Origin of the sequence: Novosphingopyxis sp. YJ-S2-01 (assembly GCF_016093175.1) — a bacterium.
GTDB classification, from domain to species: domain Bacteria; phylum Pseudomonadota; class Alphaproteobacteria; order Sphingomonadales; family Sphingomonadaceae; genus Novosphingopyxis; species Novosphingopyxis iocasae.
The window spans coordinates 338,906-449,422 of sequence record NZ_JAEDAI010000001.1; the positions used below are offsets into that span (position 1 = coordinate 338,906).

The 110,517-nt window shown below is 64.3% G+C and carries 114 protein-coding genes, 1 tRNA gene and 1 riboswitch (2 of these 116 only partly in view); of the genes, 55 read left to right on the forward strand and 60 right to left on the reverse strand.

The annotated features are described in order from the left end of the window. From I6A82_RS01575 to pepN, 3 genes are all read right to left on the reverse strand, one after another. On the reverse strand, positions 1 to 844 hold the 5' portion of the coding sequence (locus tag I6A82_RS01575) for a cystathionine gamma-synthase family protein (protein ID WP_198093450.1). 488 nt of this gene lie to the left of the window's left edge; only the first 844 of its 1,332 coding nucleotides appear in the window; the start codon lies at positions 842 to 844; the stop codon falls past the left edge of the window. 595 nt (positions 845 to 1,439) lie between these two features. Then, positions 1,440 to 2,213 (reverse strand): peptidoglycan editing factor PgeF, encoded by a 774-nt coding sequence (gene pgeF, locus I6A82_RS01580; protein ID WP_232343209.1) that lies wholly within the window; start codon positions 2,211 to 2,213, stop codon positions 1,440 to 1,442. Between the two features lie 125 nt (positions 2,214 to 2,338). Then, a complete protein-coding gene (gene pepN / locus I6A82_RS01585; protein WP_198093451.1) occupies positions 2,339 to 4,936 on the reverse strand; it encodes an aminopeptidase N in 2,598 nt (865 codons plus the stop codon). A gap of 93 nt (positions 4,937 to 5,029) precedes the next feature. Here pepN and I6A82_RS01590 point away from each other — a divergent pair, with 93 nt between their 5' ends. After that, complete coding sequence (locus I6A82_RS01590) at positions 5,030 to 5,812, forward strand: SDR family NAD(P)-dependent oxidoreductase (RefSeq protein WP_198095441.1); 783 nt, start codon at positions 5,030 to 5,032, stop codon at positions 5,810 to 5,812. Here I6A82_RS01590 and I6A82_RS01595 read toward each other — a convergent pair. The 4 genes from I6A82_RS01595 to I6A82_RS01610 all read right to left on the reverse strand — a co-directional run bounded on the left by I6A82_RS01595 (position 5,809) and on the right by I6A82_RS01610 (position 8,324). Further along, positions 5,809 to 6,831 carry a DMT family transporter gene (locus tag I6A82_RS01595; protein WP_198093452.1) on the reverse strand — a complete coding sequence of 341 codons (1,023 nt, stop codon included), beginning with the start codon at positions 6,829 to 6,831 and terminating at the stop codon, positions 5,809 to 5,811. The genes I6A82_RS01590 and I6A82_RS01595 overlap by 4 nt on opposite strands. A gap of 26 nt (positions 6,832 to 6,857) precedes the next feature. Further along, positions 6,858 to 7,853, reverse strand: coding sequence for a threonine aldolase family protein (locus tag I6A82_RS01600; RefSeq protein ID WP_198093453.1), 996 nt, complete (start codon positions 7,851 to 7,853; stop codon positions 6,858 to 6,860). A 48-nt stretch (positions 7,854 to 7,901) separates the two neighbouring features. Further along, entirely contained in the window at positions 7,902 to 8,144 is a 243-nt protein-coding gene (locus I6A82_RS14710; protein WP_198093454.1) for a GIY-YIG nuclease family protein, read from the reverse strand. 105 nt (positions 8,145 to 8,249) lie between these two features. Beyond that, a tRNA-Thr gene (locus tag I6A82_RS01610) sits at positions 8,250 to 8,324 on the reverse strand. Between the two features lie 118 nt (positions 8,325 to 8,442). Between I6A82_RS01610 and I6A82_RS01615 the strand changes: the two genes are divergently transcribed. Beyond that, on the forward strand, positions 8,443 to 8,604 hold the full coding sequence (locus tag I6A82_RS01615) for a hypothetical protein (RefSeq protein WP_198093455.1): 162 nt from the start codon (positions 8,443 to 8,445) through the stop codon (positions 8,602 to 8,604). 165 nt (positions 8,605 to 8,769) lie between these two features. Here I6A82_RS01615 and I6A82_RS01620 read toward each other — a convergent pair whose 3' ends face one another. Then, positions 8,770 to 10,554, reverse strand: coding sequence for an aminopeptidase P family protein (locus tag I6A82_RS01620; RefSeq protein WP_198095442.1), 1,785 nt, complete (start codon positions 10,552 to 10,554; stop codon positions 8,770 to 8,772). A gap of 122 nt (positions 10,555 to 10,676) precedes the next feature. Here I6A82_RS01620 and I6A82_RS01625 point away from each other — a divergent pair, with 122 nt between their 5' ends. Further along, entirely contained in the window at positions 10,677 to 12,743 is a 2,067-nt protein-coding gene (locus I6A82_RS01625; protein WP_198093456.1) for a S9 family peptidase, read from the forward strand. Then, positions 12,740 to 13,132, forward strand: a complete 393-nt coding sequence (locus I6A82_RS01630; protein ID WP_187334731.1) for an acyl-CoA thioesterase — start codon at positions 12,740 to 12,742, stop codon at positions 13,130 to 13,132. Before I6A82_RS01625 ends, I6A82_RS01630 begins: the two co-directional genes overlap by 4 nt. 132 nt (positions 13,133 to 13,264) lie before the next feature. Here I6A82_RS01630 and I6A82_RS01635 read toward each other — a convergent pair whose 3' ends face one another. Then, complete coding sequence (locus I6A82_RS01635; protein ID WP_198093457.1) at positions 13,265 to 13,555, reverse strand: GIY-YIG nuclease family protein; 291 nt, start codon at positions 13,553 to 13,555, stop codon at positions 13,265 to 13,267. Positions 13,556 to 13,829: 274 nt separating this feature from the next. On the opposite strand from I6A82_RS01635, the gene I6A82_RS01640 reads away from it, so the two are divergent. The 3 genes from I6A82_RS01640 to I6A82_RS01650 are packed head-to-tail and all read left to right on the forward strand — an operon-like array spanning position 13,830 to position 19,482. Next, complete coding sequence (locus I6A82_RS01640; RefSeq protein ID WP_198093458.1) at positions 13,830 to 14,492, forward strand: ImuA family protein; 663 nt, start codon at positions 13,830 to 13,832, stop codon at positions 14,490 to 14,492. Continuing rightward, complete coding sequence (locus tag I6A82_RS01645) at positions 14,416 to 15,978, forward strand: DUF6504 family protein (RefSeq protein ID WP_198093459.1); 1,563 nt, start codon at positions 14,416 to 14,418, stop codon at positions 15,976 to 15,978. The genes I6A82_RS01640 and I6A82_RS01645 overlap by 77 nt, the downstream gene beginning before the upstream one ends. Before the next feature lie 18 nt (positions 15,979 to 15,996). Beyond that, the gene (locus I6A82_RS01650; RefSeq protein ID WP_198093460.1) at positions 15,997 to 19,482 is read left to right on the forward strand and encodes an error-prone DNA polymerase; all 3,486 of its coding nucleotides are present in this window, start codon (positions 15,997 to 15,999) and stop codon (positions 19,480 to 19,482) included. 27 nt (positions 19,483 to 19,509) lie between these two features. Here the strand turns inward: I6A82_RS01650 and I6A82_RS01655 are convergent, their stop codons facing one another. From I6A82_RS01655 to I6A82_RS01665, 3 genes are all read right to left on the reverse strand, one after another. Continuing rightward, entirely contained in the window at positions 19,510 to 20,118 is a 609-nt protein-coding gene (locus I6A82_RS01655) for a sigma-70 family RNA polymerase sigma factor (protein WP_198093461.1), read from the reverse strand. 48 nt (positions 20,119 to 20,166) lie between these two features. After that, entirely contained in the window at positions 20,167 to 20,319 is a 153-nt protein-coding gene (locus tag I6A82_RS01660; protein WP_187334736.1) for a hypothetical protein, read from the reverse strand. A 74-nt stretch (positions 20,320 to 20,393) separates the two neighbouring features. After that, positions 20,394 to 21,197, reverse strand: coding sequence for a response regulator (locus I6A82_RS01665; RefSeq protein WP_198093462.1), 804 nt, complete (start codon positions 21,195 to 21,197; stop codon positions 20,394 to 20,396). Between I6A82_RS01665 and I6A82_RS01670 the strand changes: the two genes are divergently transcribed. Together I6A82_RS01670 and I6A82_RS01675 are read left to right on the forward strand one after the other, a co-directional pair. Continuing rightward, positions 21,196 to 21,375 (forward strand): hypothetical protein, encoded by a 180-nt coding sequence (locus I6A82_RS01670; RefSeq protein WP_187334738.1) that lies wholly within the window; start codon positions 21,196 to 21,198, stop codon positions 21,373 to 21,375. The genes I6A82_RS01665 and I6A82_RS01670 overlap by 2 nt on opposite strands. A 35-nt stretch (positions 21,376 to 21,410) precedes the next feature. Next, positions 21,411 to 21,617: a NepR family anti-sigma factor gene (locus I6A82_RS01675; protein WP_198093463.1), complete on the forward strand. Its 207-nt coding sequence runs from the start codon at positions 21,411 to 21,413 to the stop codon at positions 21,615 to 21,617. Here I6A82_RS01675 and I6A82_RS01680 read toward each other — a convergent pair. Further along, a complete protein-coding gene (locus I6A82_RS01680) occupies positions 21,601 to 22,731 on the reverse strand; it encodes an HWE histidine kinase domain-containing protein (RefSeq protein ID WP_198093464.1) in 1,131 nt (376 codons plus the stop codon). The genes I6A82_RS01675 and I6A82_RS01680 overlap by 17 nt on opposite strands. Positions 22,732 to 22,959: 228 nt before the next feature. On the opposite strand from I6A82_RS01680, the gene I6A82_RS01685 reads away from it, so the two are divergent. Next, positions 22,960 to 23,967, forward strand: a complete 1,008-nt coding sequence (locus I6A82_RS01685; RefSeq protein ID WP_198093465.1) for a DNA topoisomerase IB — start codon at positions 22,960 to 22,962, stop codon at positions 23,965 to 23,967. Between the two features lie 33 nt (positions 23,968 to 24,000). Here I6A82_RS01685 and I6A82_RS01690 read toward each other — a convergent pair whose 3' ends face one another. Continuing rightward, positions 24,001 to 24,177 carry a DUF1674 domain-containing protein gene (locus I6A82_RS01690; protein WP_187334742.1) on the reverse strand — a complete coding sequence of 59 codons (177 nt, stop codon included), beginning with the start codon at positions 24,175 to 24,177 and terminating at the stop codon, positions 24,001 to 24,003. Positions 24,178 to 24,282: 105 nt separating this feature from the next. On the opposite strand from I6A82_RS01690, the gene htpX reads away from it, so the two are divergent. The 8 genes from htpX (at position 24,283) to I6A82_RS01730 (ending at position 34,563) form a co-directional block, all read left to right on the forward strand. Beyond that, positions 24,283 to 25,224 carry a zinc metalloprotease HtpX gene (gene htpX / locus I6A82_RS01695; RefSeq protein WP_198093466.1) on the forward strand — a complete coding sequence of 314 codons (942 nt, stop codon included), beginning with the start codon at positions 24,283 to 24,285 and terminating at the stop codon, positions 25,222 to 25,224. Next, positions 25,221 to 26,498, forward strand: a complete 1,278-nt coding sequence (locus I6A82_RS01700) for an RsmB/NOP family class I SAM-dependent RNA methyltransferase (protein WP_198095443.1) — start codon at positions 25,221 to 25,223, stop codon at positions 26,496 to 26,498. Before htpX ends, I6A82_RS01700 begins: the two co-directional genes overlap by 4 nt. 82 nt (positions 26,499 to 26,580) lie before the next feature. Beyond that, on the forward strand, positions 26,581 to 27,246 hold the full coding sequence (rpe, locus tag I6A82_RS01705) for a ribulose-phosphate 3-epimerase (protein ID WP_187334744.1): 666 nt from the start codon (positions 26,581 to 26,583) through the stop codon (positions 27,244 to 27,246). After that, positions 27,243 to 28,964, forward strand: a complete 1,722-nt coding sequence (locus I6A82_RS01710) for a heparinase II/III family protein (RefSeq protein ID WP_198093467.1) — start codon at positions 27,243 to 27,245, stop codon at positions 28,962 to 28,964. Before rpe ends, I6A82_RS01710 begins: the two co-directional genes overlap by 4 nt. Before the next feature lie 4 nt (positions 28,965 to 28,968). Beyond that, positions 28,969 to 30,558, forward strand: a complete 1,590-nt coding sequence (purH, locus tag I6A82_RS01715; protein ID WP_198093468.1) for a bifunctional phosphoribosylaminoimidazolecarboxamide formyltransferase/IMP cyclohydrolase — start codon at positions 28,969 to 28,971, stop codon at positions 30,556 to 30,558. Positions 30,559 to 30,762: 204 nt separating this feature from the next. Then, the gene (locus I6A82_RS01720; RefSeq protein ID WP_198093469.1) at positions 30,763 to 32,343 is read left to right on the forward strand and encodes an NAD(P)/FAD-dependent oxidoreductase; all 1,581 of its coding nucleotides are present in this window, start codon (positions 30,763 to 30,765) and stop codon (positions 32,341 to 32,343) included. Between the two features lie 25 nt (positions 32,344 to 32,368). Beyond that, a complete protein-coding gene (locus tag I6A82_RS01725; protein ID WP_198093470.1) occupies positions 32,369 to 32,791 on the forward strand; it encodes a GtrA family protein in 423 nt (140 codons plus the stop codon). A gap of 29 nt (positions 32,792 to 32,820) precedes the next feature. Continuing rightward, entirely contained in the window at positions 32,821 to 34,563 is a 1,743-nt protein-coding gene (locus I6A82_RS01730; RefSeq protein WP_198093471.1) for a hypothetical protein, read from the forward strand. 7 nt (positions 34,564 to 34,570) lie between these two features. Here the strand turns inward: I6A82_RS01730 and msrB are convergent, their stop codons facing one another. The 4 genes from msrB to I6A82_RS01750 form a co-directional block, all read right to left on the reverse strand. Then, a complete protein-coding gene (gene msrB, locus I6A82_RS01735; protein WP_198093472.1) occupies positions 34,571 to 35,074 on the reverse strand; it encodes a peptide-methionine (R)-S-oxide reductase MsrB in 504 nt (167 codons plus the stop codon). A 102-nt stretch (positions 35,075 to 35,176) separates the two neighbouring features. Continuing rightward, positions 35,177 to 36,454: a cytochrome P450 gene (locus tag I6A82_RS01740; RefSeq protein ID WP_198093473.1), complete on the reverse strand. Its 1,278-nt coding sequence runs from the start codon at positions 36,452 to 36,454 to the stop codon at positions 35,177 to 35,179. 135 nt (positions 36,455 to 36,589) lie between these two features. Beyond that, a complete protein-coding gene (locus I6A82_RS01745; RefSeq protein WP_198093474.1) occupies positions 36,590 to 37,822 on the reverse strand; it encodes an ABC transporter permease in 1,233 nt (410 codons plus the stop codon). After that, a complete protein-coding gene (locus tag I6A82_RS01750; protein ID WP_198093475.1) occupies positions 37,819 to 38,760 on the reverse strand; it encodes an ABC transporter ATP-binding protein in 942 nt (313 codons plus the stop codon). The genes I6A82_RS01745 and I6A82_RS01750 overlap by 4 nt, the downstream gene beginning before the upstream one ends. A gap of 45 nt (positions 38,761 to 38,805) precedes the next feature. On the opposite strand from I6A82_RS01750, the gene queG reads away from it, so the two are divergent. Further along, positions 38,806 to 39,984 (forward strand): tRNA epoxyqueuosine(34) reductase QueG, encoded by a 1,179-nt coding sequence (gene queG, locus I6A82_RS01755; protein WP_198093476.1) that lies wholly within the window; start codon positions 38,806 to 38,808, stop codon positions 39,982 to 39,984. A 104-nt stretch (positions 39,985 to 40,088) separates the two neighbouring features. On the opposite strand, the gene I6A82_RS01760 is transcribed toward queG, so the two are convergent. Together I6A82_RS01760 and I6A82_RS01765 are read right to left on the reverse strand one after the other, a co-directional pair. After that, a complete protein-coding gene (locus tag I6A82_RS01760) occupies positions 40,089 to 40,457 on the reverse strand; it encodes a hypothetical protein (RefSeq protein WP_232343211.1) in 369 nt (122 codons plus the stop codon). Continuing rightward, complete coding sequence (locus I6A82_RS01765; protein ID WP_198093477.1) at positions 40,454 to 41,149, reverse strand: EI24 domain-containing protein; 696 nt, start codon at positions 41,147 to 41,149, stop codon at positions 40,454 to 40,456. Before I6A82_RS01765 ends, I6A82_RS01760 begins: the two co-directional genes overlap by 4 nt. Positions 41,150 to 41,268: 119 nt before the next feature. On the opposite strand from I6A82_RS01765, the gene I6A82_RS01770 reads away from it, so the two are divergent. Then, positions 41,269 to 42,258: an adenosine kinase gene (locus I6A82_RS01770; protein WP_198093478.1), complete on the forward strand. Its 990-nt coding sequence runs from the start codon at positions 41,269 to 41,271 to the stop codon at positions 42,256 to 42,258. 59 nt (positions 42,259 to 42,317) lie between these two features. On the opposite strand, the gene I6A82_RS01775 is transcribed toward I6A82_RS01770, so the two are convergent. From I6A82_RS01775 to tsaD, 3 genes are read right to left on the reverse strand one after another with little or no spacing between them, the layout of a single operon-like run. Beyond that, entirely contained in the window at positions 42,318 to 43,847 is a 1,530-nt protein-coding gene (locus I6A82_RS01775; RefSeq protein ID WP_198093479.1) for an oligosaccharide flippase family protein, read from the reverse strand. A 46-nt stretch (positions 43,848 to 43,893) separates the two neighbouring features. Continuing rightward, a complete protein-coding gene (locus I6A82_RS01780) occupies positions 43,894 to 44,922 on the reverse strand; it encodes an NAD(P)H-dependent glycerol-3-phosphate dehydrogenase (protein WP_198093480.1) in 1,029 nt (342 codons plus the stop codon). Then, positions 44,919 to 45,953, reverse strand: coding sequence for a tRNA (adenosine(37)-N6)-threonylcarbamoyltransferase complex transferase subunit TsaD (tsaD, locus tag I6A82_RS01785; RefSeq protein WP_198093481.1), 1,035 nt, complete (start codon positions 45,951 to 45,953; stop codon positions 44,919 to 44,921). Before tsaD ends, I6A82_RS01780 begins: the two co-directional genes overlap by 4 nt. Before the next feature lie 44 nt (positions 45,954 to 45,997). Between tsaD and hemC the strand changes: the two genes are divergently transcribed. Genes hemC through I6A82_RS01815 form a run of 6 tightly spaced genes read left to right on the forward strand, consistent with a single transcriptional unit; the run spans position 45,998 to position 51,369 of the window. Then, positions 45,998 to 46,954 (forward strand): hydroxymethylbilane synthase, encoded by a 957-nt coding sequence (gene hemC / locus I6A82_RS01790; protein WP_232343212.1) that lies wholly within the window; start codon positions 45,998 to 46,000, stop codon positions 46,952 to 46,954. After that, positions 46,951 to 47,637, forward strand: a complete 687-nt coding sequence (locus I6A82_RS01795) for a uroporphyrinogen-III synthase (RefSeq protein ID WP_198093482.1) — start codon at positions 46,951 to 46,953, stop codon at positions 47,635 to 47,637. Before hemC ends, I6A82_RS01795 begins: the two co-directional genes overlap by 4 nt. A 49-nt stretch (positions 47,638 to 47,686) precedes the next feature. Beyond that, the gene (locus I6A82_RS01800) at positions 47,687 to 48,676 is read left to right on the forward strand and encodes a hypothetical protein (RefSeq protein ID WP_198093483.1); all 990 of its coding nucleotides are present in this window, start codon (positions 47,687 to 47,689) and stop codon (positions 48,674 to 48,676) included. Positions 48,677 to 48,724: 48 nt separating this feature from the next. Then, on the forward strand, positions 48,725 to 49,687 hold the full coding sequence (gene trhO, locus I6A82_RS01805) for an oxygen-dependent tRNA uridine(34) hydroxylase TrhO (protein WP_198093484.1): 963 nt from the start codon (positions 48,725 to 48,727) through the stop codon (positions 49,685 to 49,687). Further along, complete coding sequence (locus I6A82_RS01810; protein ID WP_332310922.1) at positions 49,680 to 50,285, forward strand: glutathione S-transferase; 606 nt, start codon at positions 49,680 to 49,682, stop codon at positions 50,283 to 50,285. Before trhO ends, I6A82_RS01810 begins: the two co-directional genes overlap by 8 nt. Continuing rightward, complete coding sequence (locus I6A82_RS01815; protein WP_198093486.1) at positions 50,278 to 51,369, forward strand: threonine aldolase family protein; 1,092 nt, start codon at positions 50,278 to 50,280, stop codon at positions 51,367 to 51,369. The genes I6A82_RS01810 and I6A82_RS01815 overlap by 8 nt, the downstream gene beginning before the upstream one ends. Here I6A82_RS01815 and I6A82_RS01820 read toward each other — a convergent pair. The 4 genes from I6A82_RS01820 to I6A82_RS01835 are packed head-to-tail and all read right to left on the reverse strand — an operon-like array spanning position 51,362 to position 56,298. Beyond that, positions 51,362 to 52,888 (reverse strand): efflux transporter outer membrane subunit, encoded by a 1,527-nt coding sequence (locus tag I6A82_RS01820; RefSeq protein ID WP_232343213.1) that lies wholly within the window; start codon positions 52,886 to 52,888, stop codon positions 51,362 to 51,364. The genes I6A82_RS01815 and I6A82_RS01820 overlap by 8 nt on opposite strands. Continuing rightward, the gene (locus I6A82_RS01825) at positions 52,885 to 54,480 is read right to left on the reverse strand and encodes a DHA2 family efflux MFS transporter permease subunit (protein WP_198093487.1); all 1,596 of its coding nucleotides are present in this window, start codon (positions 54,478 to 54,480) and stop codon (positions 52,885 to 52,887) included. The genes I6A82_RS01820 and I6A82_RS01825 overlap by 4 nt, the downstream gene beginning before the upstream one ends. Positions 54,481 to 54,484: 4 nt before the next feature. Further along, positions 54,485 to 55,654: an HlyD family secretion protein gene (locus I6A82_RS01830; RefSeq protein WP_198093488.1), complete on the reverse strand. Its 1,170-nt coding sequence runs from the start codon at positions 55,652 to 55,654 to the stop codon at positions 54,485 to 54,487. Further along, complete coding sequence (locus I6A82_RS01835) at positions 55,651 to 56,298, reverse strand: CerR family C-terminal domain-containing protein (RefSeq protein ID WP_198093489.1); 648 nt, start codon at positions 56,296 to 56,298, stop codon at positions 55,651 to 55,653. Before I6A82_RS01835 ends, I6A82_RS01830 begins: the two co-directional genes overlap by 4 nt. Before the next feature lie 197 nt (positions 56,299 to 56,495). On the opposite strand from I6A82_RS01835, the gene I6A82_RS01840 reads away from it, so the two are divergent. Then, positions 56,496 to 58,166, forward strand: coding sequence for a dipeptidyl-peptidase 3 family protein (locus tag I6A82_RS01840; RefSeq protein WP_198093490.1), 1,671 nt, complete (start codon positions 56,496 to 56,498; stop codon positions 58,164 to 58,166). 50 nt (positions 58,167 to 58,216) lie between these two features. Here I6A82_RS01840 and I6A82_RS01845 read toward each other — a convergent pair whose 3' ends face one another. From I6A82_RS01845 to I6A82_RS01855, 3 genes are all read right to left on the reverse strand, one after another. Continuing rightward, positions 58,217 to 58,600, reverse strand: coding sequence for a tetratricopeptide repeat protein (locus I6A82_RS01845; protein WP_198093491.1), 384 nt, complete (start codon positions 58,598 to 58,600; stop codon positions 58,217 to 58,219). A 159-nt stretch (positions 58,601 to 58,759) separates the two neighbouring features. Further along, on the reverse strand, positions 58,760 to 58,966 hold the full coding sequence (locus I6A82_RS01850) for a hypothetical protein (protein WP_187334769.1): 207 nt from the start codon (positions 58,964 to 58,966) through the stop codon (positions 58,760 to 58,762). A gap of 52 nt (positions 58,967 to 59,018) precedes the next feature. Continuing rightward, positions 59,019 to 59,225 carry a cold-shock protein gene (locus tag I6A82_RS01855; RefSeq protein WP_187334770.1) on the reverse strand — a complete coding sequence of 69 codons (207 nt, stop codon included), beginning with the start codon at positions 59,223 to 59,225 and terminating at the stop codon, positions 59,019 to 59,021. A 243-nt stretch (positions 59,226 to 59,468) separates the two neighbouring features. Here I6A82_RS01855 and I6A82_RS01860 point away from each other — a divergent pair, with 243 nt between their 5' ends. Continuing rightward, complete coding sequence (locus I6A82_RS01860) at positions 59,469 to 60,074, forward strand: hypothetical protein (protein WP_198093492.1); 606 nt, start codon at positions 59,469 to 59,471, stop codon at positions 60,072 to 60,074. Between the two features lie 14 nt (positions 60,075 to 60,088). On the opposite strand, the gene I6A82_RS01865 is transcribed toward I6A82_RS01860, so the two are convergent. Further along, positions 60,089 to 60,517, reverse strand: coding sequence for a GFA family protein (locus I6A82_RS01865; RefSeq protein WP_198093493.1), 429 nt, complete (start codon positions 60,515 to 60,517; stop codon positions 60,089 to 60,091). Between the two features lie 41 nt (positions 60,518 to 60,558). On the opposite strand from I6A82_RS01865, the gene I6A82_RS01870 reads away from it, so the two are divergent. Further along, on the forward strand, positions 60,559 to 60,993 hold the full coding sequence (locus I6A82_RS01870) for a DUF1810 domain-containing protein (protein WP_198093494.1): 435 nt from the start codon (positions 60,559 to 60,561) through the stop codon (positions 60,991 to 60,993). A gap of 36 nt (positions 60,994 to 61,029) precedes the next feature. On the opposite strand, the gene I6A82_RS01875 is transcribed toward I6A82_RS01870, so the two are convergent. Both I6A82_RS01875 and I6A82_RS01880 read right to left on the reverse strand, forming a co-directional pair. After that, entirely contained in the window at positions 61,030 to 61,293 is a 264-nt protein-coding gene (locus I6A82_RS01875) for an SWIB/MDM2 domain-containing protein (RefSeq protein ID WP_187334774.1), read from the reverse strand. A gap of 137 nt (positions 61,294 to 61,430) precedes the next feature. After that, on the reverse strand, positions 61,431 to 62,153 hold the full coding sequence (locus tag I6A82_RS01880) for a phosphatase PAP2 family protein (protein WP_198093495.1): 723 nt from the start codon (positions 62,151 to 62,153) through the stop codon (positions 61,431 to 61,433). Between the two features lie 91 nt (positions 62,154 to 62,244). On the opposite strand from I6A82_RS01880, the gene I6A82_RS01885 reads away from it, so the two are divergent. The 3 genes from I6A82_RS01885 (at position 62,245) to I6A82_RS01895 (ending at position 63,669) form a co-directional block, all read left to right on the forward strand. Then, entirely contained in the window at positions 62,245 to 62,685 is a 441-nt protein-coding gene (locus tag I6A82_RS01885) for a DoxX family protein (RefSeq protein WP_198093496.1), read from the forward strand. Further along, positions 62,682 to 63,137, forward strand: coding sequence for a YaiI/YqxD family protein (locus I6A82_RS01890; protein ID WP_198093497.1), 456 nt, complete (start codon positions 62,682 to 62,684; stop codon positions 63,135 to 63,137). The genes I6A82_RS01885 and I6A82_RS01890 overlap by 4 nt, the downstream gene beginning before the upstream one ends. Positions 63,138 to 63,213: 76 nt before the next feature. Next, positions 63,214 to 63,669, forward strand: a complete 456-nt coding sequence (locus I6A82_RS01895; RefSeq protein WP_198093498.1) for a hemerythrin domain-containing protein — start codon at positions 63,214 to 63,216, stop codon at positions 63,667 to 63,669. Between the two features lie 126 nt (positions 63,670 to 63,795). Here the strand turns inward: I6A82_RS01895 and I6A82_RS01900 are convergent, their stop codons facing one another. Further along, positions 63,796 to 64,647, reverse strand: coding sequence for a hypothetical protein (locus I6A82_RS01900; RefSeq protein WP_198093499.1), 852 nt, complete (start codon positions 64,645 to 64,647; stop codon positions 63,796 to 63,798). A gap of 842 nt (positions 64,648 to 65,489) precedes the next feature. Here I6A82_RS01900 and I6A82_RS01905 point away from each other — a divergent pair. From I6A82_RS01905 to I6A82_RS01920, 4 genes are all read left to right on the forward strand, one after another. Beyond that, positions 65,490 to 66,440: a helix-turn-helix transcriptional regulator gene (locus I6A82_RS01905; RefSeq protein ID WP_198093500.1), complete on the forward strand. Its 951-nt coding sequence runs from the start codon at positions 65,490 to 65,492 to the stop codon at positions 66,438 to 66,440. Between the two features lie 9 nt (positions 66,441 to 66,449). Then, positions 66,450 to 67,385, forward strand: a complete 936-nt coding sequence (locus tag I6A82_RS01910; protein WP_198093501.1) for a hypothetical protein — start codon at positions 66,450 to 66,452, stop codon at positions 67,383 to 67,385. Positions 67,386 to 67,500: 115 nt separating this feature from the next. After that, entirely contained in the window at positions 67,501 to 67,845 is a 345-nt protein-coding gene (locus I6A82_RS01915; RefSeq protein ID WP_198093502.1) for a DUF3140 domain-containing protein, read from the forward strand. 99 nt (positions 67,846 to 67,944) lie between these two features. Then, the gene (locus tag I6A82_RS01920) at positions 67,945 to 68,190 is read left to right on the forward strand and encodes a DUF2061 domain-containing protein (protein ID WP_187337103.1); all 246 of its coding nucleotides are present in this window, start codon (positions 67,945 to 67,947) and stop codon (positions 68,188 to 68,190) included. A 237-nt stretch (positions 68,191 to 68,427) separates the two neighbouring features. Here I6A82_RS01920 and thiC read toward each other — a convergent pair whose 3' ends face one another. The 5 genes from thiC to I6A82_RS01945 all read right to left on the reverse strand — a co-directional run bounded on the left by thiC (position 68,428) and on the right by I6A82_RS01945 (position 73,195). Then, entirely contained in the window at positions 68,428 to 70,335 is a 1,908-nt protein-coding gene (gene thiC, locus I6A82_RS01925) for a phosphomethylpyrimidine synthase ThiC (RefSeq protein WP_198093503.1), read from the reverse strand. 25 nt (positions 70,336 to 70,360) lie between these two features. After that, the gene (locus I6A82_RS01930; protein ID WP_198093504.1) at positions 70,361 to 70,756 is read right to left on the reverse strand and encodes a hypothetical protein; all 396 of its coding nucleotides are present in this window, start codon (positions 70,754 to 70,756) and stop codon (positions 70,361 to 70,363) included. A 46-nt stretch (positions 70,757 to 70,802) separates the two neighbouring features. Continuing rightward, a riboswitch (TPP riboswitch) is annotated at positions 70,803 to 70,914 on the reverse strand. An 83-nt stretch (positions 70,915 to 70,997) separates the two neighbouring features. Next, on the reverse strand, positions 70,998 to 71,855 hold the full coding sequence (locus tag I6A82_RS01935; RefSeq protein ID WP_198093505.1) for a MipA/OmpV family protein: 858 nt from the start codon (positions 71,853 to 71,855) through the stop codon (positions 70,998 to 71,000). A 171-nt stretch (positions 71,856 to 72,026) separates the two neighbouring features. Further along, positions 72,027 to 72,461, reverse strand: a complete 435-nt coding sequence (locus tag I6A82_RS01940) for a DUF2141 domain-containing protein (protein ID WP_232343215.1) — start codon at positions 72,459 to 72,461, stop codon at positions 72,027 to 72,029. After that, entirely contained in the window at positions 72,458 to 73,195 is a 738-nt protein-coding gene (locus I6A82_RS01945; RefSeq protein ID WP_198093506.1) for a sterol desaturase family protein, read from the reverse strand. The genes I6A82_RS01940 and I6A82_RS01945 overlap by 4 nt, the downstream gene beginning before the upstream one ends. 138 nt (positions 73,196 to 73,333) lie before the next feature. Between I6A82_RS01945 and crtY the strand changes: the two genes are divergently transcribed. The 4 genes from crtY (at position 73,334) to I6A82_RS01965 (ending at position 77,955) form a co-directional block, all read left to right on the forward strand. Further along, a complete protein-coding gene (crtY, locus tag I6A82_RS01950; protein WP_198093507.1) occupies positions 73,334 to 74,491 on the forward strand; it encodes a lycopene beta-cyclase CrtY in 1,158 nt (385 codons plus the stop codon). Then, positions 74,491 to 76,071, forward strand: a complete 1,581-nt coding sequence (locus tag I6A82_RS01955) for a phytoene desaturase (protein ID WP_198093508.1) — start codon at positions 74,491 to 74,493, stop codon at positions 76,069 to 76,071. Before crtY ends, I6A82_RS01955 begins: the two co-directional genes overlap by 1 nt. A gap of 342 nt (positions 76,072 to 76,413) precedes the next feature. Beyond that, positions 76,414 to 77,007, forward strand: a complete 594-nt coding sequence (locus tag I6A82_RS01960) for a TIGR00730 family Rossman fold protein (protein WP_187334792.1) — start codon at positions 76,414 to 76,416, stop codon at positions 77,005 to 77,007. 9 nt (positions 77,008 to 77,016) lie between these two features. Continuing rightward, positions 77,017 to 77,955: a phytoene/squalene synthase family protein gene (locus I6A82_RS01965; protein ID WP_198093509.1), complete on the forward strand. Its 939-nt coding sequence runs from the start codon at positions 77,017 to 77,019 to the stop codon at positions 77,953 to 77,955. 207 nt (positions 77,956 to 78,162) lie between these two features. Here I6A82_RS01965 and I6A82_RS01970 read toward each other — a convergent pair whose 3' ends face one another. Both I6A82_RS01970 and I6A82_RS01975 read right to left on the reverse strand, forming a co-directional pair. Next, a complete protein-coding gene (locus tag I6A82_RS01970) occupies positions 78,163 to 78,957 on the reverse strand; it encodes a 3'(2'),5'-bisphosphate nucleotidase CysQ (protein WP_332310923.1) in 795 nt (264 codons plus the stop codon). Beyond that, positions 78,954 to 80,297: a TldD/PmbA family protein gene (locus tag I6A82_RS01975; RefSeq protein WP_198093510.1), complete on the reverse strand. Its 1,344-nt coding sequence runs from the start codon at positions 80,295 to 80,297 to the stop codon at positions 78,954 to 78,956. Before I6A82_RS01975 ends, I6A82_RS01970 begins: the two co-directional genes overlap by 4 nt. Positions 80,298 to 80,417: 120 nt before the next feature. Here I6A82_RS01975 and I6A82_RS01980 point away from each other — a divergent pair, with 120 nt between their 5' ends. Both I6A82_RS01980 and I6A82_RS01985 read left to right on the forward strand, forming a co-directional pair. Next, complete coding sequence (locus I6A82_RS01980) at positions 80,418 to 81,761, forward strand: sensor histidine kinase (protein ID WP_198093511.1); 1,344 nt, start codon at positions 80,418 to 80,420, stop codon at positions 81,759 to 81,761. Positions 81,762 to 81,775: 14 nt separating this feature from the next. Beyond that, entirely contained in the window at positions 81,776 to 82,132 is a 357-nt protein-coding gene (locus tag I6A82_RS01985; protein ID WP_187334796.1) for a response regulator, read from the forward strand. A 169-nt stretch (positions 82,133 to 82,301) separates the two neighbouring features. Here I6A82_RS01985 and queE read toward each other — a convergent pair whose 3' ends face one another. The 6 genes from queE to I6A82_RS02015 all read right to left on the reverse strand — a co-directional run bounded on the left by queE (position 82,302) and on the right by I6A82_RS02015 (position 87,616). After that, a complete protein-coding gene (gene queE, locus I6A82_RS01990; RefSeq protein ID WP_198093512.1) occupies positions 82,302 to 82,934 on the reverse strand; it encodes a 7-carboxy-7-deazaguanine synthase in 633 nt (210 codons plus the stop codon). Next, positions 82,931 to 83,641 carry a 7-cyano-7-deazaguanine synthase QueC gene (gene queC / locus I6A82_RS01995; RefSeq protein ID WP_198093513.1) on the reverse strand — a complete coding sequence of 237 codons (711 nt, stop codon included), beginning with the start codon at positions 83,639 to 83,641 and terminating at the stop codon, positions 82,931 to 82,933. Before queC ends, queE begins: the two co-directional genes overlap by 4 nt. A 247-nt stretch (positions 83,642 to 83,888) precedes the next feature. After that, positions 83,889 to 84,284, reverse strand: coding sequence for a hypothetical protein (locus I6A82_RS02000; protein ID WP_198093514.1), 396 nt, complete (start codon positions 84,282 to 84,284; stop codon positions 83,889 to 83,891). 110 nt (positions 84,285 to 84,394) lie between these two features. Further along, positions 84,395 to 85,330: an Hsp33 family molecular chaperone HslO gene (gene hslO, locus I6A82_RS02005; RefSeq protein ID WP_198093515.1), complete on the reverse strand. Its 936-nt coding sequence runs from the start codon at positions 85,328 to 85,330 to the stop codon at positions 84,395 to 84,397. Between the two features lie 13 nt (positions 85,331 to 85,343). After that, the gene (gene argF / locus I6A82_RS02010) at positions 85,344 to 86,270 is read right to left on the reverse strand and encodes an ornithine carbamoyltransferase (RefSeq protein WP_198093516.1); all 927 of its coding nucleotides are present in this window, start codon (positions 86,268 to 86,270) and stop codon (positions 85,344 to 85,346) included. 146 nt (positions 86,271 to 86,416) lie between these two features. Next, on the reverse strand, positions 86,417 to 87,616 hold the full coding sequence (locus I6A82_RS02015; RefSeq protein WP_198093517.1) for an aspartate aminotransferase family protein: 1,200 nt from the start codon (positions 87,614 to 87,616) through the stop codon (positions 86,417 to 86,419). Between the two features lie 232 nt (positions 87,617 to 87,848). Here I6A82_RS02015 and I6A82_RS02020 point away from each other — a divergent pair, with 232 nt between their 5' ends. After that, entirely contained in the window at positions 87,849 to 88,343 is a 495-nt protein-coding gene (locus tag I6A82_RS02020; protein WP_232343217.1) for a hypothetical protein, read from the forward strand. Here the strand turns inward: I6A82_RS02020 and I6A82_RS02025 are convergent. From I6A82_RS02025 to I6A82_RS02035, 3 genes are read right to left on the reverse strand one after another with little or no spacing between them, the layout of a single operon-like run. Further along, on the reverse strand, positions 88,340 to 88,711 hold the full coding sequence (locus I6A82_RS02025; RefSeq protein ID WP_198093518.1) for a tRNA-binding protein: 372 nt from the start codon (positions 88,709 to 88,711) through the stop codon (positions 88,340 to 88,342). The genes I6A82_RS02020 and I6A82_RS02025 overlap by 4 nt on opposite strands. 12 nt (positions 88,712 to 88,723) lie before the next feature. Further along, a complete protein-coding gene (locus I6A82_RS02030) occupies positions 88,724 to 89,614 on the reverse strand; it encodes an HpcH/HpaI aldolase/citrate lyase family protein (protein ID WP_198093519.1) in 891 nt (296 codons plus the stop codon). Beyond that, positions 89,611 to 90,066 (reverse strand): MaoC family dehydratase, encoded by a 456-nt coding sequence (locus I6A82_RS02035; protein ID WP_198093520.1) that lies wholly within the window; start codon positions 90,064 to 90,066, stop codon positions 89,611 to 89,613. The genes I6A82_RS02030 and I6A82_RS02035 overlap by 4 nt, the downstream gene beginning before the upstream one ends. Positions 90,067 to 90,354: 288 nt before the next feature. Here I6A82_RS02035 and I6A82_RS02040 point away from each other — a divergent pair, with 288 nt between their 5' ends. After that, complete coding sequence (locus tag I6A82_RS02040; RefSeq protein ID WP_198093521.1) at positions 90,355 to 91,200, forward strand: TorF family putative porin; 846 nt, start codon at positions 90,355 to 90,357, stop codon at positions 91,198 to 91,200. 57 nt (positions 91,201 to 91,257) lie between these two features. Here the strand turns inward: I6A82_RS02040 and glmS are convergent, their stop codons facing one another. Genes glmS through glmU form a run of 5 tightly spaced genes read right to left on the reverse strand, consistent with a single transcriptional unit; the run spans position 91,258 to position 95,908 of the window. Next, complete coding sequence (gene glmS, locus I6A82_RS02045; RefSeq protein WP_198093522.1) at positions 91,258 to 93,093, reverse strand: glutamine--fructose-6-phosphate transaminase (isomerizing); 1,836 nt, start codon at positions 93,091 to 93,093, stop codon at positions 91,258 to 91,260. Positions 93,094 to 93,108: 15 nt separating this feature from the next. Further along, a complete protein-coding gene (locus I6A82_RS02050; RefSeq protein WP_198093523.1) occupies positions 93,109 to 93,489 on the reverse strand; it encodes a PIN domain-containing protein in 381 nt (126 codons plus the stop codon). Then, positions 93,486 to 93,848 (reverse strand): ribbon-helix-helix domain-containing protein, encoded by a 363-nt coding sequence (locus I6A82_RS02055; RefSeq protein ID WP_198093524.1) that lies wholly within the window; start codon positions 93,846 to 93,848, stop codon positions 93,486 to 93,488. The genes I6A82_RS02050 and I6A82_RS02055 overlap by 4 nt, the downstream gene beginning before the upstream one ends. A gap of 30 nt (positions 93,849 to 93,878) precedes the next feature. Continuing rightward, the gene (locus I6A82_RS02060; RefSeq protein WP_198093525.1) at positions 93,879 to 94,550 is read right to left on the reverse strand and encodes a hypothetical protein; all 672 of its coding nucleotides are present in this window, start codon (positions 94,548 to 94,550) and stop codon (positions 93,879 to 93,881) included. Next, entirely contained in the window at positions 94,550 to 95,908 is a 1,359-nt protein-coding gene (gene glmU / locus I6A82_RS02065) for a bifunctional UDP-N-acetylglucosamine diphosphorylase/glucosamine-1-phosphate N-acetyltransferase GlmU (protein ID WP_198093526.1), read from the reverse strand. Before glmU ends, I6A82_RS02060 begins: the two co-directional genes overlap by 1 nt. An 81-nt stretch (positions 95,909 to 95,989) precedes the next feature. Between glmU and I6A82_RS02070 the strand changes: the two genes are divergently transcribed. The 3 genes from I6A82_RS02070 to I6A82_RS02080 all read left to right on the forward strand — a co-directional run bounded on the left by I6A82_RS02070 (position 95,990) and on the right by I6A82_RS02080 (position 99,113). Next, complete coding sequence (locus tag I6A82_RS02070) at positions 95,990 to 96,688, forward strand: HAD hydrolase-like protein (RefSeq protein WP_198093527.1); 699 nt, start codon at positions 95,990 to 95,992, stop codon at positions 96,686 to 96,688. Then, positions 96,685 to 97,437, forward strand: a complete 753-nt coding sequence (locus tag I6A82_RS02075) for an enoyl-CoA hydratase/isomerase family protein (RefSeq protein WP_198093528.1) — start codon at positions 96,685 to 96,687, stop codon at positions 97,435 to 97,437. The genes I6A82_RS02070 and I6A82_RS02075 overlap by 4 nt, the downstream gene beginning before the upstream one ends. A 74-nt stretch (positions 97,438 to 97,511) precedes the next feature. Beyond that, positions 97,512 to 99,113, forward strand: a complete 1,602-nt coding sequence (locus I6A82_RS02080) for a hypothetical protein (protein ID WP_198093529.1) — start codon at positions 97,512 to 97,514, stop codon at positions 99,111 to 99,113. A gap of 15 nt (positions 99,114 to 99,128) precedes the next feature. On the opposite strand, the gene I6A82_RS02085 is transcribed toward I6A82_RS02080, so the two are convergent. The 5 genes from I6A82_RS02085 to I6A82_RS02105 all read right to left on the reverse strand — a co-directional run bounded on the left by I6A82_RS02085 (position 99,129) and on the right by I6A82_RS02105 (position 102,241). Continuing rightward, entirely contained in the window at positions 99,129 to 99,545 is a 417-nt protein-coding gene (locus I6A82_RS02085) for a DUF4019 domain-containing protein (RefSeq protein WP_198093530.1), read from the reverse strand. A gap of 56 nt (positions 99,546 to 99,601) precedes the next feature. Continuing rightward, on the reverse strand, positions 99,602 to 100,675 hold the full coding sequence (locus I6A82_RS02090; protein ID WP_198093531.1) for a nucleotidyltransferase domain-containing protein: 1,074 nt from the start codon (positions 100,673 to 100,675) through the stop codon (positions 99,602 to 99,604). After that, on the reverse strand, positions 100,672 to 101,526 hold the full coding sequence (locus I6A82_RS02095; RefSeq protein ID WP_198093532.1) for an HprK-related kinase A: 855 nt from the start codon (positions 101,524 to 101,526) through the stop codon (positions 100,672 to 100,674). The genes I6A82_RS02090 and I6A82_RS02095 overlap by 4 nt, the downstream gene beginning before the upstream one ends. Further along, the gene (locus I6A82_RS02100) at positions 101,519 to 101,809 is read right to left on the reverse strand and encodes an HPr-rel-A system PqqD family peptide chaperone (RefSeq protein ID WP_198093533.1); all 291 of its coding nucleotides are present in this window, start codon (positions 101,807 to 101,809) and stop codon (positions 101,519 to 101,521) included. Before I6A82_RS02100 ends, I6A82_RS02095 begins: the two co-directional genes overlap by 8 nt. Before the next feature lie 69 nt (positions 101,810 to 101,878). Further along, positions 101,879 to 102,241 (reverse strand): hypothetical protein, encoded by a 363-nt coding sequence (locus I6A82_RS02105; RefSeq protein WP_198095449.1) that lies wholly within the window; start codon positions 102,239 to 102,241, stop codon positions 101,879 to 101,881. A 211-nt stretch (positions 102,242 to 102,452) separates the two neighbouring features. Between I6A82_RS02105 and I6A82_RS02110 the strand changes: the two genes are divergently transcribed. The 8 genes from I6A82_RS02110 to I6A82_RS02145 form a co-directional block, all read left to right on the forward strand. Further along, positions 102,453 to 103,739 (forward strand): ATP-binding protein, encoded by a 1,287-nt coding sequence (locus I6A82_RS02110; protein WP_198093534.1) that lies wholly within the window; start codon positions 102,453 to 102,455, stop codon positions 103,737 to 103,739. A gap of 152 nt (positions 103,740 to 103,891) precedes the next feature. Further along, on the forward strand, positions 103,892 to 104,941 hold the full coding sequence (locus tag I6A82_RS02115) for a substrate-binding domain-containing protein (protein WP_198093535.1): 1,050 nt from the start codon (positions 103,892 to 103,894) through the stop codon (positions 104,939 to 104,941). Positions 104,942 to 105,038: 97 nt separating this feature from the next. Continuing rightward, the gene (pstC, locus tag I6A82_RS02120; RefSeq protein ID WP_198095450.1) at positions 105,039 to 106,415 is read left to right on the forward strand and encodes a phosphate ABC transporter permease subunit PstC; all 1,377 of its coding nucleotides are present in this window, start codon (positions 105,039 to 105,041) and stop codon (positions 106,413 to 106,415) included. After that, on the forward strand, positions 106,412 to 107,686 hold the full coding sequence (pstA, locus tag I6A82_RS02125; RefSeq protein ID WP_198093536.1) for a phosphate ABC transporter permease PstA: 1,275 nt from the start codon (positions 106,412 to 106,414) through the stop codon (positions 107,684 to 107,686). Before pstC ends, pstA begins: the two co-directional genes overlap by 4 nt. A 7-nt stretch (positions 107,687 to 107,693) precedes the next feature. Beyond that, positions 107,694 to 108,551, forward strand: a complete 858-nt coding sequence (gene pstB, locus I6A82_RS02130; protein ID WP_198093537.1) for a phosphate ABC transporter ATP-binding protein PstB — start codon at positions 107,694 to 107,696, stop codon at positions 108,549 to 108,551. 24 nt (positions 108,552 to 108,575) lie between these two features. Beyond that, on the forward strand, positions 108,576 to 109,256 hold the full coding sequence (phoU, locus tag I6A82_RS02135; RefSeq protein ID WP_187334823.1) for a phosphate signaling complex protein PhoU: 681 nt from the start codon (positions 108,576 to 108,578) through the stop codon (positions 109,254 to 109,256). Positions 109,257 to 109,268: 12 nt separating this feature from the next. Next, positions 109,269 to 109,964, forward strand: a complete 696-nt coding sequence (gene phoB / locus I6A82_RS02140; protein ID WP_187334824.1) for a phosphate regulon transcriptional regulator PhoB — start codon at positions 109,269 to 109,271, stop codon at positions 109,962 to 109,964. A gap of 326 nt (positions 109,965 to 110,290) precedes the next feature. Then, a protein-coding gene (locus I6A82_RS02145) for a response regulator (protein WP_198093538.1) crosses the window boundary here: on the forward strand, positions 110,291 to 110,517 show its 5' portion. It continues 190 nt past the right edge of the window; only the first 227 of its 417 coding nucleotides appear in the window; its start codon is at positions 110,291 to 110,293; its stop codon lies off the right edge, out of view.

Sequence of the window (110,517 nt, forward strand, 5' to 3'; positions counted from 1 at the left end):
GGATCGGGTCGAGCCAGCGCTTTTCGCCAAGCGCCGCACCTGCCACCAGATCGCTGTGCCCACCGACATATTTGGTCAGCGAGTAGATCACGATGTCCGCACCATGATTGAGCGGACGCTGCCAGAGGGGGCCAAGGAAGGTGTTGTCGATCGCCACCGGCGGCATATCATCACCCGTGCCGAACACCTCGTCGCGTGCCTTGGACACGCCTTCGATGTCGACCAGCGCGTTGGTCGGGTTGGCCGGGCTTTCGAGGTAGACCACGGCCACCTTCGATCCCTTGTCGTCGGCGATTTTCTTCGCGCGGCCCAGCAGTTCCTTGACCTCCTCGTTCGATGCGGTGGCCGGGAAATCGAGGAAGGTTATGCCGAACTTCGCCAGAATCTTGGCCACCATCGTCTCGGTCGCCGCGTAGAGCGGGCCGGAATGGACGATCACGTCGTTCTGGCTGGCGAGCGCCAGCATGGTGGTGGCGATCGCGCTCATCCCGCTGGAGAAGACCAGCGCATCCTCCGACTCTTCCCACACGCTGAGGCGATCCTCGACGATCTCCTGATTGGGGTTGTTGAAGCGCGAGTAGACGAGCCCCTCGGCGCCGCCGGGGCGCTTGCCGGTGATGCCCTCGAAATGGCGCTTGCCCGCCGCCGCGCTTTCGAACGCGAAGGTGGAGGTGAGGAAGATCGGTGCCTTCAGCGAGCCTTCGGACAGCTTGGGATCGAAGCCGTGGCCCATCATCAGCGTGGAGGGCTTCAGCTTGCGACCGCCAATCTCCTTCACATCGGGCTTGGGGCGGCGGCGCGGCGTCATGGTGCCGAGGGGCGGGTTCTCGTTGGAATCGCTCATGGAATGTCCTTCCTGTCGTCACGCTCCCAGGAAGGCGGGAGCTGTTCTGCTGCCGGGCGGGGCACGGCGCCTTCTAACCTCCGCAGAAGGGCATCTCCGCCGCCGACGTCGTCTCGGTCCGGCCGCAGGGCCGGTGATAGGCCCCATCTAGGCACTGCGAACGCCAGGGGCAACGGCACGGATGCTTCACACTGCTTCACACTGTCCAGAGCGGGAAAATTGCGGGTGTTGCCGAGATGGCGCAATGCGAGGTTCGGATGGGGCGGAAGCGGGAGCATGAGGCGATCAGATCAGACGAAAACCTACATTTCCAGCGGCATGATACAGAACGCCGTCATTGCGAGGAGCCGAAGGCGACGCGGCAATCCAGGGCGGATGCAGTGCTGCGAGGGCTTTGCTAGTCCGCGAGCGGTCCGGATACCAACCAACCTTCCCCACATTCCGTAGCCCTGAGCCTGTCGAAGGGCGCCTATCGTCCGTGGCGCGTAGTCGAGAGACGTCCTTCGACAGGCTCAGGACTTACGGATTGGGATAGGGCCAATTGTCATTGCGAGTAGCCGAAACCACACGGCAATGAAGGGAAGCTGGCGCAGCCTCAGCGCGCCGCCAAGCCGATCAGCGATATCTGCCGCCCGTAGTCCGGCTCTTCCCGGTGGGTTGCGCGGCGGTAACTGAAATAGCGATCCTCCAGCCGATAGGTATCGAGGCCGAGGCAGGCGACCCGCGTCACACCCGCCGCCGCCAGCCGCGCGGCGACATAGCCTTCCAGATCGAACTGATGGTGCCCATCGGCCCCGTCCGCGAAAAAGCGTTCGTTCTCGGGCGCGTCCTCGCAAAAGCGCTGCAGGAAGCCCGCATCCACCTCGTAGCTCGCCTGCGCGATGCAGGGGCCGATGGCCGCGGCGATCCGGCTCCGGTCTGCACCGAGCGCTTCCATCGCCTCGATCGTGGCATCGGTGACCCCGGCCAGCGCGCCCTTCCAACCGGCATGCGCCGCGCCGACCACGCCCGCTTCCTCATCCGCCAGCAGCACCGGCGCACAGTCCGCGGTCAGGATGCCGAGCAGCAGGCCGGGCGTCGCCGTCACCATCGCATCGGCTTTCGGGCGTTCGTCCGCGGGCAGCGGCCCGGTGAGCGTCATGACATCGCGTCCGTGCACCTGATACACCGTCTGCAGCGGCGCATCGGCCATCACCGCGCGGCCCGCGAGCCGCCGGTTCTCGGCAACGGCCAGCGCATCGTCCTGCGAACCGATGCCGACATTGAGATCGCCATAGAGGCCGTTCGATACCCCGCCCTTACGACCAAGGAAGCCGTGCGGAACGGTGAGCGTGGGGGCGGTTTGTACGTCGATCATGAGCGGAACCATATCATAGAATCCGTTCGTGCTGAGCCTGTCGAAGCACCGCCCTTTTTTGATCCGTTGTTGCGGAAGAAGAACGGCCCTTCGACAAGCTCAGGGCGAACGGAATTTTTCATAGCAGTGCGCTGGGATTACCGACCCAGGCTCTTCAGCACCTGTTCGCTCGTGTCCTTGCTCAGGCCCTGCTTGTCCGCGATCCGCTCCAGTTCGGCGCGCATCAGGACCGACCGTTTCTCCTCGAACCGGCGCCAGCGGCCGAGCGTCGGCACGAAGCGTGCGGCGAGCTGGGCGTTCTTGTCGTCCAGCGTCATGATGAGATCGGCCAGCATGCGATAGCCCTCCCCGCTTTCATCGTGGAAGCGCGCCTGATTGGCGGTGAAGCTGCCATAAAGCGCGCGCACGCGGTTGGGGTTCTTCAGGGTGAAATCGGCATGGTTCGCCAGCGCCTTCACCGCCTCCAGCGTGTCGTCGCGCAGAGACAGTGCCTGCAGCCCGAACCATTTGTCGAGCACCAGCGCATCGTCGCGGTAGCGGTTGTAGAAGATATCGAACGCCGCTTCGCGCTTGTCCGAAGCCCCGTGCGACAGGCTGGCGAGCGCGGACAGGCGCTGCGTCATATTGTCGGCGCGTTCGAACTGGGCAAAGGCCAGATCCGCCGCCGCATCCTCGTCCGCAGCGGCCAGATAGGACAGCGCCACGCCCTGCAGCTTGCGCGCCGCCTTGGCGTCCGCATCCAGCGAGAAAGGCACCGATGAGCAGGCGTCATAATGCGCCTGCCAGCGGTCCTTCAGCCGCGTGGCGATGGTTTTGCGCAGCCCGGCGCGCGCTTCGTGAATCGCCGCCGGGTCAATCACCAGCATCTGTTCGCCCAGGAAACTCTCGGCGGGCGGCTGCACCATTTCGGCCAGGAAGGCGCGGTCGATGCCGTCTTCGTCCAGCGCGGCGGCGATCGAATCGACGATCAGCTTCTCGTCACCCGCCTCGCCGCCAATCACGCCGACCAGATGGTCGATCATCAGCTGCTGCATCGCCTCGAACCGCGCGAACGGATCATCCTCATGCGCGGACAGGAAGGCGAGATCGGCGGGATCGCGCCGGTTGTCGAGAATGATCGGCGCGGAAAAACCGCGGTTGATCGAGAGGACGGGCGCCGCCTCGAGCCCCTCGAACCGCACCGTCTTTTCCGGCGCATCGAGAACAACGAGCTCCTCGCGCAGATTGCGGCCGGTCTCCCGGTCGAACAGCGCGATGCGCAGCGGGATCACCATTTCGCTGGGGGCGGGCTCTTCTGTCCCTGCGCCCTTGGTCTGCTTCAGCTCCAGCACCGCGCTATCGCCTTCGTGGCGCAGCGTGGCGGCCACGTGCGGCGTGCCCGCCTCGCTGTACCAGCGGCGGAACTGTTTCAGGTCCACATCGCCGCCATCCTCGATCGCGCGGACGAAATCCTCGCAGGTCGCGGCTTCGCCGTCATGGCGATCGAAATAGAGATCGGTGCCCTTCCGGAAGCGATCCTTGCCGATCATGGTCAGCATCATGCGGATCACCTCGGCGCCCTTGTTATAGACGGTCGCGGTGTAAAAGTTCGAGATTTCCATGTAGGAATCCGGGCGGATCGGATGGGCCAGCGGCCCGCCGTCTTCCGGGAACTGCGCGGCGCGCAGGATGCGCACATCCTCGATCCGCTTGACCGGTTCGGAGCCCATATGGGCGCTGAACTGCTGATCGCGCAGAACGGTGAAGCCTTCCTTCAGCGAAAGCTGGAACCAGTCCCGGCAGGTGACGCGGTTTCCCGACCAGTTGTGGAAATATTCATGGGCGACGACGCCTTCGATCCCGTCATAATCATTGTCCGTCGCGGTATCCGGATCGGCCAGGATGTACCGGGTGTTGAAGATGTTGAGGCCCTTGTTCTCCATCGCGCCCATGTTGAAATCGCTGACGGCGACGATGTTGAAGATATCGAGATCATATTCGCGCCCGTAGGTCTCCTCGTCCCACTTCATCGAATTTTTGAGCGCGGTCATGGCGTGGCCGGTGCGATCGAGATCGCCCTCGCGCACGAAAATACCGAGATCCACCTTGCGCCCGCTCATGGTGGTGAACGTATCGCGGTTGACCACCAGATCGCCCGCCACCAGCGCGAACAGATAGCTGGGCTTCAGATGCGGATCGTTCCAGACGGCGTAATGGCGCCCGTTTTCGGCCTCGCCTTCCTCCACCAGATCGCCATTGGACAGCAGAACGGGGAAGGTCTTGGCATCGCCCTCCATCCGCACGGTGTAGCGCGACAGCACGTCGGGCCGGTCCGGGTGGAAGGTGATGCGACGGAAGCCCTCCGCCTCGCACTGGGTGCACAGCATGCCGTTCGAGGCGTAGAGGCCCATCAGTTGCGTATTGTCCGAAGGCTTCAGCGCGGTGGTGATGCCGATATGGTGCGCGTCCGCGGGCAGCGGCAGGACGAGATCGCCCTCCTCCATCCGCCAGTCGTTGATCCGCTCGCCATCGACGGTGACTTCTTCGGGCTCGATCCCGTCGCCCTTCAAGCGCAGCGGCTCGCGCGTCGCAGCGTCGGGATTGCGCGCGACCTTCAGCGTGGAATAAACCCGCGTTTCTTCCAGGCCGAGATCGAAATCGAGCGCCACTTCGGGCACCAGCCACGCGGGCGGCGTGTAATCCTCCCGCCGGATGATGGTGGGCGCGTCGGCGAAAGTTTTCTGTACGTCTGCCATAGAGGCAAGATGTAGGAGCAGGCGCTTCGGTTCCCAAGCGATATAAATCGGATGCGCCGCACGGCCCCGTGGGTTAGGCAGAAGCCCATGCATATGCTCATCTTCGGCCTCGGCTATACGGCATCGCGCCTTGCGGAGCGTCTTCGCGAACAAGGCTGGCGGATCGACGCGACCGGCAGCGCGGGCAATCTCGATTTCACCGACGTGCAGAGCGTGCGCGCCGCCATTGGCCATGCGAGCCACATCCTGTCCTCCGTACCGCCGAGCCGGGAGACGGGGGAGGACGATGTGCTCACCCGCTACGGCGCCGCGGTGGCCGCCGCCCCGGCGCGCTGGATCGGCTATCTCAGCTCCACCGGCGTGTACGGCGATGCGGGCGGCGCCTGGGTGGACGAAAGCGCCCCCATCGGCGGCGGGCGGCGCAGCGCGCGGGCGGAGGCGGACGCGGGGTGGCAAAAGCTGGACGAGCGGGTGCGCATCTTCCGCCTGCCCGGCATTTACGGCCCCGGCCGCAGCGCGCTAGACAAGGTGCGGGACGGCAGCGCACACCGCATCGATCTGCCCGGCCAGGTGTTCAGCCGCATCCATGTCACCGATATCTGCCGCGCGGTGGAGGCGAGCTTCGATGCGCCGCCGGGCCTCTACAATATCGGCGACGATCGGCCCGCCAGCCACAATGTAGTGACCGAACATGCGTGTCGCCTGCTCGGCATCGAACCGCCGCCGCTGCAGACGATGGACGAGGCGGGCCTCAGTCCGATGGCGCGCGGCTTCTACGCCGAAAACCGCCGCGTCGCGAACGGCAAGGCCAAGCGCGTGCTGGGGTGGAAGCCGCTCTATCCGGACTATAAGGCGGGGCTGAAAAGCCTGCTTTAGCGCCGCGCGCGCATCGCCACCAGCAGGCCCAGCATCGCGATCCCGCCGCCCGCCGCGGCCAGCGGAGACCAGCGATAGCCCTCGAACAGCGTCGACAGCGCCATCGCCACGACAGGCACGAGCACGCTGTTATACGCCGCTTTCCCCGGGCCGATGGCGCGCACGATCCCGAAATAGAGCGGGAAGGTGACGACCGAACCCAGCAGCCCGAGATACAGGATGCCGAAGAGATAGGCCGGACGCGGATCGATCACCGGCGGGCCGAAGCTGGCAAAGGCGATGACGGCGTTGAACAGCACGCCATAGCTCATCGCCCAGGCAAGCAACGTCAGCAGCGGCAGGGCCTGCACGCGCCGCGCCGCCTGCAGCACATTGGCGAAGGAGGCGGAAAGAATGCCACCGATGGTGAGCAGAATGCCGAAAGCCACGTCTCGCCCGCTCGCCGGCATCGCGCGATATTCCTGCACGAACAACAGCGCCACGCCCAGGATGGCGATCCCCGTGCCGACGAAGAAGCTCGGCTCCAGCCGCCGCCCCAGAAATATCCGCCCGAACAGCGCGTTGGGCAGCATCAAGAGCGCAAAAGTGCTCGCGACCAGGCCCGAAGTCACGAACCGCTCGGCATTGTAGACGAAGTTGAAATTGAGGACGAACTGGCTCGCGCCCAGCATCAGCGCGATGGCATGGGCGCGGGCGGGCAGCCGCAGCGGCTGACCGCGCACCCGCGCCAGCACCGCCATGCCGATCGCGGCGACGATGAAGCGATAGCAAACCGACCAGGTCGGCGGCACGGAGCTTAGCTGATCGCGGATCACGATCCACGTCCCGCCCCAGATCAGAGCCACCAGAATGAACGGAAACAGGATGCGCGGGGTAAGGAGGGAGAGGTCTGGTTCTCCCCCCGAAACCGAAACTCGCCCCTCATCCGTAAGTGCTGAGCTTGTCGAAGCACGGTTCTCGTTCGAGAAACGCCGTTGGTCCGGTGGACCGTCTGCGACTCCGACAGGCTCAGGGCTCATGGTATTTTTCCCGCTGTCAGGCGCCCTCACAAAGCCCCGATCGCGTCCGCCAGCGGGCGCACATCGGCCTCTTCATGCTGCCAGCTCGTAACCAGCCGGGCCGCACCCGTTCCCCAATCGTAGAAATCGAAGCCCTTGTCTCGCAGACCCGCCGCCTCGTCCGCAGTGAGACGCAGGAACACCTCGTTCGCCTCTACCGGATAGAGCAGCCGCTCACCCGCAGCCTCGGCGATCAGCGCGGCGGCGGCATTGGCGGTGCGTGCATTCTCCAGCCAGAGATCGCCGTCCAGCATCGCCAGCAGCTGCGCGGCGAGATAGCGGCCCTTGGAAAGCAGATGGCCTGCGCGCTTGCGGCGATATTCGGAGGCGGCGTAGAGATCGGTATCGAAGAAGACGAGCGCCTCCGCGCTCATCCCGCCATTCTTGACGCAGCCGAAGCTCAGCAGATCGACGCCCTCGGTGATCGTGCGCCCGTTCCCGTCCAGCCGCGCCACCGCATTGGCGAAGCGCGCGCCGTCCATATGCAGCTTCAGCCCGCGCGCCTTGGCGAGCTGCGCAATCGCGGCCACTTCCTCGGGCGAATAGACCAGCCCATATTCCGTGGCCTGCGTGATCGAGATACCCGCCGCCTGCACCTGATGCACGTCGGGCCGAATCGCATCGAGCCGCGTTTCGAGCGCCTGAGCGGTGATCTTCGCGCCCTTTCCGGGCAGCAGCATCAGCTTGGCACCCGCGGTGTAGAAGCCCGGCGCACCGGCCTCATCCACCTCGATATGCGCCTCCTCATGGCACAATATGCCCTGATGCGGCGCGGCCATGGCGGCGCATGCGAGCGCGTTGGCCGCGGTGCCGGTTGTCACCGCCATCGCCCGGCATTCGCGCCCGAATAGCTCGCTGAACGCCTCGTCCAGCCGCGCGGACCAGCGGTCCCCGTCATAAGCGGTATCGAGGCTGTCCGCATCACGCAGCGCCTCCCAAATCTTGGGATGCACAGGGGCGGCATTGTCGGAAAAGAAGCGCATGGGCGGCGCTGTAGGATGTTGGTGAAACGGGGGGAAGGATAGAATGGTTCAGCGCAAGCGTTTGGCGGCGAACGCACGACCGGAACCGCTCTTCAGATAGCTTTCGAAGCGTACAGCCCGTTCGCGAGTCGTGAAACCGTGACAGGAACACAACGTCCACGGCGCAAATTTGGCGGTATGCTGCGAATGCCCCCGATTATGCTCGGCCAGTCGGCGATCGAGATCGTTTGTCAGTCCCGTATAGAATTGATCGGGATGCTCAGCGCTCTGCAGGATATATACATAGTGCATAAGCGGCCTACCAATCGTCCACCTACGCCAAGGCTTCGGCGGACAGCCTTCACCCTACATCGCGCTTCAGGCTGGCTCGCCAGCCGAAGCCCGAAGGGCGAAGGCTGGTGCTGCTGGAGAGGATTGAACTCTCGGCCTCACCCTTACCAAGGGTGTGCTCTACCACTGAGCTACAGCAGCGTACCAGATCCATGCCGGCCAAGGGGCCGCGCTAGAAGGCGGCCCTATGGGAGCGGAGGGGCGGGAAAGTCAAGGGGCAGCTTGGCGGGGGCAGGCGATATTGCTAATCCCGCCCGCGATGACCGACCGAAACGACGCGAATGACCGGGCCAAGGACGAGAAGGCCGCCCGCCTGGCCGAACAGCTTCGCGCGAATCTAAGACGCCGCAAGACGCAAAGCCGCGAGATGAAGGCAGGGGACGCGGACGGAAACTCCGCACAGTCCGCGCCTGAGGACTAGCCCCGCCCAATTCCGTAAGTGCTGAGCCGGTGGCGCCATGCGCCGTCTTCGACTCCGAAGCAGGTTTATCGGTGGCAGCATCACGGCGAGAAACGCAGACGGCCCCGCGGGGCCGTCTGCAACTCCGACAAGCTCAGTGCTGCGGTCTCTTAGAGTGTCATGTGCTCACCCCAGCGGCGCGCAGCGGGTTTCCAGCCATTTGCGATCATCGCCGTCCAGTTGCGGGCCGACCACTTCCAGCGTGCGGGCGTGATAATCGTCCACCCAGCGGCGCTCTTCGTCGGTCAGCAGCGACGGATCGATCAACTCGCGCTCCAGCGGCGCGAAGGTGAGCGTTTCGAAGCCGAGCATATCCTTTTCCGCGCCGTCGATCGCGCGTTCCTCGACCAGCACCAGATTCTCGATGCGGATGCCGAAATCGCCTTCCTTGTAATAACCCGGCTCGTTCGAACAGATCATCCCGGCCTTCAGCGGCTCGGCGAACCCGCCGAATGCGGCGATTCGTTGCGGCCCTTCGTGGACGGCCAGATAGGCACCCACGCCGTGGCCGGTGCCGTGGCCGTAATCGACGCCGTCCTTCCACAGGAACTGACGCGCCAGCGTATCGAGCGCGCCGCCCGTGGTGCCCTTCGGGAAAACGGCGATGTCCAGCGCGATATGCCCTTTAAGAACCTGCGTGTAGCGCTTGACCATCTCGGCCGTCGGCTCGCCGATCGCGGCGACGCGGGTGACGTCGGTGGTACCGTCGCGATACTGTCCGCCCGAATCGACCAGATAGAGCTCGCCCACCTGCATTTCGCGGTTGGTTTCTTCGTTCACGCTATAATGCGGCAGCGCGCCGTGCGGACCGCTGGCGGAGATGGTGCGGAAGCTGATGTCGCGCAGTTCGCCGCCCTCGGCGCGGAGTTCGCGCAGCTTCGCGGCGGCGGTCAGCTCGTCGAGACCGCCCTTCGGCGCGGTCTGGCCAATCCATTTGAGGAAGCGCGCCAGCGCCGCCCCGTCGCGCGCCTGCGCGGCGCGGTGCCCCTCGATTTCCGCCTCGTTCTTGATCGCCTTCATCAACACCGAAGGATCGCGCTTTTCGGCGATCTTCGCGCCCGCGCTGTCCAGCGCCTCGAAGATCGCAGCCGGCGCGCGCTCAGGATCGACCGCCACCGCCTTGCCGGCCAGATTGGCGAGCGAGGCGGCATAATCGTCATAGCCGCGCACCGACACTTCATTGCCCAGATGCGTGCGGACCTCATCCGTCAGCTTCGTCTCGTCCACGAACAAGGTCGCGGTGCCGTCCGCCTGCACCAGCGCATGCGCGATGGCGACCGGCGTGTTGGAGATATCGCCGCCGCGGATGTTGAACGTCCAGGCGATGGAATCGAGCGCAGTAAGGACGGTGGCGTCATAGCCTTCCTCCTCCAGCCATGCGGCGATCTCGGCGCGCTTTTCGCCATGCGACTTGCCGGCATATTCGAGCGGCTGGACGTCCAGCTTCGCGCCGGGTTTTTCGGGCTGATCGGACCAGACCGAATCGATGGGGTTGCCGTCCACGGCCACCATCTTCGCGCCGCGGCGCGCGGCGGCCTGCCCGGCCTCCTTCGCCCAGCTGCGGGTGTGGAGCCATGCGTCATAGCCGATGACATCCTCTTCGCTCGCATTGGCGCGGATCCAGTCGGTCATGCTCATGTCGGCCAGCGGGACGTAGGAGAAGAGCTTTTCGTCCACCTGATCGCGCACCTGCACGGTGTAGCGCCCGTCCACGAAGATTGCGGCCTTGTTCTTCAGGACGATGGCGCTGCCGGCCGAGCCTGCAAAGCCGGTGAGCCACTGCAGGCGCTGCGCATATTCGCCGACATATTCGGACAGATGCTCATCGGCGATCGGCACCACGAACCCGGTCAGCCCGCGTCGTCCGAGTTCTTCGCGAAGGGCGGCGAGGCGGTTTTCGTGGGTCTGCATCAGCATAGCGGCGGGCCTTTGTTCCGTGATCATCTTGGTTGCGCGCGAATATAGGGCCTCCCGGCGGTTTTCGAAAGGGCGCGCCCTTGCATCCGCCCCCGCGCCCGCGCACATCGGCGCTCATGAAAACGCACAACATTCCGCCGCGCGCCGAGCCCCGCCCCGCCTCCAGCGAACATCACGGCATCGTCAACGAAGACGAATATGCCTGGCTGCGCGACAAGGGCTATCCCACGGTCGATGACCCCGAAATTCTGGACTACCTCAACCAGGAAAATGCCTGGTTCGAAGCGCATATGGAGCCGCAGCAGCCGCTGATCGACACGCTGTTCCAGGAGATGCGCGGACGCATCAAGGAAGCCGACGAGAGCGTGCCGCAAAAGGATGGCGACTGGCTCTATTGGGTCAGCTTCGAAGAGGGCGCGGAGTATCGCAAGCACTGGCGCAAGGCCGCCGACGGTTCGGGCGAGGCGGCGCTGATCTTCGACGAGCCGGCGATGGCCGAGGGCAAGGAGTATTTCAGCCTGGGCGCGATGTCGGTGAGCCCCGACGGGCGGCTGCTGGCCTATGCCGTCGATGACAACGGGTCCGAACGCTACACCGCGCGCGTGCGCGATCTGGAAACGGGCGCGGACCTGCCCGACGCCATCCCCGGCACATTGTCCGATCTCGTCTGGACCGCCGACGGTTCGGGCTTCCTCTATTGCCTCGCCAACGAACAGTGGCGCACCGACAATGCGCGCCTCCACCGCCTCGGCGATGATCCGAAGGAGGATATTGAGCTCTTCCACGAATCGGACGAAGGCTTTCGCGTGTCGGTGGGCGAAACCAGCTCGCGGCGCTTCCTCGTCATTGCCAGCGGCGACCATGAGACGAGCGAAGTCCGGCTGATCCCGGCGGACGATGTGACGGCAGAGCCGATCCTGGTGCGTCCGCGCGAAACCGGCGTTGAATATGATGTCGAGGAGCGCGAAGGGCTGCTCTACATCCTCACCAACGACGCGCATGTGAACTTCCGCCTCGTCACCGCGCCGCTGGACGATCCGTCCCGCTGGACCGAGCTGATTGCCGGATCGGACGAGTTCTACCTTACCGGGATCGAAGCGTTTCGCGATTTCTACGTGGTCGAGGGCCGCCGCGCCGGGCTCGATCAGATCGATATCCGCTATTATGACGATCCCGCGCGGATCGAGCCGGTGGCGTTTCCCGAGGAAGCTTATGTCGCCGGGCTCGGCAACAATCCCGAGTTCGACCAGACGGTGCTGCGCATCGGCTATAACTCGATGGTCACGCCGAGCACCGTCTTTGACTACGACACCGCCGAGCGCCGCCTCGAGACGCTGAAGGTGCAGGAAATTCCGAGCGGGTACGACGCCTCGCTCTACACCACCGAGCGGCTGTCGATCACGGCGCGCGATGGCACGGAAGTCCCCGTCTCGATCCTCTACCGCAAGGACAGGCCGCAAGGTGGCCCGCTGCATCTCTACGGCTACGGCGCCTATGGCATCGCCATTCCGCCGGGCTTTTCGACCACACGGCTCAGCCTGGTCGATCGCGGCTTCGCCTTCGCCATCGCGCATATCCGCGGAGGCGACGATCTGGGCCGCAACTGGTACCTCACCGGAAAGCGCGAGCACCGGATGAACGCCTTCACCGACTTCATCGACTGCGCCAAAGGGCTGATCGATCAGGGCTATACGCAGAAGGGCCGCATCTCGATCAGCGGCGGCTCAGCGGGCGGCAAGCTGATGGGCGCGGTGATCAATATGGAGCCCGATCTGTTCGGCGCGGTGGTGGCGCATGTGCCCTTCGTGGATGTGCTCGCCACCATGCTCGACGCCTCGCTGCCGCTGACGCCGGGCGAATGGCCCGAATGGGGCAATCCGCTGACCGACAAGGCCGCGTTCGAGCTGATCCGCAGCTACAGCCCGTACGATAATGTCCGCGCGCAGGAATATCCACCGATGCTGGTGACCGCCGGTCTCAACGATCCGCGCGTGACCTATTGGGAGCCCGCCAAATGGGTCGCGCGCCTGCGGGCCCGCAAGACGGATGACAATGTCCTGCTGCTCAAGACCAATATGGGCGCAGGCCATGGCGGCAAGTCCGGCCGGTGGGAAAGCCTGAAGGAAACGGCGGAAGAATATGCCTTCATCCTGTGGCAGATGGGCATGGTGGAGGCGGCGTGAGCGAACCGTTCGAACGCCGCTGGACCGCCGCGCCGGAGGACATCGACGAACTCGGCCATGTCAACAACGCGGTCTGGGTCACCTGGATTCAGGACATGGCGACCAGCCACTGGCAGGCGGTGGCCGATCCGGCGCATGTCGCGGCCTATGTCTGGGTCGTGACCCGGCACGAGATCGACTATCGCGGCAATGTGAAAGCGGGCGAGCCGGTAACGGGCCGCACCTGGGTCGACGGCACGCCGAGGGGCGCGCGCTTCGACCGGCGCGTGGATTTCCTGGACGGCGCGGGAAAGGTCGTCGTCTCGGCCAAGACCACCTGGGCCATCCTGGACCGCGCCAGCGGCCGCCTGATCCGCGTGCCGAAAGAGGTGGCGGCAAACTTCGTTTGAGGGCGGATGGTCGGCGCGCGACGGATAAACGTCCTTCGACAAGCTCAGGACTTGCGGTTTTTGTAACGGTTGCCTGTTCTCCGTAGCCCTGAGCCTGTCGAAGGGCGCTTCTCGGTCCAGCGCGACAACGTGTCAGGAACGCCCCGACCCGGATTTTGCCAGAAGCGAAATCGCCTCCCAATCGCCTCTTATCAGCGCTTCTTTCTTCGGCCTGCCCCAACCTTTGATCTGCTTCTCGGCGACCTTAGCTTCGTACCGCTCCGTAAAATCCTGTGACCAGACAAGCGTGACGGGGCGGCGCTTGTACGTATAGCCGGTATAAAAGCCGGATCGATGCTCGGCGATGCGGCGTTCGAGATCATCGGTATGGCCTACATAGAAACTGTCGTCCGAGCAGCGCAGCATATAGGTCCAGAAAGCCATCGGTCGAGCTTAGCCGGGAAACGTCCTTCGACAAGCTCAGGACTTACGGTTTTTGTAACGGTTGCCTGTTCTCCGTAGCCCTGAGCTTGTCGAGGGGCGCTTCTCGGATGAGAGCTGCCGGTAGTTGGCGCGTTCCTGATAGGCGTCCTTCGAAAGGCTCAGGACTACGGTTCTTGAGGGCGGTTTACAGGGTGACGTTGAACCAAAGCCCACCCCGATTGACTCCGCTTGTGACCGGAACATAATGCGAACAAATCCATTCCCGATTCGCCTTATGTTCCATGTGTCACGCCTCGATCCCCGCGCCGAAACGGCCCCGGACCCCTCGCTCGACGGGGCTTTCGCGCCGTGTTTGCAGGAAATCTTCCCCGGTCCCCATCCGGCGAGCGGCACCGGCTTCGCGCTCGCACAACTGGGCGCGTGCGATCGGCCGCTGCTCTGGGTGCAGGAGCGCACGGCGATTCGCGAGGGCGGACGGCCTTTTCCGCATGGCAGCCCGTTCGGCTGCGACATCATCCATGTCGCCGCGTCCAACGCGAAAAACGCGCTCTGGGCGATGGAGGAGGGCCTGCGATGCAAGGCCTTGAGCGCGGTGATCGGCGAATTATGGGGCGAGCCCGCGGCGCTGGATTTCACGGCCACGCGGCGGCTGGCGGTGGCGAGCGAAAAGCATGGGGTGCCGGCCTTTCTGCTGCGCATCGGCGGCGCGCCGAACCTTTCGGGCGCGCGGCAGCGCTGGCGGATCGGCCCCGCGCCCTCCCCGCCGCATCGCTGGAACCCCGCTGCGCCGGGCACCGCCGCCTTTTCCGCAGAGCTGTTCCGATCGCGCACCCGCGCGCCCGCCACCTGGACGCTGCATCATGACGGCGCGGCAAATCGTCTCGATCTGGCTCCCGAAGCTGGCGATCGAGCGCTGGGAGAAAGCCAGGCCGGATAGCGCCGCTGCGCCCACCTCCCTGGTGAGCGAAGGCACGCACGGGCTCGTCATCGAAGCGGTAAACGCCGCCGCGCAAGATGCCGGGGTGAAGGCGGGGGGCCGCTTTGCCGATGCCCGCGCGATCTGCCCGGAACTCGCTGCGCAGCCGCATGATGCAGAGGGCGACGCCGCGCTGCTCGAACGACTGACCCTGTGGTGCCGCCGCTGGGGGCCGTGGAGCGCGCTCGACGGCGCGGACGGCCTGTTGATCGACACCAGCGGCGCGGCGCATCTGTTCGGCGGCGAAGCGGCGGCGCTGGCCGATATGACCGCGCGGATCGGGGCGGCGGGCTACAGCGCGCGCGCCGCCATGGCCCCCACCGCCGCCGCTGCCTGGGCTCTGGCGAGATATGCCGATAATCCCGGCGTCCATCTGGAGGATGTAGCCGCCACTTTGGCTCCCCTGCCGGTCGCCGCGCTCCGGCTCGACGGTGCCACGGTGCTGCTGTTGAAACGGCTCGGCCTGAAGACGATCGGCGATCTCGCCGCCGTGCCGCGCGAAGGGCTGGTGCGGCGCTTCCGCAACCGGCGCGATCCGGCGGCCAACCCGCTGATCCGGATCGATCAGGCGCTGGGCCGCGCGCAAGAGGCGATCCCCGCGCTGGAGACCGAGCCGCCGCAGCGCGCCTTCGCCCGCGTGGCCGAACCGATCCTGCATGTTTCCATCCTGCTGCCGGTGCTGGAGGGGCTGAGCGAGCGCTTATCGGTCTCGTTGCGCAAACGCCATCGCGGCGCGCGGCGGCTGGGGTTCGAGGCGTTTCGCGTGGACGGCCATGTCGCGCGGCTGGAGGCGGAGCTGGCCCGCCCCACGCGCGATCCGGCGCATATGACGAAGCTGTTCACCGAACGGCTGGAAGGGCTGGAGGCGGGCTTCGGCTTCGATGCCTTTGCGCTGACCGCCTTATGGCACGAGGCGCTGGACGCCGCGCAGCCCGATCTGTCGGGCGAGGTGGCGGATGACGCGCTGCTCGCCGGCATGATCGACCGGCTGGTGGTGCGCCTCGGCCGCCGCAATGTGCGCGTGCCCGAGCCGCGCGAGAGCCATATGCCCGAACGCTCGGTGCGCTGGCGGAGCGCGGTGGATGCCGATCTAGCATCTCCGCCGCGGGCCGGGCCGAACCGCACGCCCCGCCAGCTTCCCTTGCCCTTCCACCAGCGCCCCTTGCGGCTGCTCGACAGTCCGGAGCCGATTTCGGTGCTCTACATCACGCCCGAAGGCGTGCCGCGCCGCTTCACCTGGCGGCGCGCGCAGCATGAGGTGGTGCGCGTGGAGGGGCCCGAACGGATCGCGCCCGAATGGTGGCGTGAGAAATCGACCGCACGGCTGCGCGATTATTACCGCGTGGAGGACGAGGCGGGCGGGCGCTACTGGATCTATCGCAACGGCCTGGTCGGCGATGGGCGGGGCGGCGCGCCCGACTGGTATCTGCACGGGCTTTTTGCCTGAGCCATGGCTGTCTGAACCATGCCGGATCGTGAAGGCCCCGAAAAACGCACGCTGAAGGCGATCGGCGATGAATTTCAGCCCAATCCCCGCGCGCCCTTCGTGGAGCTGGGGCTGATGAGCCCGTTCAGCTTTCTGCGCGGCGCATCCGATGCGGTGGACATGGCGGTGCGCGCGCTGGAGCTGGGTTACGATGCGCTGGGCATTGCCGATATCAACACGATGGCCGGGGTGGTGCGCCATCATGTCGAGCTGTCGACCGCGAAAGTGCGCCCCGTGATCGGTTGCCGGATCGAGACGACAGAGGGCCTTGCCTTTTTTGCCTACCCCGAAACCCGCGCCGCTTATGGCCGCCTGTGCGCGCTGATCTCGGCGGGCCGCATGGCCACGCCGGAGGGAGACTGGCAGGACAAGGATGTGTGCCAGATCAGCCTCGCCATGCTGGAGCGCCATGCCGAGGGGGTGCATCTCGTCCTGCTTCCGCCTGCGGATTGGGAGGAGAGGTTCGCCATCGAAACGCTACCCCAGCCGGACGACGGAGAGGAGGGATCGACGCTTCGCCTCGTCCACTCCGCCCCGCTCACCGGTACCATCGAGACGCTGCTGCCGCATCTGGCCGCGCGCCTGCCGAGCATGCGCCACATCGCCGCGGCCTGGCTCTATCGCGGCGACGATATTGCGCGGATCAACCGGCTCGACGCGCTGGCCAGAGCGAATGGGCTGGCCATCCTCGCCACCAACGACGTGCACTATTCCGCGCCGGACCGCCGCCCGCTGCAGGACGTGATGACCTGCATCCGCGAGAAGGTGCTGCTGAAGGATGCGGGCTATCTGCTCCACGCCAATGCCGAGCGGCACTTGAAATCCCCGCAGGAGATGGTGCGCCTGTTCGCGCTGTGGCCGCACGCCATCACCGCCGCACGCGATCTGGCCGATGCCTGCACCTTCGCGCTCACCGAACTGCACTATGAATATCCCGAAGACCCGGTGCCGCACGGGCGCGACGCGGACGAGCATCTGGCCGATCTGGCCTGGGCGGGGGCGCAGGCACACTATCCCGGCGGCGTACCGGCAAAGGTCGCCGCGCTGATCGACAAGGAACTGGTGCTGATCGGCAAGATGAAGATCGCGCGCTATTTCCTCACCATCAAAGACATCGTCGATTTCGCGCGCAGCCGGGAGCCGCCGATCCTGTGCCAGGGCCGCGGGTCGGCCGCCAACAGCGCGGTCTGCTTTTGCCTCGGCATTACCGGGGTGAACCCGGCCGAGCATGAGCTGCTGATCGAGCGGTTCATTTCCGAAGAACGCAGCGAACCACCTGATATCGATGTCGATTTCGAGCATGAACGGCGCGAGGAGGTGATCCAGTATCTTTATCGCCGCTACGGCCGCCACCGCGCGGGGCTATGCGCCACCGTGATCCACTACCGCCCGCGCTCGGCGATCCGCGAGGTGGGCAAGGTGATGGGCCTGTCCGAAGACGTTACCGCCGCACTGGCCGGAACGATCTGGGGCAGCTGGGGCAGCGAAGTGGAAGAAAAGCGCGTGGGCGAGGCCGGGCTGGACCTCGGCGATCCGCAGCTGCGGCGCGTGCTGAAACTGGCCGACCAGCTGATCGGCATGCCGCGCCACCTCTCCCAGCATGTCGGCGGCTTCATTTTGACCGAAGGCCCGCTGAGCGAGACCGTGCCGATCGGCAATGGCGCGATGCCCGAGCGCAGTTTCATCGAGTGGGACAAGGACGATATCGACGCGCTCGGCATCCTGAAGGTCGATGTGCTGGCGCTCGGCATGCTCAGCTGCATCCGCAAGGCGTTCGATCTGATCGATGCGCATCATGAGCACCGCTTCACGCTGGCCGACGTGCCGCGCGAGGACGATGCGGTGTACGACATGCTGTGCCGCGCCGATTCCATCGGCGTGTTCCAGGTGGAAAGCCGCGCGCAGATGAACATGCTGCCGCGCCTGCGCCCGCGCCAATTCTACGATCTGGTGATCGAGGTGGCGATCGTGCGGCCGGGCCCCATCCAGGGCGACATGGTGCACCCTTATCTGAAGCGCCGATCGGGCAAGGAAGTGGTCGAATTCCCCTCGCCTTCGCCCGAGCATGGCGAGCCGGACGAGCTGGAGAATATCCTGAAGCGCACGCTGGGCGTGCCGATCTTTCAGGAACAGGCGATGAAGATCGCGCTCGACGCCGCACGCTTCACGCCGGAGGAGGCGAACCAGCTCAGGAAGGCGATGGCCACCTTTCGCTCGCGCGGCATGGTCGATGCGCATCAGGACAAGATGGTCGGCCGCATGATCGCGCGCGGCTACGATCCCGAATTCGCCCATCGCTGCTTCGATCAGATCAAGGGCTTCGGTGAGTATGGCTTTCCGGAAAGCCACGCGGCCAGTTTCGCGCACCTCGTCTACATCTCCAGCTGGATCAAATGCCACTATCCCGACGTGTTCTGCGCGGCCTTGCTGAACGCGCAGCCCATGGGCTTCTATGCGCCCGCGCAGATCGTGCGCGATGCGCGCGAACATGGCGTGGAGGTGCGCGCCGCGGACGTGAACGAAAGCGGCTGGGACAACGCGTTGGAAGCGGAGCCAAAGTCTCCTGCACGCGAGAAGAGAGACACGACCTGGTCCCCCCCTACCCATCTCCACCCGATGCGCCTCGGCTTCCGTCAGATCGACGGGCTGAAGCAGCCGGATATGGAGCGCCTCGTCGAGGAGCGGCAGCGCGCGCCTTTTGCTTCGGTGGCGGACCTGCGTGAGCGCACCGGGCTTGGGGTGCCGGTGTTGCAGCGCCTAGCCGAAGCGGACGCCTTCCGCTCAATCGGACTCGATCGACGCCAGGCCTTGTGGGAAGTGCGCGCGCTCAAAAATGTGCCCGATCTGCCGCTGTTCGCCGCTGCCGCCGCGCGCGACGAGGGGCAGGAACGAAGCGCCGCCGCGCTGCCCGCCATGCCGCTGCCCGAACATGTTGTGGCCGATTATCAAACCACGCGGTTGTCGCTGAAGGCGCATCCCCTCAGCTTCCTTCGGGCCGATTATGCCCGGCGCGGGTTCACCCGGAACGATGCGCTGAAGACCGTGCGCAGCGGCCGCCGGGTGAAGGTGGCGGGCGTGGTGCTGATCCGCCAGCGCCCCGGCAGCGCCAAGGGTGTGTGCTTCATCACACTGGAGGACGAGACCGGCGTGTCCAACCTCGTCATCTGGCCCAGCGTGATGGAAGAGTATCGCAGGATCATCATGGGCGCGCGGCTGATGGAGGTGGAAGGGCGCATCCAGCGCGACGAAAAGCAGGACAAGCGCAATGATGCTCCCGATGTGCTGCACGTCGTGGTCGACAAGCTGACCGACGGCACCGACCGGCTACTGTCGCTATCCGAAGACCTCCTCAGCCCCCGCGTCGCGCGCGCCGATCATGTGAAGGCGCCGCTGCCCGCAAGCGTCGGCATACGCCGCCATCCGCGCAACGTCAGCGTGTTGCCGAAGTCGCGCGATTTTCACTGATTTCGGTGGAAAAACCCGAAGCCCGGATCAGGCGTCGCCGCGGCCTTCGGCAATGGTATCGAGGCGGTCCATCAGCTCCTCGAAAGGCTGGCTCTCGCCGGCCTTGGCATCGGGCAGCGGATCGTCACCGGCCATGATCTCTTCCAACGCCGTGCGGGCGCGCGCCACGCGGCTCTTCACGGTGCCGACGGCAACGCCGGTAATCTCGGCCGCGTCCTTGTAAGAGAAGCCGCCCGCGCCGACGAGGATCAGCGATTCGCGCTGCCCCACCGGCAGCTTCGCCAGCGCACGCTGCATGTCGGCCAGTTCGATATGGCGTTCCTGATGGACGGGGCTGACGAGCAGCTTTTCCGCCGCGATCTCGTTCCATTCGCCCTTGAATTTGGAGCGGCGCATTTCCGAAAGGAACAGGTTGCGCAGGATCACGAAAATCCAGGCGCGGAAATTGGTGCCGGCTTTGAAGCTGGCCCGCGCGCTCCAGGCGCGCAGGAGGGCATCCTGCACCAGATCGTCGGCGAACTCCGGCTGGCTGCCGGTAAGCGAGCGCGAGAAGGCGCGCAGCTGCGGCAGCACCTCGGTAAGATGCTGACGGAACTGCTCGTCTGTCAGAACTTCGTGCGGCTCTTTTTCAGCCATTAACTCGCTTTCAACCCAAAAACCGGCCCTGTCGGACCGGTCCAACCATTATTTCGAACCCGAGATCCAGATGATGCTGAGAGCAACGATCGCGATCAGCGTACCGATCGCCAGGACATAGCGGCCGATATGCGGCGTGGAGCCGGCGCGGGCGCGATCCTTGTCGAGATCGATATCTTCGTTTCGGTTCTCATCATTCATGGCAAACCCCTCTTCTCCGCCCCGCCTAGATAAGCGGGACGGTCCTGTCCACAAGATGTGATACGCGCGCGGCCTCAGGCCGCGACGTTCATGCCGTCGAAGAACAGCGCCTGAGCGATGGCGGTTTTCACCGTATCACGCTGGAACGGCTTGGTGATGAGGAAGGCGGGTTCCGGCTTTTCGCCCGTCAGCAGCCGCTCCGGGAAGGCCGTGATGAAGATCACCGGCACCTTGTGATCGGACAAAATGTCCTTCACCGCATCGATCCCTGAGCTGTTGTCGGCCAGCTGAATATCGGCCAGAACCAGCGTCGGGTTATGCTCCTTGGCCGCAGCCACCGCCTCGTCGCGGGTGACCGCGATGGCAGCCACGTCATGGCCCGATTCGGTCACGATCGTCTCGATATCCATCGCGATGATCGGCTCGTCCTCGATGATCAGTACGCGGGCATGCGTCTGGCGATCGATCTCGTCGGTGGCTTCGCGCACGAGCGCGCGGACCGTATCGACATCCTCACCCAGAAGCGTGGCGGCTTCGCTCTCGCTGAAGCCTTCCATGGTGGTCAGCAGCAGCGCGCGGCGCGACTTGGGCGTGAGATCGGCCAGGCGCTTCTGCACAATGAAGTCGTTGCCGGCATCCGGATCGGACCCTTGAGGGCCGGCCTCTTCGCTCGCCCGCCAGAAGGCTTCGAACGTCTTGTACAGTGCAATGCGCGGCTCAAGATCGCGGGGGAATTCCTCCGGAGCTTCCACAATCGACTGCAAGGTAGCGCGAACGATTGCGTCGCCCGACTGCTGGCTGCCGGTCAAGGCACGCGCATAGCGGCGCACATAGGGGAGATGGGGCGCCAGTTTTTCGCCCAAGGTTTTTTCGCTCATGAGTTCCCTGAAATCCGTGTTGATCGTTTCCGCCGGCAAGGCCAACAAGCCGATATCGGCCGCCCTGCCCCGCGATGAAACCTTTTTGAAGCCAATTGGTTTCGGCACGCAGCAACAATCTAGCGATGATGCCGGTAATTGGCAAACGCATGAAAATTCCGCGGAGGGAAAGATTTGACTGGCCACCACCCCATGCTAGACGCGACCGCCTGAATGACGGACAATGTGAAAAAGGATCGGTCGGTGGGCAAAGCGGAGAACAACCGGAAGGGCGATGACTCCGCGTCCAAGCCAAAAAATGTTGATCCGATCCAAAAGGATTCTGACCCGATCGCGCAGGCGCTTCGAAACGCCTATCAGTCCACTGTGGACGAGGGCGTCCCGGATGATTTTCTCGATCTGATCAAGAAGCTCGACTGACCGACGATACGCCGGCGGCGGGAAATTCCCGCTTCGGCGGTCCGATGAAGGACACGGGCAGCTGCATTTCCACGCAAAGGCCATCGTCGAGCCAATGTTCGGTAAGTTCGCCGCGCAAGGCGTTACGCACGCTGGTCGCGATCAGGCGTGAGCCGAAGCCGGGCGATCCCCGATCTTCCAGCACGCTACATCCCGTCTCCCGCCAACGCAGGAAAAGATAAGCATCATCGCCCGTGCCGCTGATATTCCAGTGGATCGAGAGGCGACCAGCGGGGCAGGAAAGCGCACCAAAACGCCGCGCATTGGCGGCAAGCTCATGCAGCGCCATCGACATGGCGAGCGAGGATTGCGGGCCGAACTCCAGTGAAGGCCCTTCAATATCGAGCTGTCCCTGCCGATCTTTGTGACCAAATTCCTGGTTGACCAGCACCGTCAGATCGATCGATTCCCAATTGCGCTCCGACAGCTTGCCATGAATTTTCGCAAGCGCGGTAATCCGCTCCCGCAGCACATGCAGCACATCTTCCTTGGAACGGTTGGAGCGCAGGGCCTGTTCGACGAGAGCCATCACGTTCGCCAGCGAGTTCTTTACGCGGTGCTGAAGTTCCCGGATCATGTGCTTGGCAAAAAGCTCATGCCGCTCGGCCTCGGTCGCATCCGAGACCAAGACCGTGATGGTCTCCACCTCGTCGTCCTGGAACGTCGGATACCATTCGACTTCCAGCACGCGCGACCGTTCGCTCCGCTCGTTGACAAAGCCCATCACGCGCTCGCCCCGGATCGGCTCGCCTGTCGCAATCACCTGCCTGATGGAGGATTTGGCCACCTGGCTCATTTTGGGCACGATTTCGGCAACGCTGCGACCGAGATGTTCCTCGGCAGGAAGGCCATTCAAGTCCGCCAGCCACTTATTGACGCGGACATAATTTCCTTCGCGATCGAACGTAGCGATTCCGATGGGTGCGTGTTCGCGGAGCGCGCTGAATTCGGCGCGGCACTGCTTAAGCTCCTGGCGAAGCGCATCGCGCTCGGCGCGCAGTGCCGCCAGATCGTCCTGCACATCCTCCGACGTGGCCGAAGATTGGGCATTTCTGTCTGGATCGCTTTGGCTCATGAGCCTCGCCTGCTCCGATATGACATCAACAAAATCAAGTTCCGATTGGCACAAACCAGTTTCGGTTACAAAGTTTCCGGACCTGGCAGCTATCCGTCTGACAGAGTTTCATTTTAAAACAGGATAACCGTCCGGCGAACTTGCGGGTCCAAAGGTGGAACGCATCATCATGGCGGCGGTTTCCATGCTCGCACCGCAGGCTGGCGGCGCGCGTGTGAGGAACGGACCTTGGGTGAAGCGCTGATTTATGTCGATGACGACCTACCTGGCATCACCCGGCAGAAAAAAGGCAAGGGCTGGTGCTATTTCGACCCCGATGGGAAGCGGATCACCGACAAGGATCAGATCGAACGGCTGAACGCCATCGCCTTCCCCCCGGCTTATGAAGACGCCTGGTTCAGCCCCGCCTCCAACGGCCATATTCTAGCGACCGGCTATGACGAAAAGGGCCGCAAGCAATATCGCTATCACCCCGATTTCCGCGCGCAGCGGGAGGGGGAGAAGTTCGAAGCGTGTCGAACCTTCGGCCACAAGCTGCCGCTGCTTCGCGCGCGGCTGGACGAAGACCTTTCGGGCCGGAAGCTGGACAAGGACCGCGTGGTCGCCGCGATGGTGCGCCTGCTCGACCTCACTTCGATCCGCGTTGGCAATGAGCAATATGCCGAACGCAACAAGAGCTATGGTGCCACAACGCTGCGCCGCCGTCACGCCAAGCGCACGGGCCGCAAGCTGACGCTGAGTTTCAAAGCGAAATCGAACAAGCATCGCGAAGTGGCGATCACCGATCGCAAGCTGCTGGCAATCGTAAAGAAGATGGAGGACCTGCCCGGCCAGCATCTGTTCCAATATATCGACGATGACGGGGAACCGCATGCGGTACAGAGTTGCCATGTGAATGACTATATCCGCGACAGCATGGGCGAAAGTTTTTCGGCCAAGCATTTCCGCACCTGGTCCGCCTCGGCCCACGCTTTCGAATTGCTGGCCGACGGCGAGGGCGACATGACGTTGAAATCGGTGATGGACGAAGTCGCGGCCGATCTGGGCAACACACCCACCATCGCGCGCAACAGCTATGTCCACCCCGCAGTGGTCGCGCTGATTAAGGACGGGCAGGAGGAATGGCGCGAGAAGCTGGAGCTGCCGCGCAAGACCAAATATCTGACGCGGCACGAACGCGGGCTGATCGATTTCCTCGACGGCTGGACCGCCGCGGATATGGTGCCCGAGGACTGAGCGGCATGTCCGCGCCGCCCGGCCGAGGACGCGTTAGAAATCCCAGCAGATACCTTCGCGTTCCCAGTCGCCATAGCGTACCGGGCTTTTCTCCAGCTCTTCTTTGCGCTCCTCGCTGATCGGCTCCGGCTCCGGCACCGGCGGGCTCGGCGGCAACGGCTCGACCGGATCGAGATGAGGCGGGCGTTTCTTCGCGACGGGACGATCCATCCTGCTTACCTTTCGCTCTGCGCGGCGCCGATTGAAGGGGCGACCATTGCTTCCCATATCGTTCGCAGGGGCTCCCATCGCAAGCGGGGGACGACGAGAGGACTTATGAACCAGTTTAAAACCATGATGCTGCTGGCGGCGCTGACCGCACTGTTCATGGCGCTCGGCTTTGCCATTGGCGGGCCGAAGGGTGCGATCTTCGCGCTGCTGCTCGCGGCGGGCATGAACCTGTTCACCTACTGGAATGCCGACAAGATGGTCCTGAAGATGCACCATGCGCAGGAGGTCGACCGGCAGAGCCATCCCGAATATTACGGCCTGGTCGCAGGGCTGGCGCAGCGCGCCGGTCTGCCGATGCCCAAGGTCTATATCGTCGACGATCCGCACCCCAATGCCTTCGCCACGGGCCGCGATCCCGAACATGCCGCCGTCGCCGCCACCAGCGGCCTGTTGAACATGCTGAGCCGCGAGGAAGTGGCCGGCGTGATGGCGCATGAGCTGGGCCATGTGAAGAACCGCGACACGCTGATCATGACGATGGTCGCCACCATCGCGGGTGCGGTCTCGATGGTCGCCAATTTCGGCCTGTTCTTTCGCGATCGCAGCGCGGGCATGGCCGGTCTTGCCGCCGTCATCATGGCCCCCTTCGCCGCGATGATCGTGCAGATGGCGATCAGCCGCACGCGCGAATATGGTGCGGACAAGGCGGGCGCGGAGATCAGCGGCGATCCTAACGCCCTCGCCAGCGCGCTTGAAAAAATCTCTCGCGGCGCGCAGGCGATCCCGAACCATGCTGCCGAGCGCAATCCTGCCGCGGCGCAGCTCTACATCGTTCCTGTGGGTATCAAGCAGATGTTCTCCACCCATCCTGCCACCGAAGACCGGATCGCGAAGCTGCGTGCCATGGCGGGATCGCCGCGCACGCCCGCCGTCGATCGGCTCCGCAGCGACATGTATGGCAAGCGTGTGCCCGAACCCACCGTACCCAGCAGCGGAGCGGGCAAACGCGCCCGCAGCGCGCTCGATCCGCTGGGCCGCGGCCGCTGACCTCCTCCGCACCGGTCGAGGGCCTTGGCGCCCGCCGCGCAGCCTTGCGCCTGCTCGACGCCGTGCTGCGCCGGGGCGAATCGCTCGACCAGGCGATGGGCGGCGCGACGCAGGGGCTGAAGCGGCCCGACGACCGCGCGCTGGCGCTCGCCATTGCATCGGAAGCACTGCGCCGCCTGCCCGATCTTGATGCACTGATCGACAGCGCCACCAAGCGCGCGTTGCCGGACGATGCCAAGGCGCGCAGCGTTCTGCGCATCGCGCTGGTGCAGGCGCTGGTCCTTGGCACGCCGCAACATGCGGCGATCGCCACCGCACTGCCGCTGGTCGACGGCGGACCGCGGCGGCTGGTCCACGGCGTGTTCGGCACGCTAATGCGCAAGGGCGCAAAACTGCCCGAAACCCCGCGTCTGCCGGGCGATGTGCAAGAGCGCTGGACCGGCCATTGGGGCGCGGACATGGTCGAAGCGGCAGCGCAGGCCATCGCCGCCCCGCCCCCGCTCGATCTTACCTTGCAATCGCGCGAAGACGCCGCCGTCTGGGCGGAAAAGCTCGGCGGCGTATCGCTCGCCGATCATCATGTTCGCCTGCCCCGCGGCACCGATCTCACCGCCCTGCCCGGCTTCGACGACGGCGCCTGGTGGGTGCAGGACATTGCCGCGTCGCTTCCGGTCCGCCTGCTGGGCGAGGGCAATGGTCGCACAGCGCTCGATTTGTGCGCTGCGCCGGGCGGCAAGACCATGCAATTGGCGAGCGGCGGCTGGACCGTCTCGGCGCTCGACCAGTCCAAGCGGCGACTTGAGCGGCTGCGCGACAATCTGAAGCGCACGCAGCTCACGGCCGAAACCATCGCTGCCGACGCCACCGACTGGCAGCCGCCGCAGCTTTACGATGCAGTTCTGCTCGATGCGCCCTGTTCGGCGACCGGCATCTTCCGCCGGCATCCCGACGTGATCCACCGCATCGGTCCGCGCGACATTGCGGAGCGCGCCGAGCTGCAATCCAGCTTGCTGGACCGCGCCGCCGCTGCCGTCGCGCCGGGAGGCCGCCTGGTCTATGCGGTCTGTTCGCTGGAACCCGAGGAAGGCGAAGCGCAGGCTGCGGCATTCCTCGATCGCCATAGCGATTTCGCCGCCGCGCCCGTCGGATCGGACGAGCTGCCCGGCTTCATCGCGCCGAGCGAAGACGGATATGTCCGGACGCTGCCCACGATGCTGCCCGAGGCTGGCCGGCTCGACGGATTTTTCATCGCGCGGTTCGAAAAAGCGGCCTGATCCACAGAGTTTGCACGATTTATCCACAAAGGCGGTGCCCGTGGCCGTTGCGATGACGGCCCCGCATCGCTAGTTCGCCCCGATGGCCCATCCCGCCGTTCGTATCGCCCCATCGATCCTCTCTGCCGATTTTGCGAAACTCGGCGAGGAAGTGCGCGCCATCGATCAGGCCGGGGCCGACTGGATCCATGTCGATGTGATGGACGGCCATTTTGTGCCCAATATCACGATCGGCCCCGCCGTTGTGAAGGCGCTGAGGCCGCACAGCGACAAGCCGTTCGACGTGCATCTGATGATCTCTCCGGTCGACCAGTATCTGGAAGCCTTTGCCGAGGCCGGCGCGGACATCATCTCCTTCCACCCGGAAGCGGGTGCCCATCCGCATCGCACCGTGCAGTCGATCAAGGCGCTCGGCAAGAAAGCGGGCATCGTGCTCAATCCGGCAACGCCGCTATCGTCGCTCGATTATCTGTTGAACGATATCGATCTGGTGCTGGTGATGAGCGTCAATCCCGGCTTCGGCGGGCAGAGCTTCATCGAAAGCCAGTTGGACAAGATCGCGGAGATCCGCCGCCGCATCAATGAAAGCGGCCGCGACATTCGCCTGGAAGTCGACGGCGGTATCGATGCCGGTACCGCCCCGCGCGCCATTGCGGCGGGCGCAGACGTGCTGGTGGCCGGCACCGCCACCTTCCGCGGCGGCCCCGACAAATATGCCGAGAATATCGCAGGCCTGAGGGGCGAATGACCGGCCAGCGCCGCGAGTCTCCTGCAGAGGAAGGCCGCGCGCTCATGGTGCGGGAGTCCGGCCCTGCGGCGTCCCTTTCCGAACAGCTTGCGGGCCTTTTCTACAAGCTCACCTGGCGTACGCCGCTGCACAATATGCGGCTTACCGGCAAGCTGCCGCCGCGCCTCTACGCCGTTCCGGACGATCCGCTGCCCGGCGATCCGGTGCGCGGCGATGCGCTGCGTGCAGGCCGCTTCCTTTTCCGCGGCATCAAGCTTCCCTTCGATAAGGTGGAGGATCGGCTCGAGAAACTGCCGTCTGATTTCCAGAACTACATCCACCGTTTCGCCTGGCTTCGCGATCTTGCCGCGGTGGCCAGCCGCGCGCAGGGCACCGAAACCGCCGAGCGGTTGATGGACGCGTGGCTCGATCATCATGGCATGAAGGTGGCCGAACCCGCCTGGCGCGCGGACAATTGCGCCTGGCGCTTCGTCAACTGGGCCGCGCACGCGCCCTATATCCTGTCGAGCAGCGATCTGATCTACCGCAGCCGCGTGCTGAATGCGATCGCCCGCAATGCCCGCCATCTGGACCGCGCCGCCCAGCGCGCGCCGGAGGGCCGCCATCGCCTCGTCGCCTGGGCCGGGCTCGTCGCCGCGGCGCTGCTGATCCCGGACGGCAAGGCGCGCAAGATCGTGGGCGAAGCGGGCTTGGAAAAGGCGATCGCGAGCGCGATCTTTCCGGACGGCGGCATCGTCTCCCGCTCGCCGCTTGCCCTGGTGGAGGCGATCCACATGCTCGCGCTGCTGCGCGATGCTTATGGCAAGCGCAAGGAAATGGTCCCTGCCTTCATCGATCAGGCGCTGGAACGCGCGGTACCCGCGCTCACCGGCCTGACCCATGCCGATGGCGGCCTGGGGGCTTGGCAAGGCTCGGGCGTGTTCCCCCCGGACGAACTGAACGCGCTGATCGGAGCCAGTGGCGTGCGTGCCCGCCCTGCCCGGCAGGCGCGCGACTGGGGCTATCAGCGCGTTACCGCCGGTCGCTCCGTCCTGCAACTGGACGCCGCGCCCCCGCCGCTGGCGCGCGAGAGCGCGGTCGGCTGCGCCTCTACATTGGCGTTGGAATTCAGCCATGGGCCGGATCGCATCATCGTGAATTGCGGCGGCGCGGCGCTGGTCGGCAAGCATGTATCGCAAGGCCTTGCCACCGGCCTGCGCTCCACTGCGGCGCATTCCACGCTCTGCCTTGCCGATTCGAACAGCACGTCGATCCTGCCGGGCGGCAAGCTGGGCCGCGGCGTCGAGGAAGTGGAACTGGACCGACGCGAGGGCGAGAACGCCACGCGCATCGAGGCGAGCCATGACGGCTACAGCCGCACCTTCGGCTTCGTCCACCGCCGCCTCCTGATGCTGCGCGACGACGGCATGGAGCTTCGCGGTGAGGATATGCTGCTGCCCGCCGGATCGAAGCGCAAGAAAACCGAGGCGACGCCCTTCGTGCTGCGCTTTCATCTGGGCGACGGGATCGAGGCGCAGGCGACCGAAAACGGCGCAGTGCTGCGTCTTCCGAGCGGCGGCCTGTGGCAATTCCGGCTGACCGGCGGCACGCTGGCCATCGAAGACAGTCTCTGGGTGGATGCCGACGGGCGTCCCCACCCCACCACACAATTGGCGATCAGCGGAGCGGCGGAGGCGGGCGGCAGTTCGCTCGGCTGGCTCCTTAAACATATGGGATGAGACGATGAAGAACGTCACGATCAAGCGGGCCCTCCTCTCGGTGTCCGACAAGAACGGGCTTGCCGAACTTGGCCGCGCGCTCAGTCAGCGCGGTGTGGAGCTGGTGTCGACCGGCGGCACGGCGAAGGCGCTCCGCGAACAGGGGCTCGAGGTCCGCGACATCTCCGATCTCACCGATTTTCCGGAGATGATGGACGGGCGCGTGAAAACGCTGCACCCCAAGGTCCACGGCGCGCTGCTGGCCGTGCGCGACGATCCCCAGCATCAGGCCGCGCTGAAGGCACACGACATCGGGCCGATCGACCTTGTCGTCGTCAATCTCTACCCCTTTGCCGAAACGCTGGCCAAGGGCGCGGACCGGGACGAGATCATCGAGAATATCGACATCGGCGGGCCCAGCATGCTGCGCAGCTCAGCCAAGAATCATGCCTATGTCACGGTGGTCACCGATCCGGCCGATTACGACGCGCTGCTCGCCGAACTGGAACAGCATGACGGCGCGGTAACTCCGGACTTCCGCAAGGCCCAGGCGGCAAAGACCTTCGCCGCCACCGCCGCTTATGATGCGACCATCGCCGGATGGTTCGCCTTTTCCGATCAGGGCGAGAAGCTGCCCGCGAACCTGCTAACCGGCGGGCGCAAGGCGCATGAGCTACGCTATGGCGAAAACCCGCATCAGCACGCCGCGCTCTACATTCCGTCCGCGCCATCCGCCCGCGGCGTGGCGCAAGCCGAGCAATTGCAGGGCAAGGCGCTGAGCTACAACAATCTGAACGACGCCGATGCCGCGCTGGAGCTGGTGAGCGAGTTTCGCGACGGTCCGCCGACGGTGGTTATCGTGAAGCACGCCAACCCCTGCGGCGTCGCCAGCGCGGACAGCCTGATCGAAGCCTATCGCGCCGCGCTGGAATGCGACAGCGTGTCGGCCTTCGGCGGCATCGTCGCGGTCAATCGGCCGCTGGACGGCCCGACCGCCGAAGCGATCACCGAGATCTTCACCGAAGTGGTTGCCGCACCCGATGCCGATGATGCAGCAAAGGCGGTGTTCGCCAAGAAGAAGAACCTGCGCCTGCTGCTCACCGGCGATCTGCCCGATCCCGCGCGCGCCGGCCTCATGATGAAGAGCATTACCGGCGGCATCCTCGTCCAGTCGCGCGACAATGGCCGGATCGCCGAGGCGGACCTGAAGACGGTGACCAAGCGCGAACCCAGCGAGCAGGAGCTGAAGGACTGCCTGTTCGCCTGGACGGTGGCCAAGCATGTGAAATCCAACGCCATCGTCTATGCCAAGGACGGCGCGACGGCGGGGATCGGCGCGGGCCAGATGAACCGCCGCGACAGCGCGCGCATCGCCGCCGTGAAGGCGCGCGAGGCGGCGGAAACCTATGGTTGGTCGGCCCCGCGTACCGAGGGCTCCGCCGTGGCATCGGACGCGTTCTTCCCCTTCGCCGACGGCCTCCTCGCCGCGGTGGAGGCAGGGGCCACCGCCGTGATCCAGCCGGGCGGCTCGATCCGCGACGACGAGGTCATCGCCGCCGCCGACGAGGCGGGCCTGGCAATGGTCTTCACCGGCATGCGCCACTTCCGGCACTAAGGGCTCCACCCCCAAAAACGTAAGTTCTGAGCCTGTCGAAGCACGGTTCTCGTTCGAGAAACGCCTTTCGACAAGCTCAAGGCTACGGTTCTGACGGCAAGGTTCGCTTACGCCGTAACCCGGAATTAACCATCCGTTAGAAGATTTCCTTCACTGCCTTCGCCAGCCGCCAATTGCTTTGGCCAAAGGCAGGGGAAGGGAATTATGTCGCTCCACAACGAGCCCAGTGGCGAAGGACCGGTCGATGTCGCCATCATCGGCGCTGGCCCGGCTGGGCTGACCGCCGCCTATCTCCTGTCCAAAAAGGGCTACCGCGTCTCGGTTATCGAAAAGGACGAGACCTATGTCGGCGGCATCAGCCGGACGGTGGAGGTCGACGGCTATCGTTTCGATATCGGCGGGCACCGCTTTTTCTCCAAATCGCAGGAGGTGGTCGATCTCTGGAACGAGATTCTGCCCGACGATTTCATCCAGCGCCCGCGCATGAGCCGCATTTATTATGAGGGCAAATTCTACAGCTATCCGCTGCGCGCCTTCGAAGCGCTGTGGAATCTCGGCATCTGGCGCTCCACTCTGTGCATGGCTAGCTATGCGCGCTGGAAGCTGCTGCCCAACAAGCGCGTGCGCAGTTTCGAGGACTGGGTGGTCAACCAGTTCGGCCACAAGCTCTATTCGATCTTCTTCAAGACCTATACCGAGAAGGTGTGGGGCATGCCGTGCGACGAAATGTCGGCGGACTGGGCGGCGCAGCGCATCAAAGGCCTTAGCCTGGGCGCCGCGGTGCTCGATGGCCTCAAGCGGTCGCTCGGCCTCAACAAGCTGAACGACGGCAGCGGGGCGCAGGCCAAGACGCTGCTGGAAACCTTCCGCTATCCGCGCCTCGGCCCGGGCATGATGTGGGATGCTGCGCGCGATTTCGTGCAGTCCAAGGGCAATGAGGTCCGCATGGGCCATGCGTTGAAACAGCTCGCGCAGGATGCGAACGGCCATTGGCGCGTTACCGCGACGAAGGCGGATGGCGGCGAAGCGGTGATCGAGGCACGCCATGTCATAAGCTCCGCGCCGATGCGCGAACTGGCTGCGCGGCTCCACCCGCTGCCCGCCACCAGCCTCAATGCGGCGGAGCTGAAATATCGCGACTTCCTGACCGTCGCGCTGATGATCAAGTCGGAGGACCTGTTTCCGGACAACTGGATCTACATCCACGACAGCAAGGTGCAGGTGGGCCGCGTGCAGAATTTCCGCAGCTGGTCGCCTGAAATGGTGCCGGATGAGAATATCGCCTGCGTCGGCCTGGAATATTTCTGCTTCGAAAATGATGGTCTGTGGTCGTCCAGCGACGCCGATCTGATCGAGCTCGCCAAGAAGGAGATGGCGATCCTTGGTCTCTGCAAACCGGAAGACGTGGTCGGCGGCGCGGTGGTGCGCCAGGAAAAGGCCTATCCGGTCTATGACGACAGCTATGCCGAGAATGTCGCCGCGATGCGGGAGGAGCTGGAAGAGCGCTTCCCCACGCTGCATATGGTCGGCCGCAACGGCATGCACCGCTACAACAATCAGGACCATGCGATGATGACCGCCATGCTAACGGTCGAGAATATCGAGGCCGGTGAACGCATCTACGACATCTGGCAGGTCAACGAAGACGCGGAATATCACGAAGCCGGCAATGAAGGGCAACAGGCCCGCATCGCCGAGGACCGCAAGGCCGCGCTGGCATCCGAACGCGATGTGCCACGCCGCATTGCGGACGATGAGGAAGAGCGGATCGACCGGGCCGCCTGACGCCCGATCCGAAGGAAGCCCGCTTATGGCCCTTCTGCGCCTTGCCCATGCCGGCATTCGCCTCGGCACCCGCGTGGTCTATCTGCGTTATTTAGCCGCGAGCGTGATTGCATTAGCCACGGACGTGGCGCTGTTTCTGCTACTGATCGGCGCGAACGCTCCGCCGACCGCGGCTTCGGTAATCGGCTACAGCGCGGGCATTCTGGTCCACTGGCTCCTCTCCAGCCGCGCCGTCTTTACTGAAGCGCGGGCGAACACCCAAGGCGGCCAGCACCGTCAGCGTATGCTGTTCCTACTCTCTGCCCTGCTCGGCCTGGCTTTGACGGCGCTGATCGTCGCGGCGGGGGGCTGGCTCGGCCTGGATCCACGCCTCGCCAAGCTGCTGGCCATCGTCGTCAGCTTCCAGGCGGTCTGGCTGCTGCGGCGGCACATCGTTTTCGCCCGGTGAGCGAGCCATTTCCAACCCGTCGGCGGTGGGTGGTCGCGGCGATCCTGCTGTCCATGCTGGCGCTGACCGGCTTCTTCGCGCTGTTCCAGAACGGCGGCTTCCGCGCGCTCGACTTCATCGATCCGGATGATGCGCTGCGTCTAGTGGAAGTGCGCGACTGGATGGCGGGACAGAGCTGGTTCGACGTCAGCCAGCACCGCATCAATCCCCCCTTCGGGGGGGAGATGCACTGGTGGCGGTTGCTCGATGTGCCCATCGCTACATCGATTGCCTTCTTCCGCCTGTTCCTCGGCCCGGCGCGGGCGGAACATGTGGCGCTGATCGTCTGGCCGCTGCTGCTCTACGGCCTCTTTCTGCTGATGCTTCGGAGCGCCCTGAAGCACCTGGGCGATCAGGCGTTTGTCTTGACCGGGCTTTTTCTGCCGCTCTCGATGGTGTTCTTGGCGCGCCAATTCTCGCCGCTGCGGATCGACCATCATGGCTGGCAGGTGGTCGCCGCCACGGCCTTGCTCGGCCTGTCGCTCGGCAAGCGCACCGGCCTTCGCGGTCTCCTCGCCGGCCTCGCCATGGCGTTCTACCTGTCGATCTCGCTCGAGGCGCTTCCCTATTTCCTGCTGTTCGGCGGCCTTTACGCCTTTGCCTATTGGCGAAACGCCGAAGGCTGGCCGATGCTGGCCGCGTTCCTGCTCGGCTGCACCGCAGGCGTCATGGTGTCGCTGCCGGCCTCGCGCGGATGGGGCGCGCTGACGGCCGTTCATTGCGACGGGCTGTCCGCACCCTATTGGAGCGCGCTTGCAGGCGGCTCCGTCGCACTTATCCTGGGTGCCGGCGTGCTCGGGCACGCGGGCGCGGCCCGCCGGTTTGGAGTACTCGCACTGGCGGGCGTCGCCGCACTTGCACTGTTCTTCCTGGTCGCACCCGAATGCCGCACCGGCCCGTTCGGCGCGCTCGATCCGCTGGTGCGGCAATATTGGTATCTGAATGTCTTGGAGGGCCTTCCGCTGTGGAAGCAGGAGCCGCTGACGGCGCTTTATAGCGTCCTCCCCTCGCTGATGGGGCTGGCGGGCGCGCTGCTGGCCCTGCGACGGGTGGAGCCGCGGATGCGGGACCGTTGGCGCACCATGCTGATTCTGATGGTGGGCGCCTTCGCCGTCTCGATCGGGGTGTTGCGCGCCATGTATGTTGCGCACGCCTTCGCCATTCCGGGCTGCGCCGTCCTGATCCTTGCCGTCTGGCGATGGGCACGGGGAATCGACAACACGGCGCTGCGCATCCTGGCCTCCGCTGCATCGGTGGCGGTGGTGCCGCTCGTGCCGCTGGCAGTGGTTTCCTATGTCGATGAACTCGTGACGAACGACAGCGAGCAGGAAAGTTCGCTGAAGGTCGCATCCTGTTTCCAGCAGGAGAATATTGCCAAGCTGAACCGGCTGGCGCCCGCGACATTCCTGGCGCCGATCGATATCGGCCCCTCGATCCTCACCGATACACCCCACAGCGTGATCGCTACCGGGCACCACCGCAATCAGGCGGCGATGGCCGAAGTGATTGGCGCCTATTTGGCCAAGGGAAACAAAGCACGGGAGCTAGTTACCGGCAGTCACGCCGATTTCCTGATGATCTGTCAGGGCACGCAGGAGATGGACATTTATATCGAAGCGGCCCCCAATGGCCTCGCCGCGCAGCTTGCGCGCGGGCAAACGCCCGCGTGGCTGGTGCCGGTGCAGCCGGACGGGCTGAAACCCTATCAGGTCTATCGCATCGTCCGGCGCTGAGACCGGATCAGGCGGGGACGAAATCCATCGCCACACCGTTCATGCAATAGCGCTTGCCGGTGGGCGGAGGGCCGTCGTTGAAGACATGGCCCAAATGGCCGCCGCAGCGCGCGCAGCTGACTTCGGTACGCGCCATGCCCAGACTGCGGTCTGTAGAGGTCACCACCGCACCCTTCAGGGGCGCGTAGAAGCTCGGCCAGCCGGTGCCGCTTTCGAACTTGGTCTTGCTGCTGAAAAGCTTGTTGTCGCAGCCGGCGCAGATGAACGTGCCCGCGCGCTTTTCCTTGTTCAGCGGGCTGGAATAAGGCCGCTCGGTGCCGTCCTTGCGCAGGACATTATATTCGGCCGGAGTGAGCTGCTTCTTCCATTGAGCATCGGTCTTGGTGACCGGGAAGCTGCGTGCTTCGGCGGGCGCGGTGCCGCATCCGGCAAAGCCGATCAGAGCGGTTCCGGCAAAGGCAAGGCCTCCCTTGGTGAGGAGATCGCGGCGGGTAGGAATAAAGTGGGTCATGGAAACAATACGCTTCGGGCAAGGAAAATTCCTCAAATCCCGTCCTTTTGTGTTTCCTGCACCCTACCGCACCTTGTTTGACGCCAGCCTGAACATGGCGTCTCAGTAGCGGCTAAGCTCCACATCCATCGCGCGGTAGCCGTGAACGAAGCAAGCCGGCACCCGGTCCGGCTCACCGATCACATTGGCGCGCAGGCGGCGCTTGGCCATTTCCTCCAGGAGAATGCGTACCTGCAATTCAGCGAGCCGCGCGCCGACGCAGCGGTGGATGCCGTACCCGAAGGCAAGGTGGCGGCGTGCATTCTCCCGGTCGACGATAAGCCGGTCCGGATCTTCGAAGACGCTCTCGTCGCGATTGGCGGAGATGTACCAGAGCGCGAGCCGATCCCCTTCCTTGATTTGATGGCCGAACAATTCAGTATCCTGCGTGGCGGTGCGCTTCATATGCGCCAGCGGCGTCTGCCAGCGGATGAGCTCCTGCACTGTATTGGGGATCAGGTCCGGGTTCTGCTCCAGCTTCGCGCGCTCGTCCGGAAACTGGTCGAGCCCGTAAGCATAGGCCGACATGGTGTTGCGCGTGGTGTCGTTGCCGCCCACAATCAGCAGGATCAGATTGCCCATGAAGGTCATCGGATCCATGTCGCGCATCTCCGAATGGATCATGCGGGAAAGCAGATCGGGCGCCTCTCCCGCCTCGAGCCGCTCGTTCCAAAGCTTCTGGAAATAGGCCCCCATCTCGTACATGTGGCCGAGCCGTTCCTGGCGCAGTTCCTCGGTGCGCATTGCCTCGACATTGCCCGCCCAGTCGGACCAGAAGGTGAGCTTGCGCCGGTCCTCCCACGGAAAGTCGAACAGTAGGGCGAGCATCTGCGTGGTCAGCTCGATCGAGACCTGATCGACCCAGTCGAAACTTTGGCCGAGCGGCAGATTGTCGAGGATTTCCGCGGTCCGTCCACGCACATCATCGGTCAGCCGGGTCATCTCGCTCGGCGTAAAGGCAGGCGCGACGACGCGGCGCTGTTCGGTATGTTTGGGCCGGTCCATCGCGATGAACATCGGCATTTCGACCACCTGGTCCTCCGGCAGGTCCTGCGCTTCCTTACCGACCAGCGTGATGCCGGTTGCCTCGGACGAGAACAGGTCTGGCAGCGCCTCGATATGCTGGATCGGCTTGGCCGTGGTTATATTCCAGTAATCGCCATAGCCCGAATCGACGATCTTGTTGATCGGGGCTTCCCGTCGCATCTCTGCAAAAATCGGCTGCCAGCGGTCCTCGGCGTAGATTTCCGGTCGGCTGACGTCCCAGTCATGCGGGGCGGTGTTCACCACCGTATCCTTGGGCGCTTCTTCGGCGGCGGTGGTCTTGAAAGCGGTGGCCATGGCCTCTCTCCTGATCCGGCAGGCGATCGATCGCGCCCGCTCTGATAAGACACCATAGCCTCACTTTACTGACCAAAATGTCAATAGAGTTGCGATCGGCAACTTAATCAGCACGGTAGACAGGTGCTTCCGGGATCAGGCGGCTTTGCGCTTGCCAAACAGAGCGGCCCAAGCACCGCCGCTTGCACCCGACTTCATCACATTGCGCCGGAACAGCATTGCGCTCATCCGCACCACGAGCAGCGCGAACGCTGCCTGTCCGATCAGCGCCACGAGATGCGGCCACAGCTCCGGCACCTGCGCGGCCCGCGCGATCATCGCGAAAGGAGAGGTAAACGGCACGACGCAGGCGATAATTTCGACCGGCTGGCCGATCTTGCTGACGGTGTAGAAGGCGAAACCGAAGACGAACATCTGCAGCATCGTCACCGGCATCGAAAGCGTTTGCACCTCGCGCACCGTGCTGGCCATCGCGCCGATCCCTAAGAACAGCGAGCCCAGGATGAGGTAGGCCATCGCAAAATAGACAATGCCTAAGACAATGAACGCCGGCCAGCCCACTGCAGGGACCGGCAGATTGGGCAAGCCCGGCCCCCAGATCTGCAGCGCCGCGATACCCGCCGCGCCCCATACCGCGATGCCCACCAACGCCATCGCCAGCATGGCGAACAGCTTGCCGATGAACACCGCGTCGATCGGCACGGCGGCTGCCAAGATTTCGATGATCTTGTTCGACTTTTCCTCGACCAGGTTGGAAAGCACCATGCCCGCCAGCAGCATCACCAGAAGGAACAGCAGGAATTGTCCGGCCTGTCCGGTCAGCAGCTGCGCGCGCTGCATGCCGCCCGCGCTCGACTGCACGGTGTCCACCCGCAGCGACTTCAATTGCCCGCCGCCATTCTGGGTCTGGCTGATAAGAAGCGCCAGTTCCGGGCCCAGATTTTGCGCCTGATCCGCTGTCGCGGTGAGTATGGGGGCCGCGAAGCTGCCGCTCAGCACTGCGGCGAGCTTACCCTTGTCCTCGCCTTCTCCGCCGGCCTCCGCCTGATCGGATTCCCGCAGCCAGTCGGCAGCAGGGCGGCCATCGTCCGGCAGGATACGAAGTTCCGGATAGCGTCTTTCGCCCATCGCTTCGGAAAGGCTGGCGCGCGTGGCCGCAAGGGCCTGCGCCTCGCTGGCGGGCATGCTTATGCCGACCACGTCTGCGCCGATATCCTCAGCCACCGAACTGCCGAGCGAGCCGAACAGTACCCCCGCAGCCACCGGAAACAGCGGCCCCAACAGGAACATGAGGAACGCCTTGGATAGGACGACCGCGGTGAAATCCCGCCGGCCGATCACCCAGGCTGCACGCAGTGTCTCGTTCATCGGGCGGCTCCCTCGGCCTGGCTCTGTTGCAGTTCGGCAGCCGCCGCTTCCCCGGCGATGGCAACAAAAGCGTCGTGAAGTCCCGGCCGCTCGATCGACAGTGATCGGATGCCGGCATTGCCTTCGATCAGCGCGCCGAGCAGCGGTTCCGGTCCGCCATCAGGCAAGGTGAAGTGCCACCAATGGCCCTCGCGCTCGGTCCCGGCAGGCAGCGCGCTGCGCCACGGGCCGTCGGTCTCGCGTGTTTCCAGATGCACTTGCGGGCGCAGGCGATCGCGCGCCGCCTCCACGCTGCCGTCGAAGCGCACCTTGCCGCCCGCGACGATCGCGACATTCTCGCAAAGCCGTTCGGCATGGGCGATGACATGGGTGGAGAAAATGACGGTGACACCCGCTTCCGCCTGTTCGCGGATCAGCCGCTCAAGCTTACCCTGATTGATGGCATCGAGCCCGGAAAAGGGCTCGTCCAGCACGATCAGCCGGGGCCGGTGGACGATGGTGCCGAGCAGCTGCACCGTCTGCGCCATGCCCTTCGACAATTCCTTGATCTTCTTTTCGGCGGCATGGCCGAGACCCGCTTCCTCCAGCAACACACGGCCGCGCTTGCGCCCTTCTTCCAGCGGCAGATGGCGCAGCGCGCCCATGAACGCGATGGTATCGACCGCCTTCATCGACTGATAAAGCCCGCGCTCCTCGGGCAGATAGCCGACTTCATGGGCGCGCTTCAGCGGCTTGTTGCTGCCGAGCAGCGTGCGCGTGCCTTCATCGGGATCGATAATGCCGAGCAGCATCCGCAGCAGCGTCGTCTTGCCCGCGCCATTGGGGCCCAGCATGCCGGTGATGCTGCCCTCCGGCACGTTCAGGTCCACCCCGCCCACCGCCGTGGTATTGCCGAACCGTTTGACCAGCCCGCGGGCTTCGATTGCATTGTTCCCCATGCACCCACCCCTAGCCATTCCGCGCAATGCTGGTAGCTGGGTCCGATGAACGAGCGCAAGGCTTCGATGGAGGACAGGCTGAAAGCGCGGGCCGCGCAGGAAGGCTTTGCCGCCTGCGGCATCGCGCCCGCCCGGCTTGCCCCCGAAACCGGCGAGCGGCTGAAGGCCTGGCTCGCCGCGGGCGCGCATGGCGATATGATCTGGATGGAAGGCCGCGCGGATCAGCGCGCGCAGCCGCAGGCGCTTTGGCCCGAGGTGCGATCGGTGATTATGCTGGCGATGAGCTATGCGCCCGGCGACGATCTGACCACCTATGATCCCGCCGCCAATCGGCAAGCCGCTAGCCATGGCCGCATCTCGGTCTATGCGCGCGGGAAGGATTATCACGACATCGTCAAGAAGGCGCTGAAGCGCCTCGCACGCTGGTTTGTCGAGGAAACGGGCGAGCAGGTGAAGGTGTTCGTCGATACCGCGCCGGTGATGGAAAAGCCGCTGGCGGAGGCCGCAGGCATCGGCTGGCAGGGCAAGCACACAAATCTTCTCAGCCGCGATCTGGGCAACTGGTTCTTCCTCGGCGCGATCTATACCACCGCCGATCTGGCCGCCAACGAGGCGGGGCGCGAGCGCTGCGGCAGCTGCGATGCCTGCCAGCGCGCGTGCCCCACCGATGCCTTCCCCGCGCCCTTCCGCCTCGATGCGCGGCGCTGCATCTCCTTTCTCACCATCGAGAACAAGGGGCCGATCCCACGCGCGCTGCGCCCCGGCATCGGCAACCATATCTATGGCTGCGACGATTGCCTGGCCGCCTGCCCATGGAACAAATTCGCGAAGGCCGGGGCGGCCAACAAGGCCTTCCTGCCACGCGCCGAACTGGTCGCCCCGCCGCTCGCCGATCTGCTGGCGTTGGATGACGACGCGTTCCGCGCGGTGTTCTCCGGATCGCCGATCAAGCGCTCGGGCCGCGACCGGATGGTGCGCAACGCCGCGGTGGCGGCGGGCAATAGCGGCGATCCCGAGCTGTTGACGCCGCTGCTGCCGTTGCTGGACGACGAAGCGCCCACGGTGCGCGGGGCGGCGATCTGGGCGCTGGAACAGCTCGATCCGCAGCGATTCGCGGAGGAACGCGTTGCGCGGCTGCCCGGAGAGCGAGACGCAAGCGTCCGCTGCGAATGGAACGGGCGCTGTCCCATTGAGGCCGAGCCGTTGCGCGATCAGAAGATGTAATCTCTCAGGCCGTTCGGGCTGAGCTTATCGAAACCTCGTACTTTATCGCATTCCAGTGCGGCCCTTCGACAGGCTCAGGGTGAACGGAAGAGGTTACGGCCGCCTTATTTCGCCTGCAGCGCCGCCACGCAGGCCGCGCGGTCCACCGCGGCACCATCGCGCCGACGCGCATCGACATGGGTCACGACCTCCCGGCCCTGTCGGTCAGGATAAAGATAAGCATCCAGGATGCAGGGTGCGCCAATGAATTGCAGCTTGCGGCCGACCGGCTCCACTACATCCAGCCGCGGTTTGCCGAACAGCCGGATCAGTGTCGCCTCATTCGAACCCAGAACGCCCTCCAGCCCGCGCGTGTCCGTCATGTCACTGGCAGTGCCCGGCACGCCGACACCGGCAGAGGGCTGCCCGGAGGGCACGGCGGCACACCCCGCGCAAATCAGCGTAAGCGCCGTCAGAGCTGCGAAATTTCTCATGCCGTCACCGTCCTGCCCGAGCGCGGGCCATGGATCATGTGCGCCGCCATCGCCGCCGCAATAACCGGGACGACCAGATTGAGGAAGGGGATGCCGAGGCCGACGGCCGCGATCAATCCCAGAACGAAGCGCGGCACCGGTGCAATCCGCTCCGGCGTGCTGTCCGGGGAGGCGTCATGCCGCGCGATCACCATCTCCTGAAGATCCTTGCCGATCAGGAAGGCGTTCATGATTAGGAACACCATCGGCGCGCCAACCGCAGTGATCAGCAGCGCGAAATAAAGCGGCAGCGCGATGAGGTTCCAGAGGATCGCGCGAAGCGCCGACCGGAGGCCGATCTTGAGGCCGCGCCAGGCCGATGGCGGTACCGCACTCGCCGCACGCGCAGGGTAATATCGGCACTCGACCACCTCCACCACATCTTCGGCGAAGAAACCGATCACCGCGAGGGCGACCGCGCGGAACAGGACGAGCCCGCCGAACACGACCAGCAACAAGGCGCCGAAGGCGGCGACCAATCCGGTGGATGCCTCGTTCCATCCGATCCGCTCCAGCAATGCCGAAAACCCGAAATACACCGCCGTGCCCAGCGCGGCGAAGATCAGCAGCGTCAGCGCCACGCTTTTGACAAGCACCGCCAAGATGGCGCGGTCGCCAAGCTGGCGAATGGCGAGGGCAAGGGCGCGGAGCATCACACCGGTCCATGACGCAATGCCCTGCCCCCGGTCAATCGCATACGCCAATCGCCCTTGCAGGCCGCGCCTGTGCGCCTTACGCCGCCCGGCAACATTCCTTCTCCTCCGGAGCTTTCATGACCGACACCACTTACGACGTGCTCGCGATCGGCAATGCCATCGTTGATGTACTCGCCCAGACTGACGACCAGCTCATCGCCGATGAGGGCCTTACTAAAGGCGGCATGTCCCTGATCGACGCGGACCGCGCCGTCAGCCTCTACGAGAAAATGGGGCAGGGACAGGAAATCAGCGGCGGAGCGGCAGCGAACACGTTGGCGGGTCTGGCCATGCTGGGCGCAAAGTGCCGGTTCATCGGCCAGGTCGCCAAGGATCAGCTGGGCGAGGTTTATGCGCATGATCTGGGCGCAGTGGGCGTCGATTTCACCCATCCGCCGCGCGATGGCGACGTGCCCACCGGACGCTGCCTGATTCTGGTTTCGCCCGACGGCGAGCGCACGATGAACACCTTCCTCGGCGCCTCCCACTATCTGCCGGGCAGCGCGATCGACGAGAAAGCGATCGCCGGCGCGAAGATCGTGTTTCTGGAAGGCTATATGTGGGATCCGCCGGAGCCGCGCGCCGCGATGCGCCGGGCGTTGGAGATCGCGCGCGAATCGGACACGCAGATCGCCTTCAGCACCTGCGCCGATTTCTGCGTCCACACGCACCGCAAGGATTTCCGCAAACTGATCGATGACGGGCTGATCGACATCCTGTTCGCCAATGAAGAGGAAGCCGGCATCCTGGAGGACAGCGATCCCGAGGCAGCGATCGAAAGCCTGGGCAAGGACGTACCGCTGCTCGTGGTGACGCGCGGACCGAACGGCGCGATCGCGGTGAAGGACGGCGAACGGTTCGAAACCAAGGCGCTGCCGACCACCGTGGTCGACACCACCGGCGCGGGCGATCTGTTTGCCGCCGGCTTTCTGTCCGGGCACCTGAAGGGCGAAAGCGTGACCCGCTGCCTGGAGATGGGCGCGGTCGCGGCGGCCGAAGTGGTTTCGCATTTCGGCGCGCGTCCGGAGCAGGACCTTACCAAGCTGATGGCTGAAAAACTGGGCTGAACTGCCCGCCGCGCCGATGAAGAAACGTCGCTCCGGCGGAAGCTGGAGCGACGAAGCGCTTAATTCTGGCTCTTGCGGAGCGCCTTTTCCTCTTCGCTCTCACGCGCATCCCGCCCGCCCGCCTTGCGGAACAGCGCGCGGTCGTCATCGCCGAAGCCGAGCTTCCAGATGATTACGCCATAAACCGCCATGGTAGCTGGAATGCCCAGCACCAGCTCTGTCCATTCGGGCAATAGCGAAAAGACATAGAAGGTCGGCACGGTGGCCGCCGCCGCCCATACCAGCGCCCAGCGCCACACGCCAATCGGCGCGGCCAGCAGACGTGCAAGCAAGCGCGACTTCAGCGCCGACATCAGGCCGAGCGATATCATCAGCGCAAGAGCCGGCATCGCGCCGACATAGAGCGGCGGAAATTCCAGATGCCGTGCAAGCAGCAAAAGCCCCACACTGAGTGCCGCCTGAAACGCCAGGACGCTCAAGGAAATCACAAGATTGCGGTGGCGCGCGATGTAGACGAGCGTCGCCTCGCTCACCACGGCGGGCGCGGCGGCAACCTCTGCCATCAGAAGAAACGCAAGCGCGCCCGTGCCGCCTACGAATTCCGGGCCGATCACCCCCATCACCGCTTCGCCCGGAAGCCCCAGCGCCAGGCTGACAGCCATCTGCGCGGCGATGATCCAGAACCCCACCTGGCTTACCTGCGCGGCGATCGCCCCCTTGCGATCGTCCTTCAGATTGCGCGTGATGACGGGCCCCAGGATCGGGTCGAAACTGGTCTTCAGCTTCTGCGGCAGGCTGGCGACCTGCTGCGCCACGTAATAGATGCCGACCACGGCAGGCGACGCAAACAGGCCGAGGATTGCCAGATCGAGCCGCCGGCTTCCCCATTCCACCCCGTCCGCCGCGGCCAGCGGGAAGTTGCGGCGGCTCATCTCCAGAAGACCGGCAAATCGCGGCGTCCAGTTCTTCGGCACGCCGTAGCTGCGAAAGAATGGGATCAGCGCGGTGATCAGCGCCGCGACCATCGAGATGACGTAGGAAATGACAAGCCCGTCACGCGGGAAGATGTAGTAAAGTGGGAAAGCCGCGATCGAGACCGTCCACGGCTCCACGATCGCGCGCGCCCGGACGGTCGCCTTGATATCATAGCGATAAGCGAGCGCCGCCAGCGTGATCTCCGTCACCGCAATCGCCGGGATGACGAGCGGCAGCATCCGGTCCAGCCCGCGAATCTCGCTATTGGGATACATGATCTGCGGCACGGCGATGAGGGCCGCGCCGGCCACCAGCGACACGAGCACCGCAAGCAGAATACCGTCATAGACTAGCGCACTGTGCCCATCCTCGATTTCCGACAATTGTTCGGCCAGCCCGCGCCGCAGCCCCATGGTGGCGAGCTGCGCGGCAAATTCGACGATCAGGATGGCATAGGCAAAACGCCCGAGCAGCTCCGGCCCGTACATGCGCCCGGCGATGAACAGGAATGGCAGACGCGCGGCAAGGCGCAGCACGAAACCCGTGATATTGGTCCGCCCGCCCTTGGCAAGCGCTGCGATGTCACGCTCGTCGCGCGCGCTATGGCCGTCCACCGATGCCCTCCTGACCTGCCCGTCTAGCCGTCCACAGGGGGACGCGCTAGCTTTGCCTTTCAGATGGGCTGGCCGGCGCCTCCTGCGGACGCTCCGCACGAAGGGGGCGGGCCAGAAGACCGGCGATCACTTCGTCCACCCCGAAACTGCCGTCGAGAAGATGCCCCACCGCCTCGACGATCGGCATGTCGATGCCATGCTTGGCAGCCTCCCGCGCAAGCACCGGCGCGGTCGCAGCCCCCTCGGCCACCGTGCGCCGGTTGGACAGCAACTCGCTGGCCGGAATGCCTTCGCCGAGACCCTTGCCGAGCGAGAAGTTGCGCGAATTTTCGGAACTGCAGGTCAGCACCAGATCGCCAAGGCCCGAAAGACCCGAGAGCGTATCGGCACGTGCACCGCGGGCAAGGCCGAAGCGCGTCATCTCCGCAAAACCGCGCCCGATCAGCGCGGCGCGCGCATTGAGGCCGAGCCCGGCTCCCGCCACGACACCGCAGCCGATGGCGAGCACATTCTTCACCGCGCCGCCGATCTCCGCCCCTACCAGATCGTCCGAATAATAAGGCCGGAAGGCCGGCCGCGCGATGCGCGGAGCCAGATCGTCCCACAGAGCCTCGCTCTCGCAGGCGAGCGTCACCGCTGCAGGTAGCCCGCGGGCGACTTCATGCGCAAAGGTGGGGCCGGAAAGGATCGCGATGGCACGGCCGGGGGCTGCTTCACGCGCAACCTCGCACATCAGCTGGCCCGTTTCCGCCTCGATCCCCTTCGCGCACAGAACGAGCGGCGCGTTTCCGTCCGGCAGCGCACCGAGCACGCCGCGCAGGTGCTGCGCGGGCGCAACCACCAGAAGCGCGGGGCAATCGGCCAGATCGGCAAGATCGTTCGTCGGCAACAGGGTATCGGCGAGCGGAATGTCCGGAAGGAAAGCCGTATTGACGCGGGTGTCGCGGATCGATCGGACCACCTCTTCCTCGCGCGCCCACAGGCGGACGGGCGCATGGTTGCTCGCCAGCACCTGCGCCAGCGCAGTGCCCCAAGCGCCTGCGCCAATCACACCGGCGATGGGCCGGGCGCTCATGCCTTTACCCCAGCGCCGCGTGCGGGTGCGGCGGTCTCATCCAGCGGCCAGCGCGGGCGGGCGGCGATATCGAGCGGGTCGGTCATGCCGAGCGCGAACCGCTCCGCCCCGGCCCAGCCGATCATCGCGGCATTGTCCGTGCACAGCCAGAGCGGCGGCGCGACGAAGCGCATTTCGCGCGCTGCCGCCACCTGCTCCAGCATCGCGCGGACCGCGCCATTGGCGGCCACTCCACCCGCGACGACCAAGGCAGGCAGCCGCTCGGTGTTTTTCAAAGCAAACTCGAGCCGATCGCGCAGGCAGTCGACCACCGCCTGCTGGAAGGAGGCAGCGATATCCTGCGCGCTAAAATTCCCCCCGTCCGAGGCGCGCAGCACCGCGCTCTTGAGGCCTGCGAAGCTGAAATGCGGCTCCTTCGATCCTGCCAGTGGCCGGGGCAGCGGAACGGCCGCCGGATCGCCTTCGCGAGCCGCCTTCTCGACCGCCGGGCCGCCGGGAAAGCCGAGACCAAGCAGTTTCGCCGTCTTGTCGAACGCTTCGCCCGCTGCATCGTCGATCGTGGTCGCCAGCCGTTCATAGCGGCCCACGCCGTTGACGCGCAGAATCTGGCAATGCCCGCCGGAAACGAGCAGCAGCAGATAGGGAAAGTCGAGATTTTCATCGACCAGCCGCGGGGAAAGCGCGTGCCCTTCCAGATGGTTGACCGCGATCAGCGGCTTGCCGCTGGCAAGGGATAGCGCCTTCCCCGTCACCAGCCCGACCATCACGCCGCCGATCAAGCCCGGCCCCGCGGTTGCCGCGATGGCATCGACATCGCTCAGCGAGCAGCCCGCTTCCGCAAAAACGGCTTCCACCAGCGGCGTCATCTTCTCCGCATGGGCGCGCGCGGCGATTTCCGGCACAACCCCGCCATAGGGCCGGTGCCGCTCCTCCTGCCCAGCCAATTTGTGCGCCAGAATGCGGCGGTCGCCCGTCACCAGCGCCGCGGCGGTCTCGTCGCAGCTCGACTCCAGGCCCAAAATCACTGCCATCGCCCTTTTCCTTAACCGGAGAGGAGGCTAGCACAAGCCGCAACATGGCACAGACATTTTCCCCCGATCGACCGATGCGGCTCGGCACACGACGTTCGCCGCTGGCGCTGGCCCAGGCAGAAATGGTGAAGGCAGCGCTTATCGCCGCGCATGGTTGGCAGGCCGACGCGGTCGAGCTCGTCAAATTGCAGGCGAGCGGCGACAAGGTGCAGGATCGCGCGCTCGCCGAAATCGGCGGCAAGGCGCTATGGACCAAGGAGCTCGACAGCTGCCTCAAAGACGGCAAGATCGACGCCGCGGTCCATTCCATGAAGGATGTGGAGACGATCCGCCCGGCAAACCTGGTGATCGCGGCCATTCTGCCGCGCGCCGACGCGCGAGACCGCCTGATCGGCGCGCCCTCGATCGAGGCCCTGCCCGGTCAGGCGCGAGTGGGCACGGCAAGTCCGCGCCGTGCAGCGCAGCTCCTCAGCCTCAGGCCGGATCTCAACATACAGCTCATTCGCGGCAATGTCGGCACGCGGCTCGCCAAGATCGAGGCGGGCGATGCGGACGCCACCATGCTCGCCGCCGCCGGGCTGGACAGGTTGGGCATGGCCAACATCGGTACGCCGATACCGGAAAGCGTGATGCTGCCCGCCCCCGCACAGGGCGCCATCGGCGTGGAGACGCTTGCCGAAAACGAGGCGGTGCGCGCGGCGCTGTCCGCCATCGACGACCAGTCCTGCCACGCCTGTGTCCGCGCCGAACGCGCATTTCTTTATGCACTGGGTGCTGACTGCCATTCGCCCGTCGCGGCGCATGCGGTGATGAAGGACGAGCGGATCCACATGCGTGCGCAAATCCTCACCACCGACGGCAGCGAGCAGGCCCATGCCGACGCGCTGTTCGCCGATGCCGACGGCCCGGCACCCGCCAGCCTAGCGCGCGATCTGCTGGGCGAAGCGAGCGAGAAGCTGGCCGCATTGTTCAGCGGCCCCGATGCTAGCGCCGCGTCATGAGCACCGATCTCGTCATCATCCGCCCCGCACCCGGCGCCGGAAAGTCCGCGCGCGCTGCGAAGCGTGAGGGCTTCACGCCCATCGTCCATTCCATGTTCGAGGCCAAACCGCTGCGCTGGGAGCCGCCCGCTCCATCGCTTTATGATGCCATCATCGCATCTAGCGCCAATGCGCTGCGCCTTGGCGGGCCGGCGCTCGCGGCGCTGCAGGACCTGCCCGTCCATGCCGTGGGCGAAGCAACCGCGTCCGCCGCCCGCGCGCTGGGTTTCACCGTGGGCGTGGTCGGCGAGAACGGCATAGAGGCACTGGCCCGCGCTATCTCCACCGATTATCCGCAGCGCTTCCTGCGCCTGGCGGGCCGCAATCATATCGAGCTTGTCGAGCCGGGCATGCTGATCGATACCATGCTGGTCTATGCCGTGGACCCCGTTCCGATGCCCGCGCCGTTGAAACAGCGACTGGCCAAGGGCGACGTCACCGTCGCTCTACATTCGCCCCGGGCGGCACGCCACTTCGCCAATGAATGCGAGCGGCTGGAACTCGATCGTGGCGCCATCGCGCTCGCGGCGCTATCTGGCAATGTCGCAGAGGCGGCGGGCCAGGGGTGGCAAGCGGTGCATATTGCCGAAGCGCCGGACGATGCGCATTTGTTGTCGGCAGCGGCAGCCTTGGCTAAACCATGAGGCGAACCGTTTCTTTTTATCGGCAGATGGCCGTTTTTCGGGAATTACCATGAGCGATTACGAGCCGATCAAGCCAAATTCCAATGGCAATTCGGGCCTTCGGAACGTGCTGATTGCGGTACTGATCGCCTTTGTGGGCGGCGCCATTGCGGCCGGCTGGCTGCTTACGCGGTCGGGGTTCGATTTTACGGGTGAAGAGCCCAAGCAAGCTGAAGCAGCGCCCGCTGTCAGCACCGGAGCAGACCGGCTGGCGCAGCGTATCGATGCCCAAGGCAGGGTTGCCGCGCCGAGCGAGGCGATCGCGAGCGGTGAAATGGCGGTGCCCGCCGGCGGCACCAGTCTGGACGCCGCGCTGTCCCGCCGCGTCGGCGATCTTGAGGACCGGCTTTCGCGCATCAATGTGCAGGCGCAGGCCGCATCCGGCAATGCCACCCGCGCGGAGGGGCTGCTGATTGCCTTTGCAGCGCGGCGCGCGCTCGATACCGGATCGCCGCTCGGTTACATCCGTGACCAGTTGCGCATGCGTTTCGGCGATTCGCTGCCCAATGCCGTCAAGACCGTGATCGCTGCCGGGGAAGACCCCGTCACCCTTGAACAGTTGCAGAGCGAACTGGATGATATCGGCGAACGCTTGACCGTGGGCGGCAGGGATCAGGCGTTCTGGCCATCGCTGAAGCGGGAAATCAGCGAATTGTTCGTGCTGCGCCGGGAAGGCACGCCCTCGCCCGCCCCATCGCAAAGGCTGCGGCGTGCGCGGCGCTTCACCGAAGCGGGCAACATCGCGGCAGCCATTGCCGAGGTGGAAAAGCTTCCCAATCAGGAAGAGGCCGCAAACTGGCTTGACCAGGCCCGCCGCTATGCGCGGGCACGCGATGCTCTGGACCGGATCGAGAACGCAGCCATCCTGCAGCCGCGCGCGAACATCGTGATGGGCACCAGCGGTCCGGCGGGCGATATGCAGGCCATGCCCCAGCCTGGCGCGGAGCCGCAGACCGATCCGGCTCCCGCCCCCGCTCCTGTGGGCGAACCGCAATATTGAACCTGTGCGCCAGCCGATCTTTCGCCGGCGCAATGCTATCCGAGATTCATGCCTGATTCCTCCCCACCGCAACCGCCGATCCTGATCGCCGCGCTTTACCGCTTCGCAGCGATCGACCCGCGAAAGGCACGCGACCCGCTTCACGCGCTGTGCGAACGGGAGGGCGTGAAGGGCACGCTTCTTCTCGCGAACGAGGGCATCAACGGCACCATCGCCGGAAGCGACACCGGCATTGCTGCGGTGCTGAAGGCGATCCGCGCGCTGCCCGACTGCGAAACGCTTTCGGTGAAGTTCTCACGCGCCGAAGAAATGCCCTTCCACCGCCTGAAGGTGAGGATAAAGCGCGAAATCGTGACCATGGGTCAGCCCGATATCGATCCCGCCCGGTCGGTCGGCACCTATGTGCCGCCACGCGAATGGAACGCGCTGGTGGACGATCCCGATACAATCCTGATCGACACCCGAAATGACTATGAAGTGGCGATCGGCAGCTTCCGCGGTGCCATCGATCCGCGCACGAAGAGCTTTCGCGAATTTCCCGATTGGTTCGAGGCGCATCGTGCGGAATGGGAAGCGGATGGCAGGCATCCGAAGATCGCGATGTTCTGCACCGGTGGCATCCGCTGCGAAAAGGCGACCGCTTTTGTGAAGCAGCAGGGACTGGAGGAAGTTTACCATCTGGAGGGCGGCATCCTCGCCTATCTTGAGCAGATGGAGGCCGCGCAGAGCCGTTGGGACGGCGAATGCTTCGTGTTCGATGAACGCGTCAGCGTCGGCCATGGGCTGGAAGTCGGCAGCCACACGCTCTGCCGCGCCTGCCGCATGCCACTTGGCGCTGAAGACAGGGCTTCGCCGCTGTTCGTGGAGGGTGTCGCCTGCCCCGCCTGCCATGACGCACGGACCGAGGAGCAACGGCGCAGCTATGCCGAGCGCCACCGACAGAGCGAACTGGCGAAGAAGCGCGGCTTAGCCCATGTCGGTGCAAAACAGCCCGGAAGCGGCCGTGGCTGACCCTATCCTCTACAGCTTCCGGCGATGCCCCTATGCCATGCGCGCGCGGATGGCGCTTCATGTGAGCGGGATGGCGGCCGAGCATCGCGAGGTGCGCCTGCGCGACAAGCCGGCGGAGCTGCTGGAAGCCTCACCGAAGGGCACCGTGCCGGTACTGGTGACCGGGGACGGCGAGGTGATCGACGAGAGCCTCGACATCATGCGATGGGCGCTGGGCCAGAACGATCCCGAAGGCTGGCTGAGCGGGGTCGATGACGATCTGATTGCGGCCAATGACGGGCCGTTCAAACATCATCTCGACCGCTACAAATATGACACGCGCTATGACAGCGATGGGGCGCACCACCGCAGCGAAGCAGTGGCAATCCTGACCGGCTTGGAGCGCCGTCTTGAAGATGGCGAATATCTATGCGGCAATCGCCGCACGCTGACGGATATCGCCATCTTTCCTTTCGTCCGGCAGTTTGCCGGGGCCGATCGCGACTGGTTCGATGCGCAGCCTTTGCCGCAGTTGCAGCTCTGGCTTGCCCGCCTGCTGGCTTCGGATCTGTTCGCGGCGATCATGGTGAAGCGCGCCCCCTGGATTTCGGATGCCTGAAAACCGGGACCAGGACAGGAGCGATAAGGCTCTGGTGAAGGCCGCCTGCACCCATTTCCTGTCGCAGCACCCATCCGTCCCGGTTTCGCAGAGGTTATGTCAGCTTGCCGCCTTGCCCTACGCCGCGGAACAGCCGGACCTATATGGCAAGGGCGGTGCGACGGCGCTGCTGGAACGGCGCGTGGCGGATATGCTGGGCAAGCCCGCCGCGCTGTTTTTCACCAAAGGCGTGACGGCGCAGCTTTGTAGCCTGCGCGTCCATATGGAGGCGGCCGGGATAAGCCGTGTGGCGCTGCACCCGCAAAGCCATCTCGATGTGGACGAGGCCGGTGCGATCCACCGTGTCGGCGGCGCCGAGGTGGTTCGGCTGGGCCGTTACCAGCCTTTTTCCCTGGCCGATCTTCAGGCTGTGAACGAGCGGCTGGCCGCAGTGGTAATCGAGCTTCCTCTGCGTCGGTCGGGCTACCTCCTGCCGAAGATGGAAGCATTGCAGGCGATTTCCGACTATTGCCGGGCGCGGCAGATCGCGCTGCATCTCGATGGTGCGCGTTTGTGGGAAGCCGCGGCAGCCTATGGCGTCTCGTTGGAAGACCTCGCCGCGCTGGCCGACAGCGTCTATGTTTCTTTCTACAAGGGATTGGGCGGCCTTGGCGGGGCTATGCTGCTGGGCGCGAATGACCATATCGCTGCGGCGCTGCCTTGGAAGACCCGCTATGGCGGCGACCACTTCACCAGCTACCCACAGGCAATTTCCGCGCTGGCCGGGCTCGACGATCATATCGGCCGGATGGGCCATTATACCGCGCGCGCGCGCAGCTTGGCCGCGGCTCTGGACGGGTCAATCGACGCGATCGTTCATCCGAAACCGCCGCACAGCAATGCTTTCCAGCTTTTGATCGAAGGCACCCCGGCCGAGCTTACCGAACGGAATCTGGCCTTTGCGCGCAACCATGGCGTGTGGCTGTTCAATGCCTTCACCGAAGCGCCGCTGGCTGGCCGCTCGGTCGGCGAGATCGTGATCGGCGCGGCGGCGGACAACTATACCGACGATGAGGCCGTTCGCTGGCTGTCGCGGTTCACTTAGCAGGATCGGTAAAGGCAGCCGCATCGAAGCCGGCCTGCCGTTCCGTCTCGACGCCTTCCCAGCCGCCGCCGAGCGCCTTGAACAAGGCGATGCTATATTGGCGAAGCTGCGCGTCGCTCTGTGCGAGCTGCTCACGCGCGGACAACCACTGGGCGCGGGCCTTCAGCGCCGCGTCTTCCGAAACAAAGCCTGCGGCGTACCGCGCTTCGACCGCCTTGGCATTGGCCTGCGCATCCGCCACGCCCTGTGCCAGCACACCATTGCGGCGGCGCTCGGTATCGATCTGCGCGAGCGGATCCTCCACATCGCGCAGCGCGTTCAGCACGGTCTTGCGATATTGCAGATAGGCCTCGTCACGCGCCGCCTCCCGCCCTGCGACCGCAGCCTTTCGCTGGCCAAAATCGAAGATCGGAAACTGGCCGAGCGCGCTGCCCGTCAGCTGCAGGCTGTCCGTGCTGATCAGCGATGACAGCGCCGTGGAGATCAGCTGCACCATGCCGGTGAGGCTGAATTTGGGATAGAGGTCTGCCACCGCAACGCCGATATCCGCAGTGCTTGCCGCCAGATTGCGCTCGGCAGCGCGGATGTCCGGGCGGCGGCGGAGCAGATCGGACGGTAGGCCCGGCGGCACGATCGGCGCGGTCACCAAAGGCGCATCGAAATGCGCCAGTTCGCCGTCGAGCGCGCCGGGTTGATCGCCCAGTAACAGGGCTATCGCGTGGCGGCGCACCGCCATGTCCGCCCGGATCGGCTCGATTCGCGCCTGATCCGCCGTCAATTGCTGGCGCGCGTTGATGGCCTCGATCGCCGGGATCAGGCCGACCTCTGCGCTGTGCGCGGCAATATCGACGACGCGCTGCTGCGCCGCGATTTCGGTCTGGATGACGTCCATCTGCTGCTGATCGAACCGCAAGGCGAAATAGGCCTGCGCTATCTCGCCGGCCAGCATGACTTCGGCATCGCGCGCATTCCAGATCGCCGCTTCGGTGCGCGCGATGGCCGCTTCGGTACCGCGCTTGGCGCCGCCGAAAAGATCAAGCTCCCAATTGGCATCGAAGCCAGCCGCATAGGTGGTGATGCCGCCGCCCGGCAGGGCCACACCATTGGTCGCACCGCCGCCGGGTCCGCCCGAACCGGCCGACCCGCCGCCACCGAAGGCCCGCGCCAGATTGGCGAAGCCTGCGTTCTTGCTGAGCTCCAGCTGGCTCACGCTGGCCTGCGCATCGAGCGAGGGCAGGCCCTTGGCCCGCGCCGCAATCTCCTGCAACCGCGCCTGACGCACCCGCGCAGCGGCGATGGCGATGTCCGGATTGCCCTCAACCGCCCGGGCGATCAGCGACGTCAGTTCCGGATCCTTGTAATAGGTCCACCAGCGCGCCGGATCGATCGCATCGTCGATCGGCGCGGGGCCGGTGAAAGCGGGCGGCAGCTGCGTCTCCGGCGCGGTGTAATTCGGCCCGACGGTGCAGGCCGACAGCATCACACTGGCAAGGAGAAGTGATTTACCGAAATATTTCAATGTCCTGCTCCTGCCGGTGCGGATGCGCCATCAGACTTGCGCATGAGGAAGACGAGCGGAGAAACCACGAAGACGATCACCATCAGGAAGTGGAAGACGTCGATGAAGCCCAGCATTGCCGCCTGACGCTGCACCTGCTGATAGAGGATGGCGAGCGCCGCCAGATCCTGCCCTCCCGTCAAGCCTTGAGCCTGCGCCATCCACTGGTTGTAGTTGGGATCGAGCGGGTTGAGGTGCTGCACCATCTCCGCCTGGTGAACCTGCATCGAGTTGGCGAGCTTGGTCTGGGCGAGCGAAATGCCGATCGAACCGCCGAGATTCCGGCAGACGTTGAGCAGGCTGGATGCCTGCGCGGTCTGGGTCTGTTTCAGCCCGACATAGGCGACCGCGTTGATCGGAACGAACAGGAAGGGCAGCGCGATCGACTGATAGAGGCGCGCGATGGCCGCATCGGCGAAGCTCATGTCCGTGTTCAGCTGCCCCATATTCCACAGCGCGGCCCCCTGGACCAACAGCGCGGGAAACAGGAGCCAGCGGACGTCCACCTTGTCGCTCAACTTTCCGGCAAAGGGCACCGCGATCAGGGTTGCGAAGCCACCGAAGGTGAGCGCCAAGCCCGCATCGAGCGAACTGTAACCCATCACCTGCTGCAACATCTGCGGGATCAGCTGGGTGGTGCCGAACAGGATTACGCCCGTCACCGTCATGATCAGCAGCGTCATCGAGAAGTTCCGGTTCTTCATGAGCCGCAGGTTCACGACCGGATCGTCATGATTGAGCTCCCAGAGAACTAGTGCGATCAGCGAGACTGCCGCAATCGAGGCGGTGACGATGATGAGGTCGCTGGAAAACCAGTCCTCCCGCAGGCCGGAATCCAGCGTGTATTCCAGGAACCCCAGGCCAAGCACGACCAGCGCCACGCCGATATAATCGATGCGAAGGCCGTCCTTGAAGCGCGCCTTGCGATCTTTCTCCACCTGTTCAGGTTCGGCGACGAAGGCCTGTACCAGAAACACCGCCAGAATTCCGACCGGAACGTTGATCAGGAACACCCAGTGCCAGCTGGCATATTCAACGATGTAGCCGCCCAGTGTCGGCCCCAGCACCGGTCCGACCACGACCACGATGGCAAAGGCGGCAAAGGCCATGCCGCGCTTTTCGGGCGGAAACGTATCCGCAAGGATCGACTGTTCGACCGGCGCCAGCCCGCCGCCGCCTATCCCCTGCAGCACCCGCGCGATGATCAATGTCGTCAGGTTCGGCGCAAGCCCGCAAAGCAGGCTCGCCGCCGTGAACAGAATGATCGAGAGCGTGAAATAACGCTTTCGCCCGATCGCATCGCTCAGCCAGCCGGACAGAGGAATGATGATGGCGTTGGCGACCAGATAGCTTGTCAGAACCCAGGTCACCTGATCGGTGGTAACCGAAAGGCTCCCACCGATATGATCGAGCGCGACATTGGCGATGGCGGTGTCCAGCACTTCCATGAATGTCGGGATCGAGATGATCGCGACGATCAGCCAAGGACTGTACGGCCCCGCGGCCGAGCGCGACGGCGTCCATTGGTTGCCGGATGCAGCGGCACTTGCCACGGGTTCAGCGCACCTTGACGGTGGGGACGGCCGACATGCCGGGGCCGATCGGATATTTGCGTGGATCCGGGCCGTTCTTGACATCGAACACGATGCGCACGGGCACGCGCTGCACCACCTTCACGAAATTTCCCGTCGCGTTCTGCGGAGGCAGAATGGCAAAAGCCTGGCCCGCGCCCTGCTGGAAGCTGGCGACATAGCCTTTGAATTCGACATTCGGAAAGGCGTCGATCTTGATGCTGACCGGCTGGCCCACGCGCATGGTTTCCAGCTGAGTTTCCTTGAAATTGGCGGTGATCCACATGTCTTCGGGCACCAGCGCCATCAGCTGCGATCCGGGTGCGACATAGGAGCCGACATTCACCTGCCGGTTCACCACCTGCCCGGCAATAGGGGCCTTAATCTGCAGATTCGCGATATTCGTCTGGGAAGCCTTGGCCGATGCCTGCCGGGCGGCGATCGCGGCCTCGGCAACATCGGCTTGTTTGCGCGCTACGGTGACGGCGGCGTCCGCGCTTTCGATCTGGCTGCGCGCGGCAGCAGCCTGCGCCTGCGTGCTGCGCACTTCCTTGCGCGCCTCGTCCAGCTGCTGGCCCGAAACGGCATTGGGATCGAGCTTCGCGAGCGTCAGATAACGCTGTAGATCCTGCTTCGCCTTCAGCGCCGCGGCCAGCGGAACGCGCGCTTCGGAAGCCGCCTGTTGGCGCTGCGCCTGAGCGGAGGAAATCTGGGCAAGTTGTTGGCGATATTGCTCGCGCGCCTGCTGGATATTGGCCTCCGCCTCGTCCAGCTTGTCGACCTGTCCGGATGGCTCGATCACCGCCAGCAGCGTTCCCGCCTTCACATGCTGGTTATCGAGATTGGCCACCTTGGTAAGCGTGCCAGCTTCCTGAGCGGCCAATCGCACGATATGCGCATCGACGAAGGCATCATCGGTGGATTCATACTGGCGCGCATGAAGATAATAGAGCGTACCGCCGATCGCGATTGCGGCGACGACGATTACCAGAATGATCCAGAAAACTGGTTTTTTGAAAAGAGACTTTTTCTGCTTTCCGGTGGGTTCTTCGGTACCGGCACCTTCCGTCTTTGTGGTGCCATCCTGTTCGCCAGCTTCATGGGCCGGCTTCGCATCATCCGCGTCTTCCGAGCGCGGGTCTTCGCCGTCGTTCATTGCATTTCCTTCGGGAGAGGCCGAGCCTTGTTTGCAAGGTTGTTCAGCATGGCGTCCACTTGGTCGGCGAGAACATGCTGGATTTCCAGGCGTGTCGCTTCGTCATAACTTCCCAGGCCCAGCTTGCGCAGCAGCAGTGCGCGCGAAGATCGGGGGCTCATGGCCTGACCCGAAAGAGCGGAGACGACAATCGCCGCCACGCGCTCATCGACACCAGTGGCAATGCAGACAAGCCGCATCATGCAGGCGAACATGCCTTGCATGAAACCATCGTAGATATGATCGAAGGCTGCCGTGGGGTTCATCTGTTCGCGCAGGATGAACCGCGTATGGTCGGCCGTATCTTCGGCCGTCATCTTCTGGGAAAGCGAGCGGAATATATCCTGCAAGGCGTCTCGCGCACCGGCCCGATCGTCATCCTCGACCGCTGCGGCGGCACTGAGATGGCGCTCCATTCCCTCACGCAGTTGCTCGGCAATGCGATCCGCGGCAGCGAGATAAAGACCCTCCTTGCCGCCATAATGATAGGTGATAGCCGACATCGCGCTGTCCGCCTCACGGGCAATTTGCCGCGTACTTGCGCCTTGTAGACCATGGTGGCCGAAGACGTTTATGGCGACATCGAGCAGACGGTCAGTGATCATGCGCGCGAATTAGTTCGATCGATCGAATGGCGCAAGGGATCATTTTAATCGGGCGCGTTGTCGATCAAAATCATCGAGAAGGATCGTCGGGAGCCTGCGCAATATCAGCGCACCACCGCGGGGGTGGTGAAAGGTGACAGGGCAGGCCGCCGGCGTTACGTGACTGGAAGGTTTCCAATTTCCGGAGGATGTCCCCGATGCGCCTCGCCTTTCTTTCCCTGCTGTTTGCAACCACCGCCTGCGTGCAGATCACGCCGGCTCCAGAGTCTTTAGCGCAAGCCCCTGCCGGAAGTGATTACGATCTTGCCGGCCAATATGCCAAGCTCGCGCGGATCGACATGGCCCCGGACACGTCCTTCCTGAATCAGGAGCAGCGCGATGTCGTGAACCTGTTGATCCAGGCGTCGGATCTGATGAGCGAGATATACCTTCGCCAGCGCAGTCCGGCCAATCCGGACATCCGCGCCGCCATTGCCGCAAGCGACAGGCCGGATCGTGATCTGCTGCTGAAAATGTTCGACCGCAATTTCGGCCCCTGGAACTCGATCGAGGAATTGCATCCCTTCTTTGGTGCCGCGGGCATGCCGGAGGGCGCGGGCTTCTATCCCCCGGATATGACGCGCGCCGAGTTCGACGCCTATATCGCAGCGCATCCCGATCAGAAGGCTGCCCTCACCAGCCCCTATACGGTGGTGCGGCGTGATGGCGATGCGTTGAAGGCCGTCCCCTATTCGGTGGAATATGCGCAGTGGCTGCAACCGGCCGCGCGCCTGTTGGAGCAGGCAGCCGCGCGCACCAGCAATCCCAGCCTGAAGAAATTCCTGTCGCTGCGCGCCAAGGCCTTTCTCGACGACGACTATTATGAGAGCGAGCTGGCCTGGATGGACCTGACCGGCACGCCGATCGAGGTCGCGATTGGGCCGTATGAAGTCTACACCGATGGATTATACGGTACGAAGACAGCGTTTGAGAGCTTCGTTACGTTGAAAAACCCGGAAGAATCCGCCGCGCTGGATAAATACAAACATTATCTGCGCGACATGGAAGCCAATCTGCCGATCCCGGACAGCGACAAGAATTTCCAGCGTGGGTTTGAGAGTCCCATTGCGGTGGCCGAACAGGTGCATGGCGGCGGCGATAATGTTCCGGGCGTGCAGACCATCGCGTTCAACCTACCCAATGACGAGCGGGTTCGCGAGGCGAAGGGCGCCAAGAAGGTGATCCTGTCGAACGTCCTTGGCGCGAAATATGATCGCATCCTGAAGCCCATGGCACCTCTGGTGCTGGAGCCGGATCAGGCAGCGCTTGTCGCCAAGAAATATATGCAGCTGCACACGCTGTTTCACGAATTGTCGCACAGCCTGGGGCCGGGCACGATCACGCTGAACGGTCAGCAAACCACCGTCAGCGAACGGTTGCGCGATCAATATTCCGCACTGGAGGAATCCAAGGCCGATGTGATGGGAATCTGGAACATCCTGTTGATGATGCAAAAGGGTGAACTGCCGATCGCGGAGAAACCGCAGTTATTCGCCAGCTATCTCACCGGCATCTTCCGCTCGATGCGGTTCGGAACGCAGGAGGCGCACGGCAAGGGCGCCGCGCTGCAATATGGGTATCTTCTGAACAAAGGCGCGTTTCGCTGGGACGCTGCGGCCAACCGCTACGTCATCGACGATGCAAAGATGGAAAGCGGCCTGCGCGATCTTCTGCATGATGAGCTGATGTTGCAGGCGCGCGGCGATTATGACGGCACCAAGGCCTTCTTCGCCAAATGGGCAAAACTGGATGACCATGCCGAGCGGGTGATTGCCAGCATGCGCGACATTCCTGTCGATATCGAACCGGTCTATCCCGACCGGATTTGAAGTCCGATCAAAGCGGGGAGGCTGGCGTATCGGCCTCCCCATGACTTCCTTCAGTTCCCAGCGACCTGCATGGTCTGCCGACCGTTCAGGCGGTCCAACGCATAGATGGCCGCGCGGCGGCTATCGACGACACGTCCGTCCGCGAGCACCAGATCGAAATGCTCTTGCAACTCCACGGCGCGGCGCAATGTGGCGCGTGCCTCTTCCATCCGGCCCATTCGGGCATAAGCATTGCCCAGGTTGATGAGCCGCGCAGGATCATTCGGAAGCTCGGCCGAAGAGCTTTCCAGTTGCCGGATCGCTTCTTCGTTTCGGCCGGTTTGCATGGCTGCGAACCCCAGCTGCCCTTGATCATAATTGATTTCCTGCGGCGCCTCCACCGGCGCGGCGGCCTGCGGTGCGGTTGCAGCGGCAAGCAGAATGGAAAGCAGCATTGCGAGTCTCCCGAAACATTTATGACACTAAAGTGACATAAATGCGAGAAGGCTGCAACACTGTTGTAACATTCCTGTCATTTCATCGTAGCAAGCCAAGCCGTTGCGTCAGGCCTGCCGCAGTGAAACCGGTGCCACCAATAGGCGACGTGTCAGCATCTACGATGGTGCGATATTCCGCCGCTCTTCTGCTTCCGCCTCGCGCTGTTTACGCTCGGTAGCAGTGCGTTCAGCGCGCGCAGCCATCTGCCGCCAGGCCTTTTCGCTACGCAAGGCGCGCGAGCGGACATTGTCCAAGGCGGTCTGCGCGGCAATGGCCGCGTCAGCCTCGGCCCGTTCGAGGAAGAATTTCGCTTCTTTTTGCATAGTCTGCTTTCCGATCGGGCCGAGGTTCAAGATTTCAGGGTAGATCTTGCGATCAGGCCTCCTGAAGGTTCACGGCAGACTTCTTGCCATTGCGGCCCTGCTCGATTTCATAGCTGAGGCGCTGTTCCTTCTGCAGGGTGTGCATGCCGGCGGCCTGCACGGCGGTGATGTGGACGAAGCTGTCTTCGCCGCCATCTTCGGGGGCGATGAAGCCATAGCCCTTGTCTTCGTTGAAGAATTTTACGGTGCCGATAGGCATAAGCGTTTCCTTTCTCACAGAAACATAGTGTGACGCGCGCCGCGAACGCCGCGACGCGTGGTTCGCCGGAAGTCGATTCTGGAGGGAAAGCAGAGAAAGGCCGCCACCGCAGCGGCTGGCCAAGACACCAAGTTCCGTCGATAGGCGACGATAGCTGGGTGTAATGTAGCAACGAAAGCAGCGCTTGGGAAGCGGTGCGCGTTCTGCCATGCTCTTGCACCGAACAGGAGGGGAATAAAAAACATGCGCTATTCGATATTGATGATCGCAACTGCCGCTTTGTTGCCATTGGCAGCCTGCTCCGAAGGAAATCCTTCGGAAGAGACCGCTGCGGCGACGCCCGCGTCTGCCTTCATGGCGGGGCTGCGCGATAAATGCGGACGGGCTTTCCGGGGCACAGAAGCGGCCGGCGGCAACGAACAGATGCAGGGCAAGGAGCTTATCCTTGCCATCGCGCCCTGCGAACCGGGCGGGGAGGTCAAAATGGCCGTGCACGTCAATGTCGGCCCGCTCCAGGTGAGCCGTGATGAAGAAGTGTGGGACCGATCGCGCACGATTACCCTGTCCGATGGCGATTCCGGGCTGACTGCAGTATTGGGCCAGCGCAATGAGGACGGCAGCGCCGGGCCTATCGACGGCACGACCACCACCGCAGCCGCCGGTGGCAGCGACACCCGCCAGAATTTCAGCGTACCGGGTACCGAGCAACCGCTGGAGATCGAGCTGGGCACGGACGCGATCACGCTGAATGTTCCGGACATGGGCGAAACACAGGGCTACAGCGCGCAGTTCCAGACAAGCGACCGCGTCGCCATGCCGCCTGAAGCCTGGGGCGACGCAGTAGGCTAAGACAACCGGGGCGCTCAGGAGCGCCCCGGCTCCTCAGCAGCATTTTTGGGCAGATCGCCGAACCGGTCCATCCAGCTAAGCCGGTCCGCCCAATAGATATGATAGACATCGGATAGATCGCTGAGACCTTCGATCAGACCGATGCGCAGGCGCAGCTGCCCCGGCTTCGCGGCCCGGCGGCTGTAGACCGCCGCGCCGCAGCCACTGCAGAAAGCGCGCATCTTGCCGGGCGAGCTCTCGAATTCGCGCAAAGTCTCACGCGCGATCCAGCGCAGCTGTGCCTCCGCCACCGGAACGGCGACATTGAACGCGCTGCCGGTTGCGCGGCGGCACATCGAACAGTGGCACAGTGCAGCCTCATCGAGCGGGCCGGAGACGTCATAGCGCACGCCCCCGCACAGGCAGGAGGCTGGGTAGACGGTGCTGTCGGGATCGTTGCTCACAGCAGACCATTAGGCTGGCACGGGCACTGTAGGAAAGGCTTATGGACGATCGCTATCATCTCAGCCGTTTTGTTGCAGCGCAGCGCGGCATCTTCGAACGGGCGCTGGCCGAGCTTCAGGCCGGATCGAAACGGAGCCACTGGATGTGGTTCCTGTTCCCCCAGATCGCCGGTCTCGGCAGCAGCGAAACGGCAAAGACTTTCGCCCTGTCCGGCATCGCGGAAGCCGCGGCCTATCTGGACCACCCAGTGCTGGGTCCGCGGCTCGAAGCGGCGACCGATGCGATGCTGTCCCATGCCGGCAATCTCAGCGCCGAGGCGATCCTGGGCGGCATCGACGCGCTGAAATTCCGCAGCTCGATGACGCTGTTCGAACGTGCTGCCAAAGACGACGCCACCCGCCGCTTCGCTACGGCACTCGATGCGTTCTACGATGGCGAACGGGACGAGCGAACGCTCACCCTGCTCGGTCTTTGAAGACGGCAGGCATTGCAGCCCGCCGCCCGAAAGTTCTTACTTGATGTGCTTGGAGATGGCCGAGGTCATCTTGAACATCGAAATCCGCTCATTGCCGATCACCTTGCCGAGCATTGCATCAGGCTCGATCTGGCGCTTGTCGTCTTTTGCCTGCAGATCATGCTTTTTGATATATTCCCACACGCGGCTGGTGACCGAGGCGCGCGTCAGCGGGCCTGCTCCGGTGATAGCCGCAAGCTCGGGCGTTACCGTCACCTCGCGCTGGAGCGCATTGGATTTTCCGGGTTTACTGTCAGCCATGCTGCGCTTTCCTTCTTTCAACTGTTTGCGGGGCACCGCGCCGGATGGCGGGCTATCCCCCTCCGCCGGGCGGAGGTGAGGGGGAGCGTTGCCAGCTTTGGCCCGAAAATCAAGGGCGCTGGCGGTCTGCCGATCGTTCAGGCGGACCGATCGGGCGTTACCGCGATGGTGCGCGACGAAGCGAAACGATCGCGCAGCCAGTGGCCGATCGCCCACCAGCCCAGCGCCCAGAGTGCACCGAAGGTCCAACCTGCCAGCACGTCGCTGGGCCAGTGCACGCCCAGATAGATGCGGCTCGATCCGATGGCCAGCACCAGCAAAATGGCCGCGCCCAGGATGAACACCTGCTCGCGCCGCGCCCGCACGATCTGCACCAGCACGAGCGCCAAGGTGAGATAGACCGCGGCGCTGTTGGCAGAATGGCCGCTGGGAAAGCTGGCCGAGCCGATGTCGATCAGATGATCGATCACTTCCGGCCGCTGCCGCCCGAACACTGGCTTCAGGATGGCGACCGCCAGCGGCCCGCCTGCGCCGCCCGCCACCACCAGAAGCGCCGTCAGCACATGACGCTGAATCAACAGGAATCCAGCGCTGAGCACCACCACCAGTGTCAACACCGTGCCCCCGCCCAGCGCTGTAATGTCGAGCATTGCCTGCTTTAAAAACGCCGGCCCCTCCGGCACGCCCGGCATCCCCGGCTCGCGCATCATCAGCAGCACCGCCCGGTCGAACGCGAACTGCGCGCCGCCATCGATCCAGCTGCCGACCGCCGCAAGAATCGCGAAGCCCGCGAACAGCAGCGCGATGCCGATCAGGAGCCATCGGATCCGGCCCACCGGCTGAGGCGAGGATTGCGTCATCGCCGTTGCTTAAGATCGCATCTTCGCCCTTGTCGAGCGAAACCGACGGCCGCATGACACCGCCCATGACGATCATTATCTCCCTTCCCTTATGAACCGCACGCCTCCTGCACGGGCCGAAAGCCGCGCGCGCGCCGTCTGGCGCTGGCTGCTGGCGCTCGCCTATCTGGCGGCGGGCGTGCTGCATCTGGCCTCGCCCGCGCCGTTCGTTGGCATCACACCGGGCTGGGTGCCCGCACCGGAGCTGGTGATCGCGCTGACCGGCGTGGCCGAGCTTTTGGGCGCGGTGGGACTTCTGCAGCCCTTCTCCCGCCCGCTGCGCCGGGCCGCGGGCATTGGGCTGGCGCTCTATGCGGTCTGCGTGTTTCCGGCCAATATCAACCATATGATCCTCGACATGTCCTCGCCCGATCCCAAACTCGGCTGGGCCTATCATGGGCCGCGCATGCTGCTGCAGCCGGTGCTGGTCTGGCTCGCCCTCTGGGTGAGCGGCGTGATCGACTGGCCTTTCCGCAAGGGCCCGGCGGCATGAGCGTCACCATCCTGGTCGACGCCGATGCCTGCCCGGTGAAGGACGAGATCTACCGCGTCGCCTGGCGCCATGAAGTCCCCGTCAAAATCGTCTCCAACAGCTTCCTGCGCGTTCCCGACCACCCGCTGATCGAGCGCGTCACGGTGTCCGACGCCTTCGATGCCGCGGACGATTGGATCGCCGAGGCGGCCGGCCCGCACAGCATTGTCGTCACCTCCGACATTCTGCTGGCAGACCGGGCGCTGAAGGCGGGCGCCGCCGTGCTTGCCCCCACCGGAAAGCCCTTCACCGCCGCGTCGATCGGCCCGGCGATCGCGACGCGGGCGATCATGGCGGATCTGCGCGCCGGGGCGGATGGTATCGGCGGCGGCCCGCCACCCTTCACCAAGGCGGACCGATCGAACTTCCTCCAGGCGCTGGACCGGGAGCTAGTGCGCCTCGCCCGGCGCTGACTGCGTATTTTCCCGTACAAACAATCGGTTAATTTCTCTGCGCTATCTCCGATGATCTATCGTCAGGAGTGCAGCTATGCCGCTTACCCACAGGTTCCGCCGCCAACATGACGAAGCGGTCGCGTTGGCCACGAAGATCATGAGCGCCACCCAGCTTCTGCTGGAGACCGAAGATGCCGCCGCCGCGCAGGCCATCGAGGCCGATTTCGCGCAGCTCGATGCCGTCTTGCGCCAGCATTTCGCGCAGGAAGATCGGCTGCTCTACCCCCACCTCATGGCCTCGCCGGACCCTACGACGGCGGGCACCGCCAAGGCGTTCTTCGACGAAATGGGCGGCCTTGCCCCCACTTTCCACGCCTTCTCCGCGCGCTGGATCGTTCTAGGTGCCATTGCCGCGCAGCCGCACGCCTTTGCAGAAGAGAGCGCCGCGATCTTCGCCACCCTGGCCGCGCGGATCGCGCATGAGAATGAGGAGCTGTACCCCCTTGCCGACTGGTCCAGCGCGGACGAACCGGAATCCGACGCCGCCTGACCGCGCGCGGCCTCTACGATAACCACCGCACGCAGCTCCCCCGCCGGCCCCGGAAATCGGGTCCGCCGATCGATTCGATCCTGCCGGAGGAGCTTCGCGGCGGGCCTTTCGCCGCCGCGCGCGCGTTTATTCGGGCGGATCGTCCGCGAAATCGTCCTCCTCCTCCCAATCCTCGTCGTCCGGAAAGTCGCAAGGGTCCGCATACGGGTCCCCCCATTCCGGGTCGGTGCGCCCCTCCGCGATCCGCGCCGCCGCCAGTGTCTGGCCCCGCTTCAACGCATCCAGCTTTTCCATGATCAGCGCGTCGGTCTCTTCCGCCGTCGGAATATGCTCGCGCTCCTCAGCGCGGGCATCGGCCTGCCGCTCGGTATAATAAGCCGGGCCGGGCAGCGGATCGCGCGGCTCCATCGGCACGGGCACCGCGTCCGCCGCGCGCGCATCCGCCGCCGCGATGGCCTGCGCATCCTCGCTGACCCGCGCCAGCGCCTCGGCCAGCGCCGCGCCGGTATCGCCGCGCTCGCGCCGCACCTCCCGCCGGTCGATCCAGCAGCCGAAGCGTTCGGGCGCGCGCCGCGCCAGGATGAACATCGCCAGCCGCTCGTCATATTGGCGCCAGCTGCCCACCTGCTGCCCCTGAAAGAAGATCGGCCGCTCCACGCCGTTCATCGCGCGGCCGAAGGCGGCATCGGCAATGCGCTCCACCGCATGATCGAGCGCCGCATCCCAGGCCGCGCGAAAGCTTGCCGCCTCGGGCCGGGCGCGCAGGCGATAGGCCGATCGCGCGCTGATCCCCACACGCCCCGCCGCCTCCGCCACGCAGCCGCAGGCGGCCAGCGCATCGATGAACCCCATCTGCCGCGCCCGCGTCCACCCGTCATGGCGCGGGCGAACCGGCACGGGATCGAGCCCGTCGGTGAGCGAATGGGTTTCCGCGCGATCACGCGGCGGAAAGGCGGAGCTGTTGGATTGGTGCGTCATGACCAGTCATAACTGATTTGGACGCCTGTAGGACAGGGTTAAGTGGTTGGCGTTGTTGGACTTTGCCTACATGGGTTTGGGGTTTTGGGAGGGGTGGGTTTTGGAAGGACTCACGCAAAGACGCGAAGGCGCGAAGGCGCGAAGAGGCTGGGTTTCGGGGCGGCCTTGCGCGTCGATCGGGCTTTTCGATGTTGCTGCCCCGGCTTTGCCGGGGCCGTCCTTCACTTCCGTCGCCCCGGCCCCCGAGCCGGGGCCCAGCTACCCTGGGCTGGCGTAATTAGCTGGACCCCGGATCAAGTCCGGGGTGACGAAGAAGGTTCAGATTCTTTGCGTCTTCGCGTCTTTGCGTGAGACAAAAAAGCGCCACGCCCGCCCCAACGCATCACCCCGCCAGGAGCCGACAAAACCGCTTTCCTACATGTTCCCGCTTCGTTCATGGCGAGCCTTATGGGTGGCAAGCGCATCAGAACCATGTCCGATTTCGTCCGGCACCGCTTCGATATCGAGCTGACCTGCGCCTGCGGCCACCGCAACGTCCTCAGCAGCCGAGCCGTCTGGCAGATCTTCCGCAAAAAAGGCTGGTCCCCTACCCTGGAACGTGCCCCGGACCGCTTCCGGTGTACGCGTTGCGGGGGACGGCCTGTGCGGATGGGGCCGTGGGAGGGCGTCACATAGTTTTTCGCACGAAAGACAGCCAAAATCGCTCCACTCCAGCAACCATCAGTTGCACACCCGCGTCGACAACGTGCATGCCTCGAAAACCGCGGCTTTACTAAATACACTTGACGGTCGGTGAATTCGGACTATCGACTTGGTGCGCACGCTTTTAAGAGGTATTTCCTGTGGAGTCACAAGCTTGGGTGAAAGTTGCGCTCGATATTTTGGAGTGTAGCCAGAAAGATTTGGCGCTAAAGCTAGGCGTTTCTCCAAGTCAGATTACGAAGTGGAAATCTGACGAATACATGTCTTTTGAAATGGAGCAGAAGTTCCGCCGTATCACTGGTATTACCAGTTATTATCCCTCTTTTGTTTTAGCTTCCGGATCTGTCGAGAGCGCTGAAAAGTGGGCAGCAGCCATTGAGAGCTTAGCCAGCCTTGCATACGACTCCTGTGAAACCGGCTACAGCACGTGGCCGCTTCAAGATGAAATTCCCCTACTTAGTTTGAATACTTTCCAGGTCCTAGAGAGCATGGGCGTGGCCATACCTAGCTCTCTTCCAGACGAAATTAATGCTATTATTGATGAAGATTGCGACGATGACGAATTTGAAAAGGCATTAGCATTATATTACTTTAGGATAATATTGAGTATATTTAGGTCGCTCAATGATGTTTTTGGGTTTTACGCAGCTTATATTTCTGAGCTCATCGAGGAAACCGAATCCGATCTATTTGAAGTCGGTGCAAATGTCGAAGCTTGCCTGATGAGTTTAGCAGCGACTAAGATCGTTGTCTCAAATGATGAGGCCCCCAAATTTCGTGACTTTAGATATAACGTCTTACGCGATTACGAAGAGTGGCTTCAGAAAATAAAAGCCCATACAATCGCTGCCGGGAGGCCTTTGCGCGCAGAAATACTTGATTTGATTGACGGGAAGCACGACGAACTTGGCGTAGATGCCGAAAAAGAGAGTCTTGGGCTCAACAATAGTCGGCTCCATCCAGATATTTATATGAATGAACTCCTCGTTGGTATGCGTGCTATCCACCAGGTATTACCAGCCATTGTCGAGAAACTCGGTATAAGCGAGGATGAACTGTCCTTCGACCCTTCTTCTCTCGTAAGAAATTAGGGTCATCATATGCCATTTGATGCTGCAGTGTTCGATCTCGTGGAGGAGGCTCTAAGCGAGGGATTTAAGTTTCACTATTCGCTAGATAAATTTCTCTCTCGGTCAGGCGTAGACGCCAAACTACTCCGGTCCGTGCGCGCAGCGGCTGAAGATCGAAATACGCAGCACGGCAAATTTGATAAGGCGCCAAAACGCTTTGTAGTCCAAGAGTTGCTTTCGCAAACGAGTCAGCTTGATGATAAAGGCGATCGGGTCTTGGCTTCGATAATTACGGGCCTCGTCAATATTAATTTACCAGATGCCAGCGACGAGGCCGTCACAGCCATTGATCGACTTAAAGAGAGAATGGCTTCCGACAAAAGAGCGGTTCGGGAAAAGCAGGCGGAACAAGAGAAAAATAGAGCGTTGGCCGCCCGAGGAGCGGAGCGATTGCGCGAGACCAAGCGCGCCGAACGGCAGGCCGAGAAAGACCGTCTGAAAGATCGATTTATTGAACTCATGGGTCAGTCTAATGCTCAGAAACGCGGCTATCTTCTGGAGAGCTTTCTAAACGATTTCTTCGATCATGAAGGTCTTGAACCGAGAAAGTCGTTCAAAATTGTTGGTGAACAGATAGACGGCTCGTTCATGTGGCGAGAACGCGCGTCGCTTGTCGAAGCAAAATGGGTGGGAGAACCTGTGGCAGGCGCCCAATTTGGTGCGTTCGCATATAAAATTGAAGGGAAGTCCGCGGATACACGTGGCTTGTTCATTTCGATAAACGGATATTCGACAGAGGCGATACGCGGAATGAACGCTAAAGGTTCATTGAAGTTCGTTTGCCTTGACGGTGCGCATCTAATGCAAGCCCTGAGTAATTATGACGGCTTACGACCGATATTGGAACGTGTTTGGCGCCATGCTGATGAGACCGGAGAGTCATATCTGCCTGTGGCCGACTTCTGATTATATTCTTTAAATATATCGATAAAGCAGTGGTGCGTCGCTACGATGTTACTTCTCATCGTTGAGGAACCCCGCCCGCCCCCGCGCCTTTATCTCCCACCACAAAGGAGACCCCATGGCCGACGATCAGGACCGCGACGAGCTATTCAAGACCTTCAACGACAAGGTGAATATGGCACCGAAGGAACTGGAGGACTGGCTCGATACGGACGAGTCCAAATCGGTCGGCGATAGCGATGGCGGGGAATCGACCGGGCACAAGTCTGGCCGCAAGATCGTCGATATCAAGCGCACCAACAAGGCCGATCTGACGGACGATCAGTGGGAATGGATGGACAAGGTGGTGGGCTATATCAACCGCCACTGCGCGCAAGTGCCGGACGAGCCGGAGGGATCGGACTGGGCGTACAGCCTCAAAAACTGGGGCCATGATCCGATGAAGGACGATGGCTGCGCCTGACGCGGCGGGATTGATCGGGGCTGCTGATCGCCCCAATCAATCAGTAAAAGCATGTTTGATCGTTTCCGCCGATGCTCACGCGGAGCTATGACGACGGCCATGCAGCGCAATCTCTCCAAGACGTTCAGCTTCCTCGCGCTCCACCTGATCGTGGGGTTCAGCGTGGCCTATGCCTTTACCGGCTCCTTCGCGCTGGCCGGCGGCATCGCGCTGGTCGAGCCGCTGGTGAACGCGGTGGTGTTCTTCTTCCACGAGCGCGCCTGGGAAACCGGCAAACGCCCCGCGATCCTCGACACCCTGCTCCACCGTCACGGCACCGCGGAACGATCCGAACCGGCGGGGTGAGGGTTTTTGGGAATTCACGCAAAGACGCGAAGACACAAAGGGGGCAGCGCCGGATGGCACCGCCCCCTTCGTTTTCGAACATCGTAGCCCCGGCCCCCGGGCCGGGGCCCAGCTATTTTCCCTCAGGGAAGGAAGCTGGACCCCGGATCAAGTCCGGGGTGACCTGAAATAGAGTGGGTATCTTGAAATAGCCCCCCTTCGCGCCTTTGCGTCTTCGCGCGAGACCGTAAAACGCGATCAATCCTCCGACGCGGCTTCCACCTCGTCTTCGGGCAGATACAGCCGGTCGCCCTTTTCGCGGAACTTGGCGCTCATGCGCTCCATGCCTTCGCGATTTTCCTCGCGCTCTTCGGGGCTGTTTTCGCCCTTCAGATCCTCGCTCGCCAGATAGCTGTCGCTGTTCTGGCGGGCGGCGAATTCGCGCACTTCCTGGCTGATCTTCATCGAGCAGAATTTCGGCCCGCACATGGAGCAGAAATGCGCCGTCTTGGCGCCTTCCGCGGGCAGCGTCTGATCGTGGAACTGCTCGGCGGTGTCGGGGTCCAGCGAGAGGTTGAACTGGTCGCGCCAGCGGAACTCGAACCGCGCCTTCGACAGCGCATCGTCGCGCACCTGCGCGGCGGGGTGGCCCTTGGCAAGATCGGCGGCGTGCGCGGCCAGCTTATAGGTGACCACGCCCACCTTCACATCGTCCCGGTCCGGCAGGCCGAGATGTTCCTTCGGCGTGACGTAGCAGAGCATCGCCGTGCCGTACCAGCCGATCTGCGCCGCGCCGATGCCGCTGGTGATGTGATCGTAACCCGGCGCGATATCGGTGGTGAGCGGCCCGAGCGTGTAGAACGGCGCCTCGCCGCACGCCTCCAGCTGCTTTTCCATATTCTCCTTGATCTTGTGCATGGGCACATGGCCCGGCCCTTCGATCATCACCTGCACGTCTTGCTCCCAAGCGCGCTTGGTGAGCTCGCCCAGCGTGTAGAGCTCGGCGAACTGCGCCTCGTCGTTCGCGTCGGCGATGGAGCCGGGGCGCAGGCCGTCGCCCAGCGAATAGGCGATGTCATAGGCCTTCATGATCTCGGTGATCTCGTCGAACCGCTCATACAGGAAGCTTTCCTGATGATGGGCCAGGCACCATTTCGCCATGATCGATCCGCCGCGGCTTACGATGCCGGTGACGCGCTTGGCGGCCATCGGGACATAAGGCAGGCGCACGCCGGCGTGGATGGTGAAATAGTCGACGCCCTGCTCCGCCTGCTCGATCAGCGTGTCGCGGAACACTTCCCAATTGAGATCCTCGGCCACGCCGCCGACCTTTTCCAGCGCCTGGTAGATCGGCACGGTGCCGATCGGCACGGGGCTGTTGCGGATGATCCATTCGCGCGTGTCATGGATGTTGCGGCCCGTGGAGAGGTCCATCACGGTGTCCGCGCCCCAACGGATCGACCAGACCATCTTGTCGACTTCGTTCGCCACGTCGCTGGCCACGGCGGAATTGCCGATATTGGCGTTGATCTTCACGAGGAAACTGCGGCCGATCGCCATCGGCTCGCTTTCCGGGTGATTGATGTTGGACGGGATGATCGCCCGGCCGCGCGCCACTTCGTCACGCACGAATTCCGGCGTCACATAATCGGGGATGGACGCGCCGAAGCTTTCGCCGTCGCGCTTATATTCCCTCAGGCGCTCACGCCCCAGATTCTCGCGCTCGGCGACATATTCCATCTCGGGCGTGATGATGCCGCGGCGGGCATAGTGCATCTGGCTGACATTCTGCCCCGCCTTGGCGCGCAAGGGACGCTTCACCACCTTGGGGAAGCGCGGCACGCCGCCCGAGCGATCGGGGCCGAGCTGGCCGTTATCCTCCGGCTTTACCTCGCGCGCGTCGTAGGATTCGACGTCATTGCGCGCCTCGATCCAGCTGCGGCGCAGCTGCGGCAGGCCGCCATGAATGTCGATCGCGGCATCGGGATCGGTATAGGGACCGCTGGTGTCGTACACACGCACCGGCGCCTCGCCGCCCTCCAGCTGGATCTCGCGCATCGCGACACGCACGCCGCTGCCGGACTTGGCGGCGACGTGGATTTTCTTCGAACCGCGGATCGGGCCGGTGGTGACGCCGATCTCTGTCTTTGCGGGGATATCTGCCATGGGATGAGTCCTTTCGGAGGGAAAACTAGAGGCGCACCGCGCCGAGGAGAAAGAAGAGGAGGCCGATCGCGATGGCGGCCCCGGGCAGCGCGCGGCCGCCCTTTTCCAGGAAGCGCCAGGCGAAGGGCAGGAAGCGGTCCGGCATGGCGAGGAGCACGAGCCCCTCGACCATCTGCAGGCCGCCGATGATACCGAGCAGGAAATTCAGCCAGTCGCCGGAGAGCGGATTGGCGAGGTAGATGAGAGAGCCAATCAGGAAACAGGCAGTCGCCGCAATATATTGCAGCGCGCGGCTGCCCTCGATCTCGTCGAGCATCCGTTCCCAGCCGCCCGCCTGTCGCAGCTCTCCGGCACCCGCGGCGAGCGCGAACAGGCCGATCAGGATCGCGATCCATGCGCTGATCGGTTCCGACGGTGCCATGCGCCTCCTTCTCAAATCGGAAGGCGGGGCGGAAAGGGCCTGTCTTGGCCGGACACCGCTCCCTCCCTCCGCCCGTATTACCGGGATCAGGTTCGACGGGTCGCGGCCTATTCCGCTCTCAACCGCCTATTCCAAGCGCGGCTCCCCGGGGATGAAGCGTGACATTAGGGCGTGCGGGCGCTTTAGTCCAGCGGAGCCATAGCAACCGCGTGGTCTTACCGGGCGCCAGCGGTAAAGATTATTAGAACGTATAACCGATGCCGATGCCGCCGATGAACTGGTCGGCGCTGCCACGGTCGGCGACGATTGGGCTGTCGGCGAAGTTGCCGAGGATCCGGGAATAGCCGGCCAGGCCGAAGACTGCGAAGCCGCCGTTCGTCAGGTCTCCGTCCAGATCATAGGTGCCCAGCAGGTTGGCCCCCACGCTCTGGAAGCCGCCCTTGGCATTATAGGTCGGTAGGCCGCTCGCCAGTGAACCCGAGGGGCTGATCGAATAATAATATTCGGCGAAATTATCGTCGACATGATCCGCGCTCACCGACAGCACGACAGCAGCGCCGCGGCTAACGGGGGTGAGGAAGCTGACGGATGGGGTGATGACGCGGCCCTTATGCGCGCCCGCAACGTCCCACACCACGTCGACCGTGGCCGAGAGCGTGTCATAGGGCGTGATGATGCCGGAATATTGGATGCCCGCCTGCGCGCCCAGTTCCACCGCCGTATCGAGCTTGCCGAGACGCTTGACCACATCGTCCTTGATCTGCCGCGTGCGATCCAGCCGGACGCGCGCGACGGGGCCGAATACGAAACCCACCTTCGCATCATCGGGATCATTGATGATGTCCGCACCGATACCGGTGCCCTTGGGCTGGAAATTCACGCCGCCCACGCTGCCCGCGGCGCCAGGCACGGGGAAGAAAACATAATCGTCCGAGCCTTCATAGCTGGGGCTGACACCGACGCCGCCGCCGATCGTCACCCAGTCCCCGGCATAGACCGTATCCTCCAACGGCGGGATGTTCGCGGGCGCTTGCTGTGCGAGAGCAGGCACGGCGATGAGAGCGGCCGAAAGGCCGGCGGCGATAATGGATAGGCGCATGTGTCGAGATCCCGGCTTATGTTCTGGAGCGCTCAATAGTCTATCCGCGCAAAAGTTGCGCTACCGATAAGCAGCGCTTCCGAATTACCACAAAAGTGGGGCTTTTGGGCAACGGGTGCCGCGCCGCTGCTACAACGGCCTAACGAACTCGGTGCGCCCTCCGGCGCGCCGTCACAGAAAATATTGCAGCTTCACCGCTTCCCGGTTGGTGCCCGGCGCAATGGGAAGCGCCACCCTGTCGAACTTCGGCGGGCCAAAGCTGATGCGCGGGTTGCGCGAAAATCCGATCCCCTCCTTCGGCACGCCGACAAAGGTATCCAGCTTGTCGTTCGCGTTTTCATCATGGTGGACGGTCACAGCGAAGCGCTTGGCGGGAAGGCCGCTAAGCTGCAGCACCGGCCTTGCTGCGGGAACCGTCAGAAAACGCTTGTCCGGATCATCGGTGCAGTCGGGGAAGTAGCGCGGGTCCGCGGTGATGCAGACCAGAAGATTGCCCTTGGCGGATCGCAGGTTGGTAAAGGACAGATCCAGCTTGCCCGTGGGGGCAGGGGCCGCGGCGGTGGCAGCGGCCAGCAACGCGGCGGACATCGCGAAACGCGCGATCATATCCGTTTCTCCTTGAAGGCGCCCAGTCCCTTGTCCGTGCCGCAAACGCGGTCCCAGAAGCGGAAATAGAGCCCGTAATTGCAATTATAGCGCTCATGATGGCGCTGGTGATGGCTCGCGGTAATCGTCCAGCGGCCGAGCGGCCCTTCGGTCCACCAGCGCGGAAACATCTCCCACCCCATATGGTTGGTGACGCCCATCAGCGTCATGATGGCGAGCACCGTGCCCAGCACCGCGACATGGATCGGCACCAGGAAGACCAGCACCGGGATCACGACCGCGCCTGTCAGCGCTTCGATGGGATGAAAGCTCATCGCCGCCCAGGCGGTGGGCGGGCGGCTGTCATGGTGCACGGCATGGGCGATCTTGAACCATTTGGGCCGGTGCATCCAGCGGTGCGTCCAGTAGAACCAGGTGTCGTGCGCGAACAGATAGATGAACAGCGAGACCGGCAGATACCATAGCGGATAAGCGGTGACGTCGGCATAGATCGCGGTCCAGCCGCGCTCCTGCCAGCCCCACATCACCACCCCGGCGGGCACGCCGTAGATCACCGCGCTATAGAGCGACCAGCGAATCTCTCGCCCGATCTGGGGGCGCAGCTTGTCATACAGGCCGGGCCGAACGCGGCTGGTCACCCAGGCGAACGCCCCGCTCGTCGCCCAATAGCGCACCGCCACGATCAGCGTCATCGCCAGCGTCGAGGCGGCAAGGGAGATCAGAAGCGCGGTCATCGGCCGGTGCTATAGCGGGCCGGGATGAACGCGTCGATAATGGTAGAAGGACAAGTCCGGCCCCATTTCTGGTGGATAAGGCACTGAAATTGCCGTGGCAGGATTCCCAAGTGCCGCGCGCTCGTCTAGGCCCGGCGCATGCTCGAAAAACGCACCTGCGATCTCGCCATTGTCGGCGGCGGCCTGGCCGGGGGGCTGATCGCGCTCGCGCTGCGGCGGCTGCGGCCGGAACTGGAAATCCTGCTCATTGAAAGCGGCGATTATTTCGGCGGCAATCATCTGTGGAGCTATTTCTCCAGCGATGTCGCACCCGAACATCGCTGGCTGACCGCGCCGCTCGTCACCCATGGCTGGAGCGGGAACGAGGTGCGCTTCCCCGGCCATAGCCGCCAGCTCGACGGCATCTATTATTCGATCGAGAGCGAGCGGCTGGACGAGGTGATCCGCGAGCAACTGCCCGAACGCATGCGCGTGACCGGCGTGACCGTCGCCTCCGTCACCCCCACCGCGGTGGCGCTGAAGGGCCATGGCCGCATCCGGGCGGGCGGCGTGATCGATTGCCGCGGGCCTGCCGATACCGCCGCACTCGATTGCGGATGGCAGAAATTCGTCGGCCAGCTGTTGGAGCTGGAGGAACCGCATGGCCTCAGTAAGCCGGTCATCATGGACGCCACGGTGGAGCAGAAGGACGGCTATCGCTTCGTCTACTGCCTGCCCTTCACGCCGACCAAGGTCTTCGTCGAGGACACCTATTATAGCGACAAGCCCGATCTGGATCGGCGCACGCTGTCGCAGCGGATCGGCGCCTATGCCGATGCGCAAGGGTGGCAGGTGATGCGCACCTTGCGCGAGGAATCGGGCGTGCTTCCCGTGGTGCATGGCGGCGATCTGGACGCCTATTGGAAATCGGGCGGAGAGCGCACCGCCAAGGCCGGCAGCCGCGCCGGGCTGTTCCATCCCATGACGAGCTATTCGCTGCCCGATGCGGTGCGCACCGCCATGGCGATTGCCGAACAGGACGATCTGTCGGGCGATGCGCTGCACCGCTTCACCTACAAGCTGGCGCGCGCCCATTGGCGCGATGCCGCCTTCTACCGGATGCTCGGCAAACTGCTGTTCATCGGGGCCAAGCCGGGCGAGCGGAACAAGGTATTCGAGCGTTTCTATACGTTGAACGCAGACCTTATTGCGCGTTTCTATGCCGGGCGCACCACCGCGGCGGACAAGCTGCGCATATTGTCCGGTAAGCCGCCCATCCCCATATCCAACGCCTTGCGCGCGATCTGGGGAAAATAATGGCGACCGTTACCGACCATGGCACCGACTTCGGCACCGGCCCGGGCAGCCGCGAGCCCGATCTGTTCGGCGATGCGCCCCGCCCCGCCGCCACCGGCCGCACGGCCATCGTCATCGGCGCGGGCTTCGGCGGGTTGGCGCTGGCGATCCGCCTGCAGTCCGCCGGCGTTGCCACGACGCTGATCGAGGCGCGCGACAAGCCCGGCGGCCGCGGCTATTATTGGGAAAAGGACGGCTTCGTGTTCGATGCCGGCCCAACCGTCATCACCGATCCCGATTGCCTGCGCGAACTCTGGTCGCTCACCGGCGCGGACATGAGCCGCGATGTGGAATTACAGCCCGTCACGCCCTTCTATCGCCTGAACTGGGTGGACGGCACGAACTTCGATTACACCAATGACGAAGCCAAGCTGAACGAGGAAATCCGCAAGCTCAATCCGGACGACGTCGAAGGCTATGCCCGCTTCCTGGAATATAGCGAAGGCGTGTTCGAGGAAGGCTATCTGAAGCTGGGCCACAAGGCGTTCCTGGACTTCCCCAGCATGATCAAGGCGGCGCCCGCGCTCGCCAAATATCAGGCCTGGCGCTCGGTCTATTCGATCGTTTCGAAATTCGTGAAGAACGAGAAGCTGCGCGAGGCGCTGAGCTTCCATACCCTCCTCGTCGGCGGCAATCCGATGACGACGAGCGCCATCTATGCCCTCATCCACAAGCTGGAAAAGGACGGCGGCGTGTGGTTCGCCAAGGGCGGCACCAACCGGCTGGTCGCCGGCATGGCCGCGCATTTCGAGCGGCTGGGCGGGCGCATGCGGCTGGGCGATCCCGTCGCGCATATCGACATGCTGGGCGACCGCGCAACGGGCGTGACGACTGAGAGCGGCTGGCATGCCGACGCCGACGTCGTCGCCAGCAACGGCGATATCGTGCACAGCTACAAGGATCTGCTGGGCCAGACGACGCGCGGCAAGCAGATGGCCAAACGCCTGTCGAAGAAGAAATATTCGCCCTCGCTCTTCGTCGTGCATTTCGGGATCGAGGGCCGCTGGCCCGGCATTCCGCACCATATGATCCTGTTCGGCCCGCGCTATGACGGCCTTTTGAAGGACATCTATGATCACGGCGTGCTGCCGCGCGATTTCTCGATCTATCTCCATCATCCCACCGTCACCGATCCGTCCATGGCGCCGGAGGGCTGTTCCACTTTCTACGCGCTCGTACCGGTCGCCCATATGGGCAAACTGCCGATCGACTGGGACGAGGCAGGCCCGAAGCTGGAGCGCCGCGTGCTGGACGAGGTCGGGCGGCGGCTGATCCCCGACATCCACGATCGGATCGTCACCAAATTCCACTACGCCCCGCCGGACTTCGCGCGCGATCTCTCCGCGCATATGGGCAGCGCGTTCAGCCTGGAGCCGATCCTGACGCAAAGCGCCTTCTTCCGCGCGCACAACCGCGACGATGTGATCGGCAATCTCTATTTCGTGGGCGCCGGCACCCATCCCGGCGCCGGCATCCCCGGCGTGGTCGGCAGTGCCAAGGCGACGGCGGGGCTGATGCTGGAGGATCTGGGGGTTCGCTGATTCCCCCCCGCTCGCGGGAGGGGAGAAAATCCATCTTCTCCGCTCATCCGTAGCCCTGAGCTTGTCGAAGGGCGTCTCTCGTTCGAGGGTAGAGCTTGATCGATAAACGTCCTTCGACAAGCTCAGGACTTACGGCCTTTGATTGCAACCTCCCCCCCCCGTTCGGGCTGAGCCTGTCGGAGTCGAAGACGGCGCGCAGCGCCTACGGCGCTTATCCCTCAAGCGCGGAGCTAGATCGATAAACGTCCTTCGACAGGCTCAGGACTTACGGTTTTGAGGCAAAGACTGCTCTCGCCCCATCCCCCCTCGACAGTCTGATCGCAGACCGGCTAACGCGCAGTCATGTCACGCACTCTCAAAGCCCTCGCCGTCTATTGCGGCTCCGCCACCCCGGCCGATCCCGTCTATATCGAAACCGCGAAAACGGTCGGCCGCACTTTGGCCGAGCGCGGCATTCGCGTGGTTTATGGCGGCGGCAGGCTAGGCCTGATGGGCGCGGTGGCGGATGCCGCGCTGGCCGCTGGAGGCGAGGTGATCGGGGTGATTCCCGAGGCGCTCGTCGGCAGCGAAGTCGCGCATCGCGGCTGTACGGAGCTGCGCGTCGTCGGCGGGATGCATGAGCGCAAGCAGGCGTTCACGGACCTCAGCGACGGGTTCGTCACGCTGCCCGGCGGCGTCGGCACGATGGACGAATTGTGGGAGGCGATCAGCTGGGCGCAGCTTGGCTATCACGACAAACCGGTGGGCCTCCTCAATGTCGGAGGCTTCTACGATCATCTGATCGCCTTCAACCGCCACATGATCGACGTCGGCTTCATCCGCGCGCAGCATGCCGGCATCATGGTGCAGGCCGAGGAGATCGGCGCGCTGGTCGACAAGCTGGCGGACTATCAGCCGCACCGCACGATCTTCCAGATGAAGGCGGACGATCTATGACGGCATTTCGTGACTAGCCTCGATCGCCCCGCCCTCGTCGCGCACGCGAAGGACAGCATAGCGAAGGGATCGCGCAGCTTCGCCCTCGCCTCCCGCCTGTTCGACCGGGAAACGCGCGAGCGGGCCTGGCTGCTCTACGCCTGGTGCCGCAAATGCGACGATCTGGCCGACGGGCAGGACCATGGCCATGGCATGAGCGTGATCGACGATGCCGCCGATCGCCTCAGCTACCTTACCGGCATGACCGAGGCCGCCTGGAACGGCACCGAAACCGGGGAGCCCGCCTTCGACGGCTTCGGAGTGGTGGCGCGCGAATGCCGCATCCCGCGCCGCTATGCCGACGATCTGATCGCGGGCTTCGCGCTGGATGCCGAGGGCTGGCGGCCGCGCAGCGAGGCGGACCTGTACCGCTATTGCTATCATGTCGCGGGCGCGGTGGGCTGCATGATGGCGATCCTGATGGGCGTGGACCCGGAGGACGAGGCCGTGCTGGACCGCGCGACCGACCTCGGCCTCGCCTTCCAGCTTGCCAATATTGCGCGCGACATTGCCGAGGATGCGGCGGCGGACCGCTGCTATCTGCCGATGGAATGGCTCGCCGAATTCGACGTGCCGCCCGGCCGCCACATGGCCCCGCCCTTTCGCCCCGCGCTCACCACGATGGCCAAACGGCTATGCGATGCCTCCGAACGCTATGAGGCAAGCGCGCGCGTCGGCGCGCAGGCGCTGCCCAAACGCAGCCGCTGGGCGGTGCTGGCGGCGGCGGGCATCTATGGCGACATCGCCCGCAAGGTGCGCGATCTCGGCGCGCACGCCTGGGACCACCGGGTGCATACGTCGAAACGCGAAAAGCTGCTCTGGGTGGCGCGGGCAAGGGCGCAGGCGGCGGGCACGCCGGAACCGGCGGGGCGCGAGGGGCTGTGGAGCCGGGCGGATTTAGACGGCTGAAATCAGCCATTAGCCGTTCGCCCTGAGCCTGTCGAAGGGCCGTACTTCTGGCGTCAACCGGTAGCGCTCAGAAGAAGAACGGGGCTTCGACAAGCTCAGCCCGAACGGAGTTTTGATTCTACTGGCAAGGCCCAGCCATCGAGACAGCGGAGCCTCGTTTCGCCCCTTCCCACCCCCTGCCCCTTCCGCAAGCGGGAGGGGAATACCTCACGCCCCGCCCAATATCTCCGCCGCCCGGTCGGCCAGCCGTTCCACCACCGCCGCATGGATGCCCGGCGCGCTGACGATCAGGCCGAAATCGCGCGGGGATGCCTTGTTGTAGCGGATCGGATCGCCCAGCGCGTCGCTCACCGTTGCGCCCGCTTCCGCGGCGATCAGGTTTGCGGCGGCGACGTCCCACTCATTCCCCCAGCGTAGCGTCGCCACCATATCCGCCTCGCCGCTCGCCACCATGCAGATGCGCAGCGCGATGCTGTTGGGTTTGGCCACCATGGTGAGATCGCGGTCGACGCGGGCCAGGCCATCGCTGGGCACGCGCGCACCGGGCAAGTCCTGCCGTTCACTCGCCTCGATCGGCTCGCCATTCAGCAGCGCGCCCTCGCCGCGCCGTGCGGTGAAGCAACGGTCCCCGACGGGCGCGTGAATGACGGAGAAGACGGGCCGCCCGCCTTTCATCAGCGCGATGGAGATCGCCCATCCGGCGCGCCCGCGAATATAATCGCGCGTGCCATCGACGGGATCGACCAGCCAGGTCCAGTCGCGCCGCGTCCGGTCGCTATCGTCCTCGGTCTCCTCGGACAGCCAGCCCGCTTCCGGCAGGATCGCGCCGAGCCGCTCCTTCAGCAGCTCGTCGACCGCGATGTCGATATCGCAGACCGGATGGCCGGGCGACTTTTCCCAGGTCTTCGCATCGGGCTTCTCGCCCCGGCGCCAACGGGCCAGCGCATAGTCCCCCGCCTCGCGCGCCGCGGCCACGATATCGGAAGGGTCGAAGACGCTCACGCGGCCACGGTCATGCCGTCGACGCGCAGCGTGGGCACGTTGAGCGCGCGGGTGAATTCCAGATCGTCCGCGGGCGTCATGGCCGCAAACATGTCCTTCAGATTGCCCGCCACGGTAATCTCGCGCACGGGCCGCGTAATCTCGCCATTTTCGATCAGAAAGCCGCCTGCGCCGCGGCTGTAATCGCCGGTGATGGCGTTGACGCCCTGGCCGATCAGCTCGGTCAGATAGACGCCGCGTTCTATGCCCGCCATCAGCGCGGCGGGGCTGTCCTTGCCGGGCGCCATGTGGACGTTGCTGGCGCCCACCCCCGGCGATCCGCCGACGCCGCGCGTGGCGTGGCCGTTCGGTTCCAGCCCCAGCTGGCGCGCGGAGGCGACGTTGAGCAGCCAGCCGGTGGGCCGTCCCGCATCGACCAGTTTGGACGGCGCGGTCGGCAGTCCCTCGCCGTCCACGCTCTTGGAGGCGAGGCCGCGCGGGCGGTGCGGATCGTCCAGAATGTCGATGCCGCTGTCGAAAATCCGTTCGCCCATGAGATCGAGCAGGAAAGTCGCGCGCCGGGCCGCGGCGGGGCCGGACATCGCGCCGAGCAGATGGCCGATCAGGCTGCCGCCGACGCGCGGATCGAAGATCACGGGCATTGCGCCGCCGGTCATGTCCACCGGGTTCAGCCGCGCCGCCGCCCGCTCGCCCGCCTTGCGGCCGATTTCGGCGGGATCAGGCAGATCGGCGGCGTGGCGGGCGGTGCGATAGGCGTAATCCCGCTCCCGCGCGCCGCTTTCCCCGGCCAACACGCTGGCCGACAGGCTGTGGCTGGAGCGAGCATAAGCAGCGCCGAAACCTGTGCTGGTGGCGAGCGCCACGACCGATCGGCCCACGCTCGCGCCGCCGCCTTCGCTGCCCGTCACGCCGGAAACGGCACGCGCGGCGTCTTCTGCGGCCAGCGCGGCTTCGCGCAGGGCGTCGGGATCGGCAGCCGCGCCGTCGTCCAGATCGAGATCGGGCAGAGGCTCTTTCATCAGCCGCTCTTCGGGCGCGAGGCCGGCATAGGGATCTTCCGGCGCCGCCTTGGCCATCGCCACCGCGCGCTCGGCCAGATCGCGCAGCAACTCCGGGGCCATCGCGCTGCTCGACACGCTGGCGGAACGCTTGCCGACGAACAGGCGCAGGCCGATCTCCTCGCCCTCCGAACGCCCGGCATCCTCCAGTTTGCCGAGGCGCACCGAGATTTCCGTCGATGCACCGCCCGAATAGAGCGCGTCGGCGGCGTCCGCGCCCGCGTCGATTGCGGCGGAGACCAGCAGTTCTGCGCGTTCCAGCGCCTGTTTTTCATCCAGCATAGACCGGGCGATGTAGGTGCCCCGCGAGGGTCGGTCAATCGCGCGACCGGCGCAGTTCACCTGCTCGCGCCACGTCACAACTTGTCTGGACCTATCCGGAGCGATACGGCGCGATGCACCATGATAGAGCGCCTCAAACGAATTTGGCGGGAACTGCTCAGCCCCGAACGCCAGCATGGCTATGGCACCACCTTGCTGCCCGCGGCGGTGGCGCTCAGCATTCTCATCCTCCTATCCGGAGGTATCGCGACCATGGGCGCGATCGACAGCGAGCGGGAAGCGCGTGAGGCAAGCCAGTACACCACCGGTGTGATCGCCCGGTTGGAGAAGGTCCGCGCGCTGGCGGTGGACGCGGAAACCGGCCAGCGCGGCTATCTGCTGACCGGCCAGCGGCGCTATCTCAAGCCGCTGAAGGAAGCCATGGAGCGCGAGGCGCTGCTGCTCGATGAGCTGAAGACCTATGCCTATGGCAATATGGAAGGCCCGCAGGAAAACTGGTTGATGCAGATCGACCGGCTGACGAACGAGCATCTTGCCGAGACCCAAGCCAGCGTGCGGATGGCCCGGCGCGGCAATCGCAACGAAGCGATCGAGACGCTGAAGATGGGCGGCGACATGCGCCGGATGGACCGCCTTCGCGTGCTGATCGACCAATATGAGAATTACGAATATCAGCGGCAGGCTGCCGGGCTGGCCGAAGCGCGGCAATATGCGCAGATCGGCGGCCGGCAGGTGCTGGTGGTCGTCACCGTCCTGATTCTGCTGCTGCTGCTCATCGCCTATCTGCTTTGGCGCAATTCCCGGCTGCTGCAGACCGAGACCGAACTCAGTGAGATCACCGAGGCAAAGGAACAGGTCGAACTCATCAGCCGCGAACTCAATCACCGCGTAAAAAACCTGTTCGCGGTGGTCATGGCCATCATCAGCATGACCGCGCGGCGAGAGAGCGACGCGAAGGTGGCGGGCGAGAAGATGCGCGAACGGGTCAACGCGCTGGCCCGCGCGCACCAGCTGACGCTGGATCAGGATGGTGGACGCGCGGTGAGTCTTGGCTCGCTGGTGGACAATGTGCTCGCGCCCTATCTGTCCGACCGGCTGCGCTATGAAACCGACGGGCCGGAGGTGCAGCTGATCCCGCGCTATGCCACCCCGATTGGCCTCGCGCTGCACGAAATGGCGACCAACGCGGTGAAATATGGAGCCTGGTGCCAGGAAAGCGGCGGCGTCATCTCGGTCCGCTGGACGGTCGAAGAGGATGAGAACCTGCAGAAGGTTGCGCTCGTCTGGCAGGAAAGCGGCGGCCCGCCGGTCACCGCGCCGAGCGAGGATGGCAAGGGCTTCGGCAGCCAACTGGTGCTGTCGAGCTTGCGCCAGATCGGCGGCCGGTTCGAGAGCATTTGGCCCGAAAAGGGTTTCGAAGCGAGACTCTTTTTTGCAGTGCAGCGGGAACCTGACAAAGATTAGCCCATTTCCGCTGTATGAGCACATTCACCGTGATGCTGGCCGAGGACGAAGCGCTGATCGCGCTCGACATGGTCGATTGCTTGCGCGAGCGGGGCATCAACGTGGTCGGCCCGTGCATGTCGCTGGACGATTGCTTGAATTGCATCGACGGCCCCCATCGCATCGACGCAGCCATTCTGGATGTCGACCTGGCGGGCCAGGACGTGTTCCCCGCAGCGCTCAAGCTGAAGAAGCGCGGGATTCCGTTCGTGTTCCATAGCGGGCACTGTACCGCCGACACCCTGCCGCCCGAACTTGCGGGCGTGAAGCTTTATGAAAAGCCCGCAGGGATCGGCAAGATCGCAGACAATCTGAGCGCCATCGCCGCCTAGAGGTTTAAAACATCTCGCGTTCCTCTCAAGGCTCGTCCGGACCGCCAAATCGTTCTGAATGTCCGTTTGCCCTGAGCCTATCGAAGGGCTGTATTTAGTGCCGGGAACAGAACAGGCGATCGACAAGCTCAGCCCGAACGGAAATCAGATGGCGACCTGGCCTGTCTGATCAGGGCAGCCCCAACAGCTTGTGCGTCTGCAAGGACAGCCGCCACGCCGGGTGCGCTTCCACAAAGGCAATCGCCTCGGCCCGGTTTTCGTCCGCCGACGCGCTGTCCATCGGCTGGATCAGATGATGGGAAAAATCCCAGCTCTCCATCGCCTTCCAGTCCGAACCGGGCTGCGGCCAGACCAGTTTCAATTCGTCGCCCGAACGCTGGACCGTTTCGGACCCCGCCTTGGGGCTGATGCAGATCCAGTCGATCGTGCGCGGCACCGGCAGCGTGCCGTTGCTTTCGATCGCGATTTCGAACCCGCGCGCGTGCAGGGCGTCGATCAGCGCATCGTCCACCTGCAACATCGGTTCGCCGCCGGTCATCACGACATAGCGCCGCGTGCGTCCCGCGCCCCATAGCTCCGCGACCTTATCGCCAAGGCTTTCGGCATCGGCGTAACGCGCGCCGTTCTCACCATCCATCCCGACGAAATCGGTGTCGCAGAAGCGGCAGATGGCCTTGTCCCGGTCCTGCTCGCGCCCGGTCCAGAGATTGCAACCGGCAAAGCGCAGGAATACCGCGCGGCGTCCCGCATGCGCGCCCTCACCCTGAAGAGTCGGGAAAATCTCCTTTACGGCGTAGCTCACCCGACCACCGGCGTGACGGCATAGACGGTCGGGTCTTCGATCCCGGCTTCCACGAAACCGCCATGGCGCAGGCGGCAGCTGTCGCATTCGCCGCAATGCTTGCCGTCGGGCGTAGGATCATAGCAGGACCAGCTCATCGCGGGATCGAGCCCCAGCCGCATCGCTTCGGCCGCGATGTCGGCCTTGCTCATATATTGCAGCGGGGCGCGCACCTCGAAGCTTTCCTTCGCATCTCCTGCCTTGGTGCCGAGCATGGCCAGCCTCTGAAAGGCGTCGATGAATTCGGGGCGGCAATCGGGGTAGCCGGAATAATCGAGTGCATTGACGCCGATCACCATGTCGCGCGCGCCCGCTGCCTCCGCCCAGCCGAGGCACAGCGAGAGGAAGATGGTGTTGCGCGCCGGAACATAGGTGATCGGAATGCCGCCTTCGTCCCGTGTACCCGCGCCGTCCTTGGGCACATCGATATCCGCGGTGAGTGCGGAGCCGCCGAATTGCGTCAGATCGAGCGGCAGTACCACATGACGTTTCGCCCCGAGGGCTTCGGCGATCCGCGCGGCGCTTTCCAGCTCGACACGGTGGCGCTGGTTATAATCTACCGTCAGCGCCAGAATGTCGAAGCCCTGTTCGCGCGCGATCCCGCCCGCCACCATCGAATCGAGGCCGCCCGAGAGCAGCAGCACCGCCTGTTTTCCGGTTTCTGTCATGGCCGGGGAGCTAAGCGCATGATCGCCGTATCGCAAGCATGCCCACAAAAAACGGGCCACCCTGGAAAGAGCGGCCCAGTGACGGCTCGTGCGAGCCCGCTAGGGAGGAAAGCGTACCAAAGTGGGGTACTCCCACAGGGATAGCAAAGATTGCTAAACCGGTGCTTAACGAAAGCGGGTTTGGTGCAATATTGTGCTTGGGAGCGGCGAAGAAACGCTACTGCGCTGCGGCGCTTCCTTCGCGCGCTCAGCAGCTTCCGGTTTTGCGGGCTTCGTAATCGAACGCATAGGGCGCGCCGCGGTCCAACCCCTGGCTGCGGATCTGCACCAGCCGATCCGTCTCGCGGCGAATCGCGGTGCTGCCGCTGCCACTCTGACAGGAATAGCTGAACACCACCTCGCGCGCGTCGCCGCTCAGCCGGTGAATTTCACAACGCTGGCCGGGATGGTGCAGCTTCACCAGCACGCGCGGATCGCGGACGCATAGCTTGCGCACCAGCCGGAAATCATCGGCCTTGTCACGCAGCGTCCACTCGCCCCGCTCCAGCGTGCGCAGCGAAAAGCTCGCCTGCGCGGCGTAAGCGGAAGCAGCAACGCTGAAGGTCGCCGCAAGGGCAATGGCAATTGTCTTAGCTGTCTTCATCGATTTCGGTCCACATGGGGGCAGCGCCCCACAGCAGGTGGATACAGATCTAAAGTGGGAGAATAACGACGCAGGCGTGTCGGAATTGCGGTGGCGGCGCACCGGCGCCGTCAGTTCTCCATGCTGGAGAGCGAGATCGGGAACTGGCGATTGCAGAACTCGCAGTCCACCTTGATGTCGCCGTCCTCGTCCGCCATCTCGCGCCGCTCCTCGACGGGAAAGCGCCCGATGACCGACCGGATATGGTCCGGATCGCAGCGGCAGCCCTTGGACAACCCCGCGCCCTGTTCGATCCGTACCTCGTCCTCTTCATGGAAGAGGCGCCAGACCAGCTCTTCCAGCGGCAGCGAGCCGTCTGCCAGCTCTTCGGGCTTCACCGTTTCGGCAAGCGCGCGGACATGCTCCCATTCGGGATGGTCGAGCCGCACATGCAGCCGCTCACGCCCCTCCTCGCCCTCGGCGAGATGCTGGACCAGGAAGCCGCCAGCGACGGTGCGATCGTCGCCGGAAGAGCGCGCGGTGCGGATCAGCGTCGGGATCTGCTCGGACTGGGCGAAATAATATTCGCACGCCTCGGCCAGCGAAGCGCCTTCCAACGGCACGATGCCCTGATAGCGCCCGCCCGGCTCGTTCTCGCTGCGCTTCTTGCGATCGAAGGTGATCGCCAGATAGCCTTGGCCGAACAGACCGAACAGCGTCGGCTCGGGCGTCAGTTCGGCCACCTTGGCCTCGTCATATTGCGCATAGCCGCGCAGCTGCCCGTCGCGGTAATCGCAAACCAGCAGCGTCACCGCGCCCTCGCCGGTCTGCGCCTGCATGGTCAGCTCGCCGCCCGCATCCTTGAGGAGCGAGCCGAGCAGCGCGGTGAGCGTCACCGCTTCGGTGAGCAGCGCCTCGATCACCGGCGGATAGGCATGGGCGGACAGGATATCGGCCAGCGCCGTCTCGATCCGCACCGCGCGGCCGCGCGCATGGCGGGCCGGGATGGAGAAGCGCAGGGGAAGGTCGGAAAAGGTCTCGGTCTGGGTAGGGGTCTGTTCAGTCATCGCCCCTAGATAGTTAGAGCTGCCCGAAAACCCAGCGCAGAACGGATTTTTGCGCATGCAGGCGGTTTTCCGCCTCGTCGAAAATCACCGATTGCGGGCCGTCGATCACCGCGTCCGTCACTTCCTCGCCGCGATGCGCGGGCAGGCAGTGGAGGAACAGAGCGTCCGGCTTCGCGCGCTTCATCAGCGCTTCGTCCACCTGGAACGGGCCCATCGCGGCCAGCTTTGCCTCGCCGCCCTTCTGCCCCATCGAAATCCAGGTGTCGGTAACGATCACGTCCGCGCCGTCCGCCGCTTCGGCGGCGTTGCGGTGGATCGTGATGCTGCTGCCCGCCTCGCGCGCGGCTTCGTTGAAGCGCTCGTCAGGATCATAGCCTTCGGGGCAGCCGATGCGCACGTCGAACTTCATGAGGCCCGCCGCCTCGACGATCGAGTGCAGCACATTGTTGCCGTCGCCCAGCCAGGCGACCTGCAGGCCGGGCAGCGCCTTGCCATGCTCCACGATGGTCAGCAGGTCCGCGACGATCTGGCAGGGATGCGACCAATCGGTGAGCGCGTTGATCACCGGCACGCTGGCGCAGGCGGCCATTTCCTCAACCTTGGCATGATCGTCGGTGCGGATCATGATGGCATCGACATAGCGGGAAAGGACGCGCGCGGTGTCCGCCACCGTTTCGCCCCGGCCCAGCTGCATCGAGCCGGAATCGGCCACGATGGCGCTGCCGCCAAGCTGTTCCATCGCCATTTCGAAGCTGAAGCGCGTGCGCGTGGAGCTTTTCTCGAAGATCATCGCGAGCATGTGCCCGGTGAGCGGCGCGTCCGCGTCCGCCTTGCCCTTCGGCCAGCCCTTGCGCGCCGCTTTCCGGCTCAGTGCATCGTCCAGCATCGCGGCAATGGCATCGCCGCCCGCGTCCGAAAGGTTCAGGAAATGGCGGGTCATTATTATCCTCCCTGAAGCGCAGCTTCGGGGAGGGGGACCGCCGCCGTAGGCGGGGGTGGAGGGGCCGTTGCCCCGCCGCCTTGCCCCTCCACCATCGCTGCGCGATGGTCCCCCTCCCCCCGGGCGATGCCCGCGGGGAGGATCAATCAGGCCGCTACGGCCTCCGGCACGACATAATCCGCCGCACCGGCACTGAGCTTTTCCATGAACTCTTGGATATGCTCATCCTCGATCACGAGCGGCGGCAAGACGCGGATGGTGTTCTCGCCCGCGGCCACGGTCATCAGATCGTGATTGTCGCGCAGATGCGCATAGAAGGGGCGGCTCTCCACCTTCATCTTCAGACCGAGCATCAAGCCATGCCCGCGCACCAGTTCGAACAGGTCCGAATGGTTGCCGATGAACTGTTCGAGCATGGAGCGCAGACGCTCGCCCTTGGCGCGCACATCGGCCAGGAAATCCTCATCGGAAATCACCTTCCACACCGCCTCGCCCGCGGCCATGGCGAGCGGATTGCCGCCATAGGTGGAGCCGTGGCTGCCAAAGCCCATGCCGCGCGCCGCCTTTTCGGTGGCAAGGCACGCGCCGAGCGGGAAGCCGCCGGCAATGCCCTTGGCGGTGGCGAGCACGTCCGGCTCGATCCCGTACAGTTCGTGGGCATAGAGCTTGCCGGTGCGCCCGACGCCGCATTGTACCTCATCCAGCACCAACATCAGATCTTGCTCGTCGCAGATCTGGCGCAGGCCCTTCAGGAACTCCTCGCTCGCCGGACGGATGCCGCCCTCGCCCTGAATCGGCTCGACCAGGAAGCCTGCGGTCTGCGGACCAACGGCGGCGCGTGCCGCCTCCAGATCGTTGAACTCGACATATTTGAAGCCGGGCAGCAGCGGCATGAAGCCCTTGTGCATCTTCTCCTGATTGGAAGCGCTGATCGTGGCCATCGTGCGGCCGTGGAAGGCCATGGAGAAGGTGATGATCTCGGTCCGGCCGGAATCGCCCGCTTCATGCTGGTGATAGGCGCGCGCCGTCTTGATCGCGCATTCCACCGCTTCCGCGCCGCTGTTGGTGAAGAACACGGTGTCGGCGAAGGTGGTGTCCACGATCATCTGCGCCAGCCGCTCGCCCTGCGGGCTGCCGTAGAGATTGGACACGTGCATCAGCTTGGCGGCCTGCTCCTGGATCGCGCCGATCAGCGCAGGATGGCTGTGGCCGAGCGCATTCACCGCGATGCCGCTGGCGAAATCCAGGAGGCGCCGTCCGTCCTCGGTAATCAGATGGCAGCCATCGCCCTCCACCGGACGCACGTCGCAACGCGGATAGACAGGCATGAGCGGGGAGATGGACATATCGGGCGGCCTTTCGCTTCATCGCAAAACAAGAGCGGCGGCCATCGCGGGCCGCCTGTTGCGCTGGAGGATAGGCCCGGGCGCGGCGGGAATCAATGTGCGCGGATCGGCAGAGCAGTCCTGCCGTTCCGGAGACAGTTGCATCCGTCGCGGCGCGGATAGTCTTTGCCAATGCCGCGGCGCTGGGATAGCGGCTCGCGCCGATCGCGGCAGGTTTGGCCGCGATGCGTAAATGGGGGATATCATAAAGAAACTCATATTGTTCGCAGCGGCGCTCGCTGCGATTCCCACGGCCGCGCAGTCGCAGGTCGTGATCGAGGCCAATGGCGCCTATGTATCGGACGAATGGGGCGGAGAGCTGGGTGCGGGCTATCAGTTGAACCTTCTACCGCGGGTCGATCTGACGCTGGGCGGCGGCGCATTCGTGCATGAAGGGGACAACGACCGGTACTTTTTCGATGGAAGCGGCAGCAATCGGCGGTGCCGCGACTTCAGCAACGGTCAATTTGCCGATAGTGAGAAATGCTCTAATCTCGCCGCCGATATCTACGGGCGCGCGGAAGCCGCGTTCTCGATCCCTCTGTCGGCGCGCATCGGCGCGGGCGTGCGCTTCGGGCGCGACGTAACGCCCTATGGCACCGTCAGCTTCCCGCTGCTTCCGAACCTGCGCGTGAAGGGCAATGCCGGGCCCGACTATTATGCACTAGGCCTGCGCGCGGTGTTCTAAAACAGCCGTCCGCCATCGGGCACTGGCTGGTCCGGGCGCAACAGGACGACATGGCCCTGCTCGTCCGGCACGCCGAGGGTCAGCACCTCGCTCCTCACCGGGCCGATCTGGCGCGGGGGGAAGTTGACGACGGCGAGCACCTGCGTGCCGACGAGGTCTTCCAGCCGGTGCCGCTCGGTGATCTGCGCGCTGGAGCGCTTGATGCCGATCGCGCCCCCGAAATCGATGCGCAGCTTGAAAGCCGGCTTGCGCGCCTCGGGAAATGCCTCCGCCTCGACGATGGTGCCGACGCGGACATCGACCTTGAGGAAATCGTCGAACGCGATGTCCGGAGCAGGCGGCGCGTCGCTGTCATGGTTCATGTGCATGGGAAGCTTACCTCAATCGCTATAGGCTTCGTGCAGCGCCAGTGTCTGGCGCGCGGCTTTCAGGTGCGGGATATCGAGCATCTTGCCGTCGATGCCGACCGTGCCGACGCCGGGATCGGCCTCGAACGCGGCCACCACGCGGCGCGCGAAATCCACCTCATCGGCGCCGGGCAGGAAGCTTTCGTTGATCGGGCCGACCTGCGCCGGATGGATGGCGAGGCGGCCGGAAAAGCCCTCGGCCCGCGCGGCACGGGAGCTGGCGCGCAGCCCCTCCTCGTCGCGGAAATCGGCATGCAGCGTCTCGACCGCGGCGACGCCCGCGGCATGCGCCGCCATCAGCGTGAGCGAGCGGACCATCTTGTAGGTGAACGCCCATTCCCCGTCCGCGCCGCGATTGCCGCTGGCGCCGAGCGCCGCCGACAGATCTTCGGCGCCCCAAGTGAGCCCGTAAAGCCGGTTCAGCCCCGCATCCGCATAATCGCCCAGCGCGAAGGGCGCGCGCGCGGTTTCGGTGGCGACGGGCAAAATCTTGGTGGAGCCCTGTTCGAGCCCGGCCTGCGCCTCCAGCGCATCCAGATAATAAGAGAGCCGCCGCACATCCGCCGGGTCATCGGCCTTGGGATGCACGATGCCGTCCGGCGCGCCGCCGATCACCGCCGTGAGATCGCCGAGCGTAAGATCGCCGTCGAGCGGGTTCACGCGCACCCATATCTGCGGATTGCGCTGGCCCGCGGGCCGATCCTTCAGAAAGTCCGCCACCAGCTGCCGCGCGGCCTGCTTGTTAGCCGGGGCAACCGCATCTTCCAGATCGAGGATCACGGCGTCGGCGCCGCAGCCGTCGACCTTGCCCAGCTTTTTCTCGCTGTCGCCGGGGATGAAGAGAAAACTGCGCAGCGGCCTCAATCCGCCGGCCCCTTGTGCTGCAGGCCGGTGCGCTTGCAGCTCGCCACCAGCACATCGTCCTGATTGTAGGCGCGATGGACGAAGGTGACGATACCCGCGGTGGGGCGCGACTTGCTTTCGCGCAGGTCCACCACCTCGGTCTCGATCCTGAGCGTATCGCCGACATAGACCGGCGCGGGAAAGCGAACCTCGTCCCAACCCAGGTTCGCGACCGCGGTGCCGAGCGTGGTATCGCCCACCGAAATGCCGACCATCAGACCCAGCGTGAAGGTGGAGTTGACGATGATTTTCCCGAAATCGCTCTTCGCCATATATTCGGCGTCAAGATGGAGCGCCGCGGGATTATGGGTGAGCGTGGTGAAGAGCAGATTGTCGGTCTCGGTCACCGTGCGGCGCATGTCGTGGCGGAAAACCTGCCCCACCTCGAGCTGTTCGAACCAAAGACCGGCCATGTCGTCTCTCCTTGCGTCTGGAACCTTGGGCCGTGCGGCAACAAACGGCGGACTGTCAACGTCCGCGCGGCTTGGGCCAGCGTCTGCTGCATCGCAAAACTGCGGCCGCCGCTGTTGCTGCATTGCAACATGGATCAAGCAATTTCGGAGCCGTTCCGTTTTTTCGTTGCTTCGTATGATGCAACACAGCAATAAACTTTCATAGCGGACATGGCACGGGCCTTCGGGTGAAAGATGCTTTTGCCGCATCGCAGCAGGATTAAATTCCAACCGCACGAAAGGAATATCATGCGAATCACACGGTGCCTGCTGGCAACCCCTCTCCTCGCCTTAGCCGCGCCTGCCATGGCGCAGAGCTATGACACCGCCCCGCCGGAAGACATCGCCGTATCCGCCAATGTGGCGCTGGTGAGCGACTATCGCTTCCGCGGCATCTCGCAGACCGACAAGGAAATTGCCATTCAGGGCGGGGCCACGCTGTCCAACCCGCAAAGCGGCCTTTACGGCGGTTTCTGGGCGTCCAACCTGGCTGGCTGGGGCACCTTCGGCGGCTCCAATACCGAGCTTGATCTGTTCGGCGGCGTGATTGTTCCCGTTGGCGGGGGAGAGCTGGACGCGGGCGTCGTCTGGTACATGTATCCCGGCGGCGCGGACACCACCGATTTTGCCGAACTGTATGCGAAGCTGAGCGGTACCGTCGGCCCGCTCTCGCTGACCGCCGGCGTCGCCTATGCACCGCCTCAGGAAGCGCTGGGCAATGTATTCTTCACCGGCGCCGCGGCTGCCGCCGGCATTCCGAACGATCCGGGCGATAAGGAGGATAACCTCTATCTTTCCGGCGATGCATCGGCCGGCATCCCCACCACGCCGGTGACGCTGAAGGCGCATATCGGTTATTCCAACGGCAATCCCGGCCTTGGCCCCAACGGCACCAGCATCGCGCCAACCGGCGAATATTGGGACTGGTCGCTGGGCGCGGACGTTGCCTACAAGGCGCTCACCTTCGGCGTCGCTTATGTCGATACCGACATTTCGCGTTCCGAATCGGCGTATCTCCTACCCAATTTCTCGGCGCTGGACGGCGGCCGGATCGATAACGGCACGGTAGTGTTCTCGGTCAGCGCAGGCTTCTGACTCTTCCGCAATCAGAAAGGGCGCGCCCGGCGGCGCGCCCTTTTTCATGTCCGCCGCTTATTCCACCGTCACCGATTTGGCGAGGTTGCGCGGCTGATCGACGTCGGTGCCCTTGGCCACCGCGACATGATAAGCGAGCAGCTGCACCGGCACGGCATAGATCAGCGGCGCGATCAGCGGATGCACCGCCGGCATCTCGATCGTCGCCAGCGTGCCCTCGCCCGCTTCCTCGATACCCTTGGCGTCCGAGATCAGCACGATCTTGCCGCCACGCGCGGCCACTTCCTGCATGTTGGACACGGTCTTGTCGAACAGCGGGCCGGACGGGGCGATCACGATGACCGGCACCGCCTCGTCGATCAGCGCGATGGGCCCGTGCTTCATTTCACCCGCAGCATAGCCCTCTGCGTGAATATAGCTGATTTCCTTCAGCTTCAGCGCGCCCTCCATCGCCATCGGGAAGTCCGGGCCGCGGCCCAGATAGAGCACGTCGCGCGCCGGGGCGATCAGCGGGGCAATCGCCTCGATCGCGCCGTCGCGGCCCAGCGCGTCGTTCATCGCCGCGGGGGCTTCGGTGAGATGCTTGACGATCTCCTTCTCTTCCTCCGCGCTCATCCGCCCCTTGGCGCGCGCGAAATGCGCGGCCAGCGCGGCGAGTACGGCAAGCTGGCAGGTGAACGCCTTGGTGGATGCGACGCCGATTTCGGGGCCGGCATGGGTCGGCAAGAGGAGGTCCGCCTCGCGGGCCATTGTGCTGGTGGGCACGTTGACGACGACGGCGATCTTCTGCCCCTCCTCGCGCGCATGCCGCAGCGCGGCGAGCGTATCGGCCGTTTCGCCCGACTGGCTGATGAAGAGCGCGAGGCCCCCTTCCTCCATGATCGGTTCGCGGTAGCGGAATTCGGAGGCGACATCGATGTCGACCGGCACGCGCGCGAACTGTTCGAACCAGTATTTCGCAACCATGCCGGCATAATAGCTGGTGCCGCAGGCGACGATGGTGACGCGGCGGATTTCGGACACGTCGAACTGGATGTCGGGCAGCGCGACCACGTTCTCCAGCGGGCGCAGATAGGAGCCGAGTGTTTGCGCGACCACGGTCGGCTGCTCGAAGATCTCCTTCTGCATGAAGTGGCGGTAATTGCCCTTCTCGATCGCGCCCGCAGTCACGCCGCTGTCCACGAATTCGCGCTCTACCGGCTGGTCGTTCTCGTCGAGGATGCGGATGTCCCCGCGCTTCACGATCACCCGGTCGCCTTCCTTCAGATAGGCGATGCGGCGGGTGAGCGGGGCCAGCGCCAGCGCGTCGGAGCCCAGATAGGCCTCGCCCTCATCCTCGCCTTCGCCGCGACCCACCACCAGCGGCGATCCGAGGCGCGCGCCGATCATCAGGTCGTCATGATCTCGGAACAGGATGGCGAGTGCGAACGCGCCTTCCAGACGGGGCAGCACGGCCTTCACCGCGTCTTCGGGCGATTGCCCTTGTTCCACTTGCTCGGCGACCAGATGGACCACCACCTCGGTATCGGTCTGGCTTTCGAAGGTGCGTCCGCGCTCCTGCAGCTCGCGGCGCAGCGGCTTGAAATTCTCGATGATGCCATTGTGGACGACGGCGACCGCGCCGCTGGCATGCGGGTGCGCGTTGTCGACGGTCGGCGCGCCATGCGTGGCCCAGCGCGTGTGCGCGATCCCGGCGGAACCTGCCGCCGGCTCGTCCGCCAGCTTGGCCGTCAGATTGCGCAGCTTGCCCTCGGACCGGCGGCGTTCGAACTGCCCGTCATGGACGGTGCAGATGCCGGCCGAATCATAGCCGCGATATTCGAGGCGCTTCAGCCCGTCGACCAGCCGATCGGCCACATCGCCGCGTCCGAGGATTCCGATAATGCCGCACATGAGAAGATGCTTTCGTTATAAAGTGTAGGGAACACGGATGCCCGGCATGTTCGCCGGAAAATCCTGTGTATTGCGGGTAATGAGGACGCGGCCGCGAATCTGAGAAGTCGCGAGGATGATTGCGTCGGGCGATTTGAGCCTCGGTCGCTCTCGGCGCAGGGCCGCCGCACGCCGCGCAATCTCGTCGTCCAGTTCATCGAGGGCAAATCCGCTCAAAAACTGCTCCGCTTCGCGAACGGCGGTTTCGCTGCCCTTGGAGAGCGTTTCGATCCAAGCCATGCGACTGATCCATATTTTCGCGCCGATGGAAGCCAGACGCGACAGCTCGCGATGCGCTGGTCGGTAGCCGAGCAGTGCATCGATCATGATATTGGCGTCGAGACTATAGCCGCTCATTCGGGATCGGACTGCGTATCGGCTGCGGTCTTGCGGGTCAGCGCGACATAGTGGGCGCGCTCCCGGTCATCCTCTTCGGTGAAATATTCAGGCGATTCGACCCGAACCTCGTCATAATCATCATCCCAGGGCCGCGTCCATTCGGCGCGCCGCTGCCGGTCATATTCGTGCGGATCGATCGTCACGCCGTCGCGCGCCCAGGCCCCGAAGCCGATATCGAGCCAGTCCTTCGGGGCTTCGGCGCGGTAGGCGCTCACTGCCTCGCGCAGAATGGAGGCGCGCGACTTGCCCTGCTCGGCTGCCAGAGCGTCGAGCCATTTGATGTCTTCATCGGGTAGATCGGCCAGGATGCGCGTCATGATATCGCGATATCATGCAGTGATATCATGTCAAGATGGATGATCGACCAGTGCATCCTGATCGGCCGGCTCGGCATATTTCTCCGAAAAGGCGTAATCGACGGAATAGAGCGCCTCGCCGCTACAGCCATGGTCCTGAATGATTTTGCCGTCTTTCATCACCAGAACGCCATCGTCGAACTGCGGATCATTGGGCTCGCCAGCCGTGAAATTGGTGCGGACCACGCGGCTGTAGACGACATAGCGATAGGCCCCGCGCGTAAAGCTCAGCTGCGCCTCTCCGCCGCCCGAATAGGGTACGGAAACGAAACGGATTGCCCCGCCGCCGCGATGCTCCGGGAAGACGAGTTCGCTCTCTTCCTTCAGATTGCCGTAGCGATATTGCGGAAATCGTCCGCCGCCGGCCTCCGCCGCAGCGCAGACGGAAGCGGTCTTGCCGTTTTGCAGGCGGCAGGAAAAGAGACGCTTCTCCCCCGGCGCGCACAGATCGGCCTTGCCGGGCAAGGGCGGGACCATCGAAGTCGGCCGCGTATCGGGCGAAGCGCCGGTGGTCGTGGTCGTGGTCGCTTTGGACGCAGAAGGCGCTTTGGCCGCAACGGTCTTCCCGCCCGCCGAGCGTTCCTGCGGCCCCTCCTGCCCGCAAGCCGTCAGCAGAAGCGCTGCTCCTGCGACGCCGATTAGCGCCCCCTGGGCCCCGTGCATCAACCCTCCTTCTTCTTGCGCATGGTGCTGTTGAAGCGGTCCGCCCAGCCGGGCTTTACCAGCTGCTCGCCGCGCACCAGGCGCAGGTCTCCGTCGCCGACATCGCGGCTGACCGCGCTGCCTGCCGCGACGATCGCGCCGCGGCCGATGGTGACGGGGGCAATCAGCGCGCTGTTCGATCCGATGAACGCGCCTTCACCGATCACGGTCTTGTGCTTGAACCAGCCGTCATAATTGCAGGTGATGGTGCCCGCACCGATATTCGCGCCCGCGCCCACATCGGCATCGCCCAGATAGGTGAGATGATTGGCCTTTGCGCCTTTGCCCAGAACCGTCTTCTTCATCTCGACGAAATTGCCGACCTTCGCGCCCTCTTCCATCACCGATCCGGGCCGCAGCCGCGCATAGGGGCCGACCGAGCAACCCGATTTCACATGCGCGCCCTCCAGATGGCTGAAGGCGTGGATCACCGCCCCGTCTTCCACGGTAACACCGGGACCGAAGACGACATTGGGTTCGATTCTAACGTCGCGGCCGATCTGGGTGTCGTAAGCGAAGAACACCGTTTCCGGCGCGATCAGCGTGGCGCCGTCGGCCATCGCGCGTTCCCGGCGCCGGCGCTGCCAGTCGCCTTCCACACGGGCGAGTTCGATGCGGCTGTTGACGCCCGCCACCTCGTCCGCACCGGTCTCGATCACCGCGCTGGGCTGGCCCGGCAGCATCACGATATCGGGAAGATAATATTCGCCCGCCGCATTATCGTTGCCGATCTGATCGAGCAGCACGAACAAATCGGTCGCCCGCGCGGCCATCAGCCCGCTGTTGCAGAGCGTCACGGCGCGCTGCGCCTCGCTCGCGTCCTTATACTCCACCATCGTCTCGATAATGCCGGTGCCGTCCGCGATGATGCGGCCATAAGCGGCGGGGTCGTCCGGGCGGAAGCCCAGCACCACGCAGCGCGGATCGTCGCCGCGCCGCAGCCGCTCGACCATCCGGCGCATCGTCTCCGCGCTCACCAGCGGCACATCGCCGTAGAGGATCAGAATATCGCCCGAAAAACCTTTCAGCGCGTCATGCGCCTGCGCCACCGCATGGCCGGTGCCGAGCTGCTCGGTCTGCTCCGCGATCGCCACACCGCGTCCCTCGACGGCCGCCTCCACCTGCTCCTTGCGCGCGCCGACCACGACCACCTGGCGTTCGACGCCCAGTTCCTCCAGCGTATCGATGAGGTGCAGCAGCATCGGTTTGCCTGCGATAGGGTGCAGCACCTTGTGCGTGTCCGATTTCATCCGCGTGCCCGATCCGGCGGCGAGCACGATCGCGGCAAGCGGGCGGTCGGGAGAAGTAGGTTCGGTCATCGGCTTGCGGTCTCCTTTGATCGCCAGCCTTTCGCATGGCGTCCTTGCATAATCCAGCCGCTTGCGGGCATGCCGGGCGCCATGACCGATTTTCCGTATGACATTGTGGGCTTCGACCTGGACGGCACGCTTCTGGACACGAGTGACGAGCTGACCGCATCGGTCAATCATACGCTCGGCCTGATGGGCCATCCGCCGCTGACGCGCGAGCAGGTGAAGCCCATGATCGGCCTGGGCGCGAAACATATGCTGAAAGTCGGCATCGAGCAGACCGGGGCAACAGGCGAGGAGGCGGAGCTGCTGCTGAAGCAATATCTGCCGCGCCTGCTCGATCATTACGGCGCGCATCTGGGCAGCGGATCGCATCCCTATCCGGGCCTGCTGGATGCCATGGATGCGCTGACGGAACGCGGGGTGACGCTGGCCGTCGTCACCAACAAATATGAAAGTTTTGCCGAAACGCTGCTGAACGCCGTGTCCTTACGTGATCGGTTCGCCTGCGTGATCGGCGGGGATACGATGGGCAAGGGCAAGTCCAAGCCGCACCGTGCGCCGATCGACGAGATGATCCGCCGCTGCGGGCATAAGCCCGGCGAGACCCGCGCCGCCTTCATCGGCGATTCGATCTACGACATCATGGCCGCGCACAATGCCGGGCTGCCCGCCATCGCGGTCAGCTTCGGCTTCCTGCATCAACCGGTCGAGGAACTGGGCGCCGATGCGATCATTGACCATTATGACGAGCTGATCCCGACGCTCGAGCGGTTGGCAACAGCATGAGCATCGGCATGCAGGTCGAAGGCGGCATCGCCACGATCACGATCGACCGGCCCTTGCGCAAGAATGCGCTCCGGCTGGAAGACTGGGAGGCGCTGGCCACGCAAATCGAAGAAGCGAAGGCCAGCCTTGCGGTGCGCGCGATCATCCTGACCGGCGGCAAACCCGGACAATTCTGCGCTGGCGCGGATATCCACGATATCGCCGCGAACCGCGAGGATGCGGACTGGCGCGCACGCAAATTTGCTGCGGTGCGCGCCTGCAACCGGGGTTTATGGGAAGCGGACATTGCGGTTATCGCCGCCATCGACGGCGATTGTATTGGCGGCGGGTGCGGGCTCGCGCTCGCCTGCGATCTGCGCATTGCCACGCCGCAAAGCCGCTTCGGCGTCACGCCGGCCAAGCTCGGCATCGCCTATAGCCGCTTCGACACGCATCTGCTTGCGGCTGCCATCGGCGTGGCGGAGGCCCGCCGCCTGCTTCTCACCGCCACGCTGATCGACACGGAAGAGGCCTGCCGCATCGGTTTGATCCACGAGATCACGGACAACGCCCTACGCCGCGCCCGCGATCTGGCCCGGACGCTGATCGCCAATTCCGGCCACAGCATCGCGGCGACAAAGCAGCATCTGCGCGCCATTGCGAGCGGCACCGTGGACGACGACGAAGAGAGCCGCAGCTTGTTCGAGGACAGCTATGTCCAGCCCGGCTTTGCCGAACGCATCGCCCAATTCCTGCAACGCAAGGGCTGACACGGTAGCATTTGACATCTGGCGGGAAACGCGCGCCTATACGCTTGCTTACATTATTCTCTGGGGGGAGAAATATGCGTCTGAAGATCTTTGGTCTGATAGTGTCGTGCTTGGTCGCCGCGCCCGCGCAGGCCGAATGGCTGGAAGCTTCCAGCGATCACTTTGTCGTCGTCGCGGACGATAGCGAACGCGATATCCGCGACTTCACGGAAAAGCTCGAACGCTACGACGCGGCGATGAGCAAACTGTTCGGCCGCTCCGGCGCGAAACCGAGCCCGTCCAATCGGGTGACGATCTATGTCGTGAAAAGCGACTCGGCGGTTCGCAAGCTGCTCGGCACCGGGTCCAGTCGCGTCGCCGGCTTCTACGTTCCGCGCGCAGGCGGATCGGTGGCATTCGTGCCGCGCATCGAAAGCCGCTCGAACGAACCCGACCCCTCCATGCTGATCCTGATGCACGAATATGCGCATCATTTCCTGATCTCAGCCTCGCAGTTTCCCGCGCCCTTGTGGATGTCCGAAGGGGGCGCCGAATTCTTTGCCTCCGCCGAATATAAAAAAGACGGTGGGATGACCCTTGGCCGACCGGCCAATCATCGCGGCTACGAACTTTACAACGACATGGGGCTCACCGCCGAAAAAGTGCTGACCGCTGCCGAGAACGACAGGAAGGACGACGCTTTCGGCGCCTTTTACGGGAAGAGCTGGCTGCTTTATCATTATCTGACTTTTTCCGAAGAGCGGAGGGGCCAGATGAGCGCCTACGCCAAGGCGCTGGCGACCGGCCTTAGCCTGCGCGAGGCAGCGGTGGGCGCTTTCGGCGATCTCGACGCGCTCGAACAGGATTTGAATCGGTATCTCAAACAGCGGCGCATGCGGGTAATCGACATCTCGGGCGAGGTCTTGGAGACCGGCCCGATCGCAGTACGCGCCCTGACCGATGGCGAGGAGGAGATGATCCCGGTCAAACTGCGCTCCAAGCGTGGTGTGGACCGCGAGGCGGCGCTGAAACTCGTGGCCGATGCGCGGGAGGTTGCCGAGCGTTATCCAGGCGATCCTGCGGTGCTCGCCGCACTTGCCGAAGCCGAATTCGATGCAGGCTTCAACGATCGCGCGATTGCCGCGGCCGATGCCGCGCTCGCGATCGATCCAAAGCGGGTGAACGCCTATGTTCAAAAAGGCTTTGCCATGTTCGACGAGGCTGAGGATGCGGACGATCGTGGCGCTGCCTATTCCGAGGCGGTGAAGCCGTTCGTGGCGCTCAACCGGATCGAGAACGATCATCCGCTGCCGCTCATTTATTTCTACCGCAGTTTCGTCGAGCGGGGGGCCAAGCCTTCCGAACTCGCGATCCAAGGCCTCAGCTACGCCGCGCAGCTCGCCCCGTTCGATCTGGATCTGCGCTTCAATCTGGCGATGCAGGAACTGCGCGACGGGAACGGCGACATGGCGCGCTACAATCTGATCCCCGTCGCATACAACCCGCATGGCGGCAGCTTTGCCGACAATGCGCGCGCCTATCTGGATCGGCTGAATGCCGGGGAGAAGCCGGAGTCCATCGCACGCGGAATGGGCGGTATCGCGATCCCTGCGGATGCCGGCGCCTTGATATCGGTGGACCCCTCCGACGGGGAAACCGAAACCGGAGACAGCGGGAGCGGCAGCATGGGTGGATGAGGGCCGCGGACCCCATCAACCCATGACGAAGACGTCGCTGTTGATGGTGTAGGCGAACAGTTCGGGGCCTTTGGCGGTGATGCGGTAGACGAACTGTTCGGTTGCCTTGCCCTTGGCGTAATCACTTTCGTAACCCAGCGTCACATATTGGCCCGATCCATTCATGGAGCTGTTGAAGCCGGTCCGCCGCGCGCTGCGGAACTTGCCGAGCTGGCGCTGCACACCCGCGAGATATTTGTTGAACATCGCGCGGTCCGAGCTCTTGCGAAACTCGCCGCTCGCCGCATTGTAGATCGCGTCATAGTCACCGGCGTCGTAGAAGGCGCGGAAATCGGACACCGCCTGCTCAGACCCGTTGACGTTTTCCGTCATCGAGCATCCGGCCACCGCCACACAGACGGCCGCCGCCGCGCCATATTTCATCCAGTGCATGTCTTTTTATCCCCCCGTTGAAGCAGGCGTGGCCATGCGCGGCCCGCGAAAATCCATCAGCCGCGCTGTCCCTTGCGCCATTTGATCCACAGATGGCGCGCCAGCATTTTGGGCGGCATGCGCAGCCAGTGGCCGCGGATGTAGAAAAAGAAGCGCAGCGCCCGGTTCGTCTGGCGGCCCCAGCCATCGCGCGCCATCATGCGTTTTTCGAACCATTTGTCGCTGGCAAGCGTGCGGCCACGCAATTTCTCGTCCACCGGCGTATCATAGATCCGTTCGGCAAGTCGCAGGGCGCGGCGGACATAGGGCAGGATTTCATGCCGCCGCGCCCGCACCGCCAGGGCGTCCCAGAAATTGGCGGAGCCTGCGAACTCGCGCAGCATCCGGTCGATATCCCACAGGTTGCGAAGGCCCCCGTCCATCTCTCCGTCCGCCAGTAGGTGCGCGATCGAATGGCACACCATGTCTGCGGGCGAGAGGATGTGGAGGCCGTGCCAGCTGGAAAATTTGGCGAGACGCACGCCCTTCGCCTTCTCATCCGGCTGCAACGCGATGGCCGATCCGATCATCGCCTTGGCATCGGGCGTGGGCCGCGCGGTCTTGGGAAGGATGGTGTGATGAACGTCGATCATCCGATCCCGATCGCGGTGGATCAGCGGGGGCAGCTCGTGCATCCAGCGGCGATAATAGGCATCGTCATAGGCGTCTTCCTTCACCCATTCCCAGCCCGCGGCGAGCAGCGCGCGCTCCACCTCCTCCAGATCCTTTTCCGCCACCAGCAAATCGAGATCGCCGATCGATCGCCCGCGTCCTGCATCGAGATTCGCCGCGACATAAGCCGTGCCCTTCAGCAGCACCGCCTTGCCCTCATACCCCGCCAGAGCGCGCCGAGCGCAGTCCGCTTCCCACAGCGCGGCGCGACGTTCCTGCGCGGCCATGACGCGCGCATCGGACAGCACCACCGCGACCTCTTCGGGCACGCTGCGCCCGTCCAGCCGATCGGCGAGCGCACCGATCAGGCGTTCGGCGCGGGCCATCGCGATCAGCTCGTTCCACTGGCGTGCGCCGAACTGGCCGGCAATGCGCGGATCGACCAGACAGGCGGTGAGGCGGCGGGCGGCGGCGGTCATGCCAGCTGCTCCCACAATTCCTCGATCAGCTCGGCCCCCTCCTCGCCCCGGCCATAGTCGATCGCGCGGGCGGGCACGGTCTCGCACAGGCGCGTGAGCGCGGCGAAGCCAGCCTCGCCCAGCGCGACATAATTGGTGGATGCCTGCGTCAGCCGCATGAACAGTTCGCCCGGCGGCACCGTGCGCACCGCGCGGCGCTCGCCGAAGCGGGGGAACAGGATCAGCTTCGGCAAGGCTGGCTCTGCCATGCGCTTGATCGCCTCGGCAGACGGGACGAAATGGCGGATGTCGCCCTTGGGCGTGCCGCGCAGCCGCGGGCCGAGGCGCCTATACCCGACGCGCTGTTCCAGCGCTTCGATGCCGCTGTTCTTCAGGCTTACCAGACGGGGAAAGGGATGGATCGCGCCATCTTCCAGCCCCAGCAGCGCAAACTCGTCGCTCATGAAGCGCCAGCCCGTCTCGCCCAGAAGCGCGGCCATGGTCGATTTGCCCGACCCCGACAGGCCCGTCATCACGATCGCGCGTCCGTCCTTTTCGGCGGCTCCCGCATGCAGCAGCAAATGCCGCCGCCAGCCGAGCGCCATCTGCAGGTTCATGCCCATCTCTGCCGCCAGCAGCCCCTGTGCCAGCGGCAAGGGCGCGGCGTCCGGCAGCATGAAATCGCCCGCGATCATGGCCGAGGGGCGCAGATATTTGCGCCATGGCTTCGCCGGATCGAGCCGCACCGTGAAATCGACATGCCGGGGCTTGGGATAGGCCGCGTAAAGCCCCTCCAGCTGCTCGATCGGCGCGCGCCAGGCCGAACCGATGCGAAATGCCGCAGGCCCTACCTTGAGGCGCAGCTCATGCATGGGCTTGCTTCCGTTCGATAAGGCCGAGCGCGGCCAGCTCGGTCAACCGCGCCCCGATCAGTGAAGCCGCGTCCCCTTCCAGATCGAACCGCGCGCTCAGCCGTTCCGCCAGGTCGGCAGCGCTTGCCGGCGCATCGCCCATCGCCTCCATGATTTCCGGCACCGGCTCCACCACGATATGCGTGATGCCCGAGCGGCGATCATAAACGAGCGTCAGCGCCTCGAGCGGATGCCAGACGAGATCGGCGGCGGCGGCGCGGATGTAGAGCGGTTCATCGTCCATGCGGCTCCCCTTGTCCGCAGGGAAAGCCCGCTACGCAAGAGCGAATGCAGTGGGAGCGAAAGCCCGCGGCTAGCGCGGCATCTGGAGCGAGGCGTAGCAGGTGAAGCCGCTCTGCCCCGCCTGCAACCGGCGGATATAGTTCAGATAGGCCTCGTTCTGCTCATAACTCGCGCCGGGAAGCGGACGGCCTTTCAGCGCGTTCTTCACTTCCTCTCCGGTGAAATTGCGGCCCGGAGGGGCAAAGGAGCCGGGCGTATCGGGCGGCACAAGGCTGCCGTCGGCGGCAATATACTGGCCGGTTTGACTGCGATCGGGCACCGGAATCTCGCAATTGAGCACCGATCCCGCGGTCTGCGCGATGGCCGGCTTGATGCTGACGACGGTGGACGCGGCAAAAGCGCCGAGCATCAGCGCGCGGCGGCGATCGACCATGCCGCGCGGTGCGTTGCCGCCTTCGGTTTGCTCGTCGCTTTCGTCCGCCACGTCCATTCTCCCTCATTCGAGACGGCCGACATAGCCCCGCGCGCCTGCGAAAGCGATAGCGCGGGCGGCGGGGCCGGGTTGCCGTCCGATCGCGGGACAGGATGCCAGCGAAAACTTGCCAATATATTGCAGCGCCCTGCTTTGCTATGGGACGGCCGCGATGACCCGTTTTTCGATCCTCCGTTTGTTGCTCGCCGCGCTGCTGTTCATCGCGGGCGCGATCATCGCAGGTTACAGCAGCGTGCCGGCAGAGCGGGCGTTCATCATGGCGGTAACCGGCATGATCGCAATTTTCGTGGCAGCGGATCAGGGCGGCGGGCGTGCCCGCGCCCGCCCGGCGCGCAACACAGCGCCATCGCCCGGCCGGATCACCCATCATCCCGATTTTCAGGGCTTCATCGACGCCTCGACCGATCCGGTGATGGTGGTGGAGGCGGCGCGCGTCACCAACGCCAACCGGGCCGCGCGGCGGCTGTTCGGCGAGAATGTGGTGGGCGAGAATGTCCGCACCGCCGTGCGCCATGCGGGCGCCGCCGAACGGCTTGCCGATGAGGATGCGAAGCATGAGGGGCGACCGCTGCGGCTGACCGGGATCGGCCTGCGTGATCAGGCATGGGACATGCACATCCAGCGCATCAGTTCCGGCCAGAAGCTGGTGCGGCTGACCGACCGCACGTCCAGCCAGGCCGCGGAAAAGATGCGCGTCGATTTCGTCGCCAATGCCAGCCACGAACTGATGACGCCGCTCTCTTCGGTCAAAGGTTTCATCGAGACGCTGAGCGAGCCCGATGCGGGCGAATCCGCACCCACGCGCACGCGATTTCTGGGCATCATGGCCGCCGAGACGGAGCGGATGCAGGCGCTGGTGCGCGATCTGATGTCGCTGAGTCGGATCGAGGCGGAAAAATACCAACCGGTCGAGACCACGGTCGATCTCAGCGATATTGCGCGCAGCGTGGCGGGCGAGCTGGCCGCCGGATCGAACCCGCGCGGGGGAGACATCGTGCTGCACGGCACCGATGAGCCGCGCATGGTGATGGGTGACACTTCGCAGTTGCGCCAGCTGCTCTACAACATCCTGTCCAACGCCATGAAATATGGCCGCAAGGACACGCCGATCACGCTGTCGATCGGCCTGACGCGCTCCGGCTCCATGGCGCGGTTGCGGGTCGCCGACGAAGGAGAGGGGATCGCGCCCGAACATATTCCGCGGCTGACCGAGCGTTTCTACCGTGTCGATTCGGGCCGCAGCCGGCAACTGGGCGGCACCGGCCTTGGCCTGTCGCTCGTCAAGCATATCGTGGACCGCCATCGCGGCCATCTGGAAATTTCCAGCGAGCCGGGGCGCGGCACGACCATCAACGTCATGCTGCAAATCGCGCGGCTGGCGGACGATCCGCCCTCTTCCCCGCCCCTTTTATCGGGCGACACATCGGGCATGCTGTAAAATCGATCGACCCAAACCGTAACATCACTGTCATATGACAGTCACCCGGAAGCCACCTGCCGCCCCTAAAGGGCGCTCATACCGGGTGCCCGCCGCGCGATGGCTGCTTTGGCCCGCCCACTCATAAATGCCGATTTTCCAAGGGGTTGAATATGTTGAAGAGATTCGCTGGCCTTCTGGCCGGAGTCGCGCTGCTTGCCGGTTGCCAGGATCAGGCGAGCTCGTCGGGCGGCGGCACGCGTGATCACATCGCGATTGTCGGCTCCTCGACGGTCTTCCCCTTCGCCAAGGCCGTGTCGGAGCGTTACGCATCGGGCGGCGCCGGGCGCACCGCGCCGGTGCTCGAATCGACCGGTACCGGCGGCGGTATCGAGCAGTTCTGCGCCGGCGTCGGCCCGAACACTCCGGACATCGCCAACGCATCGCGCCGCATGAAGCCGAGCGAGTTCGAGACCTGCCAGAAGAACGGCGTCACCGACATCGCCGAAGTCAAGATCGGCATCGACGGCATTGCCATGGCGCAGTCCGTCAACGGCCCCAAGATCCAGCTGACCGAAGAGCAGATTTACAAGGCGCTGGCCGCCAAGCCGTTCGGCATGGAACAGACCGCCAAGAGCTGGGCCGATGTCGATCCCTCGCTCCCCAACATTCCGATTGCCGTTTACGGCCCGCCCAGCACGTCCGGCACGCGCGACGCGTTCGAAGAGCTGATCATGGAGAACGGCTGCGACAGCAACGCCGAGATGAAGGCGCTGAAGGACAGCAACAAGGATCAGCACAAGGCGATCTGCACCGACATCCGCACCGACGGCGCGTATAAGGAGCAGGGCGAGAACGACAATCTGATCGTCCAGAAGCTTGTCAGCAATCCGGACATGATGGGCATCTTCGGCTACAGCTACATGGCCGAAAATGCCGACAAGGTGCGCGGCATCCCGATCCAGGGCGTCACGCCGACCTATGAGACGATCGCGGACGGCCAGTATCCGGGCGCGCGGCCGCTCTTCATCTATGTGAAGAAGGCGCATATCGGGAAGATCCCGGGCCTGCAGGAGTTCGTGAAGGAATTCGTCTCCGCCGGCGGCGCCAACGGCTATCTCGCCAAGCTGGGCCTGATCTCGCTGCCGGACAGCGAGCGCGCGGCATCGGCGGGAGAAGCCGGTACGATGAAGTCGATCGACGCCGCCAGCCTGGCGGGCTGATCCGCAGCAGCAACGATCCGGCGCGGCGGCGGGAGCGATTGGCCCGCTCGCCGCGCCGGTTGCTTCCACGAGGCCGAGCGGGCAAGGGGTTGAGATGATGGCTGGGGCGGGGCTGCTTTTTCTGGTTCTGGGGCTGGGCCTGATCGCCTGGATTACCGGACGTGCGCGCGCGGCGGCCTTCGTCCATGGCGACCGCACGAATCTCAACAGCCTGCCGAGCTATCACGGCTGGTACGTCGCGCTGTTCGCGATCGTTCCGCCGCTGCTGTTCCTGGCGGTATGGACCGCGATCGTCCCGGCCCTGCAAACCGATATGGTGCTGTCCGCGCCCGAGGCCGCTTCGCTGCCGATGGACGGCTTCACCCGCGCCTCGATCCTGTCCGAAGCGCGCGCCATTGCCGAAGGCACGCAGACCACGGCGTTCCAGCCGATGGCGAACAAGTTCGTGCCGCTCTACGAGGCGGCGATCGCGCATTACAACTGGATCGCGGTGGCGGCGACGCTGCTGCTGCTGTTCGCGGGCGGCGCTTATGCCTTCACCCGCCTGAAGCCCGATTTCCGCGCCCGCACAAAGGTGGAGCGCGTGGTGATGGCGGGCCTGCTCGTCGCATCGCTGATCGCGATCATCACCACCATCGGCATCGTCGCCTCGCTGATCTTCGAGACGGTGCGTTTTTTCTCGGTGGTTTCGCCGATCGAATTCCTGTTCGGCGCGAACTGGAACCCGCAATCGACCGTCACGCCCGGCGGAGACAATGGTTTTGGCGCCATCCCGCTGTTCTGGGGCACGGTGTTCATCGGCGCGATCATCGCCATGATCGTCGCAATCCCTCTCGGCCTGATGAGCGCGGTCTACCTCACCCAATATGCCCGCCCCGGCTTCCGCAAATGGATGAAGCCCATTCTGGAAATTCTCGCGGGCGTACCGACCGTGGTCTACGGCTATTTCGCGGCGCTCACCGTGGCCCCGGCGCTGCGCGATTTCGCCGCCATGCTGCACATTCCCGGCGCCTCGTCGGAAAGCGCGCTGGCGGCGGGCGTGGTAATGGGCGTGATGATCATTCCCTTCGTCTCCTCGATGGCGGATGACAGCATTGCCGCCGTGCCCAATTCGATGCGCGACGGATCGCTCGCCATGGGCTCCACCAAATCGGAGACGATCAAGAAGGTGCTGGTCCCCGCCGCATTGCCCGGCGTGGTCGGCGGCGTTCTGCTGGCCGTCAGCCGTGCGATCGGCGAGACGATGATCGTGGTGATGGCCGCCGGGCTTACCGCCAACATGACCGCCAATCCCTTTGCCAGCGTGACCACGGTGACGGTGCAGATCGTGCAGCTGCTTACTGGCGATCAGGAATTCGACAGTCCCAAGACGCTCGCCGCGTTTGCGCTGGGCCTTGTCCTTTTCATCGTGACGCTGCTGCTCAACCTCGTCGCGCTGCGTGTCGTGAAGCGCTACCGGGAGGCCTATGAATGACTGACGCTCCCGCCCCCGCCAGACGCACCACGCCGACCGACTGGTCGAGCGATGCCATGCAAAGGCGCATCGCCAAACGTTACGCCGCAGAGCGCCGCTTCAAATATCTCGGCCTTGCTGCCGTGATACTGTCCGCCGCGTTCCTCGCCTTTCTGCTCTACGTCATGGTCGGTAACGGCCTGGGCGGTTTCCAGCAGACCGAGGCGGAGCTCACCATAGATTTCCCGGCCTTGACCGGCGGCACCAGCGCCGCAGCGATCTCCGGTGAGAATGCCGAGACCGTGGTCGGATCACTCGATCTGCCCGGCGTCGTCGGCGTGGCGATGGAAAGCCAATATGGCGATGCCGGCAGCCAGATCTTCTCCAGCGGTGCCTGGCAGGTGGTGCAGCAGAAGCTGCTTGCCGATCCGCAGCTGATCGAGAGCGAGCAGACGCTGTGGCTTCCCACCAGCTCGGAAATCGACATTGCGGCCAAGGAAGATGGCCCGCCCGCGGCCGAGCGTCTGCTCACCATGCTGCAGCAGAAGGACGCGGTGCAGACCAGCTTCAACACCACCTTCCTGACCGGATCGGACGCGACGGACCCCGCGCAGGCGGGCATCTGGGCCGCGTTCAAGGGATCGCTGATGACGATGTTCATCACCATCATTTTGGCCTTTCCGGTGGGCGTGCTTGCCGCGCTCTACCTGGAGGAATATGCGCCCAAGAACCGCTGGACGGACCTGATCGAAGTCTCGATCAACAATCTGGCGGCGGTGCCCTCGATCATCTTCGGCCTGCTCGGCCTGGTCGTATTCCTCAACTGGTTTTCCATGCCGCGCTCCGCCGCGATCGTGGGCGGCCTAACGCTGGCGCTGATGACCATGCCGATCATCGTCATCGCCGGACGCAACGCCATCAAATCGGTGCCCCCCTCGATCCGCGAGGCGGCGCTGGGCATCGGGGCATCACCCGTACAGGTGGTATTCCACCATGTCCTGCCGCTGGCGCTGCCCGGCATCCTGACCGGCACCATCATCGGCATGGCCCGCGCGCTGGGCGAAACCGCGCCGCTGCTCCTCATCGGCATGCGCGCGTTCATTCCGACCCCGCCGGACGGCTTCACCGATCCTGCCACAGTGCTGCCGGTGCAGATCTATCTCTGGTCGGACGAGATCAACCGCGGCTTCGTCGAGAAGACCAGCGCGGCCATCATCGTCCTGCTCGCCTTCCTCCTGTCCATGAACGCGCTGGCCATCTATCTGCGCAACAAGTTCGAAACCCGCTGGTGACCCGATCATGACCGACGACAACCGCCGCACTGAAGCCTTCGCCGAAGCCACGGATGTGTCCGGCACGGCCACGGGCACGTCCCCATCGTCCAACGCGACCGGCCTCGCCGATCCAAAGATCCGAGCGCGCGGGGTGAACGTCTTTTACGGCGCGAAGCAGGCGATCAGCGATGTGTCGATCGACGTCGGCATGGACAATGTCGTCGCTTTCATCGGCCCGTCGGGCTGCGGCAAATCCACCTTCCTGCGCACGCTCAACCGGATGAACGACACCATCCCGATCGCTCGGGTGGAAGGCGACATCCGGCTGGACGGCGAAGACATTTACGCGCCCAAGATGGACGTGGTGCAGCTGCGCGCGCGCGTGGGCATGGTGTTCCAGAAGCCGAACCCCTTCCCCAAATCGATCTACGACAATGTCGCCTACGGCCCGCGCATTCATGGCCTCGCCGCGGGCAAGAGCGAGCTGGACGAAATCGTCGAGCGCTCGCTGCAGCGCGCAGGTCTGTGGAACGAGGTGAAGGACCGGCTCAGCGACAGCGGCACCGCGCTTTCGGGCGGGCAGCAGCAGCGCCTGTGCATCGCGCGCGCCATCGCCGTCGATCCGGAGGTGATCCTGATGGATGAGCCCTGTTCCGCGCTCGATCCCATCGCCACCGCCAAGATCGAGGAGTTGATCCACGGGCTGCGCGGCCAATATGCTATCGTGATCGTGACCCATAATATGCAGCAGGCCGCGCGCGTTTCGCAGCGCACCGCCTTCTTCCATCTGGGGTCGCTGGTGGAGTTCGGCGAAACGTCCGAAATCTTCACCAACCCGCGCGAGGAGCGCACCAAGGATTACATTACGGGCCGTTACGGATAAAACCGGGCCGGGAGGACCAGAGATATGAACTTGCAAGCCGGCCACACCGTCAAGGCGTTCGACCAGGAAATGTCGGACATTCGCGGTATGATTTCCGATATGGGTGCGCGGTCCGAAGCTGCGGTCGAGGCGGCGATGAAGGCTTTGCGCGCGAACGACACCGAAAGCGCGCGCGCCGTCGTTGCAGGCGACAAGGCGATCGACGAGCTCGAGACCGCGGTCGAGCGCCGCGTGGTCCAGACCATCGCGCTGCGCGCGCCGATGGCGGACGATCTGCGCGATCTGGTCGCCGCCCTGAAGATGAGCGGCGTGATCGAGCGGATCGGCGATTATGCCAAGAACATCGCCAAACGCGTCGGCGCGCTGGAAGGCCATGGCTTTCTGGACGCGAACGAACAGCTGTTCCGCATGGCCGATATCGGCACCGAGATGGTCCGCATGGCGATGGAGGCCTTTGCCAAGCGCGATGTCGACATGGCCCGCGCGGTCTGCATCCGCGATGATGAGGTGGACCAGATCCACAAGGATCTGTTCGTGGATTTCATCGCGCATGTCGCCAAACACCCGACCGACGCGACCGAGATCGCGCATCTTCTGTCCATCTCCAAGAATCTCGAACGGATCGGCGATCACGCCACGACCTGCGCGGAGATGGTGTATTTCTCGCAGACCGGGCGCAATCTCGGCGACGAAATCGGCGGATAAGGGACGCAAGAAATGAACAAGCCGCGCATGTTGCTGGTCGAGGACGATGAATCGCTCGCCGAACTGGTGCGCTGGCATTTCGAGCGCGAGGAGTTCGAGGTGCGCCACACGCCCGATGGCGAGGAGGCACTGCTGCTGGCGCGCGAACAGACGCCCGATATCGTGCTCTTGGACTGGATGATCGAAAATCTCTCGGGAATCGAAGTCTGCCGCCAGCTCCGCAAGATCGAAACCACCGCCAATGTGCCGATCATCATGCTGACGGCGCGCGGCGAAGAAGATGATCGCATTCGCGGCTTCGAAATCGGCGCCGACGATTATGTCACCAAGCCCTTCTCCCCGCGCGAGCTGGTGGCGCGGGTGAACGCCGTGCTGCGCCGCGTGCGACCGGCGCTGGCGGGCGAGACGCTGAAGTTTGCCGATGTCGAGATGGACACGGTGGCCCACAAGGTTCGCCGCGGCGGCGAGACCGTTCCGCTCGGCCCGACTGAATACCGCCTGTTCAAGCACTTTCTGGAACATCCTGGCTGGGTGTTCAGCCGCGAACGGCTGCTCGACAGCGTGTGGGGGCATGACAGCGATATCGAGCCGCGCACCGTGGACGTCCATATCCGGCGGCTGCGCAAGGCGCTGAACGCAGGGGGCCGGCCGGACCTGATCCGCACCGTCCGCTCGGCGGGTTATTCGCTGGATCAGGACGCCGCCTGACCTTCGCGCTTCCGCGAGAACCGGTCGCATCCGAAACGGACCAGTTTGTCTTGAGTGGCGCGCAGAGCCCGGTGACGAAGGTTGGTCGCGCAAATTCGCCGTTTCCGTATCCCGCACCGTTCGTTGGAACGCCACATACCGCCTAGAAACACTAGCGAATTGGTATCGCCGCATTAACGAAGCGGTCACCACCGCGCGCTATGCTGTGGTGAATGGTCCCACAGCCTGGGACCGGCAGCCTAACCGTGAATCGGGAGGTCACTTTCCAGACGTTCGTCCGGGAAGAGCACCGTGCTGCTTGCGGTTGGTAGAGGTGGGAGAAGCGGGTGAAGACGGCACTTATCGTCGATGACAGCAGGATCATACTGGAAATCCTGGAGGCAGAACTGACTTCGGACCTGCTGACCGTGGTGCCCGCCGTCAGCGGCCCCGCCGCCCTCGAATGGCTGGAATCCAACCGCGCCGACATCGTCACCACCGATATCAACATGCCCGAGATGGACGGCTTCACCTTCCTCGATCAGATGAAGAGCCGCTGCGGTTCGGTCTGCCC

Bases quoted from the DNA above. Each gene is read 5' to 3' on its own strand.
- I6A82_RS01900 (WP_198093499.1), bottom strand. From the start codon at position 64,647: ATGACGCACCAATCCAACAGCTCCGCCTTTCCGCCGCGTGATCGCGCG.
- pstC (WP_198095450.1), top strand. From the start codon at position 105,039: ATGGCTGGGGCGGGGCTGCTTTTTCTGGTTCTGGGGCTGGGCCTGATC.
- I6A82_RS01620 (WP_198095442.1), bottom strand. From the start codon at position 10,554: ATGCAGACCCACGAAAACCGCCTCGCCGCCCTTCGCGAAGAACTCGGA.
- trhO (WP_198093484.1), top strand. From the start codon at position 48,725: ATGCCTGATTCCTCCCCACCGCAACCGCCGATCCTGATCGCCGCGCTT.
- I6A82_RS01680 (WP_198093464.1), bottom strand. From the start codon at position 22,731: ATGAGCCAAAGCGATCCAGACAGAAATGCCCAATCTTCGGCCACGTCG.
- I6A82_RS01780 (WP_198093480.1), bottom strand. From the start codon at position 44,922: ATGAGCGCCCGGCCCATCGCCGGTGTGATTGGCGCAGGCGCTTGGGGC.
- hslO (WP_198093515.1), bottom strand. From the start codon at position 85,330: ATGACTGAACAGACCCCTACCCAGACCGAGACCTTTTCCGACCTTCCC.
- I6A82_RS01640 (WP_198093458.1), top strand. From the start codon at position 13,830: ATGTTCCATGTGTCACGCCTCGATCCCCGCGCCGAAACGGCCCCGGAC.
- I6A82_RS02050 (WP_198093523.1), bottom strand. From the start codon at position 93,489: ATGAGCGGCTATAGTCTCGACGCCAATATCATGATCGATGCACTGCTC.
- queG (WP_198093476.1), top strand. From the start codon at position 38,806: ATGAACGAGCGCAAGGCTTCGATGGAGGACAGGCTGAAAGCGCGGGCC.
- pgeF (WP_232343209.1), bottom strand. From the start codon at position 2,213: ATGGTTCCGCTCATGATCGACGTACAAACCGCCCCCACGCTCACCGTT.
- I6A82_RS02075 (WP_198093528.1), top strand. From the start codon at position 96,685: ATGAGCATCGGCATGCAGGTCGAAGGCGGCATCGCCACGATCACGATC.
- I6A82_RS01935 (WP_198093505.1), bottom strand. From the start codon at position 71,855: ATGCGCCTATCCATTATCGCCGCCGGCCTTTCGGCCGCTCTCATCGCC.
- I6A82_RS02095 (WP_198093532.1), bottom strand. From the start codon at position 101,526: ATGCATGAGCTGCGCCTCAAGGTAGGGCCTGCGGCATTTCGCATCGGT.
- I6A82_RS01765 (WP_198093477.1), bottom strand. From the start codon at position 41,149: ATGCTCCGCGCCCTTGCCCTCGCCATTCGCCAGCTTGGCGACCGCGCC.
- I6A82_RS01725 (WP_198093470.1), top strand. From the start codon at position 32,369: ATGGCCCTTCTGCGCCTTGCCCATGCCGGCATTCGCCTCGGCACCCGC.
- I6A82_RS02040 (WP_198093521.1), top strand. From the start codon at position 90,355: ATGCGAATCACACGGTGCCTGCTGGCAACCCCTCTCCTCGCCTTAGCC.
- I6A82_RS01635 (WP_198093457.1), bottom strand. From the start codon at position 13,555: ATGGCTTTCTGGACCTATATGCTGCGCTGCTCGGACGACAGTTTCTAT.
- argF (WP_198093516.1), bottom strand. From the start codon at position 86,270: ATGACCCGCCATTTCCTGAACCTTTCGGACGCGGGCGGCGATGCCATT.
- I6A82_RS02070 (WP_198093527.1), top strand. From the start codon at position 95,990: ATGACCGATTTTCCGTATGACATTGTGGGCTTCGACCTGGACGGCACG.
- I6A82_RS01960 (WP_187334792.1), top strand. From the start codon at position 76,414: ATGTCACGCACTCTCAAAGCCCTCGCCGTCTATTGCGGCTCCGCCACC.
- I6A82_RS01920 (WP_187337103.1), top strand. From the start codon at position 67,945: ATGCAGCGCAATCTCTCCAAGACGTTCAGCTTCCTCGCGCTCCACCTG.
- I6A82_RS01910 (WP_198093501.1), top strand. From the start codon at position 66,450: ATGCCATTTGATGCTGCAGTGTTCGATCTCGTGGAGGAGGCTCTAAGC.
- I6A82_RS01675 (WP_198093463.1), top strand. From the start codon at position 21,411: ATGACGGACAATGTGAAAAAGGATCGGTCGGTGGGCAAAGCGGAGAAC.
- I6A82_RS01845 (WP_198093491.1), bottom strand. From the start codon at position 58,600: ATGCTGCTTTCCATTCTGCTTGCCGCTGCAACCGCACCGCAGGCCGCC.
- I6A82_RS01895 (WP_198093498.1), top strand. From the start codon at position 63,214: ATGCCGCTTACCCACAGGTTCCGCCGCCAACATGACGAAGCGGTCGCG.
- I6A82_RS02110 (WP_198093534.1), top strand. From the start codon at position 102,453: ATGACCCGTTTTTCGATCCTCCGTTTGTTGCTCGCCGCGCTGCTGTTC.
- I6A82_RS01670 (WP_187334738.1), top strand. From the start codon at position 21,196: ATGAGTTCCCTGAAATCCGTGTTGATCGTTTCCGCCGGCAAGGCCAAC.
- I6A82_RS01795 (WP_198093482.1), top strand. From the start codon at position 46,951: ATGAGCACCGATCTCGTCATCATCCGCCCCGCACCCGGCGCCGGAAAG.
- I6A82_RS01625 (WP_198093456.1), top strand. From the start codon at position 10,677: ATGAAAACGCACAACATTCCGCCGCGCGCCGAGCCCCGCCCCGCCTCC.
- I6A82_RS02090 (WP_198093531.1), bottom strand. From the start codon at position 100,675: ATGACCGCCGCCGCCCGCCGCCTCACCGCCTGTCTGGTCGATCCGCGC.
- I6A82_RS01650 (WP_198093460.1), top strand. From the start codon at position 15,997: ATGCCGGATCGTGAAGGCCCCGAAAAACGCACGCTGAAGGCGATCGGC.
- crtY (WP_198093507.1), top strand. From the start codon at position 73,334: ATGCTCGAAAAACGCACCTGCGATCTCGCCATTGTCGGCGGCGGCCTG.
- I6A82_RS02025 (WP_198093518.1), bottom strand. From the start codon at position 88,711: ATGCACATGAACCATGACAGCGACGCGCCGCCTGCTCCGGACATCGCG.
- I6A82_RS01975 (WP_198093510.1), bottom strand. From the start codon at position 80,297: ATGCTGGATGAAAAACAGGCGCTGGAACGCGCAGAACTGCTGGTCTCC.
- queC (WP_198093513.1), bottom strand. From the start codon at position 83,641: ATGACAGAAACCGGAAAACAGGCGGTGCTGCTGCTCTCGGGCGGCCTC.
- msrB (WP_198093472.1), bottom strand. From the start codon at position 35,074: ATGACCCACTTTATTCCTACCCGCCGCGATCTCCTCACCAAGGGAGGC.
- phoU (WP_187334823.1), top strand. From the start codon at position 108,576: ATGAACTTGCAAGCCGGCCACACCGTCAAGGCGTTCGACCAGGAAATG.
- I6A82_RS01660 (WP_187334736.1), bottom strand. From the start codon at position 20,319: ATGAATGATGAGAACCGAAACGAAGATATCGATCTCGACAAGGATCGC.
- I6A82_RS01840 (WP_198093490.1), top strand. From the start codon at position 56,496: ATGCGCCTCGCCTTTCTTTCCCTGCTGTTTGCAACCACCGCCTGCGTG.
- I6A82_RS01745 (WP_198093474.1), bottom strand. From the start codon at position 37,822: ATGAACGAGACACTGCGTGCAGCCTGGGTGATCGGCCGGCGGGATTTC.
- I6A82_RS01885 (WP_198093496.1), top strand. From the start codon at position 62,245: ATGAACCGCACGCCTCCTGCACGGGCCGAAAGCCGCGCGCGCGCCGTC.
- I6A82_RS01930 (WP_198093504.1), bottom strand. From the start codon at position 70,756: ATGGCACCGTCGGAACCGATCAGCGCATGGATCGCGATCCTGATCGGC.
- I6A82_RS01875 (WP_187334774.1), bottom strand. From the start codon at position 61,293: ATGGCTGACAGTAAACCCGGAAAATCCAATGCGCTCCAGCGCGAGGTG.
- I6A82_RS01600 (WP_198093453.1), bottom strand. From the start codon at position 7,853: ATGCGCTTCTTTTCCGACAATGCCGCCCCTGTGCATCCCAAGATTTGG.
- I6A82_RS02105 (WP_198095449.1), bottom strand. From the start codon at position 102,241: ATGGTCGATCGCCGCCGCGCGCTGATGCTCGGCGCTTTTGCCGCGTCC.
- I6A82_RS02035 (WP_198093520.1), bottom strand. From the start codon at position 90,066: ATGGCCGGTCTTTGGTTCGAACAGCTCGAGGTGGGGCAGGTTTTCCGC.
- htpX (WP_198093466.1), top strand. From the start codon at position 24,283: ATGAACCAGTTTAAAACCATGATGCTGCTGGCGGCGCTGACCGCACTG.
- I6A82_RS01815 (WP_198093486.1), top strand. From the start codon at position 50,278: ATGCCTGAAAACCGGGACCAGGACAGGAGCGATAAGGCTCTGGTGAAG.
- I6A82_RS14710 (WP_198093454.1), bottom strand. From the start codon at position 8,144: ATGCACTATGTATATATCCTGCAGAGCGCTGAGCATCCCGATCAATTC.
- I6A82_RS01870 (WP_198093494.1), top strand. From the start codon at position 60,559: ATGGACGATCGCTATCATCTCAGCCGTTTTGTTGCAGCGCAGCGCGGC.
- I6A82_RS01665 (WP_198093462.1), bottom strand. From the start codon at position 21,197: ATGAGCGAAAAAACCTTGGGCGAAAAACTGGCGCCCCATCTCCCCTAT.
- pepN (WP_198093451.1), bottom strand. From the start codon at position 4,936: ATGGCAGACGTACAGAAAACTTTCGCCGACGCGCCCACCATCATCCGG.
- tsaD (WP_198093481.1), bottom strand. From the start codon at position 45,953: ATGGCAGTGATTTTGGGCCTGGAGTCGAGCTGCGACGAGACCGCCGCG.
- I6A82_RS01860 (WP_198093492.1), top strand. From the start codon at position 59,469: ATGCGCTATTCGATATTGATGATCGCAACTGCCGCTTTGTTGCCATTG.
- I6A82_RS01835 (WP_198093489.1), bottom strand. From the start codon at position 56,298: ATGATCACTGACCGTCTGCTCGATGTCGCCATAAACGTCTTCGGCCAC.
- I6A82_RS01760 (WP_232343211.1), bottom strand. From the start codon at position 40,457: ATGAGAAATTTCGCAGCTCTGACGGCGCTTACGCTGATTTGCGCGGGG.
- I6A82_RS01655 (WP_198093461.1), bottom strand. From the start codon at position 20,118: ATGGCTGAAAAAGAGCCGCACGAAGTTCTGACAGACGAGCAGTTCCGT.
- I6A82_RS01645 (WP_198093459.1), top strand. From the start codon at position 14,416: ATGACGGCGCGGCAAATCGTCTCGATCTGGCTCCCGAAGCTGGCGATC.
- I6A82_RS02115 (WP_198093535.1), top strand. From the start codon at position 103,892: ATGTTGAAGAGATTCGCTGGCCTTCTGGCCGGAGTCGCGCTGCTTGCC.
- I6A82_RS01850 (WP_187334769.1), bottom strand. From the start codon at position 58,966: ATGCAAAAAGAAGCGAAATTCTTCCTCGAACGGGCCGAGGCTGACGCG.
- phoB (WP_187334824.1), top strand. From the start codon at position 109,269: ATGAACAAGCCGCGCATGTTGCTGGTCGAGGACGATGAATCGCTCGCC.
- I6A82_RS01690 (WP_187334742.1), bottom strand. From the start codon at position 24,177: ATGGATCGTCCCGTCGCGAAGAAACGCCCGCCTCATCTCGATCCGGTC.
- I6A82_RS02000 (WP_198093514.1), bottom strand. From the start codon at position 84,284: ATGAAGACAGCTAAGACAATTGCCATTGCCCTTGCGGCGACCTTCAGC.
- purH (WP_198093468.1), top strand. From the start codon at position 28,969: ATGAAGAACGTCACGATCAAGCGGGCCCTCCTCTCGGTGTCCGACAAG.
- I6A82_RS01720 (WP_198093469.1), top strand. From the start codon at position 30,763: ATGTCGCTCCACAACGAGCCCAGTGGCGAAGGACCGGTCGATGTCGCC.
- I6A82_RS01615 (WP_198093455.1), top strand. From the start codon at position 8,443: ATGACCGACCGAAACGACGCGAATGACCGGGCCAAGGACGAGAAGGCC.
- I6A82_RS02020 (WP_232343217.1), top strand. From the start codon at position 87,849: ATGGGGGATATCATAAAGAAACTCATATTGTTCGCAGCGGCGCTCGCT.
- thiC (WP_198093503.1), bottom strand. From the start codon at position 70,335: ATGGCAGATATCCCCGCAAAGACAGAGATCGGCGTCACCACCGGCCCG.
- I6A82_RS02080 (WP_198093529.1), top strand. From the start codon at position 97,512: ATGCGTCTGAAGATCTTTGGTCTGATAGTGTCGTGCTTGGTCGCCGCG.
- I6A82_RS02100 (WP_198093533.1), bottom strand. From the start codon at position 101,809: ATGGACGATGAACCGCTCTACATCCGCGCCGCCGCCGCCGATCTCGTC.
- pstA (WP_198093536.1), top strand. From the start codon at position 106,412: ATGACTGACGCTCCCGCCCCCGCCAGACGCACCACGCCGACCGACTGG.
- glmU (WP_198093526.1), bottom strand. From the start codon at position 95,908: ATGACCGAACCTACTTCTCCCGACCGCCCGCTTGCCGCGATCGTGCTC.
- I6A82_RS01830 (WP_198093488.1), bottom strand. From the start codon at position 55,654: ATGAACGACGGCGAAGACCCGCGCTCGGAAGACGCGGATGATGCGAAG.
- I6A82_RS01800 (WP_198093483.1), top strand. From the start codon at position 47,687: ATGAGCGATTACGAGCCGATCAAGCCAAATTCCAATGGCAATTCGGGC.
- I6A82_RS01980 (WP_198093511.1), top strand. From the start codon at position 80,418: ATGATAGAGCGCCTCAAACGAATTTGGCGGGAACTGCTCAGCCCCGAA.
- I6A82_RS01750 (WP_198093475.1), bottom strand. From the start codon at position 38,760: ATGGGGAACAATGCAATCGAAGCCCGCGGGCTGGTCAAACGGTTCGGC.
- I6A82_RS01710 (WP_198093467.1), top strand. From the start codon at position 27,243: ATGACCGGCCAGCGCCGCGAGTCTCCTGCAGAGGAAGGCCGCGCGCTC.
- I6A82_RS01740 (WP_198093473.1), bottom strand. From the start codon at position 36,454: ATGGCCACCGCTTTCAAGACCACCGCCGCCGAAGAAGCGCCCAAGGAT.
- I6A82_RS01945 (WP_198093506.1), bottom strand. From the start codon at position 73,195: ATGACCGCGCTTCTGATCTCCCTTGCCGCCTCGACGCTGGCGATGACG.
- I6A82_RS01880 (WP_198093495.1), bottom strand. From the start codon at position 62,153: ATGACGCAATCCTCGCCTCAGCCGGTGGGCCGGATCCGATGGCTCCTG.
- I6A82_RS01985 (WP_187334796.1), top strand. From the start codon at position 81,776: ATGAGCACATTCACCGTGATGCTGGCCGAGGACGAAGCGCTGATCGCG.
- I6A82_RS02015 (WP_198093517.1), bottom strand. From the start codon at position 87,616: ATGTCCATCTCCCCGCTCATGCCTGTCTATCCGCGTTGCGACGTGCGT.
- I6A82_RS01915 (WP_198093502.1), top strand. From the start codon at position 67,501: ATGGCCGACGATCAGGACCGCGACGAGCTATTCAAGACCTTCAACGAC.
- I6A82_RS01595 (WP_198093452.1), bottom strand. From the start codon at position 6,831: ATGAGCCCTGAGCCTGTCGGAGTCGCAGACGGTCCACCGGACCAACGG.
- pstB (WP_198093537.1), top strand. From the start codon at position 107,694: ATGACCGACGACAACCGCCGCACTGAAGCCTTCGCCGAAGCCACGGAT.
- I6A82_RS01890 (WP_198093497.1), top strand. From the start codon at position 62,682: ATGAGCGTCACCATCCTGGTCGACGCCGATGCCTGCCCGGTGAAGGAC.
- I6A82_RS01955 (WP_198093508.1), top strand. From the start codon at position 74,491: ATGGCGACCGTTACCGACCATGGCACCGACTTCGGCACCGGCCCGGGC.
- rpe (WP_187334744.1), top strand. From the start codon at position 26,581: ATGGCCCATCCCGCCGTTCGTATCGCCCCATCGATCCTCTCTGCCGAT.
- I6A82_RS01590 (WP_198095441.1), top strand. From the start codon at position 5,030: ATGCTCATCTTCGGCCTCGGCTATACGGCATCGCGCCTTGCGGAGCGT.
- I6A82_RS01940 (WP_232343215.1), bottom strand. From the start codon at position 72,461: ATGATCGCGCGTTTCGCGATGTCCGCCGCGTTGCTGGCCGCTGCCACC.
- glmS (WP_198093522.1), bottom strand. From the start codon at position 93,093: ATGTGCGGCATTATCGGAATCCTCGGACGCGGCGATGTGGCCGATCGG.
- I6A82_RS01770 (WP_198093478.1), top strand. From the start codon at position 41,269: ATGACCGACACCACTTACGACGTGCTCGCGATCGGCAATGCCATCGTT.
- hemC (WP_232343212.1), top strand. From the start codon at position 45,998: ATGGCACAGACATTTTCCCCCGATCGACCGATGCGGCTCGGCACACGA.
- I6A82_RS01855 (WP_187334770.1), bottom strand. From the start codon at position 59,225: ATGCCTATCGGCACCGTAAAATTCTTCAACGAAGACAAGGGCTATGGC.
- I6A82_RS02055 (WP_198093524.1), bottom strand. From the start codon at position 93,848: ATGACGCGCATCCTGGCCGATCTACCCGATGAAGACATCAAATGGCTC.
- I6A82_RS02085 (WP_198093530.1), bottom strand. From the start codon at position 99,545: ATGCACTGGATGAAATATGGCGCGGCGGCGGCCGTCTGTGTGGCGGTG.
- I6A82_RS02060 (WP_198093525.1), bottom strand. From the start codon at position 94,550: ATGCACGGGGCCCAGGGGGCGCTAATCGGCGTCGCAGGAGCAGCGCTT.